101 protein-coding genes (2 of these 101 only partly in view) are annotated in these 115343 nt (G+C 68.9%); 45 read left to right on the top strand and 56 right to left on the bottom strand.

Features of this window, described 5'->3' with window-relative positions; genetic code table 11:
* Positions 1-601: the 5' portion of a helix-turn-helix transcriptional regulator gene (locus tag EV644_RS08415; protein ID WP_132187742.1), read on the bottom strand. The gene continues 80 nt to the left of window position 1, outside the view; only the first 601 of its 681 coding nucleotides appear in the window; it begins with the start codon at positions 599-601; its stop codon lies off the left edge, out of view.
* A gap of 78 nt (positions 602-679) precedes the next feature.
* On the opposite strand from EV644_RS08415, the gene folE reads away from it, so the two are divergent.
* Positions 680-1360: a GTP cyclohydrolase I FolE gene (folE, locus tag EV644_RS08410; protein WP_132187743.1), complete on the top strand. Its 681-nt coding sequence runs from the start codon at positions 680-682 to the stop codon at positions 1358-1360.
* 51 nt (positions 1361-1411) lie between these two features.
* On the opposite strand, the gene EV644_RS08405 is transcribed toward folE, so the two are convergent.
* Positions 1412-1735 carry a hypothetical protein gene (locus EV644_RS08405; RefSeq protein ID WP_132187744.1) on the bottom strand — a complete coding sequence of 108 codons (324 nt, stop codon included), beginning with the start codon at positions 1733-1735 and terminating at the stop codon, positions 1412-1414.
* 367 nt (positions 1736-2102) lie between these two features.
* Between EV644_RS08405 and EV644_RS08400 the strand changes: the two genes are divergently transcribed.
* Complete coding sequence (locus EV644_RS08400; protein ID WP_132187745.1) at positions 2103-3530, top strand: 3' terminal RNA ribose 2'-O-methyltransferase Hen1; 1428 nt, start codon at positions 2103-2105, stop codon at positions 3528-3530.
* Positions 3530-6055 carry a polynucleotide kinase-phosphatase gene (locus EV644_RS08395; protein ID WP_132187746.1) on the top strand — a complete coding sequence of 842 codons (2526 nt, stop codon included), beginning with the start codon at positions 3530-3532 and terminating at the stop codon, positions 6053-6055. The genes EV644_RS08400 and EV644_RS08395 overlap by 1 nt, the downstream gene beginning before the upstream one ends.
* Positions 6056-6089: 34 nt before the next feature.
* Here EV644_RS08395 and EV644_RS08390 read toward each other — a convergent pair whose 3' ends face one another.
* The 4 genes from EV644_RS08390 to EV644_RS08375 all read right to left on the bottom strand — a co-directional run bounded on the left by EV644_RS08390 (position 6090) and on the right by EV644_RS08375 (position 9069).
* Positions 6090-6680, bottom strand: coding sequence for a TetR/AcrR family transcriptional regulator (locus EV644_RS08390; RefSeq protein ID WP_132188318.1), 591 nt, complete (start codon positions 6678-6680; stop codon positions 6090-6092).
* Between the two features lie 2 nt (positions 6681-6682).
* Complete coding sequence (locus EV644_RS08385) at positions 6683-7516, bottom strand: oxidoreductase (RefSeq protein ID WP_132187747.1); 834 nt, start codon at positions 7514-7516, stop codon at positions 6683-6685.
* On the bottom strand, positions 7513-8379 hold the full coding sequence (locus EV644_RS08380; RefSeq protein ID WP_132187748.1) for an aldo/keto reductase: 867 nt from the start codon (positions 8377-8379) through the stop codon (positions 7513-7515). Before EV644_RS08380 ends, EV644_RS08385 begins: the two co-directional genes overlap by 4 nt.
* Positions 8380-8475: 96 nt before the next feature.
* Positions 8476-9069 carry a TetR/AcrR family transcriptional regulator gene (locus EV644_RS08375; protein ID WP_132187749.1) on the bottom strand — a complete coding sequence of 198 codons (594 nt, stop codon included), beginning with the start codon at positions 9067-9069 and terminating at the stop codon, positions 8476-8478.
* Between the two features lie 82 nt (positions 9070-9151).
* On the opposite strand from EV644_RS08375, the gene EV644_RS08370 reads away from it, so the two are divergent.
* A complete protein-coding gene (locus tag EV644_RS08370) occupies positions 9152-9586 on the top strand; it encodes an ester cyclase (protein ID WP_132187750.1) in 435 nt (144 codons plus the stop codon).
* 1194 nt (positions 9587-10780) lie between these two features.
* On the opposite strand, the gene EV644_RS08365 is transcribed toward EV644_RS08370, so the two are convergent.
* Positions 10781-11761: a carbohydrate kinase family protein gene (locus EV644_RS08365; RefSeq protein ID WP_132187751.1), complete on the bottom strand. Its 981-nt coding sequence runs from the start codon at positions 11759-11761 to the stop codon at positions 10781-10783.
* 95 nt (positions 11762-11856) lie between these two features.
* On the opposite strand from EV644_RS08365, the gene EV644_RS08360 reads away from it, so the two are divergent.
* The 3 genes from EV644_RS08360 to EV644_RS08350 are packed head-to-tail and all read left to right on the top strand — an operon-like array spanning position 11857 to position 14665.
* A complete protein-coding gene (locus EV644_RS08360; protein WP_132187752.1) occupies positions 11857-12498 on the top strand; it encodes an O-methyltransferase in 642 nt (213 codons plus the stop codon).
* The gene (locus EV644_RS08355) at positions 12495-13136 is read left to right on the top strand and encodes an ABC transporter ATP-binding protein (RefSeq protein ID WP_132187753.1); all 642 of its coding nucleotides are present in this window, start codon (positions 12495-12497) and stop codon (positions 13134-13136) included. The genes EV644_RS08360 and EV644_RS08355 overlap by 4 nt, the downstream gene beginning before the upstream one ends.
* On the top strand, positions 13133-14665 hold the full coding sequence (locus EV644_RS08350; RefSeq protein ID WP_132187754.1) for a DUF6297 family protein: 1533 nt from the start codon (positions 13133-13135) through the stop codon (positions 14663-14665). The genes EV644_RS08355 and EV644_RS08350 overlap by 4 nt, the downstream gene beginning before the upstream one ends.
* Here EV644_RS08350 and EV644_RS08345 read toward each other — a convergent pair.
* From EV644_RS08345 to EV644_RS08325, 5 genes are all read right to left on the bottom strand, one after another.
* Entirely contained in the window at positions 14662-18708 is a 4047-nt protein-coding gene (locus EV644_RS08345) for a TIGR02680 family protein (protein WP_132187755.1), read from the bottom strand. The genes EV644_RS08350 and EV644_RS08345 overlap by 4 nt on opposite strands.
* On the bottom strand, positions 18705-19952 hold the full coding sequence (locus tag EV644_RS08340) for a TIGR02678 family protein (protein WP_132187756.1): 1248 nt from the start codon (positions 19950-19952) through the stop codon (positions 18705-18707). Before EV644_RS08340 ends, EV644_RS08345 begins: the two co-directional genes overlap by 4 nt.
* Positions 19952-21487 carry a TIGR02677 family protein gene (locus tag EV644_RS08335; RefSeq protein ID WP_132187757.1) on the bottom strand — a complete coding sequence of 512 codons (1536 nt, stop codon included), beginning with the start codon at positions 21485-21487 and terminating at the stop codon, positions 19952-19954. The genes EV644_RS08340 and EV644_RS08335 overlap by 1 nt, the downstream gene beginning before the upstream one ends.
* Before the next feature lie 59 nt (positions 21488-21546).
* Positions 21547-22734 (bottom strand): TIGR02679 family protein, encoded by a 1188-nt coding sequence (locus EV644_RS08330; RefSeq protein WP_132188319.1) that lies wholly within the window; start codon positions 22732-22734, stop codon positions 21547-21549.
* A 147-nt stretch (positions 22735-22881) separates the two neighbouring features.
* Positions 22882-23190, bottom strand: coding sequence for a nucleoside triphosphate pyrophosphohydrolase family protein (locus EV644_RS08325; protein ID WP_199239688.1), 309 nt, complete (start codon positions 23188-23190; stop codon positions 22882-22884).
* Positions 23191-23256: 66 nt separating this feature from the next.
* Between EV644_RS08325 and EV644_RS08320 the strand changes: the two genes are divergently transcribed.
* Both EV644_RS08320 and EV644_RS08315 read left to right on the top strand, forming a co-directional pair.
* On the top strand, positions 23257-24162 hold the full coding sequence (locus EV644_RS08320; RefSeq protein ID WP_132187758.1) for a glycoside hydrolase family protein: 906 nt from the start codon (positions 23257-23259) through the stop codon (positions 24160-24162).
* 291 nt (positions 24163-24453) lie between these two features.
* Positions 24454-25425, top strand: a complete 972-nt coding sequence (locus EV644_RS08315) for an aldo/keto reductase (RefSeq protein ID WP_241997944.1) — start codon at positions 24454-24456, stop codon at positions 25423-25425.
* A 74-nt stretch (positions 25426-25499) separates the two neighbouring features.
* Here EV644_RS08315 and EV644_RS08310 read toward each other — a convergent pair whose 3' ends face one another.
* Together EV644_RS08310 and glnA are read right to left on the bottom strand one after the other, a co-directional pair.
* On the bottom strand, positions 25500-26564 hold the full coding sequence (locus EV644_RS08310) for an LLM class flavin-dependent oxidoreductase (RefSeq protein WP_132187759.1): 1065 nt from the start codon (positions 26562-26564) through the stop codon (positions 25500-25502).
* A gap of 187 nt (positions 26565-26751) precedes the next feature.
* The gene (gene glnA / locus EV644_RS08305) at positions 26752-28176 is read right to left on the bottom strand and encodes a type I glutamate--ammonia ligase (RefSeq protein WP_132187760.1); all 1425 of its coding nucleotides are present in this window, start codon (positions 28174-28176) and stop codon (positions 26752-26754) included.
* Positions 28177-28344: 168 nt separating this feature from the next.
* Here glnA and EV644_RS08300 point away from each other — a divergent pair, with 168 nt between their 5' ends.
* Positions 28345-28812: an RDD family protein gene (locus EV644_RS08300; protein WP_132187761.1), complete on the top strand. Its 468-nt coding sequence runs from the start codon at positions 28345-28347 to the stop codon at positions 28810-28812.
* Between the two features lie 82 nt (positions 28813-28894).
* On the opposite strand, the gene EV644_RS08295 is transcribed toward EV644_RS08300, so the two are convergent.
* The 3 genes from EV644_RS08295 to lipA all read right to left on the bottom strand — a co-directional run bounded on the left by EV644_RS08295 (position 28895) and on the right by lipA (position 32150).
* Positions 28895-30169 carry an SAM-dependent methyltransferase gene (locus EV644_RS08295; RefSeq protein ID WP_132187762.1) on the bottom strand — a complete coding sequence of 425 codons (1275 nt, stop codon included), beginning with the start codon at positions 30167-30169 and terminating at the stop codon, positions 28895-28897.
* Between the two features lie 289 nt (positions 30170-30458).
* Positions 30459-31154 carry a DUF4191 domain-containing protein gene (locus tag EV644_RS08285; RefSeq protein ID WP_132187763.1) on the bottom strand — a complete coding sequence of 232 codons (696 nt, stop codon included), beginning with the start codon at positions 31152-31154 and terminating at the stop codon, positions 30459-30461.
* 33 nt (positions 31155-31187) lie between these two features.
* Complete coding sequence (gene lipA / locus EV644_RS08280; protein ID WP_132187764.1) at positions 31188-32150, bottom strand: lipoyl synthase; 963 nt, start codon at positions 32148-32150, stop codon at positions 31188-31190.
* Positions 32151-32210: 60 nt separating this feature from the next.
* Between lipA and EV644_RS08275 the strand changes: the two genes are divergently transcribed.
* Positions 32211-33605: a sensor histidine kinase gene (locus EV644_RS08275; protein WP_132187765.1), complete on the top strand. Its 1395-nt coding sequence runs from the start codon at positions 32211-32213 to the stop codon at positions 33603-33605.
* Positions 33602-34276, top strand: coding sequence for a response regulator (locus EV644_RS08270; RefSeq protein WP_132187766.1), 675 nt, complete (start codon positions 33602-33604; stop codon positions 34274-34276). The genes EV644_RS08275 and EV644_RS08270 overlap by 4 nt, the downstream gene beginning before the upstream one ends.
* Before the next feature lie 25 nt (positions 34277-34301).
* Here the strand turns inward: EV644_RS08270 and EV644_RS08265 are convergent, their stop codons facing one another.
* A complete protein-coding gene (locus tag EV644_RS08265) occupies positions 34302-35588 on the bottom strand; it encodes a hypothetical protein (protein WP_132187767.1) in 1287 nt (428 codons plus the stop codon).
* A gap of 225 nt (positions 35589-35813) precedes the next feature.
* On the opposite strand from EV644_RS08265, the gene EV644_RS08260 reads away from it, so the two are divergent.
* From EV644_RS08260 to EV644_RS08250, 3 genes are all read left to right on the top strand, one after another.
* Positions 35814-36695: an ABC transporter ATP-binding protein gene (locus EV644_RS08260; protein WP_132188322.1), complete on the top strand. Its 882-nt coding sequence runs from the start codon at positions 35814-35816 to the stop codon at positions 36693-36695.
* Complete coding sequence (locus EV644_RS08255) at positions 36692-37924, top strand: ABC transporter permease (RefSeq protein ID WP_132187768.1); 1233 nt, start codon at positions 36692-36694, stop codon at positions 37922-37924. Before EV644_RS08260 ends, EV644_RS08255 begins: the two co-directional genes overlap by 4 nt.
* Before the next feature lie 108 nt (positions 37925-38032).
* On the top strand, positions 38033-38998 hold the full coding sequence (locus tag EV644_RS08250) for a LysR family transcriptional regulator (RefSeq protein ID WP_132187769.1): 966 nt from the start codon (positions 38033-38035) through the stop codon (positions 38996-38998).
* Between the two features lie 69 nt (positions 38999-39067).
* Here the strand turns inward: EV644_RS08250 and EV644_RS08245 are convergent, their stop codons facing one another.
* Positions 39068-40579, bottom strand: a complete 1512-nt coding sequence (locus EV644_RS08245; RefSeq protein ID WP_132187770.1) for a hypothetical protein — start codon at positions 40577-40579, stop codon at positions 39068-39070.
* A gap of 734 nt (positions 40580-41313) precedes the next feature.
* Positions 41314-42033 (bottom strand): lipoyl(octanoyl) transferase LipB, encoded by a 720-nt coding sequence (gene lipB / locus EV644_RS08240; protein WP_132187771.1) that lies wholly within the window; start codon positions 42031-42033, stop codon positions 41314-41316.
* On the opposite strand from lipB, the gene EV644_RS08235 reads away from it, so the two are divergent.
* The gene (locus EV644_RS08235) at positions 41947-43812 is read left to right on the top strand and encodes a protein kinase domain-containing protein (protein ID WP_132333344.1); all 1866 of its coding nucleotides are present in this window, start codon (positions 41947-41949) and stop codon (positions 43810-43812) included. The two genes, lipB and EV644_RS08235, sit on opposite strands and share 87 nt — an antisense overlap.
* 46 nt (positions 43813-43858) lie before the next feature.
* On the opposite strand, the gene EV644_RS08230 is transcribed toward EV644_RS08235, so the two are convergent.
* The 3 genes from EV644_RS08230 to lpdA form a co-directional block, all read right to left on the bottom strand.
* Complete coding sequence (locus tag EV644_RS08230) at positions 43859-44749, bottom strand: TIGR01777 family oxidoreductase (RefSeq protein ID WP_132187773.1); 891 nt, start codon at positions 44747-44749, stop codon at positions 43859-43861.
* Positions 44750-45051: 302 nt separating this feature from the next.
* The gene (gene sucB, locus EV644_RS08225) at positions 45052-46968 is read right to left on the bottom strand and encodes a 2-oxoglutarate dehydrogenase, E2 component, dihydrolipoamide succinyltransferase (protein WP_132187774.1); all 1917 of its coding nucleotides are present in this window, start codon (positions 46966-46968) and stop codon (positions 45052-45054) included.
* Between the two features lie 107 nt (positions 46969-47075).
* A complete protein-coding gene (lpdA, locus tag EV644_RS08220) occupies positions 47076-48464 on the bottom strand; it encodes a dihydrolipoyl dehydrogenase (protein WP_241997946.1) in 1389 nt (462 codons plus the stop codon).
* Positions 48465-48596: 132 nt separating this feature from the next.
* Here lpdA and EV644_RS08215 point away from each other — a divergent pair, with 132 nt between their 5' ends.
* Positions 48597-48911, top strand: a complete 315-nt coding sequence (locus tag EV644_RS08215) for a hypothetical protein (RefSeq protein ID WP_132187776.1) — start codon at positions 48597-48599, stop codon at positions 48909-48911.
* Positions 48912-48939: 28 nt separating this feature from the next.
* On the opposite strand, the gene EV644_RS46145 is transcribed toward EV644_RS08215, so the two are convergent.
* Positions 48940-49344, bottom strand: a complete 405-nt coding sequence (locus EV644_RS46145) for a nitrilase-related carbon-nitrogen hydrolase (protein ID WP_241998072.1) — start codon at positions 49342-49344, stop codon at positions 48940-48942.
* On the bottom strand, positions 49317-49586 hold the full coding sequence (locus EV644_RS46140) for a carbon-nitrogen hydrolase family protein (RefSeq protein WP_241997948.1): 270 nt from the start codon (positions 49584-49586) through the stop codon (positions 49317-49319). The genes EV644_RS46145 and EV644_RS46140 overlap by 28 nt, the downstream gene beginning before the upstream one ends.
* A gap of 97 nt (positions 49587-49683) precedes the next feature.
* Between EV644_RS46140 and EV644_RS08205 the strand changes: the two genes are divergently transcribed.
* A complete protein-coding gene (locus tag EV644_RS08205; protein ID WP_241997950.1) occupies positions 49684-49851 on the top strand; it encodes a DUF2848 family protein in 168 nt (55 codons plus the stop codon).
* Complete coding sequence (locus EV644_RS08200; RefSeq protein WP_132187777.1) at positions 49848-50180, top strand: cupin domain-containing protein; 333 nt, start codon at positions 49848-49850, stop codon at positions 50178-50180. The genes EV644_RS08205 and EV644_RS08200 overlap by 4 nt, the downstream gene beginning before the upstream one ends.
* Before the next feature lie 31 nt (positions 50181-50211).
* Here the strand turns inward: EV644_RS08200 and EV644_RS08195 are convergent, their stop codons facing one another.
* Positions 50212-51705 carry a leucyl aminopeptidase gene (locus EV644_RS08195; protein WP_132187778.1) on the bottom strand — a complete coding sequence of 498 codons (1494 nt, stop codon included), beginning with the start codon at positions 51703-51705 and terminating at the stop codon, positions 50212-50214.
* 104 nt (positions 51706-51809) lie between these two features.
* On the opposite strand from EV644_RS08195, the gene gcvT reads away from it, so the two are divergent.
* The 6 genes from gcvT to EV644_RS08165 all read left to right on the top strand — a co-directional run bounded on the left by gcvT (position 51810) and on the right by EV644_RS08165 (position 59593).
* Positions 51810-52916 (top strand): glycine cleavage system aminomethyltransferase GcvT, encoded by a 1107-nt coding sequence (gene gcvT, locus EV644_RS08190; protein ID WP_132187779.1) that lies wholly within the window; start codon positions 51810-51812, stop codon positions 52914-52916.
* 532 nt (positions 52917-53448) lie between these two features.
* Positions 53449-54456 (top strand): ABC transporter permease, encoded by a 1008-nt coding sequence (locus EV644_RS08185; RefSeq protein WP_132187780.1) that lies wholly within the window; start codon positions 53449-53451, stop codon positions 54454-54456.
* A gap of 41 nt (positions 54457-54497) precedes the next feature.
* A complete protein-coding gene (locus EV644_RS08180; protein WP_132187781.1) occupies positions 54498-56255 on the top strand; it encodes an ABC transporter substrate-binding protein in 1758 nt (585 codons plus the stop codon).
* A 100-nt stretch (positions 56256-56355) separates the two neighbouring features.
* Positions 56356-57348 (top strand): ABC transporter permease, encoded by a 993-nt coding sequence (locus EV644_RS08175; protein ID WP_132187782.1) that lies wholly within the window; start codon positions 56356-56358, stop codon positions 57346-57348.
* Complete coding sequence (locus EV644_RS08170) at positions 57345-58517, top strand: ABC transporter ATP-binding protein (RefSeq protein ID WP_132187783.1); 1173 nt, start codon at positions 57345-57347, stop codon at positions 58515-58517. The genes EV644_RS08175 and EV644_RS08170 overlap by 4 nt, the downstream gene beginning before the upstream one ends.
* 8 nt (positions 58518-58525) lie before the next feature.
* Positions 58526-59593, top strand: a complete 1068-nt coding sequence (locus tag EV644_RS08165) for an ABC transporter ATP-binding protein (RefSeq protein ID WP_132187784.1) — start codon at positions 58526-58528, stop codon at positions 59591-59593.
* Positions 59594-59640: 47 nt separating this feature from the next.
* On the opposite strand, the gene EV644_RS08160 is transcribed toward EV644_RS08165, so the two are convergent.
* Entirely contained in the window at positions 59641-60861 is a 1221-nt protein-coding gene (locus EV644_RS08160; protein ID WP_132187785.1) for a low temperature requirement protein A, read from the bottom strand.
* A 119-nt stretch (positions 60862-60980) separates the two neighbouring features.
* Here EV644_RS08160 and EV644_RS08155 point away from each other — a divergent pair, with 119 nt between their 5' ends.
* Genes EV644_RS08155 through EV644_RS08140 form a run of 4 tightly spaced genes read left to right on the top strand, consistent with a single transcriptional unit; the run spans position 60981 to position 64692 of the window.
* Positions 60981-62009, top strand: coding sequence for an NAD(P)-dependent alcohol dehydrogenase (locus EV644_RS08155; protein WP_132187786.1), 1029 nt, complete (start codon positions 60981-60983; stop codon positions 62007-62009).
* A 27-nt stretch (positions 62010-62036) separates the two neighbouring features.
* Positions 62037-63071, top strand: coding sequence for an amidohydrolase family protein (locus tag EV644_RS08150; protein ID WP_132187787.1), 1035 nt, complete (start codon positions 62037-62039; stop codon positions 63069-63071).
* Positions 63071-63817, top strand: a complete 747-nt coding sequence (locus tag EV644_RS47480; RefSeq protein ID WP_132187788.1) for an iron-sulfur cluster assembly protein — start codon at positions 63071-63073, stop codon at positions 63815-63817. The genes EV644_RS08150 and EV644_RS47480 overlap by 1 nt, the downstream gene beginning before the upstream one ends.
* A gap of 59 nt (positions 63818-63876) precedes the next feature.
* A complete protein-coding gene (locus EV644_RS08140) occupies positions 63877-64692 on the top strand; it encodes an IclR family transcriptional regulator (RefSeq protein ID WP_132187789.1) in 816 nt (271 codons plus the stop codon).
* A gap of 119 nt (positions 64693-64811) precedes the next feature.
* Here EV644_RS08140 and EV644_RS08135 read toward each other — a convergent pair whose 3' ends face one another.
* The 13 genes from EV644_RS08135 to EV644_RS08075 all read right to left on the bottom strand — a co-directional run bounded on the left by EV644_RS08135 (position 64812) and on the right by EV644_RS08075 (position 78173).
* Positions 64812-66110: a sugar ABC transporter permease gene (locus EV644_RS08135; protein ID WP_132187790.1), complete on the bottom strand. Its 1299-nt coding sequence runs from the start codon at positions 66108-66110 to the stop codon at positions 64812-64814.
* Complete coding sequence (locus EV644_RS08130; RefSeq protein WP_132187791.1) at positions 66107-66919, bottom strand: ATP-binding cassette domain-containing protein; 813 nt, start codon at positions 66917-66919, stop codon at positions 66107-66109. Before EV644_RS08130 ends, EV644_RS08135 begins: the two co-directional genes overlap by 4 nt.
* Before the next feature lie 120 nt (positions 66920-67039).
* Complete coding sequence (locus EV644_RS08125; RefSeq protein WP_132187792.1) at positions 67040-68116, bottom strand: substrate-binding domain-containing protein; 1077 nt, start codon at positions 68114-68116, stop codon at positions 67040-67042.
* Positions 68117-68218: 102 nt separating this feature from the next.
* Complete coding sequence (locus EV644_RS08120) at positions 68219-69409, bottom strand: ROK family transcriptional regulator (protein ID WP_132187793.1); 1191 nt, start codon at positions 69407-69409, stop codon at positions 68219-68221.
* A gap of 1288 nt (positions 69410-70697) precedes the next feature.
* Entirely contained in the window at positions 70698-71462 is a 765-nt protein-coding gene (locus EV644_RS08115; protein WP_241997953.1) for an adenosylcobinamide-GDP ribazoletransferase, read from the bottom strand.
* Positions 71463-71470: 8 nt separating this feature from the next.
* Entirely contained in the window at positions 71471-71695 is a 225-nt protein-coding gene (locus EV644_RS08110) for a hypothetical protein (RefSeq protein ID WP_132187795.1), read from the bottom strand.
* Entirely contained in the window at positions 71692-72390 is a 699-nt protein-coding gene (locus EV644_RS08105) for a bifunctional adenosylcobinamide kinase/adenosylcobinamide-phosphate guanylyltransferase (RefSeq protein ID WP_132187796.1), read from the bottom strand. Before EV644_RS08105 ends, EV644_RS08110 begins: the two co-directional genes overlap by 4 nt.
* Positions 72383-73213 (bottom strand): ECF transporter S component, encoded by an 831-nt coding sequence (locus tag EV644_RS08100; RefSeq protein ID WP_132187797.1) that lies wholly within the window; start codon positions 73211-73213, stop codon positions 72383-72385. Before EV644_RS08100 ends, EV644_RS08105 begins: the two co-directional genes overlap by 8 nt.
* Positions 73210-74820 (bottom strand): ABC transporter ATP-binding protein, encoded by a 1611-nt coding sequence (locus EV644_RS08095; RefSeq protein ID WP_132187798.1) that lies wholly within the window; start codon positions 74818-74820, stop codon positions 73210-73212. Before EV644_RS08095 ends, EV644_RS08100 begins: the two co-directional genes overlap by 4 nt.
* Entirely contained in the window at positions 74817-75914 is a 1098-nt protein-coding gene (locus EV644_RS08090) for an energy-coupling factor transporter transmembrane component T (RefSeq protein ID WP_132187799.1), read from the bottom strand. The genes EV644_RS08095 and EV644_RS08090 overlap by 4 nt, the downstream gene beginning before the upstream one ends.
* Positions 75914-76642 carry an SCO2322 family protein gene (locus tag EV644_RS08085; RefSeq protein WP_132187800.1) on the bottom strand — a complete coding sequence of 243 codons (729 nt, stop codon included), beginning with the start codon at positions 76640-76642 and terminating at the stop codon, positions 75914-75916. Before EV644_RS08085 ends, EV644_RS08090 begins: the two co-directional genes overlap by 1 nt.
* A 311-nt stretch (positions 76643-76953) precedes the next feature.
* Entirely contained in the window at positions 76954-77163 is a 210-nt protein-coding gene (locus EV644_RS08080) for a hypothetical protein (protein ID WP_132187801.1), read from the bottom strand.
* Positions 77160-78173 (bottom strand): aldo/keto reductase family protein, encoded by a 1014-nt coding sequence (locus EV644_RS08075; RefSeq protein ID WP_132187802.1) that lies wholly within the window; start codon positions 78171-78173, stop codon positions 77160-77162. Before EV644_RS08075 ends, EV644_RS08080 begins: the two co-directional genes overlap by 4 nt.
* A 200-nt stretch (positions 78174-78373) precedes the next feature.
* Here EV644_RS08075 and EV644_RS08070 point away from each other — a divergent pair, with 200 nt between their 5' ends.
* A complete protein-coding gene (locus EV644_RS08070; protein WP_132187803.1) occupies positions 78374-78718 on the top strand; it encodes a YciI family protein in 345 nt (114 codons plus the stop codon).
* 36 nt (positions 78719-78754) lie between these two features.
* Here EV644_RS08070 and EV644_RS08065 read toward each other — a convergent pair whose 3' ends face one another.
* Genes EV644_RS08065 through EV644_RS08055 form a run of 3 tightly spaced genes read right to left on the bottom strand, consistent with a single transcriptional unit; the run spans position 78755 to position 82566 of the window.
* Positions 78755-79534 carry an inositol monophosphatase family protein gene (locus EV644_RS08065; protein ID WP_132187804.1) on the bottom strand — a complete coding sequence of 260 codons (780 nt, stop codon included), beginning with the start codon at positions 79532-79534 and terminating at the stop codon, positions 78755-78757.
* A 60-nt stretch (positions 79535-79594) separates the two neighbouring features.
* Positions 79595-81085 (bottom strand): glucose-6-phosphate dehydrogenase, encoded by a 1491-nt coding sequence (gene zwf / locus EV644_RS08060; RefSeq protein ID WP_132187805.1) that lies wholly within the window; start codon positions 81083-81085, stop codon positions 79595-79597.
* Complete coding sequence (locus EV644_RS08055; protein ID WP_241997955.1) at positions 81082-82566, bottom strand: MFS transporter; 1485 nt, start codon at positions 82564-82566, stop codon at positions 81082-81084. Before EV644_RS08055 ends, zwf begins: the two co-directional genes overlap by 4 nt.
* A gap of 546 nt (positions 82567-83112) precedes the next feature.
* Between EV644_RS08055 and EV644_RS08050 the strand changes: the two genes are divergently transcribed.
* Complete coding sequence (locus EV644_RS08050; RefSeq protein WP_132187807.1) at positions 83113-83967, top strand: slipin family protein; 855 nt, start codon at positions 83113-83115, stop codon at positions 83965-83967.
* A 171-nt stretch (positions 83968-84138) separates the two neighbouring features.
* Here the strand turns inward: EV644_RS08050 and EV644_RS08045 are convergent, their stop codons facing one another.
* Both EV644_RS08045 and EV644_RS08040 read right to left on the bottom strand, forming a co-directional pair.
* Positions 84139-84819 (bottom strand): TetR/AcrR family transcriptional regulator, encoded by a 681-nt coding sequence (locus EV644_RS08045; RefSeq protein ID WP_132187808.1) that lies wholly within the window; start codon positions 84817-84819, stop codon positions 84139-84141.
* A 105-nt stretch (positions 84820-84924) separates the two neighbouring features.
* Positions 84925-85515 carry a DUF3043 domain-containing protein gene (locus EV644_RS08040; RefSeq protein ID WP_132187809.1) on the bottom strand — a complete coding sequence of 197 codons (591 nt, stop codon included), beginning with the start codon at positions 85513-85515 and terminating at the stop codon, positions 84925-84927.
* 204 nt (positions 85516-85719) lie between these two features.
* On the opposite strand from EV644_RS08040, the gene EV644_RS08035 reads away from it, so the two are divergent.
* The 4 genes from EV644_RS08035 to EV644_RS08020 all read left to right on the top strand — a co-directional run bounded on the left by EV644_RS08035 (position 85720) and on the right by EV644_RS08020 (position 89279).
* Positions 85720-86529, top strand: a complete 810-nt coding sequence (locus EV644_RS08035; protein ID WP_132187810.1) for a PspA/IM30 family protein — start codon at positions 85720-85722, stop codon at positions 86527-86529.
* A complete protein-coding gene (gene pspAA, locus EV644_RS08030) occupies positions 86529-86804 on the top strand; it encodes a PspA-associated protein PspAA (RefSeq protein WP_132187811.1) in 276 nt (91 codons plus the stop codon). Before EV644_RS08035 ends, pspAA begins: the two co-directional genes overlap by 1 nt.
* Before the next feature lie 327 nt (positions 86805-87131).
* Positions 87132-88574 (top strand): sugar transferase, encoded by a 1443-nt coding sequence (locus EV644_RS08025; RefSeq protein ID WP_241997956.1) that lies wholly within the window; start codon positions 87132-87134, stop codon positions 88572-88574.
* 120 nt (positions 88575-88694) lie between these two features.
* Positions 88695-89279 (top strand): RNA polymerase sigma factor, encoded by a 585-nt coding sequence (locus EV644_RS08020; protein WP_132187813.1) that lies wholly within the window; start codon positions 88695-88697, stop codon positions 89277-89279.
* A 138-nt stretch (positions 89280-89417) separates the two neighbouring features.
* Here the strand turns inward: EV644_RS08020 and EV644_RS08015 are convergent, their stop codons facing one another.
* From EV644_RS08015 to EV644_RS07965, 11 genes are all read right to left on the bottom strand, one after another.
* Positions 89418-89795 (bottom strand): hypothetical protein, encoded by a 378-nt coding sequence (locus tag EV644_RS08015; protein WP_132187814.1) that lies wholly within the window; start codon positions 89793-89795, stop codon positions 89418-89420.
* 5 nt (positions 89796-89800) lie between these two features.
* Positions 89801-91426, bottom strand: coding sequence for a right-handed parallel beta-helix repeat-containing protein (locus tag EV644_RS08010; RefSeq protein WP_132187815.1), 1626 nt, complete (start codon positions 91424-91426; stop codon positions 89801-89803).
* 35 nt (positions 91427-91461) lie between these two features.
* Positions 91462-92664, bottom strand: a complete 1203-nt coding sequence (locus tag EV644_RS08005) for a glycosyltransferase (protein ID WP_132187816.1) — start codon at positions 92662-92664, stop codon at positions 91462-91464.
* Positions 92661-93896 carry a hypothetical protein gene (locus EV644_RS08000; RefSeq protein ID WP_199239687.1) on the bottom strand — a complete coding sequence of 412 codons (1236 nt, stop codon included), beginning with the start codon at positions 93894-93896 and terminating at the stop codon, positions 92661-92663. Before EV644_RS08000 ends, EV644_RS08005 begins: the two co-directional genes overlap by 4 nt.
* Positions 93893-95524 carry a YveK family protein gene (locus tag EV644_RS07995; RefSeq protein ID WP_132187817.1) on the bottom strand — a complete coding sequence of 544 codons (1632 nt, stop codon included), beginning with the start codon at positions 95522-95524 and terminating at the stop codon, positions 93893-93895. Before EV644_RS07995 ends, EV644_RS08000 begins: the two co-directional genes overlap by 4 nt.
* Complete coding sequence (locus EV644_RS07990) at positions 95521-96738, bottom strand: Wzz/FepE/Etk N-terminal domain-containing protein (protein ID WP_158292768.1); 1218 nt, start codon at positions 96736-96738, stop codon at positions 95521-95523. The genes EV644_RS07995 and EV644_RS07990 overlap by 4 nt, the downstream gene beginning before the upstream one ends.
* A gap of 79 nt (positions 96739-96817) precedes the next feature.
* Positions 96818-98782, bottom strand: a complete 1965-nt coding sequence (locus EV644_RS07985) for a heparinase II/III family protein (RefSeq protein ID WP_199239686.1) — start codon at positions 98780-98782, stop codon at positions 96818-96820.
* Positions 98779-100947: a bi-domain-containing oxidoreductase gene (locus tag EV644_RS07980; protein WP_132187819.1), complete on the bottom strand. Its 2169-nt coding sequence runs from the start codon at positions 100945-100947 to the stop codon at positions 98779-98781. The genes EV644_RS07985 and EV644_RS07980 overlap by 4 nt, the downstream gene beginning before the upstream one ends.
* A 26-nt stretch (positions 100948-100973) precedes the next feature.
* Positions 100974-102884 (bottom strand): asparagine synthase (glutamine-hydrolyzing), encoded by a 1911-nt coding sequence (gene asnB, locus EV644_RS07975; RefSeq protein WP_132187820.1) that lies wholly within the window; start codon positions 102882-102884, stop codon positions 100974-100976.
* Between the two features lies 1 nt (position 102885).
* Complete coding sequence (locus EV644_RS07970; protein WP_158292767.1) at positions 102886-104130, bottom strand: glycosyltransferase family 4 protein; 1245 nt, start codon at positions 104128-104130, stop codon at positions 102886-102888.
* A complete protein-coding gene (locus tag EV644_RS07965; RefSeq protein ID WP_132187822.1) occupies positions 104127-105449 on the bottom strand; it encodes a nucleotide sugar dehydrogenase in 1323 nt (440 codons plus the stop codon). The genes EV644_RS07970 and EV644_RS07965 overlap by 4 nt, the downstream gene beginning before the upstream one ends.
* Before the next feature lie 162 nt (positions 105450-105611).
* Between EV644_RS07965 and EV644_RS07960 the strand changes: the two genes are divergently transcribed.
* The 10 genes in view from EV644_RS07960 to EV644_RS07915 are tightly spaced (at most 47 nt apart) and all read left to right on the top strand, a layout consistent with a single transcriptional unit that may run on beyond the window.
* Entirely contained in the window at positions 105612-106688 is a 1077-nt protein-coding gene (locus EV644_RS07960) for an NAD-dependent epimerase/dehydratase family protein (RefSeq protein WP_132187823.1), read from the top strand.
* Entirely contained in the window at positions 106688-107920 is a 1233-nt protein-coding gene (locus EV644_RS07955; protein WP_132187824.1) for a class I SAM-dependent methyltransferase, read from the top strand. Before EV644_RS07960 ends, EV644_RS07955 begins: the two co-directional genes overlap by 1 nt.
* Before the next feature lie 40 nt (positions 107921-107960).
* Entirely contained in the window at positions 107961-108902 is a 942-nt protein-coding gene (locus EV644_RS07950) for a glycosyltransferase family protein (protein ID WP_199239685.1), read from the top strand.
* A complete protein-coding gene (locus EV644_RS07945) occupies positions 108902-109549 on the top strand; it encodes a PIG-L deacetylase family protein (protein WP_132187825.1) in 648 nt (215 codons plus the stop codon). The genes EV644_RS07950 and EV644_RS07945 overlap by 1 nt, the downstream gene beginning before the upstream one ends.
* Positions 109550-109596: 47 nt before the next feature.
* A complete protein-coding gene (locus EV644_RS07940) occupies positions 109597-110721 on the top strand; it encodes a class I SAM-dependent methyltransferase (protein ID WP_158292766.1) in 1125 nt (374 codons plus the stop codon).
* Positions 110722-110723: 2 nt separating this feature from the next.
* A complete protein-coding gene (locus EV644_RS07935) occupies positions 110724-112025 on the top strand; it encodes an MATE family efflux transporter (RefSeq protein WP_199239684.1) in 1302 nt (433 codons plus the stop codon).
* Complete coding sequence (locus tag EV644_RS07930) at positions 112022-112972, top strand: glycosyltransferase family 2 protein (RefSeq protein ID WP_132187827.1); 951 nt, start codon at positions 112022-112024, stop codon at positions 112970-112972. The genes EV644_RS07935 and EV644_RS07930 overlap by 4 nt, the downstream gene beginning before the upstream one ends.
* Before the next feature lie 2 nt (positions 112973-112974).
* Positions 112975-114234 (top strand): polysaccharide pyruvyl transferase family protein, encoded by a 1260-nt coding sequence (locus EV644_RS07925; protein ID WP_132187828.1) that lies wholly within the window; start codon positions 112975-112977, stop codon positions 114232-114234.
* A gap of 2 nt (positions 114235-114236) precedes the next feature.
* The gene (locus EV644_RS07920) at positions 114237-114785 is read left to right on the top strand and encodes a dTDP-4-dehydrorhamnose 3,5-epimerase family protein (protein WP_132187829.1); all 549 of its coding nucleotides are present in this window, start codon (positions 114237-114239) and stop codon (positions 114783-114785) included.
* Positions 114782-115343, top strand: partial view of a glutamate-1-semialdehyde 2,1-aminomutase gene (locus EV644_RS07915; protein WP_132187830.1) — the beginning only. The gene runs 764 nt beyond the window's last position; only the first 562 of its 1326 coding nucleotides appear in the window; it begins with the start codon at positions 114782-114784; its stop codon lies beyond the right edge, outside the window. The genes EV644_RS07920 and EV644_RS07915 overlap by 4 nt, the downstream gene beginning before the upstream one ends.

Here is a 115343-nt window from a genome sequence, read left to right as displayed (position 1 = left end):
CCAGCCCGTCGAGCAGACCGCCGACCAGCCGGAGCGTCATGCTGCAGACGAGGCCGGGGTGCTCCCTGGCGAGCGCGCGGAACGGGCAGTTGACGAGATCGACGCTGTCACCGCTGCGGCGTGGCTCGAACCCGTGCGCCTCGAGCACCTGGGCGAGCGGCGTACCGGGGTGGCCGCGAGCCGCCCGGCCGACCGACTCGCCGTACTGGTGGGCTCGGTGCTCCAGGGCGCCGCGCGGTGAGCCGCCAGAGGCCTCGGCGTCCTCCAGGGCGCCCGCGAGTAGGTGGCCGGCGACGTCGTAGTGGCGCTCGGGGAGGGAGACCTCGAACTCGCGGTCGGAGCGGCGGTAGAGCTTGGCCGGGCGGCCCGCGCCGGGACCGGTCCGGCCGGTACGGCGCTCGAAGACGACCTCGAGCAGGCCTTCCTCGGCCAGTTTGTCGAGGTGGAACGCGGCGGTGGTGCGGGGGAGATCGATCGCGGCGGCGGCCTCGTCGCGGCTGACCGGCTCGGGCTGGGCGACGACGTGGTCGTAGAGGCGCCGGCGAGTCGGCTCGTCGAGCGCGGCGAGCGCCTGTACCCCGGTGTCCCGCGACCTGTCCACGGGATGATTCTATCGACAACTTCGGTTGGTCTAACAGTAAGCTGACTGTTCAAGGTTCCCGACGCTGGAGGCGCCCAGATGACGACCGTCCGTTCAGAGCTGGATTCCGCGGACTTCCGCGAGCTCACCGACGACCGCGACCTGACCGGCGCCCCCGGCCGCGCGGAGGCGAGCGTGCCGCTGCACATCGTGGGTGGCCGGCCGGAGATCGACCTGCCCGCGGCGCAGCGGGCGGTGGCGGACCTGCTCACCGCGCTGGGCCGGGACCCGCACAGCGCCCACCTTGCCGACACACCCCGCCGAGTCGCGAACGCGTACGCCGAGATGCTGACGCCGCGCGAGTTCGACCTCACCACGTTCCCGAACGACGAGGGGTACGACGAGCTGGTGCTGGCGCGGAACATTCCGGTCCAGTCCCTCTGCGAGCACCACCTGCTGCCGTTCCAGGGCGTCGCGCACGTCGCCTACCTGCCGGGCGAGCGCATCCTCGGCCTGTCGAAACTCGCCCGCGTGGTGGAGTTGTTCGCCCGCGACTTCCAGGTCCAGGAGCGGCTGACCAAGCAGGTCGCCGACTGGCTGCAGGACCACCTCGAGCCCAAGGGTGTAGGCGTCGTGATCGAGGCCGAGCACCAGTGCATGTCGCTGCGGGGTGTCCGCGCTGCGGGCTCCACCACGGTCACCTCGGCCCTGCATGGCATGCTGCGCGACAGCGCCGCCTCGCGCCAGGAGTTCTTCGCCCTGACCGGCGTCAACGCCTGATCCGCCGCCTCGGGCAGCACCTGCGCCGGGCGCCCCGAAGTACGGGGTGAATCAGGCGGTGGCCACGGCTGGGGGTGGGTGGTGGCTGTGGCGGCCGGTGGCGAGGATGTGCGCGACCTCGCCGGGCAGCGGGTCCGTGCCGGGGACGGGGTCCAGCTCGGAGACGTCGAGCCAGCGGACGACGGTGGCGCCGCAGTGACCGTGGACGGCGAGGATGGAGTCGAGATCCGGCCAGACGGCGGTGGAGGGGTTTTCACCGTGCCAGCGCAGCGCCACCGACCCGTCGGTGAAGACGCATCCTTCGGCGACCGTGCCGGTGCCGGAGACTCCGCTGATGTCCGCGTAACGCACTAGTTCGAAGGTCTGGGGTTTCACCGGCGGACCTCTTCGGTCCCCGCGGTACGGCGTGCGGACGGTCTGGTGCTGGTGGGGTGGAGTGAGAGAGTTGCCATGGTCCTTTCCCCGTGTCGGCGTGGTTGGGCATCTCGCCACAAACCGGGGACCGGTACCGACTGTCAGCGGGGAAGGACGGTCTGTAGCGACTCATTCACTGCAAAACAAGCTAGAACCAAAGAGCCGTGACACGCCAGGGATAGTTCAGGCGTGTCTCAGTCTCCGATCTTGCCCCGCCCGGTACCCGGAAAACTCCGCGACACGCGTTTCTCGGTGCCGGGGGCGGGAAGCGGGTCTGGTCCTGACAAATCGGAGGCCGGATGAGCGGCTCGCATGGTCGAATACGCAGGTGTTCCTGACCCTCGGTACCAGCTCGGCCGGCCTTGATGTTCCCGCGACGGATCTCGGGTTCCTGTTGCACAAGAACCCCGCGCGCCCGCAGTCGGTGGAGGTCACCGGCGGCACAGCGCACGTGATCTACCCGGAGGCGACGGCTGAGCGGTGCACGGCGGCCGTGCTGCTGGAGATCGACCCGATCGCGCTGGTCCGGTCCCGCAAGGGCAAAGCCGCCGAGGGGTTCACGCTCGGCCAGTACGTCAACGACCGCCCGTACGCCGCTTCCAGCCTGCTCGCCGTAGCCCTGGGCAAGTTGTTCCGTACTGCGATGAACGGCCGCTGCGACGCACGTCCCGAACTGGCGGCCCGGGCGATCCCGCTGGAGATCCGCGTCCCGGCTCTGCCGTGCAGCGGTGGTTCCGCGCTCGCGGAGAGGCTGTTCGGCCCCCTTGGCTGGACGGTCGACGCGCGCCCGGTCCCGCTCGACCCGGAGATCCCCGCCTGGGGCGACTCGCGGTACGTCGATCTGCGGCTGGAAGGCGTCGTCCGGCTCGCGGACGCGCTCAACCACCTCTATGTCCTCCTGCCGGTACTCGACGACGCCAAGCACTACTGGGTCGGGTCCGACGAGGTGGAGAAGCTGGTCCGCGCCGGGGAAGGCTGGCTCGGCGCGCACCCGGAGAAGGAGTTGATCTCCCGGCGCTACCTCGCACACCGCCGCAGTCTGACCGACTCGGCGCTCGAGAGGCTGGCCGAGGCGGACGGCGACGTTCTGGCGGACGAGGTCAGCGCTGAGGTCGGGGACGACTCGGGCGTGGTCTCGCTTGCCGTCCAGCGGCGTACTGCTGTGCTGGACGTACTGCGGGACGTGGGCGCGCGCCGGGTCGCCGATCTGGGGTGCGGCGAGGGGCTCCTGGTCGCCGAACTGCTGAAGGACGGGCGGTATGACGAGGTGGTCGCCACTGACGTCTCGGCTCGGGCGCTCACATTCGCCGAGCGGCGGCTGCACGTGGCGGACATGTCCGATCGCCAGCGGGAGCGGCTGCGCTTGTTCCAGTCGTCCGTGACGTACTCCGATGCTCGGCTGGCCGGGCTGGATGCCGCAGTGCTGATGGAGGTGGTCGAGCACGTCGATCCGCCTCGGCTGCCGGCTCTCGCGCGGGCGGTCTTCGGGGCGGCCCGGCCTGGTGCTGTGGTGGTCACGACGCCCAACTCGGAGTACAACGTGCGGTTCGAGAAGCTGGCAGCCGGGGCTTTCCGGCACCCGGATCACCGGTTCGAGTGGACTCGGGAGGAGTTTCGGGAGTGGGCGGCGACGGTGTGCCGCACGTATGGGTATGAGGTTGAGTTCCGGGCGGTCGGCCCGGACGACCCGGAGGTCGGTCCGCCGACCCAGCTCGCGGTGTTCCGCCGGGCCGCTCGGCTGAAGGAGGTCGGGTGATGGCGCGGATCGAGCTGCCGGCGCTGAGCCTGGTGGTGCTGGTCGGAGTGAGCGGGTCGGGGAAGTCGACGTTCGCGCGGAAGCACTTCCTCGGTACTGAGGTGATCTCCAGCGACTTCTGCCGCGGGCTGGTCTCGGACGACGAGAACGACCAGGCCGCCACGAAGGACGCGTTCGAGGTACTGAACTTCATCGCGGGCAAACGGCTCGCGGCCGGCCGCCTCACGGTGATCGACGCGACCAACGTGCAGCCGGAGGCACGCAGGGAACTGGTCGCGCTGGCCCGCGAGCACGATGTGCTGCCGGTGGCGATCGTCCTCGATCCGCCCGAGCGGATCTGCCTGGAGCGGAACGAGCAGCGGCCGGACCGGAACTTCGGCGCCAAGGTGATCGCCCGCCAGAAGTCGCAGCTGCGGCGCGGGCTGAAAAGCCTGAAGCGGGAGGGATTCCGCGGTGTCCACGTGCTCACCGGTGTGGACGAGATCGATGCCGCGAGCATCGAACGGACCCGGCTGTTCAACGACCTGACCGACCAGACCGGACCGTTCGACATCGTCGGCGACATCCACGGTTGCCGGGCCGAGCTCGAGCAACTGCTGACGATTCTGGGCTACGAGATCAGCCGCGACGCCGATGGCCGCGCGGTGGATGCCACGCACCCGTCGCGGCGAGCCGTGTTTGTCGGCGACCTGGTCGACCGCGGTCCGGACACGCCCGGTGTCCTGCGGCTGGTGATGGGAATGGTTGCCGCCGGCCACGCGCACTGCGTACCCGGCAACCACGAGGACAAGTTGCTCAAGGCACTGCGCGGCAAGAACGTGAAGGTCAGCCACGGCCTGGAGGAATCACTCGCCCAACTGGCTGCCGAGCCGGAGGAGTTCCGCGCCGAGGTGATGACCTTCATCGACGGCCTGATCTCGCACTACGTCTTCGACGAGGGCAAGCTCGTCGTCTCGCACGCGGGCCTGGTCGAGCGGATGCACGGACGCGCCTCGGGCCGGGTCCGCTCGTTCTGCCTGTACGGCGAGACGACGGGGGAGACGGACGAGTTCGGCCTGCCGATCCGGTATCCCTGGGCTCAGGACTACCGCGGCCGCGCGATGGTCGTCTACGGCCACACCCCGACGCCCGAGCCCGAGTGGATCAACAACACGATCTGCCTGGACACCGGCTGCGTGTTCGGCGGCTCCCTCACGGCCCTGCGATATCCCGAGCGGGAGCTGGTCGCAGTACAGGCCGCTGAGGAGTACTACGCGCCGGCGAAGCCGTTGCACGTGGCAAGTGCTCCGGCGCGCGAGCCCGACGTCCTGGACATCACCGATGTGACCGGGCGACGGGTCGTCGAGACCGCCCACCACGGCCGGTTGAGCGTGCGCGCGGAGCAGGCGGGGGCCGCGCTCGAGGTGATGAGCCGGTTCGCGATCGATCCTCGCTTCCTGCTCTATCTACCGCCGACGATGAGCCCGGTGGCGACCTCGTCGGTGCCTGGGCTGCTCGAACACCCGGAGCAGGCCTTCGAGGCGTTCAAGGGTCAGGGCGTGACGGAGTTGGTATGCGAGGAGAAGCACATGGGCTCGCGGGCAGTGGTTCTGCTGACCCGGGATGACGACGTCGCGGAGAAGCGGTTCGGACTGGCCGGCCGGGGTGCCGTGCACACGCGGACCGGGCGGTCGTTCTTCGACGCCTCGTTGACGGGCGAGCTGCTGCTCCGGCTGCGCGAGGTGGCTGTGGAGGCCGGGCTGTTCGAGGAGCTCGATACGTCCTGGCTGCTGCTGGATGCGGAGCTGTTGCCGTGGAGTGCGAAGGCGATCGACCTGCTACGCAACCAGTACGCCGCTGTCGGCGCTGCCGCTCGTTCTTCTTTGCCTGCCGCAACTGCTGCGCTGGAATCCGCTGCTGCGGCAGGGCTTGAGGTGGGTGAGCTGCTCGCGCGGACGCAGCAGCGGGCGGTCAACGCTTCGCTCTTCAGTGAGGCCTATCGACGGTATTGCTGGCCGACCGAAGGCCTCGCTGGAGTTCGGCTGGCTCCGTTCCAGCTGCTGGCGACGGAGGGCCGGACCTACGAGGAGATGCCGCACGCTTGGCATCTCGCGTTGGCTGACCGGATGGTTGCCGCAGGCCCCTCGCTGATCACGGCCACTCGGCGGCTCTTCGTCGACGCGTCGTCGTGGGCTGAGGGTGTCGCCTGGTGGGAGGAGCTCACGGGTGCCGGCGGTGAGGGGATGGTTGTGAAGCCGGCGGCGAACCTGGTCCGGACCGCGAAGGGACTCGCGCAGCCGGGGCTGAAGGTGCGCGGGCAGGAGTACCTCCGGATCATCTACGGACCGGACTACACCGAGCCGGCGAACTTCGAGCGCCTTCGCGACCGGAACCTCGGTCACAAACGCTCGATGGCACTGCGCGAGTACGCCCTCGGCCTGGAAGCCCTGGAGCGGGCCGCGCGCGGCGAGCCCCTGTGGCGCATCCATGAATGCGTCTTCGCCGTTCTGGCGCTGGAGTCCGAGCCCGTCGACCCGCGGCTCTAGCGTCGCGAGCACCCGTGGCCAGGCAGGGCGGGGCCTAGGCCCGAGAGTGGTCCTGGAGCAGGCCGTCGAGGGCGGCCGACGAGATTGCGTCGGCCTCCTCGGCGGTGAGCGGGGCGTGGCCGGTCATCAGGCGGAAGATCAGCGGGCCGAAGAGGATGTCGGTTGCTGTGCCCGCGGAGACGCTCGGACGGACCTCGCCGCGGTTGAGTGCGCGCTGCCAGAGCTCGGCGATCGCGGCTCGCCTGGCATCCAGGAAGTACTCCCGGAAGTACGGCGCGGCCGCCGGGTCGGTGACGGAGGCGGCCAGCAACTGGGCGAACACCTTCCCGTTCGACCCGGCGTAGAAGGCGCTCACCCGGCGCACCTGCTCGGTCAGATCACCCCGCGCGGATCCCGTGTCCGGCAACGGGATCGCGGCCGCCATCTGCTTTCCGAAGGCCTCAGCCGCGATCGCGGTACGAGACGGCCAGTGCTTGTAGATCGTTGCCTTGCTCACCCCGGATTGCGCGCTGATCGCGTCGACCGTTGCCGCTGGCAACCCGCCGTCGGCCAGGAGTTCCTGGGTCGCACAGAGCACCGAGTCCTTCGCCTTCAGGCTGCGCGGGTGCGACGACTGCTCGAACATCGTCACGCCGGTCCGACATCCTCATGGTCGGTCGAGACCGAGATCTTCCGCCAGCGATCGAGCTCCGACCGGACCAGGTCGAGCTTGGCTTCGACTCGGGCGACCGCGTCGGACCCGAGCTGGATCCGCAGCGGGGGCTCGGCCAGATCGGCCAGGTCCACGATCGCGGCCGCCGCCTTGACCGGATCACCGGGCTGGGCGTGGTTGCGCTCGGCCATCAGTTCCCGGACCTTTCCGACCGTCCCGGCGTAGTCGTCGAGCTGCCCGTCGGCCGTGTGCAGGCTCGACCCGTCCAGGAAGTCCGTGCGGAAGAACCCGGGCTCGACGATCGTGACGTGCACCCCGAGCGGCTGCAGTTCGGCGTACAGGGCCTCGGAGAAGCCCTCTACGGCGAACTTGGTGGCCGCGTAGACACCCCAGCCCGGCGTACCGGTGAAGCCGCCGACGGAGCTGATCGAGATCACGCGGCCCGAGCGCTGGCTCCGCAGTACCGGCAGTACCGCGCGCTGGACGTTGAACGTGCCGAACACGTTGGTGTCGAAGACCGCCCGGGCCGCCGAGTCGCTCACCTCCTCGACCGCGCCGAGCAGCCCGCGCCCCGCATTGTTGACCAGCACATCGATCCGCCCGAACCTCTGTACTGCGGCGTCGACCGCCGCGCGCGCCTGACTCTCATCGGTGACGTCGAGCGCGAGTGCCAGCACATCGTAGCCGCTGAATGGGATGTCCTCCGGCTTCCGCGCGGTCGCGACCACCTGGTTGCCACGAGCAAGGGCTTCCTTGACGATCTCGGCGCCGAATCCGCGCGAGGCGCCGGTGACGAACCAGACGCTCACCGGCTCACCGCGTCGGTCAGCCGGTTGAACTCCTCGTCACTGAGCTCGACCTTGGCGGCGTTGACGTTGTCCTCGACGTGTGCGACCGAGGAGGTGCCGGGGATCGGCAGCATCACGGGGGAGCGCTTGAGGAGCCACGCGAGGGCGAGCTGCGAGGGGCTGGCGTCGTGCTCACGGGCGATCTCGTCGAGCGGGCCGCCGGCCTTCGCCAGACCACCCGTCGCGAGGGGGAACCACGGGATGAAGCCGAGGTTGTTCTGCTCGGCGTACTCGAGGACGGGCTCGGCGTCGCGCTGGCTGAGGTTGTAGAGGTTCTGCACGGACACGATCGGGGCGATCGCGGCCGCCTCCCGGATCTCCTCGACGCTGACCTCGGACAGCCCGAGGTGGCGGATCTTGCCCTCGACCTGCAGCTTGGCGAGCTCACCGATCTGGTCCGCGAGGGGGACCTTCGGGTCGATCCGGTGCAACTGGAGCAGGTCGATCCGCTCGAGCCCGAGATTCCGCAGACTCAGCTCGACCTGCTGGCGGAGGTACTCCGGCCGCCCGAGCGGAACCCAGCCGCCCGGCCCGGTCCGCGCGAACCCGGCCTTGGTGGCGATCACCAGGTCGTCGGCATACGGGTGGAGTGCCTTCTTGAGCAGCAGGTCCGCGGTGAACGGGCCGTAGGCGTCGGCCGTGTCGATGAAGTTCACCCCGAGCTCGACCGCGCGCCGCAGTACCCGGACGGCCTCGTCCGGATCCCGGGACTCGCCCCACACCCCTTCGCCGGGAAGCTGCATCGTCCCGTACCCCAACCGCCTGACAGTGAGGTCGCCTCCGATGGTGAACTCCCCGGCGGCGGCCGCAACTGCTTCGCTCATGTCCTTCTCCTAACTAAACTAAACGTACAGTTCACATTAGCTCGGTCAGCCGCGGACACAAGCGGTGAATCAGCAGACAGCAGCGGGGCGGTGTGGTCAGAGAAGTTGGCGTTCGAGGGAGGTGGCGACCCAGTCCTCGAACTCCCCGGTGGTCCAGCCCGACTCGGTGACGAGTTCGCGGTAGACGCCGGGCGCGGCGAGAGCGCGGTAGATCGCCTGGGCCTGCTTCACCGGGACGGCGAGGTCCTGCTGCATCGAGGCGATGATGGCGTCCATCACCTCGTTGCGACCGGCAAGTTTCGACCGCAGCAACGCTCGGGTCTCGGCGCTCTCGTCGGTGGCGGCCTCGAAGATGAGGACGACGTCGAAGCCGGCGGAGTACAGATTCGTCAACCAGTGCGAGGCTTTCCGGAGTTTGGCGGCAGGCTCGGTCTCGGCCAGCACCTCGCCCGCCGACTCCCGCGCGCCGGCCCGCTGCAGCCAGAGGTCGCAGATCAGCGACAGGATCTCCCGCTTCGTCCCGAACGCCGAGTAGACCGTCCGCGTCGCGACCCCCGCCTGTTTGGCGATGGCGTCGATGCTCGTCGCGCCGTACCCGTCGGCCGCGAACAGTGCCCGTGCCGCCTCGGCGATCCGTACGCGGGTCGCCTCCGCCTGCTGCTGGCGATAGGTCTTGACGGACTCGGCCATATGGGCACACTATCAATGTGTTCAGTGCAGTACTACTGCAACGAGTGCACTATCAGTGCATCAAGATCTCCAGGGGGAACCCATGCCAGTCACCACGCGTTCGGAAGCCTTCGTCGCGCTCGAGCGGATCCTGCGGGAGGGGTTCGCGGCCGGGAACGCCGACATCGTCGACGAGATCTGCTCGCCGGACCTGATCGAGCACCAGTTCGGCCTCGCCGGCAGCGGCGCGGAGGCCCGCGAGCACGTCAAGCAGGCGATCCGCGACGTCCACGCGATGATGCCGGACATCGTCTACACGATCGAGGACTCCGTGACGGTCGGAGACACCGTCTGGCTCCGGGGTCGAGCCCGCGGTACCGCGACCGGGCCGTTCTTCGGCCCGCCCAGCAACGCGCCCGTCGACATCGCCCTCTTCGAGGTAGCCCGCGTCGTCGACGGCCGGATCGTCGAACACTGGGGCAACCCCGACCGCTTCGCCCTGCTAGCCCAAACCGGGATACTTGCCCGCCTGGAATGACCTCCGTACGCCTGGTCGCCCTGCCGGATCCCATCAGCCCGACCGATTTCGCCGAGCCGTCGTCCGAGGTAGTCCGCCAGTGTCCGAGACGCAGGTGGTCTTTGCGGATGTGGCTCGGATTGGTCGTTTTGCTTGCAGTGCGGGTGGTTGCCCGCGGCATGGGTGCGGGTGGTTCGCGGTCTCCGCTGCGTGATGGTGCTAGTCGGGCTGGGGTGCGTCAAGAGCGCTTCGCGTCCCTTCGGGATCGAAACAAGTTTCGACTCTTGACGCACCCCATCCCGACCAGGGAAGGACGCAGCTGCGCGGATCCCGCGGGGAGGTCTGAGCCGGGTAGAGGTGGTGCTTTCGGGGGTGCGGTGTACCCAACGACAGGTAGTACCAGGCTGATCGTGGAGGGTCCAGGCGTGGGTGGCCTGCCCGGGTGGCGTGTGCGGCGACTACTTCCTGTCCTTCGGTACGCAAGACGCTCCCCGGGGGTGGGTTTCGCCCCGGTGGGTGGTGGTTGTGCCGATTCGGGGGTTGGTGCTGGCGGGTTATTCGACCACTGGCAGGTTGTTGGCCGGCTGGCGGGTTGTTCGGCCGGCTTGTGGCTCGTGGCGGGTCCACTGGCCGGTTGTTCGCCGACTGGCGGCTAGTAAGGCGCCAGCGGTCGAACAGCCCGTCAGCGGGAGGCCGATCGCCGGCCTCGGGGGCTGACGGCGAGCGGCGGTGGGGAGGCGGACACCTTCTCGGGGGTGTGCCAGCCGGTGGGCGGTTATGGGGACCTCGAACACCGTATGGGGACCTACGACAGGTCATGCCGTGTCCGAGGTCCCGACTTGGTGTCCGAGGCCCCACCTTGTGTACCAGTTGAGCGTCCGGAGCGGCTGGGACCTGCTCAGGTGGTGCACAAAGTGCCGGTTTCGGGCGCTCGCTGCCCCTCCGGGCAAAAGAGCTTCCCCGAGCGACTGGGCGGAGGAGCTCCCTGGGCCTTGTCGCCACACCTCCCAGCGGCTCCGGGATAGCTGCGTCCTTCCCTGGTCGGGGTGGGGTGGGTCAAGAGTCGGAACTTGTTCCGATCCCGAAGGGACGCCGAAGGCGCTCTTGACGCACACCACCCCGACCAGCACCATCACGCAGCCCGGGGACGCAACCACCCTTGCTCCTGCAGGCTGGAACCACCTCCGCCCATGCCTGTGGAGGGCGGAGTACCAGTCAGTTGAGGTTGAGGGTGGTGGCGGCCTTGGTCGAGGCGTCAGCGCCGTACGCCGAGGCGAGGCGGTCCAGGAAGGCGGGGCGGTTCAGTGTGTATTCCTGGGTGCCGACCGTTTCCAGGACGGTGGTGGCTAGCGTGCAGCCGATCTGGGCGGCGGCTTCGTGGTCGAGGCCGGCGGCGCGGCCGGTGAGGTAGCCGGCGCGGAAGGCGTCGCCGCCGCCGGTCGGGTCGACCAGGGCCGGGGTGGGGACGGCGGGGATCTTGGCGATGGTGCCGGCTGCGTTCTCGATCACGACGCCGTCGCCGCCGTGGGTGGTGACGCGGACGCCGACGCGACTGAGGATCTCCTCGTTGCTCCAGCCGGTCTTCTGCGCCATCAGGCCGGACTCGTACTCGTTGCTGAACAGGTACGCCGAGCCGTCGATCAGCTCGCGGATCTGCTCGCCCTCCATCCGGGCCAGCTGCTGCGACGGGTCCGCCGCGATGTCGATGCCGTTCGCCTTGGCCAGCGCCGTGTGACGGAGCATGCCGTCCGGGTCGTCCGCGCCGATCAGGACCAGGTCGATGCCACCGGTCGCGGCGTGGATCGCGCTCAGGTCGATCTCCCGCGCCTCGGCCATCGCGCCGGTGTAGAACGAGGCGATCTGGTTCGCGTCGAGGTCCGTGGTACAGGTGAAACGCGCCGTGTGCACCTGGTCGCAGATCCGCACGTGCGAGATGTCGACACCGGCCGCGACCAGGGCGGCGCCGTAGTCGGCGAAGTCGGAGCCGACCGAGCCGACCAGCAGCGACGGCTGGCCGAGCTGGGCCATCCCGTAGCAGATGTTGGCGCCGACCCCGCCACGGTGCACGACCAGCTCGTCCACCAGGAAGGACAGGGACACCTTGTGCATCTGTTCCTCGAGGAACTGGTCCTTGAAGCGTCCAGGGAACGTCATCAAGATGTCGGTCGCGATCGATCCGGCGACGGCGATACGCATACGGAGGCTCCTCGGAAGGGGTCGGTGTCGTGCGGTTGGACAGCGCGTAGAGACTACAGGCGAGACAACGACACCACAGAGGATGGCGGAATTCGATGGGCAATCAGGTTCTGGTCACCGACGAGCTGCACGAGTACATGGTCGCCCACGGCATGCCGCTGGACGAGATCGCGCGGGAGCTGGTCGAGGAGACCCACAAGCTGGGCGGCGTGTCGGTGATGCTGACCACTGCCGACCAGGCGGCGCTGCTGACCACGCTGACCCGGCTGGTCTCGGCCCGCCGCGCGGTCGAGATCGGCACCTTCACCGGGTTCTCGGCGCTGGCGATCTCCCGCGGTCTGCCGGACGACGGCGAGCTGATCTGCCTCGACGTGAGCGACGAGTGGACGTCGATCGGCCGCCGGTACTGGGAGCGGGCCGGCGTGGCGGACAGGATCGACCTGCGGATCGGCGACGCGCACGAGTCGGCGGCGAAGCTGGAGGGCGAGTTCGACCTGGCCTTCGTGGACGCGGAGAAGCCGGGGTACATCGACTACTTCGAGCAGTTGCTACCGCGGATCCGGACGAACGGCCTGCTGCTGTTCGACAACACGCTGGCCGGTGGCCGGGTGGTCGGGCAGCACGAGCAGGACCCGGTCGACCGCAAGGAGTTCAACGCGCACATCGCCAGGGACGAGCGCGTCGACGTTGTCATCCTCGGCATCGGCGACGGGCTGACCCTGGTCCGCAAGCGATGAGCAAGGCCGTGCCCCGGCTGGCCGTGAAAGGCCTCCGGCATCTGTACGCCGAGCGCCCGGTGATCGAGGACCTCACCTTCACCCTGCGGGCCGGCCAGGCGATCGCCCTGGTCGGCCCGAACGGCGCGGGCAAGACCACGGTGCTCAAGTGCATCGTGGGTTCGGCCGAGCCGGCCGCCGGCCAGATCCTGCTGGACGGGTTGCCGATCGACGAGCGCGTCGAGGTGGTCCGTCGGGACGTGGCCTCGCTGCTCGACGACCTCGACTTCTTCCCGGACCTGAGCGCCGCCGAGCACCTGGACCTGCTGGCCCGGGCGCACGGCAACGCGGAGCCGGAAGACCTGGTGGACACCTTGCTCGACGACGTCGGCCTGCTCGCGGCCGCGGATCAGTTGCCTGGGTCCCTCTCTTCCGGTCAGCGTCGCCGGCTCGCCCTGGCGACCGCCCTGGTGCGGCCGCGGAAGCTGCTGGTGCTGGACGAGCCCGAGCAGCGTCTGGACACCGCGGGCGTCACCTGGCTGGCCGAGCGCCTGGTGGAGGAGAAGAAGTCCGGTACGTCGATCCTGTTCGCGAGTCACGACACGACCCTGGTGGACGCCGTCGCCGACCACACCGTCGCGCTCACCCCGCTGCCATGAGTACGGCGGACCCGGTGGACGGGCCGGTCGTCTTCGACCCGGCGGACTTCGGCGCGATCCCGACGTCGAAGGAACTGCGCCGCTGGATGCGCAAGGTCCGCCGCGGCAAGGCGGATCGCTCGGTCTGGCAGCAGTTCGAGGACATCTACCTCGTCATCTTCGCGCTGGCGATGCTCGGCGCCACGGGTGGCAACGTCGTCCTCAACCTGAACGACCGCAGTGCCGGCTGTACTACGGCGTCGTGCGGGTGGTTGCTGGACACGGTGCCGCTGATCCTGGTTCCGCTGTTGGTGTCGGGGATGCTCCGCGTGCTGCTGAGCATCGGCCCGGTCTCCGCGTCGCGGGCGACGGGGTTCTGGCTGCTGGCGACCCCGGTGGATCGCGCGTCGCTCCTGCGGCCGTCATACCGGCTGGTGATGGTTGGGGCGGTCGTGGTGGGCGCGTTGGCCGCGGTGGTCGGCTGGGCGCTGTTCGGGACGAACTGGTCGACCGTTGGTGAGGCAGCGGTGCTGACGACGGTCGTGCTGCTCTGCACGGCTTGTGTGACCGTGTGGGCCCAGCAGACGGCCGCACGGTCTCGCCGCGCGCTGTGGGTAGCTGACGGCCTTCTGGTACTGGCTGCCGTGCCCGCGCTGCTTCTCGCTATCCGTCCGAGGGAGGAGGCAGCAGTCACCTCCACCTTGGTTGACCTGAACAACGGCTCGGCCCAGATCAGGCTGGTGGTGATCAGCGCGATCGCTGTGCTGGTGGCAGTGGCCCTGGTCGTGTTCACCTCGCGGACGCTCAACAACCTGAGTCGGCAGAGCGTTGTCGCCGGGGGAGAGCTACTGGCCGGAATAGCCGGAGCCGCGATCACACTGGACGTCAGCCTGCTGGCAGATGTGGTTGCCGGGCGCCACTGGCGTCAGGTCGGCCGGGTGAAGTCGCGGCGCGGCCGTGGTTCGCGGGGAGTCGCGATGATCCACCGCGAGTTCGTGCGCGTACTGCGGTGGCCACGGCGGCTCGTGATCGGCTTCGCCCTGCTGGTGGTCCCGTACGCCGTGGCCGGCACCGGGTACGACGTACTGGTGCCCATCGCGGCTGGGCTGGCCGGCTTCATAGCCGTGCGGCCGCTCATGGACGGGCTGCGCTCGGTTTGCCGCTCCATCGGGCTCGTCCGCGCGCTCGGCATGGACCTCCGCGAGCTACGGGTGATCATGTCCGTCGCGCCGGGCGCCTTCGCGGCTCTGTGGGCGGCGCTGGCTACCCCCGCGTTGGGGAGCCCTGCTGTGGCGTTCGCTGTTGCCGCAGGCATGCTCACCGGCGCCGTACGTCAGGCCTCAGCCCGGCCGCCGTCGTACAGCGGACCTCTGGTGGCGTCGCCGATGGGCGCCATCCCACCCGGCCTGTTCTCCACCCCCATCCGCGGCTTCGACCTGCTCCTGGTCTGCCTGGCCCCCGTCCTCCTCGGCCTCAGCGACACCTGGGTACTGGTGATCCCCTCGATCGTCCTCCTGATCCTCTTCTCGGTGAAACCCAAACAGAACTAGTCCTCGGCGGAAAGCAGAGTCGACCCATCCCAGGTGAAGCGTGCCGTCGTCACAGCGTCGTCGCCGTCGTTGCCAGTGATGAGCTGGTGGATGCCGATCCCGCTCAGCTCGGCATAGGTGCACCACTCGTGGTCGGAGGTCAGAACCAGATCGAGGTCCAGAGTCGACAACAGCGCGAAAATCTGGCCGCGGTTCGTGGTGTCCACGCCGACGAAGACTTCATCGAGCAGGATCACCCGAGGTGCTTGCGGTTCGGCCTGATAGTGCGCAGCCACTGCGGCGAACAGTGGTAGGTGCAGAACGATGGCCTTCTCACCACCGGACAGGGCACCGTGGAGCTTCTTCGTCAGGAGCTGCCACCCCGCGCCATTGGCTCTGTCGACCTTCACAGCAAACCGGTGCCATGCGGTGTAGTCGAAGACCTGAGCCAACTGCTGCTCCCAGCTGGTCGCTGTGTCGTCTGCTTTGGCCTGGTCGATCCGGTCACGGAAGAACTGATGCAGGGACTGCCGGTCCGACTCGGACAGTTGGACCGGATCCTTGAGCAGGAGGTCCCGCGCGGTCTTGGTGCCGGCGGGGAGGTCCGGCGCTACCTGCCAGACCAGCCGGACGGCGACCTGCGAGGCCGTCCGGACTCGGTCGAGGCGGGCATTCATCCCGTCGACCAGCTCGTTGGCCTGCCGAATTCGGGCGGCGAGGTGGCGCCGTGTGTCGCCCGTGAGCGTTTGATCGAACAGCTCCCGCTCGCGGTCGGTGATCTCGTGCCGGCTGCGCTCGGCGTCCTCGCGAAGAATCCGCAGTAGTTCGCTTGCGCCGACCCGAACACCGTCAACCACCGCGGTGAAGACCTGCAGATCTTCGTCGGTTTCCAGATCGAGATCCGCTCGTGAGCTGAGCGCGGTCCGGGAAGCGTGAACCGATTCCGACAGCCGATGGAGCGCATCGCCGAGACTCTTCGGGGTATGAGGGAGCAGCGGCCAGGCAGCCGCCACCAGACGAGCGGCGTCGAGAGTTGCGCGCACGCCATCGGATCCAGTCAGGATCGAGGTGAATCGGGCCAACTCCCCGAGTGCACTGTCCGCAGGAAAGGTTGTTGTGGACAGGTGGCGGAACTGTTGTGCGGCGATGTCTCGTCCGGTCGTCGACTGATCGCGTGCCTCGGCATCTGCCACCCGCTGACTCTGCAGAGCCCCAAGTTGCTCCGCCAGCTCCAAGACCTCGTGGCTCTTGCTCCGCCTGGTGGTGTCGAGCTCCTTCAGTTCGCGGCGTGCGGTGTCGATCTCGGCGAGCACCTCGCGGTAGTCCGCGCTGATGGTGCTGTCGATAGCTGAGAGCATCGAAGCGAGGCGCCGATGCTCCGCCTCCTCGGCCGCCGCCTCGACTTCCCGCTCACTGGCGATGGCGGCCGACCGTTCTGCCTGGCGATCCAGATTCGCGACGAGTTCGGTCGCCGAAATGAGGTTGTCCCGCTCGTCGAGCCACAGCTCGGCTCGGCTGCTGAAGGCGCGGATGGCGGTCGTCAGTTCCGACAGAGCCGATCGCGAGGTCGGTACCGCGTGCTCCGAGGCCAGGCGCATCAGATCGTGCAGGGCCCGAGTCGCTGCGCTCTCCCGTTCAGCCATTGTCCCGACGCGTTCCCGAACTACTCGATCTGCTGCTTTGAGATCGGATTCGGCCTGAGTCAGCAGGTGGCTCGCTCTCGACAACTCGTCGTGACTGGGACGAGCCGCACGCTCAGCGCGGACGACCTCGCGCCGGGTTCGTAGAGTGGCCAGTTCCTGTTCGTGGGCGGCGATGGTGGACTCGAGCTCACGGAGCTGGCTGATCAGCGTGCTGAGCTCGCGTTGGCGGGCACGTGCACGTGCGGCTGATCCGATGTACGCCGCGTCGTCCTTGTGCCAGCTACCCGTCAGAGCTGCCATGCGCCAGGTACCGGTCGCGCCGATGGCTGCGGGGGACCCGGGCGGTAGCTGCTCGTCGAAGGCAACAGCGGACAGTAGACGCCTTACGTCAGCAGGGTCGACAGGGGCGTCGTGCTCCGGGATCAGGACGTCGGCCAGCGAACGGCCGGAGACCGGTACCAAGACCTCCGGGTCGGCGAAGATGTCATGTCCCTCGATCTCGCCACGAGGACCCAGCCAGGCGTCCAGCAGCCCCGATGCTTCCAACGCTGCCTCCACGCCTGCGCGGGTTGAATCGGAGACGGATTCGGCGAAGTCGACCAACCGCCACAAAGGTGCGCCCACTGACCGCGTCCGGTCTGTTGTCCGGGTGGCCGGAGCCGTCGGCGGGATGTCGTGGTGTGCATCGAGGCGTGCCTTCTTGGCTTCGAGGTCCCTCAGTTCGGCGGTGAGTGTGCCGAGCAACCCCTCATGTACCGCTTCGTCCCTGCTGATCTGCTGCAGTGTGACAGCTGCAGCGGCGTCGACCTGAGCCATCAGATCAGTCTCCGGCTCGAGGTGGTCAGCGAGCTCTTCGGGATTCTCGAAGGCCAGCTCGCGGCAGGCGGCAGCCCAGGCCAGGACCTGTGCCTCCAATTCAGAGAGCGCCACGGCACGTTGATCGACGACTGCGTCCAGTTGTGCTTTCGCCTCGGAGTGCGCCGACCTTGCGGCCTCCAGCTCAGCCTCCGCCTCCTCCCTGCGCATGATCGCCTGCTCGTGACTGGTGAGAGCCTCACCCACCACCTCCAGCTGGCCCGTCCGGCTTTGGATCGCGGCCCGCAAGAGGTTCTTCTGAGCCGACGAGGACCCGGCCGGGTTGTCGGCAAGCTCGTTGTGAAGGCTGACCAGCCCCGATCGGACAGCGGCCTGATGCGCCTCCGAACCCCGGATCGTTGTCAGGTTCTCCTGGCTGAGTTGTCGCGCCCTTGCCTCTCGGGCCAGGCCCGCATCACCGGAGGCGTCAGCTTGTTTGGCGGATGCATCGGCACGCAACGAACCGGCCCGGGTCTGGGCGGCCGCCGTCTGCCGGCGCAGCCGATCCAGCTCCTGCCCCTGCTTGTATCCCTCGCTCTCGGTCAGGCCCGTGATGCGAGCATCGGTCTCTTCGATCTGCTGCTCGAGAGTCTCGACAAGGGTCTCGGTTGATTCCTTCTTTTCGTGCGCCAGCCGATGCTCCTCGTCGGACTGCCTCGCCTTCCTGGTGATGTTGTCGAGTTCAGTGGTCGCTGTTACGAGCGCCGCGGCGCGGGCCCGCAGTACGCGCTGGGCATAGGCTTGCTGCCGCGATGCCAGGGTCCGGGTGGCCGCGACCTCTTCCTCCAGCGACTTCAGACGTTCACGTTGCGCATCGAGCCGCTCGAAACCCTCGGCCAGGTCGGAGATCTCCTGCTGACCGAGTGGAGGAAGTGCCCGGGACAACAAGGTAGACAGCAGAGCGGGGTCGAGTCGCTGCGACAGTTTGGGGGTGCGGAGTTGCAGCAGCGCGGTGATCAGCGCGTCGAACCGTTGCTCATTGAGCGCCGGGAACAGTGCCGAGCGGACGGTGGCGCGGTACTCCGTCGCGTTGCCGTGCACGACACCCGCGTCGCCGAGCTCTTCCTCGAGCGCGGACCGGGTCAAGGGCTGACCCGCGGCATTGACCAGTGCGACGCCGTCCGGGCCGCCAATTCTCGTCGACGTGGTGAAGTAGTCAGGATGCACAGTGCTGGTGTGCGAACTGGCCTGCAATCGGGCTCCGCAGCTGAACCAGCGGTCCTGGTCGCCGGAGAAGCCGAACTCGAGCCAGACGTAGCCGACTCTTGTCGTCCCGGACGAACCCTCGCCCATCAGATTCCAGTGCATGGTCCGTTCGCTGGTGCCGAAGGTGGACAGCCGGTTGGATCGCAGGTTCGCGTCGAACAGGAACGGGAGCAGGAGCTCGAGTGCCTTGGACTTGCCGCTGCCGTTGGGACCGCGCAGCAGCAACCGGCCGTGATGGAACTCGAAGATCTCGTCGTAGTAGCGCCAGATGTTGATGATGCCGGCCCGGCTCGGTACCCAGCGGGGTGCGCCGTCAGGAGTCCGGGCGGCGGCGCGACGAGATAGTTCAGTGACGGTCATGCCACCGGCTCCCCTTCGGAATCAGCGGTTCTGGTCTCCCGGACGAGATATCGGGCTGCCGCCGGAAGCGGGTGGACGACTCCCGAGGAGACACGGACAAGGCCGAACTCGGTCAGGACGGCCAGCGCGTCCGTTGTCAGCACGGCCGGACCGTCCGCCACCTGATAGGTCTTGGCCCAGCGCGGGAAGCGTTCGAGTAGCCCGGCCGCCGTGATCGCCAGCTGGTCGATCGTCGTCGGCTCGGTGATCGCATCCAGGATCAGCAAGGCGGCGACCTTCGCAGTACCGGCGTCGTCCGGGAATCGCAGGTCGGTCGCGATGCTGTCGGTATCCACCAGCATGACGCCTTCGGCGCGCTCCTCCAGCGCGAATCCAGCCTGATCGGCCGCCCGGCGCAGTAGTTGCCGCCCGGTGGGCGAGGTCAGATAGGCCCGTTCCTCGGCCGTCAGATCATCGAAGTAGAGCACTGGGTCGTCGACGAGTCGGCGGAACACCGAATGGCGGAGCCAAAGATTCCGTTGCACGTCCGACCGGACCGCGCCTTCGTGGTGTCGGCCGGAGGAGGCGCCGTAGCGCTTCTCGTGGGTGACTGCGACCACCAGTTCCTCGAATCTGAACGCCACCTCGTCAACCGGCAGTGCCAGCTCGGACGGGCCAACGGGCGCGGCGAGAAGGCGGAGTAGCAATGTCGCATCGACCCGGTAGAGCACTTTGGCGGTGGCGGAGTCGACGAACGCGTCGGTCGCACCGTCGATGACGTCGAGGATGCCGAAGGACTCGAGCAACCGCAGTACGTCGACGAACGCCATCCGCTCGGCGCGGCTCGCAGTGTCGAAACCAACCAGCACCTCGTCGGCCTGGGTCGCACTGGCGACTCGGTCGGCCAGGAGCCCGACAGTCGTGACAGGGACGGTCAGCAGCTCGGCACCGACGACGCAGAGCAGGACATAGCGCCGGCGATCGAAGGCCGCCCGGCCAGATCGCAGCCGGCGTGCCGGGCGAGTGGCATCGGAAGCAGCGCGGACCTTGACGAGCCGGGCGTATCCCTGCCTGGGCTCGACTGTGAGAGCCCAGCCGCAGTAGTAGTCGAACCATTGCCTGATTGGCTCACGCCGTCGGCGGACCAGGTCGAACAACCCCGCAGACGTCTTCTCACTGATCAGCGGGCTGGAAAGCAGGACCCGGATGCCCTGGGCTACTTCTTCCCGTTCCGCCAGCACCAGCTGGTTGGCGAGCTGGCTCATCAGCGGCCTCCGCTCGTCCGGCGAGCCTGCCGCAGACCCGAGGTCCGGATCTCGACCTCGTAGTCGGGTCCCTTGAAAACGCCACGGGGAGTCCTCAGGCTGCAGGTCGCGCGATCCACCGGTTGGCGCAGGACGACCTCGATGCTCGCGTCCGAAGTGGTGCTCCGCCGGACACCAGTGGTATCCGGTGCGTTGGCCAACGCACGGCCGAGTAACTCCAGCAGGCGCTCGAACACCCCATGGTCGAGTGACCCGAATGCCGACAGCCGGATCGCGCCGCCGGTGTCCAGCATGTTCCACGCTGCTTCGAGTTGTGCCCTTTCCTCCACCGCCCGTGCTGCCCGGTCGGCTTTGAGCCTGGCGACATCACGGACCCGTCCCGTTCGGCTGAATCGCTCGGTGCGGCCGGCAGTGCGCAGCAGCGGCGACACTTCGACGGCAGGCGCCTGCCACCACGGTGTGGAGGAGCTCACCAGTTCGGGGTCCGGCTGGGCCAGGTGGGCGTGGCGCGACGAGCTGAGTCCGAACATGGTGGACCAGAGCCGATGCAGGTCATCCTGGGCGGGGACGACGCTGAACCATCGCGCCAGCTCGCGGAAGTCCGCGACGGCGCTGCTGGCCCGCCGACGGGATTCAGTGATCCTGTCCAGCACCTGGAGCAGGGTGATGATGGCGCGGCGAGCGACGAGGTGGAGCTGCTCCACTCGCGCGGCCGAGCCGTCGGCCGGCAGGAACCAGGAGCGAAGGCCCTCCCATCGCGCTCGACGGCGGGCGATCCAGGCAGGTCCCGGATCGGTTCCGGTCAGCTGAGGCAGGTCCGCGCCCAGCAGGGCACGCTGCTGCAACAAGCCGATGCCGAGGTCCTCGATCGTCTGGATCCGCGTCGCGATGGCATGGCTACGGTGATCAAGATTGGTGAGGAACTCCTGGAGGTAGCTGACTGTCGCCGCCTTGACATCGTGGAAGGTCGCCAGATCGGCGCTGTCCGCCCGCAGCAGGCGCTGGAGTTCCCCGTTGAACTGCTTGGTGTTGCCGCGCAGCGCCTCGAGATGACCCTCGAGCTCGGTCAGCGTGCTGTAGAGACGCCGATCCGGCCCTGAGTCGAACTCGCGGATCAGGTCCCCGAGGCGATCAGAGATTGCGTCGAGGACCGCGGTCTGGAGCGCACCGGTCGATGCCAGCAGACTCATCGCGTGGACTACGCCGGCGAAGGCGGCCTCGCCGTGGCGGGTCAGGGAATACTGCAGGTTGCGACGTTCGTACTCACCGGCCGTCCGATAGCTCTCCGCATTGTTCTGCAGGACGTCGACCAGATTCCAGCCGCGCAACTGGTCCAGTGCCGAGGTGAGGTCGGCGTCGTCGAGGACGTCCAGCCACCCGACCGATCGCAGCCTGGCCCGCACGTCATCGATCCCGAGTGCCGTCTCCAACCGCTCGTTGGCCTCCCCGAAAGCGTGCAGGACAGCCACGTAGAGTCCGGCTCGCTCGCCACTGGTGAAGCGGAACATCTCAGGCGGGACGCGAAAGGAGTCCACGCTGCCCTGCCTCTCTGCCGGCGATGATCGGTCCCCACCGTAGGTGATCGGGCCGACAATTACTGTTGTGCGTGATCACACAGGGCCCGGCCGTCCAAGCGAGTGGCCAGCTCGTCGAGCAGGCCGGTGGCCACCCTCTCTTCGGAGAGGGTCTTGCCGATTCGGTCGAGCTGGATCGACAGGTCCTTGTCCCAAGGGGCCGGGGTGATCCGTCCTACCGGCGGACCGTCAGCGACAGCTGCCAAGTAGTCATCGCTGGACATCCGCCATGGGACGGCCCCAGTACGGGCCATCACATTGGCAGCGATCCGCAATCCTTCGCCGTCGAAGTCGCCGTGATAGTGGAGAGTCGACCCCTTGCGGGCGAGCGTGGTCAGCAGCAGGACCCCGGCGCTGCTGGGCCAACCGGATGTGCAGATCATCGCCGGACAACGCGAATCGAATCGAGCCAGTGCCATCGCGAGCACACTGGGGTTCTCGACCAACCAGACTGACTGCGGCGGGTCCAACAGGTCCGCGGCGTACCGGACCTGTTGGAGCGTGAGCGCTGCAGCGTGCCCTGCCTCGGCGCAGTAGCGGAGCACTCGGCTCACCGGATCGTCCCCAGCCGGCCGGAAGCCCGCGGCGAGCACGGTCGAGGACAACTCGTCATCGGCGATGCCCGCCTGCTGCCAGAGAGTACGCCGCTTCTGGGCGTCGGCCGGCGGCTCGGCTTGGTAGATCGCCGCCAGTGCTTTGAGGACGAGGCCACTACATCGTTGGTCCTCATCGAGAGCATGGGGATCTCCGAGTACCGACTCCGCGAAGACCGGCAACGGTATTCCGGACGCCGGCAGCTGTCGTAGTACGAGGAGAACCTTGGTGAGTTCGGCGCGGGTTCGCATGACCGACCCTTCGATCAGGCCCGTACGCCGGATCGCGGCGACCCACTCCGTCAAAGCCGGCTGCGCCTGCACCACTGGCTCCGAACTCAGCCAGGACCAGAGTTCAGCGCGCGCCGAGTCGTGCTGCTTCCGTTCGCCGGCCCGATCACCGATGGGCCCGATCAATTGGACGACCACCTCGGTCAGACCGGCGCCGAGCGTCTCTCGCAGCAGGGAGTCGAGTTTGTCCACGTCCACCATGGTCTGCTCGCCCGGGAGTCGCGCGAGGCCGAGAAGATCTGCCAGAGCCTCCTGCTGGTGAGCATCGAGTGGTCCGATCTGCACTCTGCGGACAGGACGGCCCGAAGACAGCCGCGCGTGCACGGATCGCCAGAGCGGGCTCAGCGCCGGCGAAAGCTTGGAGATCGGATCCACTGTTCGGTCAGCATATGACGCCGGTCCCCCGTAGGCGGCGAATCCGCGCGTTCCGGGGCGAGGGAACCAGCCTGAGGGACGACGGTTGAGAAGATGTCAGGCGACCTCGTGGGAGAGCCACTTACGGGTGATCTCCGTCGGTACGTCGACGTCGAAGTGGCGGGCCAGGAGCAGTAGTTGGCAGAACACGTCGGCGAACTCCAGCTGGAAGGCGTCGCGGAGCTGCTCGGGGGTCTGGCCCTTGGTGCGGGCTCGGCCGGTGACCTGGAGATAGGCCTGGGTCAGCTCACCCATCTCCTCCTGGAGCTTCAGCAGGAACCAGTCGCCGTCGCGCTCTATCCCCAGGTACTCGCCGTACCGCGCTGAAATCTTCGCGATCCGCTCTGACAGCTCCTCGATCTCCACCTCGCTACCCAATCACCCGCCGCCGACAGGGTGACCGCGGGCGTTGGTTGTGGGCAGAATCGGGGGATGGACGGTGGAGTCGAGTGGTTGCTGGAGTCTGAGGAGCCGGCTGTTCGCGGGATGGCTCGGCGGGACCTGCTGGGGGAGGAGTTCGGGGAGGACGTGCTGGTAGGCGCCAAGGTGCGGGCGTTGCTGGATGCGCCTTCGGAGAAACATCCCTACAAGAAGTGGACCGGGGCCCACTGGCGGATCGTGTCGATGGTGGAGCTCGAGGTACCACCCGGGGAGCCGCGGGCGATGGCTGCGGCTGACGAGGTGCTGGAGATGATCACCCGGGCGCACCGGTACGACGTACCGGTGGTGAACGGGTTGCCACGCAGCCACGGGTCCATCGAAGGCAACGCGGTGGCGGCGTGCTCGTTGCTCGGGCTGGCCGATGACCCGCGCACGCAGGAGATCGTCCAGGCACTGCTGGATTGGCAGTGGCCGGACGGTGGCTGGAATTGCGACAAGAACCCCGGCGCCCACCGCTCGTCCTTCCACGAGACTCATTCGGCTGCCTGGGGTCTGCACGAGTACTGGCGTGCTACTGGCGACCAGGCGGCGCGCGACGCCGCAGTACGGGCGGGGGAGTTGTTCCTGGAGCACCGGGTGTTCCGAAGCCTCACTACCGGCGAGGTGATCAACAAGAGGTGGCTGCAACCGAGCTACCCGCCGTACTGGCATTACGACATCCTGCAGGCGCTCCTGGTGTTGTCGCGGCTCGGTCTGGCGAAGGACCCACGGGCAATGGACGCACTGGATTTGTTGGAGCAGCAGCGACTTCCCGACGGTCGCTGGAAGGTTCGCCTGCAGTGGTGGAAGCCCGCGGGCGGCACAAGCGCGCAGGAAGTCGTCGACTGGGGCCGCTCCGGGCCGAACGAGATGGTGACCCTCAACGCCCTGCGGGTCCTGAAAGCCGCAGGGCGCTGAAAGTCTCGACCACTAGGGGTAGTTCACCCACGTTTTCCCCCAGCAGAAGCCCGGGCACCCATCGACCGACCACCGCCCCGTCGAGCGATCCGCCCGCGCGTCGGCCAACCAGTTCGCAGTACGGCCAGTTCGCAGTAGGCCAGTTCGCAGTACGGCTCGAGCAGGGACGACCCCGGCCGCCGACTCATTCATGCCTGGGAGTTGTGGACCTCAGTGGGATTCCCTGTTGGACCCTCGCGCGCGGTGCGCCGAGGATGCTGAAGAGGTTTCGCCGACGACTCGGAGGATGACGTGACGAAGACACCGGACCGCTCGCTCGGAACCGACGGCCCGACCGTCAGCGCGCTCGGGATGGGGTGCTGGGCGATCGGTGGGCCGCATGCCCGGCAGGGGAGTCCCGTCGGCTGGGGTGTGATCGACGACGACGAGTCGAAACAGGCGTTGCGGCGGGCGTTCGACCTGGGCGTGACGTTCTACGACACCGCCGACGTGTACGGGTGCGGGCACAGCGAGAAGCTGATCGCCGCCGCGCTCGGCGACATGCGGGACCAGATCGTGATCGCGAGCAAGGCGGGCTACACCTACGACGAGGAGACCCGCGAGGCGCCGGGCGAGAACGGCGACCCGGAGTACATCCGCTGGGCCTGTGAGCAGAGCCTCCGGCGGCTCGGGACGGACCACCTCGACCTGTACCAGTTCCACCTGGGCGGGTTCGACCTCGACCGGGTGGACGACGTACTGGCGGTCTTCGAGGAACTCGTTGCTGCGGGCAAGGTTCGGGCGATCGGGTGGAGCACGGACAGTCCTGAGCGGGCGGCCTTGTTCGCGAAAAGCGAGCACTGCAAGGCGATCCAGCAGTCGTTCAACGTGTTCGGCGGCAACGTCGACGTGCTCGAGCTGTGCGAACAACGCGGCCTGGCGAGCATCGTGCGTGGGCCGTTGGGGATGGGCCTGCTGACCGGGAAGTTCGACCAGGACAGCACCCTGCCGGCCGACGACGTACGGCACGGCTGGGACTTCCGCACCGGCAACCAGGCCGCGTCCCTCCGCCGCCTCGACGCGATCCGCGACGTCCTCACCACCGACGGCCGCACCCTCGCCCAAGGCGCCCTAGCCTGGCTCTGGGCCCGAAGCCCCGCCTTCATCCCCATCCCCGGCTTCAAAACAGTAGCCCAGGTAGAAGAAAACGCCGCCGCCCTCGACCACGGCCCCCTAACCCCCGAAAGCCTGACCCAGATCACCACCATCCTCTCCAAGTCCTGACCCCAGCCAGCCACCCCGCAGTACCTCTCCCAGACTGACCTCAGCCAGCCACCCCGCAGTACGCCGAGCCGCCGTCAGCGCTCCTCGGCCAAGAGCGGCAGTAGTTGGTCGCCGGTGCGGATGATCTCTTCCCGGTAGGGGGTGTCGGAGAGGATGAAGTGGGTGATGCCGAGGTCCTGGTATTTGCGGAGAGACTTGGCTACGTCCTCGGGGGAGCCGACGAGCCAGGTGGTGCCGGCGCCTCCGCCGCCGTACTTGCCGGGAGCGGTGTAGAGGTTGTCGTCGAGGACGTCGCCGCGTTCGGCCAGGTCGAGGAGTCGCTGCTGGCCGGTCGCGCGGAAGCGTCGGGGGTCGCGGTGATCGGCGTCGTGCGCCATCTTCTCGACCTTCGCCTCCGCGTCGGCCCAGGCCTGCTCGGTGGTGTCGCGGACCAGGGTCGTGATCCGCAGGCCGAACTCGAGCGGCTTGTGTTCGCGGCCCAGCTGCGACTGCAGGCCTTTGAGGCGATCGATGCGCTCGGCGATCCCGTCGAGCGGCTCGCCCCAGAAGAGCTGCACGTCCGCCTCCGTGGCCGAGACCCGTTCCGCGGCGGCGGACGCGCCACCGAAGTACAGGCGTGGGTGCGGCCGCCCCTCCCGTACTACGGGACGCGTGGCGACGGTCGACCCCGTGACGGAGAAGTACTCGCCGGTGAAGGTGACGTCCTCCTCGGTCCAGAGTCGGCGTACCAGCTGGAGGAACTCCTTGGTCCGCGCGTACCGCTGGGCCTGGTCACCCTCGCTGTCCCCGTACGCCGCGAGGTTGTCCTGCCCCGAGACGATGTTGATGAGCAGGCGGCCGCCGCCGAGCTGGTCCAGCGTGGTCGACGCCGACGCGAAGTGCGCGGGATGCCAGTACCCGGGCCGGATCGCCACCAGCGGCTGGAAGGTCTTCGTACGGGCCGCGAGCGCGGTCGCGACCGTCAGGGTGTCGGGACGACCCCAGCCGGTGCCGAGCAACGCACCACCCCACCCGTGCTGCTCCGTGAGTTGAGCGAGCTCAGTCAGACGCTCCAGGCTGTTGTGACCCGGTCCGGTGTCGTCGCCACGATGACCAGGCGCGACCTGGTTCGGGATGTACCAGAGAAACTCGAGACTCATGGGTGGCTCCTTCGGCCCAGGACAACGGCCAGCGGAAGCCGTCGTCGCGACTCGAAGAAGTCTATTCAAACAAACTTACTAGACTTAGCCCGTCTCATTCCCTGGCAGGGCTACCGGCAGCCGACGAGACGAAACGGCGGTCGGCACTTGAGAAGTGCCGGCCGCCGTTCCGTAGTACAGGTGAGACTCAGACGTCGTAGTACAGCTCGAACTCGTGGGGGTGGGGGCGGAGCTGGATCGGGGCGATCTCGTTCTCGCGCTTGAAGTCGATCCAGGTCTCGATCAGGTCGCCCGTGAAGACGTCGCCCTCGAGCAGGAACTCGTGGTCGGCCTCGAGCGAGTCGATCACGGCCGGCAGCGAGGTCGGAACCTGGTTGACCGACGCGTGCTCCTCCGGGGGCAGCTCGTACAGGTCCTTGTCGATCGGGTCCGCGGGCTCGATCTTGTTGCGGATGCCGTCCAGGCCGGCCAGCAGCTGCGCCGAGAAGGCCAGGTACGGGTTCGACGACGGGTCGGGGCAGCGGAACTCGATGCGCTTGGCCTTCGGGTTCGAACCCGTGATCGGGATCCGGATGCAGGCCGAACGGTTGCGCTGCGAGTAGACCAGGTTGACCGGCGCCTCGAAGCCCGGCACCAGGCGGTGGTACGAGTTCACCGTCGGGTTGGTGAAGGCCAGCAGCGACGGGGCGTGCTTCAGGATGCCGCCGATGTACCAGCGGGCGACGTCGGACAGGCCGCCGTAGCCGGACTCGTCGTAGAACAGCGGGTCGCCGTTGCTCCACAGCGACTGGTGGCAGTGCATGCCCGAGCCGTTGTCGCCGAAGATCGGCTTCGGCATGAAGGTCGCGGTCTTGCCGGCCTCCCAGGCGGTGTTCTTGACGATGTACTTGAACTTCATCAGGTCGTCGGCCGCGGTCAGCAGCGTGTCGAAGCGGTAGTTGATCTCCGCCTGGCCCGCGGTGCCGACCTCGTGGTGGGCGCGCTCGACGGTCAGGCCGCTGATCTCGAGGTGCTTGGTGATGTCGTTGCGCAGGTCGGCGAAGTGGTCGACCGGGGGCGCGGGGAAGTAGCCACCCTTGTAGCGGACCTTGTAGCCGCGGTTACCGCCCTCTTCGACCCGGCCGGTGTTCCAGGCGCCGGCGACGGAGTCGATGTGGTAGTAGCCCTCGTTCTGCTTCGTCTCGAACCGTACGTCGTCGAAGACGTAGAACTCGGCCTCGGGAGCGAAGAACGCGGTGTCGGCGATGCCGGTCGACTTCAGGTACTCCTGCGCCTTGCGGGCGATGTTGCGCGGGTCGCGCGAGTACGCCTCACCGGTCAGCGGGTCGTGCACGAAGAAGTTGATGATCAGCGTCTTGTCCCGGCGGAACGGGTCGATGTACGCCGTGGTCGGGTCGGGCAGCAGCGACATGTCCGACTCGTGGATCTGCTGGAAGCCGCGGATCGACGAACCGTCGAACTGCAGGCCGTCCTCGAAGACCTCGGGACCGAATGACGACACCGGGACGGTGAAGTGCTGCATGATGCCCGGCAGGTCGCAGAACCGGACATCGATGAACGCGACGCCCTCGTCCTTGACGTAGGCGAGCAGCTCCTCAGCGCTGGAAAACATACATACTCCTCGGGGTGGCTCAGAGATTGTTCTGAACGTAGGCCCTGCCGATTACTCGGCCGTGACCCCAATGTTTCGCGGATGTTACGCCCAGCGTGTCCGCGCTGACCCACTGGTGTGGGCGGGCAGGGGAGTGAGATCCCGGGCCGCCTCGGTAGCCTCGTCATCATGGCATCATCTGCACAGTCCGGGGCAGGACCCACCGACGATTTCCGATATCCGGGCAATCGCCTGGGCCTGCCCGAGGCCGGTCCGCGGTCGGTGGCCGGCTGGGGGCGACGCATCGTCGCGCTCTTCGTCGACTGGCTGATCGCCGGCCTGATCGCCTCCGCGATCGTCAGCAAACCCCTCTGGGGTGGCGGCAACGACCTCAGCACCGCCCAACTGGTCACCTTCTTCGCGATGACCGCGATCCTCACCGGCCTGGGCGGCGCCACCATCGGCCACCGCCTGCTAGGCCTCCGCGTCATCCCCACCACCAAACAGGGCGGCACCGGCTACGCGGCCCAGGTAGGCCTCCTCGGCGGCGCGATCCGAGCCCTGCTCATCTGCCTGGTCATCCCCGCGGTCATCTACGACCGAGACCGCCGAGGCCTCCACGACAAAGCCGCCAACACCGTCGTGGTCCGCCGCTGACCTGTACTTCGCCCTGCCGCCGCTGCCCATGTGCCGAAGATCACGCCAGCGGGTGAGATGGAGGAGGTGCGTGGGCGGAGTACTAGCGTTTGGTCAGGAGGAGTTGGACGTCGTCCAGGTAGCCGGCTCGGAAGCCGGCTTCGGAGTAGGCGAGGTAGAACTCCCACATGCGGCGGAAGGTGGGGTCGAAGCCGAGGTCGGCGATCTGGGGCCAGTGGTCGATGAAGCGGTCGCGCCAGACGCGGAGGGTGCGGGCGTAGTCGGCGCCGAGGTGGCGGATCACGTGGGCCTGCAGGCCGGTGTGCTCCGCGGTGATCTGCTCGATCACCTTCACGGACGGGATGAGGCCGCCCGGGAAGATGTACTTCTGGACCCAGCTGAAGGTGTTGCGGGTGGCGAGCATCCGCTCGTGCGGCATCACGATCGCCTGGACGACGGCGATCCCGCCCGGGGCGAGCCGCCGCTCGATCGCGTCGAAGTACACCGGCCAGTACTTCTCGCCGACCGCCTCGATCATCTCCACGCTCAGTACCGCGTCGAACACGCCGATCTGGTCGCGGTAGTCACGCAGCGCGACCTGGACGCGATCGCTGACCCCCGCGTCAGCGATCCGTCGCTGGGCGAGCAGCGCCTGCTGGGACGCGATGGTGATCGCCGTCACCCACGCGCCCCGCTGAGCCGCGCGGATCGCCAGGCTGGCCCACCCGCACCCGATGTCGAGCACGCGTGACCCGGACCGCACCCCCGCGGCGTCCAGGATCGAGTCGAGCTTGCGGAGCTGGGCCTGTGACAGTTCGTCGTACGACGCGGTCGCCAGGTCGGCGGTGACGTCGTCGAAGTAGGCGGCGGAGTACGTCAGCGACGGGTCGAGGAACTCCGTGAACATCGCGTTGCTCAGGTCGTAGTGGCGGCTGACGTTCTCGCGGGCGCCGGCGCGGTCGTTCTCCTGGTCGGTGGGCAGGCTCCGGGTGACGAGCCAGCGCAGCGACTGGGCCCACTTCGGCAGCAGGCGGCGGTCCTGGTCGGAGCTGAACCGCTCGGCGAACGGCATCAGCAGATCCGCCAGGTCGGTCCCGGGCTCGGGGTCCCAGTCACCGGCCAGGTACGCCTCGCCGAACCCGGAGCCGGCGTCCTGCCCGAGCCGGTCGAGGAACGGCCCGGTGCGGTGCACGAGCATCCCCGGACCACCCCGGCCGTACGTCCGGTTGTCCATCGTGATGGTGGCAGGCAGATCCCGCGCGATGAAGCGGATCGCGGCGGCCGCCCCGGCCCGGCGTACCGGGTTCGAGCGCGGTGGCGCCAGCGAGGGCCACGTCTCCACGGCCGGTTCGTGCACCGCGGGGTAAAGATCGGTCATCTGTCTACCTCTGGTTTCAGCCGTTCCTGGTCGCACCCTAAGGCCGGTGGATGGCTATCGGGCGCGACACGAGGAGCGGGAGCTTCAGCCGGCGGCCGGCCGGGCGCCGGTACTCCGGGTCGTGGCCGAGGTCAGCGAAGCCTTGCCGAAGCGCACGCTGACGTACGCCGCGGCGCCCTGGGGCGGGAACTGGTACACCTTGGGAGCGCCCGCCCAAGGGGACTCGGGGTACAGGCTCGATCCGACCCGCAGTACGAGAGGCGGGCCGGACGGCAGCGCAGCGAAGGGCTCAGCGGCCCTTCATGGCCTGACGGGCGCCCTTCATGCTGGTCGGCACCGGGCCCTTCGGCATCGGCACCTGCGGGCGGACGGCGTCGAGCGCCTTCAGCCGCTGCAGCAGGTCGGTGATCTCGGACGGCTGCAGGGCGGCCGGGAGCTTCATCACGTGCTTGGTCAGCTTGCGGATGTCGATCTCGCCCTCGCCCTGGCCGGCGACGATCTGGATCACCGGCGCGCCGCCCGCGACCCGGGTGTGCTTCTTGCCCTCGGCGGCGAGCAGGTTCTTCACCCGGCTCGGCTGGCCCTCGCCGACCAGGACGATGCCCGGGCGGCCGACCACGCGGTGCACGATGTCGGCGTTCTTGGTGACCGCGACGGCGGGCGTCACGTTCCAGCCCCGGCGCAGCGTCTGCAGCGCGGAGGCCGCGGCGCCGGCCTGGCCCTCGATCTGGCTGTACGCCGCCTTCTCCACCCGGCGGCCGAAGATGATGGTCGCGGCCAGGAAGCCGAGCGCGACGCCCAGCGGGATCCAGACCAGCAGCGGCCCGACGAACACGCCGAGGGCCACGAACACGACGACGACGCCGAGGAAGATCCCGGCGAGCACCAGACCGATCCGCGGGTCGGACTTCTTGGTCAGCTGGTACGCCGACCGGATCTGCTTCAGCCGGCTCGTCTTCTCGGCGGGCGCGTCGTTCTTGGCCATCTCTACCTTGTCTTCGTCAGGCGGTTCAGTCGGTCAGGCGGTCTGGGTGGTCTGTGCCGTGGAAGCCGCCGACGTCATCCGGGACTCCACAGCCTGACGGTACAGCCGACCGGCCCGGTACGACGAACGCACCAGCGGTCCGGACATGACTCCGGCGAAGCCGATCTGCTCGGCCTCCTCCTTCATCTCGACGAACTCCTCGGGGCGCACCCAGCGCTCGACCGGGTGGTGCCGCACGGACGGACGCAGGTACTGGGTGATCGTGATGATCTCGCAGCCCGCTCCGTGCAGGTCGCGCAGCGCCTGGCTGACCTCGTCGCGGGTCTCGCCCATGCCGAGGATCAGGTTCGACTTGGTGACCAGGCCGTAGTCGCGGGCCTGGGTGATGACGTCCAGCGAACGCTCGTAGCGGAAGCCGGGGCGGATCCGGCGGAAGATCCGCGGCACCGTCTCGACGTTGTGCGCGAACACCTCGGGGCGGGACGAAAACACCTCGGCCAGCTGCTCGGGGACCGCGTTGAAGTCGGGGGCGAGCATCTCGACGCCGGTGCCCGGGTTCTGCGCGTGGATCTGGCGGATGGTCTCGGCGTACAGCCAGGCGCCGCCGTCCTCCAGGTCGTCGCGGGCGACGCCGGTGACGGTCGCGTAGCGCAGGCCCATCTTGGTGACGGACTCGGCGACCCGCCGGGGCTCGTCACGGTCGAGGGCGAGCGGCTTGCCGGTGTCGATCTGGCAGAAGTCGCACCGCCTGGTGCACTGGTCCCCACCGATCAAGAAGGTGGCCTCGCGGTCTTCCCAACACTCGAAGATGTTCGGGCAGCCGGCCTCCTGGCACACCGTGTGGAGCTCCTCGGACTTCACCAGCGCTTGAAGCTTCTGGTACTCCGGGCCCATCCTGGCGCGCGTCTTGATCCACTCGGGTTTGCGCTCGATCGGGGTCTCCGCGTTGCGCACTTCGAGTCTGAGCAGTTTCCGTCCTTCTGGAACGATCGTCACGCCCACCAGAGTACGCGGCGCGCCGGGTGACCCGGCCGCCCACCCGTAGGCTGGTCAACCATGTCCGCCTCCCAGCCCGGGACGCCGCCGGCGACCGGTACGCCGAACACCGAGTGGCTCCGCCCGGGGCCGACCCGCGGCGAGCAGCGCCGGGACATCCTCCTCGGCCTCGGGATGGCCGCGGCCGGCGTCTTCGGCACAGAGCTGGCCAAGGGCACCTCACCCGGTCCGGTGGAGATGGGGGCCGGAGGCATCGAGGCGTACGTGCTGAGCGCGGCCGTCGCGCTGCCGCTGTGCTTCCGCCGCCGGTATCCGCTGACCGTGCTGCTGGTCGTGTCGGTGCTGTTCTTCACGTCCGGTGAGCGGGTGCCGTTCGCCTTCGCCGGCAACCTGGTGACGCAGATCTCGCAGTTCATGGCCCTGTACTCCGCGGCCGCGTGGGCGAAGGACCGCCGCCGGATGAAGGTGACGATGGTGGTCGTCTTCGTCGGCATGTTCGTCTGGCTGTTCCACGGGTTCGTGGAAGCCCTGCAGACCGACGCGATCAAGGGTGCCGACCAGGGCATGCTCTCGCCGTACGTGTCGTTCGTGCTGCTGAACTTCGCGCTCAACGCCCTCTACTTCTTCGGCGCCTACTTCTGGGGCCGGACCGCGTGGGGCGTGGCCCGGCAGCGGCACGAGCTCGAGCAGCAGGCGATGGAGCTGTCCGCCCAGCAGCAGGAGAACGCCCGGCGCGCGGTGATCGACGAGCGGCTGCGGATCTCCCGCGAGCTGCACGACGTGGTCGCGCACCACATCAGCAGCATCGGCATCCAGGCCGGGGGAGCCCGGCGGGTGATGGCCTCCGACCCGGAAGCGGCCAAGAACGCGCTGAGCGTGATCGAGAACTCCAGCCGGACCGCGGTCAATGAGATGCGGCAGCTCCTCGGCATGCTCCGCGCGGCTGACCCGGACCTCGACGAGGAGATCGGAATACCGGCATTGAAGGCTCCGCAGGCGGGTGCGGACCGGCTGCCCGCTCTGGTCGCCACGGCCGGCGGGGAGGGCCTGTCGGTCGGTTTCCACCAGATCGGGCAGCCGGTCACTCTGCCGGAGACGATCTCGGTGTCGGTCTACCGGATCGTGCAGGAGGCCCTGACGAACGTACGGCGGCACTCGACCGCGCGCTCCGCCCACGTCACGCTGCGTTATCTCGGTGACACCGCGGTCGAGGTCGAGGTGATCGACGACGGCCGCCCGAAGCACGCACCGGTCGGCAGCCGGCTCGGCCACGTCGGCATCCGTGAGAGGGTCGGCCTGCTCGGCGGCGAGAGCGAGATCGGGCCTCGTCCGGTCGGCGGCTTCCGCGTCCGTGCCCGGCTCCCGCTGCAGCCTTCCTCGCCGTCCACCGGTGAACCGCAGACCCCCGAGGATTCCGGGGTAGACAGTTCCGCCGTCGAAGGAGCACAGCAATGAGCGAGGCCGGTACGCCGATGCGCGTGCTGCTGGTGGACGACCAGGATCTGGTCCGGGCGGGGTTCCGGATGATCCTGTCGGTGGAGCCCGACATCCAGGTGGTCGGGGAGGCCGCCGACGGCGAGAAGGCGGTCGAGCTGGCGACCGAGCTCCGCCCGGACGTGGTCCTGATGGATGTGCAGATGCCCGGGCTGGACGGGATCGCCGCGACCCAGCGGATCGTCTCCGCCGATGCGGGCAGGGTGGTGATCCTGACCACCTTCGACCGGGACGACTACCTGTTCGAGTCACTCGGTGCCGGGGCCAGCGGCTTCCTGCTGAAGAACACCGCACCCGAGGACCTGGTCGAGGCGATCCAGGTGGTCCACTCCGGCCACGCCTTGCTGGCCCCCGAGGTGACCCGACGGGTGATCAAGCGGTTCACCGGCGGCGGTGAACGCGTCTACCGCCCGGACCTGGTCGCCGACCTGACCGAGCGCGAACGCGAGGTCCTCGGCCTGATCGCCCGCGGCCTGACCAACACCGAGATCGCCGCCCAGCTCTTCGTCGGCGAGGCCACCGTCAAGACCCACGTCTCCCGCGTCCTCCTCAAACTAAGCCTCCGCGATCGCGTCCAAGCAGTCGTCTTCGCCTACGAATGCGGCCTCGTTGTACCAGGCGACGAACACTGAGCGGCGCCTCCGACAACGTTTGGGGCTACGCCCGCTGGGCGCCGATCCACACACGCTCCGCCTCGGCGAGGAACTGGTCGAACCACGGATCCGTGGGCTGGAGAACGAACTTCGGTTCGCCTTCAGCCTGGCAGGTGTAGTACTCCACGAAGATCGCTGATGTCGGTCCGCGCTGGATCTCTGGAGCATCGACGGCGATCACGCCGGTAGCTATCGGATGCGCGGTGAGGCGGACTTCAAGGGAGCCGCCGGTGGCCACTGCCAGTTCGGCCAGTAAGCGCAGGGATTGCTCGATGCGAGCTTTGGCCGTGTCCTGGGACCGCTCGGCGTAGTACCGCCCGGCGGCGATGCCGACCGCCGGCGAGCTGGGTTCGATGAGGAGGAACCGGATCTTGCAGCCGCGCTGGAGCCACTTCTCGAATCTCGTGTAGTTCTCGGTCAGCAACGTCGTGCGGGCGACGCCGGTGATGAACAGATCCTTCGCGGACTCCATCGACGTGAGGAGTTCGGGCCCGAACGAATCGACGAAGCTGGGCCGGGCGATCGCGTCGAGTCGCTGCTGGTGGGTTGGCGGCCACGGCGTACCCGCGACCCAGAGTCGCTCGGCCTGCCGCTCATAGAAGCTGAACCAGCCGCCGGCGGATTCGTCGAATCGCATGATCGGTCCGGGCTCGCCGGCGGGATGATGCTCAGCGTGCTGGATGGTGATGCTGGCCGACTTCGTACCGCGTAACAGGTTCACGCCGAGAGGCGGCACGAACTGCGCCACCCGGATCTCCAGATCTCCGCCGGTACTGGCTTGTAGCTCGTCCAGTTCCTCCAGCGTGGTCCTGATGCGCTGGGACAGCAGCGCCGTACGTCCAGGGGGACGAACCAGGGTTCCCTGGCGAACCAACTGCTCGTCAGTCGGGTCCAGCAGGAGCACGCGGAGCCTGGCGCCGCGAGTCAGCGCCCGGTAGAAGTCGTCGCGGGAGCCCTGGATCGTCCGAGCCATGGCGATCCCGATGAGGAGAATGTCGTTCGCTTCGGCTCGCTGCCTGGTCAGGTCCTCCGGGAATTCGCGCAGCAGTACTTCGCGGGAGGCCGCGCCGGCCGTCGCGATCTCGGCGACCAGCTTGCGGGACTTGATCTGAGCAAACGCCAGCGCGGCCAGCAGGGCGAGGATGGCGGCGCTCAGCACGTTCATGCCGGCGACATCGACGATGCCCAGCACCGTGAAGACAGCGGCCGTGAGGGTCAGCAGCCAGAGGTCGACGTTCTCATCGGTCAACAGGCGGTGGGCGGCACGCAGAATCGCGCGGACGGATTTCACCTGCCAACCGTATGGCGAGCCGGTGTCGCTTGGCGGCCACTCCGAGAGTGTCCCGGGATCGACCGGTCGGGGTGGTGGTCCGCCCTGGGGATGACCTGGGTGATCACTCTGCTGGGCGACGTGCGGTGGGGTGGGTGCTGACTAGCGTGGGAGTCACTTCCTGACGGGAGTGGCTGGGCGTAGGCCCGGTCAGGGGGCCGGAGCAGTAGAGGATCGGTGAACGGGATGCTGAGCGTGGCTGGGTTGACCCGGCGGTTCGGTGATCACCTTGCCTTGGATGACGTGAGTTTCGACGTCGTACCGGGTCGGATGACCGGGTTCGTGGGGGCGAACGGCGCCGGTAAGACGACGACGATGCGGATCATCCTCGGCGTGCTGGCCGCGACCAGTGGCGAGGCGCGGTGGAACGGGGCTCGCCTGACCCAGGAGCTCAGGCGCGACTTCGGCTACATGCCGGAGGAGCGAGGGCTGTACCCGAAGATGAAGATCCGCGACCAGCTGGTGTTCTTCGGGCGCTTGCACGGGATGGACTCGACCCGGGCCGCCGAGCGGACCGACAAGATCCTCGGCCGGCTGGGCCTGGCGGAGCGAGCGGGGGACGTGCTGGAGACGCTGTCGCTGGGCAACCAGCAGCGCGTCCAGATCGCCGCCGCCCTCGTGCACGAGCCGATCGCGCTGGTGCTGGACGAGCCGTTCAGCGGACTCGACCCGCTCGCCGTCGACGCGATGGTGGACCTGCTCCGCGAGGAGGTCACGCCGGAGGTCCCGGTGCTCTTCTCCAGCCATCAGCTCGAGCTGGTCGAGCGCCTGTGCGACGACCTTGTGGTGCTCTCCCGGGGCAAGGTCGTTGCCGCCGGCTCCGTTGCGGAACTCGCCGCCGGGCCGACAGCGACGTACCGGATGGTGGTGGACGGCGACGCCGGCTGGCTGCGTGACGTCGCGGGCATCAAGGTGCGGGACGTGGCCGGCGCGACCGCGCTGTTCGACGTGGAGGTCGCGGGCCAGGAGCAACAGATTCTGCAGCAGGCTCTCAGCCGCGGGGCGGTGCTCGAGTTCGGGCCCGAGCGCGTGGCGTTGAGCGACGTCTTCCGGGAGGCGACCCGATGAGTACCCAGACCCAGAACAAGGCGAACCAGGAACAAGCGACGCCGCGCAAGGCGACCCCGCGCAAGGAGACCCTCCGGCACCCGTGGCAGCTGGTGGCGCAGCGCGAGATCAGCACCAAGCTGCGGGACAAGACCTTCATCGGGTCGACCGCGTTCATGCTGATCATCGTGATGGCGGCGGTGATCATTCCCGCGCTGATCGCGGGCAACAACAACCCGGACAAGATCGCGGTACTGAACGACGCCGGCGCCAAGGTCGTCCAGACGGCCGACGCGATCAAGGGCGGCGAAAGCTACGAGGTCACCCGCGCGGAGGATCCGGCCGCGGCCGAGCGGATGGTGGTCGACGGCGACGTCAAGGCCGCGCTGCTGCCGGGCGACAACGGGTACGTCGTACTCGGCGACGACCGGGTCGACACGGACCTGCAGAACAGCCTGCGCGAGGCGGCGGTCAACCTGGGGATGGAGCAGAACGCAGCCCAGGCAGGGTTGACGCCGGAGCAGTTGCGGGCGAACACGCAGGTGCAGGAGCGGCTGCTCAATCCGGGACCGCTGCCCGAGATCGTGGCGGACTTCGTCAACATCGGCCTCGCGCTGGTCTTCTACATGACGGCGCTGGGCTTCGGCATGATGATCGCGCAGAGCGTCGTCCAGGAGAAGGAGAGCCGGGTCGTCGAGATCCTCGCCGCCGCGGTGCCCATCCGGGCGCTGCTGTGGGGCAAGGTGATCGGCAACACCGTGCTCGCGCTCTCGCAGATCGTGGTGATCGCGGCGGCCTCGTTGATCGGGCTGCTGGCAACGGATCGAGCCGACATCCTCGAGGTGATCGCGCCGGTGGCAGGCTGGTTCGTGGTGTTCTTCGTGCTCGGGTTCGTCGCGCTCGCGGGGTTGTGGGCGGTGGCGGGTTCGCTGGCCACCCGGCAGGAGGATCTCGGCTCGACCACCCTGCCCGGTCAGATGATCCTGATGATCCCGTTCTTCTTCTCGGTGTTCGCCGGGGCGGAGGCCAAGACGGTTGCGTCGTTCATCCCGATCGCGTCGTCGATGGCGATGCCGGGCCGGATGCTGACCGAGAACGTGCCGGTCTGGCAGCCGTTGCTCGCCATCCTGGTACTGCTGGTGGCAACGGTCCTGATCGTGCGCCTCGGGGCGCGCCTGTACGAGCGGACGCTGCTGCAGACCGGCCGCCGGCTCGGTTACCGAGAGGCGATTGCGATCAAGGCGTCCTGACTTATCGTCACAGGATCGCGAGCGTTACAGGAATTTTGTAGTCTGTGACAAAACCGCAATACGCGACAACTGTGTGTGGGGACGGCAACTCGACTACGGTCACAACGCATGAACGTCGAGCTGCGCCACCTGCGGGTGGTGGTCCTGGTGGCAGAAGCGGGGTCCGTCGGACGGGCCGCCCGCTGGCTGAAGGTCAGCCAGCCGAGCCTGACCGCGCAGCTGAAACGGATCGAGTCGGCGTTCGGCGGTGAGCTGTTCGAGCGCTCCCGCACCGGAGTCACCCCCACACCGCTGGGCCGGTACGCCGTGGACCGGGCGCGGGCGATCCTCGTCGACGTCGATCATCTGTCCGCGACGGTGTCGGCGATGACCGCGGTGGAGTCGAGCGCGGTCCGGCTCGGCGGGTTCCCGACGGCACCGATGTCGGGGATCGCCGGCCGGCTGCGCGACCACGGCGACATCGAGCAGGTCAGCATCGAGGTCGAGTGGGCCACCAGCGTGCTGCTCCAGCAGCTGGGGAGCGGCCGGCTCGACTTCGCCCTGCTGCGGGAGTTCCCCGGCTTCGAGCTGCGGCTTCCGACCGGGGTCGACGCGTGCACGATCGTGGAGTCCGAGAGCGCCTACGTCGTGATGGCGGCGGATCACCCGCTGGCGGTCTCGACCAGGCACCGCGCCGAGATCGACCTGGCCGATCTGTCCGACGAGGAGTGGATCGGCGAACCACCGGACGACAGCGGTTTCCACGTGCTCTTCCGCGCCGCCTGCGAAGAGGCTGGATTCGCCCCGAAGGTCGAGCACCACTCGGTGGATACCTCCGTGCTGATGGGCTTCGTCACCAGTGGCCAGGGCGTCGCGCTGATCTCGCCCACGTCGTACCGGATGCTCTCCAGCGACGTGACGACCCGGCCGCTGGTCGGCGACCCGATCCACCGGCGCCTGATGCTTGCCTGGAGCACCGAGTCACCGCGCGCGCAGATGGCGCCGGACGTCTGCCAGATGGCGATCCGCGCCTACGACGAGGCCTTCGCCGAACACGCCCGCTGGGGCCAGCACCAGCGCATGCACGTCGCCTGAACTCACACAGAAGGCCGGCTCCCTCGGGGGTGCCGGCCTTCTGTGTGTGCTTCGGCTGTGATTCGGGGGTCAGGCGCCGGCCGGGCGGAACTGCCCTGGCATGTCCATGATCCGCGGGCCCTGCGGTCGCGCCGCCTCGGAAACCGGAGGATTCTCGAACGCTCCCACGTGGAACTCGCCGGTGTCGTCGACATCCGGCCCGTCCATCCGCTCCCGGTACTGCTGCCCCATCTGCTCATTGCGCACCGGCCGCTGCCCGGTCGCCGCCACGTCGTACTGCGGCGCTGCGGCGGCCTTCGGGGCTTCATGCTCAGGAGCGGAGGCCGCCGGTACCTCCGGCGTCGCGGCCTTGGGCTCGGGGTGCGCGGCCGGCTCCGGTGCCGCGGCCTTCGGCGCCTCGGGCTGGGCTGCCGTCGGAACCTCCGGCGCGGCGGCCTTCGGCACCTCGGGTTGCGCAGCCCGAGGTACGTCGGGCTGCGAAGCCTGCGGTACGTCGGGCTGTGCAGGGGTGCTCGGTACACGGGATGCCGGTGCAACCGGGGAGGCCGCAGCAGCAGGCGTGGGCGCAGCGGGTGCGGGTGAGCCTGCGCTGGGGGAGGCGGGTGCCGGCGGGGACGGTGAGGATGCTGCTTGCGCGGCCGAGGCGGGAGCGGGCGCGACCTGGGTCTCGTCGTCAGCGCTTCCGGTGCCCTCAGCAACAGTCTCGTTGTCGGCAGTCGCCTGACGGTCAGCTTCTTGGACCGTCACGTCCTCCTCGGCTGTCTTGTTCGGCTCGTCCGGCTTGCTCGTTGCCTCGTCGCGAGATTCGGCGGCGGGAACGGTCACGGTCTCGTCGCGATCCGTCGGCACGAGCACGGTCTCGTCGGCGCTGTCCCCGGCCTCCGTCTCTTCGCCCGCGCGGCGGTACTCCGAGGTGTCGTCCCGCCCCTCGTCCACCGCGTCGTGGTCGACGCCCGACGTGGCGAATTGCGCGGTCTGCTCGTCCGCCTGGTTCCGCGGCGGGTACGGTGCCGGGTCCTCGTCGAACAGGTCGTCGTAGTTGCTGTTCCCGAAGTTGTTGCCGAACCGGGTGTCCGCGGCAGGCTGATAGTCGCCCCCGGCAACCGGATACTCCCCGGTCACGTCCGCCTCCTGTGCCTGCGCCAGTTCCTGCTCGCGCTGGAGCCGGTCTGCCTCGGCGCGATCACGCCGCCGGCGCTGCACCGCCTGGACGATCAGCTGGATCCCGAAGACCAACGAGATCACCGCGAGGATCGGCACCACACCGTTCAGCGTGTACTGCTTGATCCCGTCGATCATCCCGGTCGTCACACCCGGGACGTCGTTCAGGAAGTTCGTCATCCGGTTGGGGATCCAGTGCACGGTGTAGACCATCGCGCCGAAGGTCAGCGCCGCACCGAGCGCCGCGGCACCCGAGAAGTACGACACCACGGTCCAGAAGATCAGCGCCCCGATGCCATAGGCAAGCGCCATCTCCTTCGCGTTCAGCTTGACACCGCCGTCCGCCGCGAGGACGCCGAACATCGCAGGCCCGGCGAGCGCTACGGCGATGCCAAGGAGGAAGCCGAGAAATTTGGACACATCCCCACCGTAGCGACGTTTCCTCTCCGCACCCCGCCGACACTTCGCGCAATCTTTACGTCTAACCCCGCGCGTATCCCCACGTGATCCCCCAGCAACACACCCACACCACCCCACCCCGCGCACTCCCCGCACCACCCCAGTCACACACGGCAGTCCCGCGAATCTCCCGCCCACCGGCATGAATACCAAACACCTCGCAGTGCTGCGGGCTTTGCCGGCACCATCTCGCACTACCCCGGGCACTGCGCGCACCACCCCGCCGTACTGCGGGGTGGTGGGAGGGCGCCATCCCGCACCAGCGTGCTCCCCTTCGCGCCGGGTTTGTTCCATGCAGACGCAAATGCCAGCCTCGACGGACCAGCCCTCCAACCTCCCGGGCAGGGCTCTGCCGACGGAGCATCTCGTTGGAGCTCCGTCGGGCCCCGGCGAGCAATTCCAATAAGGCTCGTCAAGAACGCATGCTGGTCTGGAGATCGCCAAAGAGACGGCGGGGACGCGGGCCAGGCGGAGCGGCGGACGCGGTCCACCTCCGCCGACAGGTATGGCGCCACCCGCCTCGCGCTGAACCGCCTCCGCCAGCAGAAGGCGTCCACAGGTCACCGCCGTCGCCGGATGGTCGACCGCAGGTCACCGCCATCCCCAGGTGGTCGACGGCAGGTCACCTCCGACGTCAGGTGGTCGTCCGGAGGCTCACCCGCAACGTCGGGCGGCGGTTGTTCGCCGGTGGGCCGTCAGACGGTCAGGCCGTAGGTGATGCCTGCTGGGGTCGGGTCGTCCTCGTGGTCCAGGTCAGGGGTGCGCTCGTACTCTTCCCAGGCGAGCAGCTTGTCCAGGTTCCGGCGTACCGGTTCGAGGACTTCGGCGATCGGGACGTCGCGCCCCAGCTCCTTGGAGAGCGTGGTGACGTCGGCGTCGGAGATGCCGCACGGGACGATCCGGTCGAACCAGGCAAGGTCGTTGTCGCAGTTCAGCGCGAACCCGTGCATGGTGACGCCCTGCGCCACCCGGATCCCGATCGCCGCGATCTTCCGCTCGCGCCCGCGTTCGTCCGCGGGAACCCAGACGCCACTGCGCCCCTTCACCCGTCCGGTCCGAACGCCGAGCTCGGCACACACCGCGATCAGGGCTTCCTCGAGCCTGCGAACGTAGTCCACGACGTACACGTGTGAGGCCAATTTCACGATCGGGTAGCCGACCAGTTGGCCCGGGCCGTGCCAGGTGATCTTGCCGCCCCGGTCGACGTCGACCACCGGCGTACCGTCCATCGGCCGCTCGTGCGGCTCGGTGCGCTTGCCGGCCGTGTAGACCGGCGGGTGCTCGAGCAGGATGACCGTGTCGGATCCGGTGCCCTCGGCAACTTCCGCGTGCAGGCGGCGCTGCTCGGCCCACGCCTGCTCGTAGTCGACCGCGTCGGCGCCGAAGCCGGCCTCCACATAGTTGATAGCCCTCACGCCTTCGAGTGTATGCGGACCGCCGCGGCGCCGTTCGCCCCCGTCCACAGGACGCCGATCCGGCCGCTTGCTGTGGATAACTTCGGCGGCCGCGACACCGATTCGTGCACTCTCTTGGGCATGGCACTCGAAGACATCGCCGGCTACAGCTTGCGCCGTGGGCTCGGGTCCGGATCGGTCGGCGCCGTCTGGCTGGTCCGGGACCTCGCCTCCGGCCGGCACGCTGTGCTCAAACGCATCCCCAAGTCCGCTGTCCCTTCGCCCAATGACTTCCGCGACGACCTGGCCCGCGCCCGGGGCATCGACCATCCACACGTGGCCCGCCTGCTCGAAGTACGCCAGACCGACCGAGAATGGCTCCTCTTCAGCCAGTATGTCGCCGCCGGCACGCTGACGGCCCTCCTCCAACGACGGGGACCGCTTTCCTTGGACGAACTGGTGACCCTCATCAGCCCGCTCGCTCAAGGGCTGGCGGCAATGCATCGCGCCGACCTAACCCACACCCGCCTGAGCTCGGACAACATCATGTTCGACGCCGACGGCCGCCCCGTCCTAACCGACCCAGGCCTCCGCATGACCTCCCAGAACACCCCAGCCGACGACCTCAAAGCCCTAGGCGCCCTAGCCCTCCATTCCGGAGCGGACCCCAAACTCTTCCCGTCCACCCTCTTCATCACCCCCGGCGACGACATCGCCCAACACCTCCTCTCCCTGACCCCACCCACCCCCATAGACCTCGGCTTCACCCCGACCACCCCCCACCCGGCAACCACCACCCCGGAGTCGACCGCCCAGGCAACCGCCGCCCCGGCAACCGCCTCCCCGGAGACAACCGGCCCGGCGACCACCAATCCCGAGTCGACGAGCCTTGGCTCCATCGGCTCTGGCTCTACCAGGACTGGCACCGCCGGGCGTCGGCTGGCCGGCCTGCGGTCGCCTGGCCTGGGATCCGCCCGCGCTGGGCTCACCGGCTCCGGCCGGGATCGAGGGGTAGTGGGTCGTGGGGGAGTGGATGGTCCGGGGACCACCATGGGCCGCGTGGTGCGTGGGGTCACGCGTGGCGGCTCCTCACGGCGAACGAGGGCTGCGCGCGTTCGCAGTACGGGGACGATGGGGGCTCACCGGGATGGATCTGTTGCGAGGGTTCGAGAAGGCTTGCTGGCAAGGCGTTCTGCTTACGGAATCCTGGCGGCCTGCGGAGTCGCTGCGCTCATCGTGCTTGGCATTGGTCTTGCAACGGTCGGTGTACTGGGGCAACCAGCAACAGGGTCGACGACAACCGCAGGCACCCAGCAGAGCTCCTCAGCAACAAGTCCGGGCGAGAGCGCGAGCCCGGGGCCGGTCACGACTGCTGGCAAGCCGGGGGAGCCTCCGGGGAATTCCACGCGGGCGGCTGAGGACAGCAAGCGGTGGTTGCAGACTCTGCAGAGCCTTGACCGCCGCAGATCGCAAGCGTTCTCCACCTTGAATCCGGCTGGCCTCGACGCGATCTACGTGCCCGGTAGTCCGCCGTGGTCGTCCGACCGATCTCTGCTTGCCTCCTACCGGAAACAGCAGGTTCGCGTGGAAGGCCTACGCATGCAGATCGAAACACTCGTCGTCGAACACCCGGGCGACGAGACCGTCGTACTCCGAATCGTCGACCGGCTGATCGCCGGAGCGGCTGTGACCGGTTCCGGCCAACGAACACCGCTCCCAGCTGGTTCACCAACTACCCGCCGAATAACCCTCACTGCCACCAACACCAGTTGGCGAATCTCAGCAATCACCACCACGTGACCGAGAACTCCAGCCAACGACCAGACCACCTTTGTGGTGGTGGGGGCTAGCGGGTGAGGGCGGAGGCTAGAGCTTCGGGGGAGGTGGGGTGGGTGAAGGTGAAGCCGGTGGATTGGAGGGTGGTGGGGAGGGCTCGTTTGCTGCCGATGAGTTCCCAGGCGAATTCGCCGAGTGCGGTAGTGAGGGCGATGGCGGGGATCGGGATGAAGGCCGGGCGGTGGAGGGCGGCGGCCAGATCCTTGGTGAACTGGCTGTTTCTGACGGGATTGGGGAGGACGACGTTCACGGGGCCGCTGACCTGGTCGTTCTCGGCCGCGTGGCGGACTGCTCGGAGCCAGTCCGTCAGGGAGACGACGGGGAAGAACTGCTTGCCGGAACCCAGCCGGCCGCCGACGCCGAGGCGGAAGGGGAGGGAGAGGAGTTGGAAGGAGGGGGCGGCGCTGTCCAGGACGAAGCCGGTCCGGAGGGTGGCGACGCGGCAGCCGGCTTCGCGAGCCGGGTCGGCGGCGCCTTCCCAGAGACGGACAACGTCGGAGAGGAAGCCTTCGCCGAGCGGGGTCTCCTCGGTGAGGATCTGATCGCCGCAGTCCCTGCCGTAGCCGCCGGTTCCGCTCTGGGTCAGGAAGACGGGTGGGCGTTCCATCTGGGCGGCCGCGGCGGCCAGGGTTGAGGTGGTGCTGACTCTGCTCTCGCGGATTGTCTTCTTGTACGTCGGGGTCCACGGCCGGCCGATGTTCGCGCCGGCGACGTTGATCAGGACGTCGGCTCCGTCGAGAGCGGCTGGATCCAGTTGGCCCTTGGCGGGGTCCCAGCGGACCTCGCTCGGCTGGCTCGGGGCGCGGCGTACGAGCCGGACGACCTGGTGGCCGTCGGCAAGCAGATCGCGCGCGAGGGACTTGCCGAGGAAGCCGGAAGAACCAGCCAGCACGTACTTCATCGTCAGATCCTCCCGGGATCGACTCGGAGTTCATCAACCCGCCACCAGGTCGCCGACGCGTCGAGCCTGCCACGCCGGGCAACCCGCCGTGCAGAGTGACTCGCCGCCCGGCGGTCCGGTACCCGGGTTAGTCGTCGTCGATGTAGGCGGGGCGCCGGTTCGCTCTGGTTGCTGCCATCGACGCTCAACGTTGCTGGCTGGGTGGAAAGGCGCCGACCCGCCGCGTGAGGGGTGCTCAGGCGGCGGGTCGGCGACGGAGGTGGTGCGATGGTCAGCCGATGGTGCGGGCTGCCACTGGGTGATCAGACGTCGAACTGGGCTTCTTCCAGGCGCTGCTTGACCGCGGTCAGGTAGCGGGCGGCGTCGGCGCCGTCCACCAGGCGGTGGTCGTAGGTCAGGGCCAGGTAGACCATCTGGCGGATGGCGATGGTCTCACCCAGTTCCGGGTGGGTGATGACGACGGGGCGCTTGACGACCGCGCCGGTGCCGAGCATGCCCACCTGGGGCTGGTTGAGGATCGGGGTGTCGAAGAGGGCGCCGCGGCTGCCGGTGTTGGTGATGGTGAAGGTACCGCCCGCCATCTCGTCCGGCAGCACCTTGTTGTTGCGGGTGCGGTCGGCGAGGTCGGCGATCTTCTTCGCCAGGCCGGCGATGTTCAGGTCACCGGCGTTGTGCACGACCGGGACCATCAGGCCCTTCTCGGCGTCGACGGCGATGCCCAGGTGCTCGGCGGCGTGGTACGTCACCTCACCGGCCTCGTCGTTGATCGATGCGTTCAGCTTCGGGTACTGCTTCAGCGCGTCGATCGCGGCCAGCGCGAAGAACGGCAGGAAGGACAGCTTGACGCCCTCGCGGGCCTGGAACTCGGCCTTCTTGGCGTTCCGGAGCTTGGCGATCTCGGTGACGTCCACCTCGACCACGGTGGTCAGCTGCGCCGAGACGTGCAGCGAGTTGACCATGTGGTTGGCGATGGCCTTGCGGATCCGGCTCATCTTCTCGGTGGTACCGCGCAGCGGGCTGATCGCCGGAGCGGCCTTGGCCGGAGCCGACGAGGCCGCCGCTGGAGCCGAAGCCGCCGGAGCAGCAGCGGCGGCCGCCTTCTTGGCCTCGGCGGCGGCGATCACGTCCTGCTTGCGGATGCGGCCGCCCACGCCGGTGCCCTGTACTGCGCCGAGGTCGACCTGGTGCTCGGCGGCCAGCTTGCGGACCAGCGGGGTCACGTAGTTCGGGCCGTCAGAGGAGGAGCCGTTCGACGAGGCGGCCGGGGCTGGAGCTGAAGGTGCGGGGGCCGAAGGAGCCTGGGCCGGTGCCGACTGCGGGGCCGGAGCCTGCGCGGCGGGCTGGGCCGACTGCGGCGCGGGGGCCTGGGCGGCGGCCTGAGCAGCCGGTGCCTGAGCCGGAGCTGCCTGCGGGGCAGGAGCAGCAGCCGGAGCCTGGGCCGCGGGGGCCGCGGCGGGAGCGGGGGCGGAGGCCGGAGCAGCCTCAGCAGGAGCGGGGGCGGACTCGGCCGGAGCAGCGGCGGCCGGGGCGGAGGCGGCGGGAGCTGCGTCGCCGGAGCCGACGATTGCCAGCTCGGCGCCGACCTCGACGGTCTCGTCCTCGGCGACCTTGATCGCGAGCAGCTTGCCGGCGACCGGCGACGGGATCTCGGTGTCGACCTTGTCGGTGGAGACCTCGAGGAGCGGCTCGTCGACGGCTACGTCGTCGCCGACCTGCTTGAGCCAGCGGGTGACGGTGCCCTCGGTGACGCTCTCACCCAGCGCGGGCAGGGTTACCGACGTGCCGGAGGTGGCCTGGCCTGCGGCCGGAGCCTGCTCGGCCGGAGCCTGAGCAGCGGGAGCCTGAGCGGCCGGGGCCTGCTCGGCCGGAGCCTGAGCAGCGGGAGCCTGAGCGGCCGGAGCCTCCTGGGCGGGTGCGGCCGGAGCCTCGGCGGCAGGGGCCTCCTGAGCAGGAGCGGCGTCCGGGGTACCGGAGCTTTCGCCGGCGTCGCCGATCACGGCGAGCTCGGCGCCGACCTCGACGGTCTCGTCCTCGGCGGCCTTGATCTCCAGCAGGGTGCCGGCCACGGGCGAGGGGATCTCGGTGTCGACCTTGTCGGTCGAGACCTCCAGCAGGGGCTCGTCGACGGCAACCGTGTCACCGACCTGCTTGAGCCAGCGGGTGACGGTTCCTTCGGTGACGCTCTCCCCGAGGGCCGGCAGGGATACAGAGGTCGGCATGACGGTCGTTGCTCCTTCGTCTGATCGGTCGAGTGTCAGCCTACGGTGCCGCCGGAACGCGCGCCCGCCGGGTCACGGCGGACACGCCCGTCACAGCAGCACCAAACTCAGTCGTGGAAGTGCAAGGGCTTTCCGGCCAGCGCCAGATGCGCCTCGCCGAGAGCCTCGTTCTGGGTCGGGTGGGCGTGCACCAGCGGGGCGACGTCGGCGGGGAAGGCCTCCCAGTTGTAGATCAGCTGGGCCTCGCCGATCAGCTCGCCGACCCGGGAGCCGACCATGTGCAGGCCGACCACGGCGCCGTCCTTGGCGCGGACGAGCTTCACGAAGCCCTGGGTCTTGAGGATCTGGCTCTTGCCGTTGCCGCCGAGGTTGTAGTTGAGGATCTCGACGTTGCCGTACTTCGCCCTCGCCTGCTCCTCGGTGAGTCCGACGGAGGCGACCTCGGGCTCGGAGTACGTGACCCGCGGGATGCCGGCCTCGTCGATCAGGGCCGGGTTCAGCCCGGCGATGTGCTCGGCGACGAAGATGCCCTGCTGGAAGCCGCGGTGCGCGAGCTGCAGGCCGGGCACGATGTCGCCGACCGCGTAGACGCCCGGGACGCTGGTCTGCAGGTGCTCGTCGACAGTGACGAAGCCGCGGTCGAGGGCGACCCCGACCTCTTCATAACCCAGGCCGGCGGTGTTCGGGCCGCGGCCGACCGCGACCAGCAGCACCTCGGCCTCGATCACCTCGCCGCCGGCGACGGTCACCTTGACGCCGTTCTCGACCAGCTCGACGGACTCGAACGGCGTACCGGTCTTGAAGCCGATCTTGCGCTTGCGGAACGCGCGCTCGAGCGACTTGCTGCAGTCGGCGTCCTCGGACGGCACGAGCCGGGGGAGCGCCTCGACGATGGTCACCTTGGTGCCGAACGAGGTCCACGCGCTGGCGAACTCGACGCCGATCACGCCGCCGCCCAGGATCACCGCGGACTCGGGCACCCGGTCCAGCGTCAGCGCGTGCTCGCTGGCGATCACCCGCCGGCCGTCGAGCTCCAGGCCGGGTAGGGACTTCGAGTACGAGCCCGACGCGATGATCACGTTCTTGCCCGTGTACGTCGTACCGGCGACCTCGACCGTGGTCGGGGAGGTGAGCCGCCCCTCGCCCTCGATCATGGTGATGCCGCGGGCCTTGATCTGGCCCTGCAGGCCCTTGAACAGCCGGTCGACGACGCCGTCCTTGTACTTGTTCACGCCGCCCATGTCGACACCCTCGAGCGTCGTCCGGACCCCGAACTGCTCGCCCTCGCGGGCCGAGTCGGCCACCTCGGCGGCGTGCAGCAGTGCCTTGGTCGGGATACAGCCGCGGTGCAGGCACGTGCCGCCCAGCTTGTCCTTCTCCACCAGGGCCACGGACATCCCCAGTCCCGCGGCCCGCAGCGCGGCGGCATAGCCACCGCTACCGCCGCCGAGGATCACCAGGTCGTAGTTCGTGCTGCTGTCTGCCGTGTTCGTCACAGGTTCCTCCGTGGGCATCAGGTCGGCGGGCGGCCCCGGATCGCGGAGTTCCGGCCCGGCGTCATCTTGTCACCGCCGCGCCGCCGCGTCGCTCCCGGGCTGGATTTGCCGGAATGGTGGACACTGGCTCCCATGAAGTGGTTCGGTCGCCGGCAGAAGCCGGGCACGATGCGCAAGTCGGACACTCCCGACCAGGCGCACCTGCGAGAGTTCGCCCAGACACGTCAGGGCGTCGAGGGATTCGTGGAGCCACGTACGGCGGTGACTGACTACACCCTGCTGCTGGTCGCCATCGACGGTGAGTGGACCCGTCGCCGGGTGCCGTCGGTCGAGTGGGCGCACACCTTCGCCAACAAGCTCGGCATCCCGTCGTATGACGCAGCCGTGGTCGGTTACCCGCCCCGCATGCGTGAATACAACGCCCGCAAGAAGAACGGCCTCATTTGAGCCTCAGTCCCGACCAGCGCCCGCCGCCCTAGAGGATCGGCACGCGGGCCCGGATCGTGCCAGGCAGTTCGGCGTCGACGGCGCCCAGCAAGAGGTCCGGCTCTGAGCCGAGCCGTGCACACGCATGCCCAATCGGGTCGACCAGCGCGCTGCGGCCGATCCCCAGCGGGTCAGTGCCGATAGGCGGCGTCCATGCCTGGTCGCATGCCAACAGCCAGGACTGTGCGTCCGAGGCCCGTGCTCGCGTCAGCAGATCCCACTGTTCTTCTTTACCAGGCCCTGCGCCCCAGGAAGCCGGTACGACGACCAGGTGGGCTCCTGCACGCCCGAGTGCCGTGGACTGATCCGCGAATCGCAGGTCGTAGCAAGTGGCAAGCCCCACGGTCACTCCACGAACCTCGAACGTCACCAGCTCCTTGCCAGGGGCAACCAGGTCGGACTCGCGCGACCCGAAGGCGTCGTACAGGTGGAACTTTCGGTAGGAGGCCTCGACCCGTCGAGTGGTTCCGCGACGGCGCGGAGATCCGTGCCGAAGGCGGCCAACGTGGCCTCGGGCAGCGCGACGAGCTCAGCCCCCGCGGCGGCCCGGCGTACGGCGTCGGTGGCGATGGCTAGGTTGGCTACGGGATCCGCGCCGGTGCGGATCTGCGCCGCGGCCACTCGCAGAGATGTCATGAACCCTCCAAATGCTGTATACGTCGAGTATGCAATTGAGTGGGGACTCCGGCCGGGACCGTGCCTATCAATACCTCCGCGCGACGGGGGGAAGGAAGTGGGCTCGTTGCTGCGGCCGGGGACTGTATTGCTCAGCGGGACGATCCCGATGATCGCGGGCGTCGACCAGTACGCCGATGCGTGGCGGGTGGAACTCACCGATCCGCGCGGCCTGACCAGCCGGATCCTGTACTCCGTCGAGCGGCTCGCGGCGGCCTGGGAATGAAGTCGCAGCACGAGTTCTTCACCGCGACGGACGTCCCGTGGACCGACGGCGGACAAGGAATCAGCCAACGGGTGCTCAGCAGCGACCCGGCGGACGGGACGCTGACCAGGATCGCGAAGTGGGCGCCCGGGACGAGCTCAGGCGAAGGCGTGATCCAGCACGAGTACTTCGAGGAGGTCTACCTGCTCGAGGGAACTCTGACCGACCTCGCCCTCGGCAAGACCTTCAGCCAGGGGGATTATGCCGCTCGCCGGCCCGGTATGCCGCATGGGCCGTACCGGACCGGCGAGGGATGCACGATGCTGGAGATCCGTTACCGGACCAGCTAGAAGGATCAGCTAGAAGGGCCGGCAAGAAGGGTCAGGTGGCGGCGGCGGCCAGCTCGACCAGGGTGCGAACGGAGTACCCCGTGCCGCCGGCCGAGGTGTAGCCGGAAGGCCCGCCGTCGTTGAAGGCCGGCCCCGCCACGTCCAGGTGGACCCAATCGATGCCCTCAGCAACGAAGTCGCCGAGGAAGGCGGCCGCGGCCAGGGCGCCGCCCCACGGCTCGCCGGTGATGTTGGCCAGGTCGGCCACCTTCGAGTGCGAGCGCAGCTTGTCGAGCATCTCCGCCGGGATCGGAAGCGGCCACATCTGCTCACCGGCGGCGATCGCGGCGTCGACCACCCGGTCCCGGGCGGTGTCTGTGTTCGCGAACGCGCCGGCCACCTTGGTGCCCAGGGCAACGACGCAGGCGCCGGTGAGGGTGGCCACGTCGACGATCAGGTCGGGCTGGTCCTCCGACGCCCGGACCAGGGCGTCACCCAGCACCAGGCGGCCCTCGGCGTCGGTGTTGAGCACCTCGACCGTCTTGCCGCCGTACATGGTCAGTACGTCGGACGGGCGGGCGGCGGACCCGGACGGCATGTTCTCCGCCATCGCCGCGTAGGTGGTCACCTGCACCGGCAGGCCGAGCCGGGCGATCGCGATGGTGGCGGCGACCACGGCGGCGGCGCCGGCCATGTCGGCCTTCATGCTGATCATGCCGCTGGCGGTCTTCAGCGACAGGCCGCCGGAGTCGAAGGTGATGCCCTTGCCGACGAAGGCCAGATGCGTCACCGGCTTCTTCGGCGTGTAGCTGATCCGGACCAGCCGCGGCGGGTTGTTGGATCCCTGGCCGACGCCGAGGATGCCGCCGTACCCGCCCTTGGCGAGTGCCTTCTCGTCCAGCACCTCGACCTTGACGCCGTGCTCCTTGCCCAGCTTCTGGGCGTGGAGGGCGAACTCGGCCGGGTGCAGGTCCGACGGGGGAGTGTTCACCCAGTCGCGCACCTGGTGGACCGCGTCCGCGACGATCTCGGCGCGCTCCAGGGCGGCCTTGGCCTCCTTGGCACGGGCCAGGTCGGTCAGCACGGTCAGGTTGCCCGGCGCCTCGGTGCTGGCCTCGGACTTGTAGGCGTTGAAGGTGTAGCGGCCGATCAGCGCGCCCTCGGCGACGGCCCGGACGCACTCGGCGTCGGGGGTCGGCAGTGCGAACGCAACCGACTGGCCGGTCTTGGCGGCGCGGACCCCGACACCGGCGGCCGTGCGCAGGTCCTCGGTCTTCAGGGCGCCGTCCGGCGCGGCGCCGAGGCCGACGGCGATCAGCGTGGCCGACTTGCCGGGCTTCGGGCCGGGCACCTTCGTGACCTCGCCGGTCTTGCCGGTGGCGCCGAGTCCGGACAGCACCTCCACCAGCTTCCCGCCGTACGCGGCGTTCAGCGACTCGGTGCCGGCGGGCAGGGCTACGCCGCCGTCGAGCTTGACCACGCCGATGACCAGGACGTCGGTCTTGACGCCGGACGCATCGGACTTGCTCAGGGTGATGGTGCTCACGAAATCCTCAGTCCTCCTTGACCGGGTGGCAGGTGCCGGTCGTGACGGTACGTGAATGCTGCCTCCGCATGCTACGCCGAGGCGCTTCCGGTAAGTTCCGCTGCATGACCGAGTCTCCTGCCTTGAAGAAGTCCCCGTTGCACGAGCGGCACGTCGCCCTCGGCGCCAAGTTCGCCGAGTTCGGCGGCTGGGAGATGCCGCTGGAGTACAGCGGGGTCGTCGCCGAGCACACCGCGGTACGGACCTCCGTGGGCGTGTTCGACGTGAGCCACCTGGGCAAGGCGACCGTCAAGGGTCCCGGCGCCGCGGCGTACGTGAACTCCTGCCTGACCAACGATCTGGGCAAGATCGCGCCGGGCCAGGCGCAGTACACGTTGTGCTGCGCGGACGACGGCGGAGTGGTCGACGACCTGATCGCCTACCTGCATGCCGACGACGACGTGTTCCTGATCCCGAACGCGGCGAACACCGCCGAGGTGGTCCGCCGGCTCGCCGAGCAGGCTCCCGACGGGGTCGAGGTGATCAACACCCATGACGACTACGCGATCCTCGCAGTCCAGGGCACCAACAGCGACGACGTGGTCGCCGCGATCGGCCTGCCGACCGGCCACGACTACATGTCCTTCGCCGTCGCCGAATTCGCCGGTACTCCGATCGTCGTCTGCCGCACCGGGTACACCGGTGAGCGCGGCTACGAGTTGGTGGTTCCGAACGAAGCGGCGGTCGGGGTCTTCGACGCGCTGCTGGCGGCAGGAGAGCAGTACAGCATCGTCCCCGCGGGCCTGGGAGCGCGCGACACCCTGCGGACCGAGATGGGCTATCCGCTGCACGGCCAGGACATCTCCCCGGAGATCACGCCGGTGCAGGCCCGGTCCGGCTGGGCCGTCGGCTGGAAGAAGGAGCACTTCTGGGGCGACCAGGCCCTGCGCGCTGAGAAGGAGGCCGGCCCCGCCCGGATCCTCCGCGGCCTGCGCGCGGTCGGCCGGGGCATCCCGCGGCCGCACATGAACGTGGTGGACGCCGCCGGTACCGCGGTGGGCGAGGTCACCTCCGGCACCTTCTCGCCGACGCTGAAGAAGGGCATCGCCCTCGCCCTGCTGAACGCGGGCGTCAAGGAAGGCGATCAGGTCGCCGTGGACATCCGCGGCCGGCAGGAGGCGTTCGAGGTGGTGAAGCCTCCGTTCGTCACCGTCCACGTCCGCGAGAGCTGACCAGAACCACCCTTACTTGTCGGGCCGTTGCGCGGGTGTTTGTCACCTTCGCAGCGGCCCGACGGCGTTCGGAACGGCCATTCATCGGCGCATCCGGAAGTCCCGGATTGCCCGATGCCTGCTGGAAAGACCGCGTTTCGAGGCCGTTCACCCATTCCGGAATGCGTTGTTCGAGTGGTTCTCGTCACTCGTCACCGGACGCGTGACGATGTTCACTCCGGGTGACAATCTGGCACAATCTGGCCAGTGTCGGTGCTGTGCCGCCGCATTTCGCGAAGGATTGATCGCAGTCGGTCACCAGCGGGGGGAAATGTTCCGGTCCGGTACCTGTTCCGGTAACGATTTGTGCACTGCTGCCGGACACCGCTGGTTTGGTGTCACAGTGTCAGGCAGGCTAGCCCGCGGTTGTGGCGGATCGGCGGCGTCAAGGCAATTTGACGCTAGCCCACTGCAAGGAAAAACTCGGCACGATCTACAGACCGTTGCCGGGTCTGAAACCGGAATCTGGCCGACAGAAGCTGACGGAGCGCGAATGACTATTGGGCAACCTGACTCGACTGTGGGCGTCCAGGACCACCCGGCGTCCGCCGAGCCGGTTCGCCCGGCCGCGGTCGCCCATGGCAAGTCCCCGCTGCGGATCGCGACGGACCGGCTGCGCAAGGACAAGCTCGCCGTCATCTGCATCGTGATCGTCCTCTTCTTCGTCCTGGTCGCGGTCTTCGCACCGCTGCTGTGCAAGATCGAGGGCCAGGACTACAGCACCTTCCATCCCGACCTGGTCGACGAGTACGGCTTCCCGACCATCGGCGTCACCGCCGACCACTGGTTCAGCGTCGAGCCGAAGACCGGCCGCGACAGCTTCGCCCGTTGGGTGTACGGCGCCCGCCCGTCGCTGATCGTGGCCTTCTCCGCGACGGTGTTCGGCACCATCGTCGGTGTCGTGATGGGTCTGCTGGCCGGCTTCCTCGGTGGCTGGGTGGACCGGGTGATCTCCTGGATCATCGACTTCGTCCTCAGCCTTCCGTACCTGCTGTTCGCGATCGCGCTGGTCCCGATCGTCGAGTCGATGCGGGGCGGATCGTTCAACCTGACGCCCGAGGAGCAGGCATCCACGAGATTCTTCGTACTGATCTTCGTGCTGTCGTTCTTCGGCTGGGCCGGCCTGGCCCGGATCATCCGCGGTGAGGTTCTGTCGCTGCGCGAACGCGAGTTCGTGCTGGCAGCCAAGGCGATCGGAGTACCGACCCGGCAAGTCCTGTTCAAGGAGCTGCTGCCGAACCTGGTCGCCCCGATCGTTATCTCAGCGTCACTTTCCTTGCCCGCGTATGTGACATTAGAGGCAGGCCTGTCCTTCCTCGGTGTCGGACTGGTGGAGCCGATTCCGTCCTGGGGTCAGACGATCGCGAACGCGACGAACTGGTTCAAGGCGGACCCGGTCTACCTGTGGCTTCCCGTGGTCGGCATCACCGCACTGGTGCTCGCGCTGGCCCTTCTCGGCGACTCGATTCGAGACGCCTTCGACCCCAAGACTCGCCGGTAGGTCGGCGATTGCCCGTGCGGCAGAAAAGGAGAAACTCCATCATGCAGTGGAAACGGATTACCGCGGTGTCGGCGGGGGTCATGCTGGCCGTCGCGGCCTGCGGCAGCCCGTCCTCGAACAGTGGTAACGAGGCCGGTGGCTCAGGCGATCTGGGCGGGGCGCAGGTCAAGGCGATCGACGCCACTGCCAAGGGACCCGCCAAGGAGATCGACGGCGCGAAGAAGGGTGGCACCGTCACGGTGCTGTCGGACGTCACGCCCGACACCTTCGACCCGACGAACATCTACTACACCGACGGCAACCAGATCGGGAAGCTGATCTACCGGGCCCTGACCCAGTACAGGCTGGACCCGGCGACCGGCAAGCCGACCCTGGTCCCGGACCTCGCCGAGGACCTGGGCACCAAGTCGGCCGACGGTCTGAGCTGGACCTTCAAGCTGAAGAAGGGCATCAAGTACCAGGACGGTTCGCCGGTCACGGCCGCCGACTTCGCGTACGCGATCAAGCGCTCCTTCGCGCACGACCTGTACGACGCGGGACCGACGTACCAGATCCAGTTCTTCAAGGACGGTGACAAGTACAAGGGCCCGTACGCCAGCGGTGACAACTACGCCGGTGTCGAGACGCCGGACGACAGCACCCTGGTCATCCACCTGGCCAAGAAGTTCGACGACCTGCCGTTCTACGCGGCCTTCCCGATGTTCACGCCGATCCCGAAGGCGAAGGACACCAAGAAGAACTATGAGCAGCACCCGATGACGACCGGCCCGTACCAGGTCACGTCGTACACCCCGGGCACCGAGCTCAAGCTGGCGAAGAACCCGAACTGGGACCCGAACACCGACCCGGTGCGCTACCAGTACCCGGACGGCTGGGACTTCAAGTTCGCCCAGGACACCATCAAGGCACAGCGTCAGGTGCTGGCCAGCTCCGGCCCGGACGCGAACGCGCTGAACTACTCCAACCTGGACGTCTCGCTGCTGCCCGAGGTCAAGGACCAGAGCCAGCTCGTCAAGGGCCCCGGCCCGTGCACGCAGATGTACACGATGGACGCGCGCAAGATCCCGCTCGAGGTGCGCAAGCTGATCGCCAAGGCGCACCCGACCGACTCGTGGCGCAAGGTTGCCGGTCTGAACCCGTCGGACTCGCCGCCTGCCTCCACCATCCTGCCGCCGGCCGTTCCGGGCTTCGAGAAGTACGAGCTCCCGGGTCTGAACGGAACCGGTAAGGGCGCCGAGGACGACGCCGTCGCCGCCGAGGTGAAGTCGGAGCTGGCCAAGCTGGGCAAGTCGAACTTCGAGCTGAGCTGGTACTACTCGATCGACGACAAGATCTCCACCCAGGTGACCCAGCTGCGCAAGCAGGTCTACGAGAAGGCCGGCTTCAAGGTTCGCGCCATCGGTGTTCCGAAGGCCAAGCTGCGCACCTTCGTCGGTGACCAGAACGCTCCGGTCAACATCGGCAAGACCCCGGCCGGCTGGTGCTCCGACTGGCCGAGCGGCACCTCCTGGTTCCCGGTGCTGTTCAAGTCCGACGCGATCGAGCTGGGCAACTCCGTCGGTCAGCTGCAGGACAAGGCGCTGGACGCCGAGATCGACCGCGTGGCCGCTCTGTCCCCGGACGAGCAGCTCAAGGAGTGGTCGAAGGTCGACAAGATGATCCTGGAGAAGTACCTCCCGGTCATCCCGCTGTACTACACCGGTACCAACTCGCCGGTCGGGAAGAACATCGGTCACGCCGTCAACGACATGACCCAGGGTCTGCCCGAGTTCACCTCGATCTACCTGAAGCAGCCCTGATCTTCAAGCAGGGTGACGAACATCTGATTCAGTAGTTCCGACGGTGGGGTGGTGCCCGGACCTGGTCCGGGCACCACCCCGATCGGTGAGGAGATAGCCCGTGTTGTACTTCGTGGCGCGACGTCTGGTGAGCGCCCTCAGCGTCGTGCTGGTCACGCTGATCGCGACCTTCGCGCTGTTCTTCATCGCTCCGACCGACCCGGCCGGAGCGATCTGCGGGGAACGCAACTGCACCCAGGAGCGGTACAACGAGATCAAAGAGAATCTGCACCTGGACAGGCCCAAGGTGCAGCAGTTCGCGGAGTACACCGCCGGAATCTTCGTCGGCCGGGACTTCGAGACGTCCGGCGTGGTGCAGCACTGCAGTGCGCCGTGCCTCGGGTTCTCCTTCAAGAACGACCGGCCGGTCACCGAGATGCTGTCCGACCGGTTGCCGGTGACGGTGTCGCTGGTCGCCGGCTACGCGGTCATCGTGCTCACCATCGGCGTCTACGTCGGGTCGATGGCGGCCAAACGAAGAGGCACCTTCGGCGACCGCGCGCTGATGACCAGCACGCTGGTGGTCAGTTCGGTGCCGTACTACATCGTGGCGCTGATGATCGCGCTCTACCTGACCATCCTCTACCCGATCCTGCCCCGCGGCGGCTGGACGCCACCGTCCGAGAGCGTGGGGCAGTGGTTCCTCGGGTTGCTGACACCCTGGCTGGTGCTCGGCATCTACAGCTGCACCTCGTACGCCCGGTACTCCCGCGGCTCGATGGTGGAGACGCTGAGCGAGGACTTCATCCGGACCGCGCGGGCCAAGGGCCTGTCCGACCGGGTGGTCACCTACAAGCACGCGCTCCGCTCGGGCCTGATCCCGGTCATCACGATCTTCGGCCTCGACGTGGCCGGCAGTCTGGCCGGCGCGATCTTCACCGAGCGCATCTTCGACCTGCCAGGCCTCGGCGTCCTGGTGCTCGACAGCCTGAACAGCTACGACCTACCGGTGATCATGGGCACGGTGCTCGTCGCCTCGGTCATCCTGGTAGTCATGAACTTCCTGGTGGACATCGCCTACAGCATCATCGACCCGCGGGTCAGGCTGGCATGACGACACCGGAGAACGAAGGACGGAAGGACACCCCCGACACGATGGTCGGCACCGTACCCGGCGACGGCCCAGCTCTGCCGGACGCCAAGCGCAACCCGTCGATCGCCACCCGGGAACGCCGCGACACGGCGTACACGCCCAGTGGCGAGACGCCGTACCTGGTCGTGCAGGACCTCACGGTCCAGTTCCCGACCGCGGACGGGCTGGTCAGCGCTGTCAACGGCCTGAGCTACGCCGTACCGCTCGGCCGCACCCTGGCGATCGTGGGTGAGTCCGGTTCCGGCAAGTCCGTGTCGAGCATGGCCGTGATGGGCCTGCACGACCGGAAGCGGACCAGGATCAGCGGCTCGATCCAGCTCGGCGGCGACGAGATCGTCGGGATGCCCGAGAACGAGCTGATGAAGGTCCGCGGCGACGCGGTCGCGATGGTCTTCCAGGACCCGCAGTCGTCGCTGCACCCGCTCTACACGGTGGGCAACCAGATCTCCGAGGCGTACCGGGTGCACAACAAGGTGTCCAAGGACGTCGCGAAGAAGCGCGCCCTGGAGATGCTCGACCTGGTCGGCATCCCGAACCCGATCCGCCGGTTCAAGCAGTACCCGCACGAGTTCTCCGGCGGTATGCGGCAGCGCGCGATGATCGCGATGGGTCTGGTCAACGACCCGAAGCTGGTGATCGCGGACGAGCCGACCACCGCGCTGGACGTCACCGTCCAGGCGCAGATCCTGGACCTGCTGAACAACCTGCAGAAGGAGTTCGGCTCCGCCATCGTGCTGATCACCCACGACCTGGGTGTGGTGGCCGAGATGGCCGACGACGTGCTGGTGATGTACGCCGGCCGCTGCGTGGAGTACGGCACCGCCGAGGACGTGCTGGCCAGGCCGCGGATGCCCTACACCTGGGGTCTGCTCGAGTCGATCCCGACCGTCTCGGCCGCGAGCGAGAAGCTCCGCCCGATCAAGGGTCTGCCGCCGTCGCTGCTGAACCTGCCGAGTGGCTGTTCGTTCAACCCGCGCTGCCCGTACACGGACCGCGTGAAGGGCGAACGCTGCACCACCGACCTGCCCGAGCTGCTTCCGGTCGACGGTGCCGGCGCGCACACGTCCCGTTGCCACCTGCACGACAAGGCCTCGATCTACGAGGCCGAGGTCGCGCCGAGACTGGGCTGAGGAGAGAGATGAGCAAGACAGTGCGCAACGCAGACGCAGCCTCGGCCGGCAGCAACAGCGCCACCCCGCTGCTGCAGGTCCGGGACCTCACGATGCACTTCCCGATCAAGGAGGCCGCGGGACTGGGCCGGACCAGGAAGGTCGTCCAGGCCGTCGACGGGGTCAGCTTCGACCTGCAGCCCGGCGGCAGCCTCGGCCTGGTCGGCGAGTCCGGCTGTGGCAAGTCGACGACCGGCCGGATGATCACCCGGCTGCTCACCCCGACCTCGGGCCAGATCATCTTCAAGGGCACCGACATCGCCCAGCTGAAGGAGAGGGAGCTGCGCCCGTTCCGGCGAGAGCTGCAGATCGTCTTCCAGGACCCGTACAGCTCGCTGAACCCGCGGCAGACGGTCAGCAACATCATCAGCACCCCGTTGCGGGTGCACAAACTGGTGAAGAAGGGCCAGGAGCTCGCGCGGGTCCAGGAACTCCTGGAGCGGGTCGGCCTCAACCCCGAGCACCACAACCGGTACCCGAACGAGTTCTCCGGCGGTCAGCGCCAGCGCATCGGCATCGCCCGGGCGCTCGCGGTGGAGCCCGAGGTGATCATCGCCGACGAGCCCGTGTCCGCGCTGGACGTGTCCATCCAGGCCCAGGTGATGAACCTGCTGGAGGACCTGCGCCGCGATCTGGGCATCGCCTTCGTGTTCATCGCGCACGACCTCGGCGTGGTCCGGCACTTCTGTGACCACGTCGCTGTGATGTACCTGGGCAAGATCGTCGAGCAGGGCCCGCGCGAGCAGATCTACAGCGCTCCGCAGCACCCGTACACCCAGGCGCTGCTGTCGGCCGCACCGGACCTCGGCACCATCCGCGGCGTGCCGCCGAAGGAGCGGATCCGGCTGGTCGGCGACGTGCCGTCCCCGATCGACCCGCCGAGCGGCTGCCGGTTCCGGACCCGCTGCTGGAAGGCCGAGGACATCTGCGCCACCCAGGAGCCGCCGCTGATGACCCAGGCCCAGTCAGGCCCCGGCCACACGGCTGCCTGCCACTTCGCCGAGCCGAAGGTCGACCTGACCGCCGCCACGGCCTGAGCAACTCCGACAGAAAGGCCCCCGCCATCGGCGGGGGCCTTTCTTCGTCACTCGGCTGACTCGTGACGGTGGCGGAGCTCGTCTCGCTGGCGGGCATAGTGGACGGACTCGTAGGCGACCAGCGCCGCCAATAGACCAGCCAGTACTGCGAGTTGGCCGAGCGCCGGCACGTCCGAGAGGGTGAGCGCGGCCACGATCGCGAGAGCGGCGGTGATCAGCCGGCTGACGCCTAGGGTGTGCGTGGTCCGCCACTTGAAGCCGACGTGGCCCAAGAGATAGAGCACAACCCCGCCGAAGAGGGCGAAGAGACCGATGCCCTTCAGCGGGTCGTCGAGGTGGTGGTGCTCGGTGTCGCCGACGTACTCGAGCACCTTCTTCAGGCCGAGGGCGAGCAGGATGACGCCGGCCACCATCGGGAAGTGCAGGAACGTGTAGGCGTCGCGGGCGAGCTTCGGGCGGGTCTCCAGCGGTTCGGCGGCCAGGGCCTGCTCGCCGTAGTGCACCGCCGCGTCGAAGTAGATCCACCACAGCGCCGAGGCGACGGCCAGGCCGAGGAGCGAGGCGATGATGATCGGCCAGGAGATCGGCAGGTCGGTGACGCCGACGCCGATCGCCACGATCGACTCGCCCAGCGCGATGATCAGGATCAGAGCGTGCCGCTCGGCGAAGTGGGCCGGCGAGCGGAGCCGCCACCCACGGGCGTCGATCAGGTAGGTGCCGCCGTAGTCGGCGGCCAGCGCCGCGGCCCACAGGAGCGTCTGGGTCGTGCCGTCGAACTGGGAGGCGACGAGTAGCAGCGCGGTACCGGCCAGCATCGCGGGGGCGAACCTGGCCACCGTGCGGCGCAGTACCTTGTCGCCGCCGGCGATCAGCCAGAACATCACCACGTGCAGCGCCCGGAAGGCGAAATACGCCACCGCGATCACCACCGGGCCCTGCAGGCCGCCCGGCAGGTCGTGGAACGCCTCCGGGATGGCGAGCGCGATCAGGAACATCGCCGCCATCGCGGCCAGCATCACCGCCCGGATCGAGCCCTCGTCGGCCTTCACCAGGTTGCACAGCCAGGAGAAGCCGACCCAGCTCCACCAGAGCAGCCCGATCAGCAGCACGCCGCGGATCACCCCGTGCCAGCTCAGCTCGTCGGCCATCAGCGCGGTGACCTGGGTCAGCGCGAAGACGAAGACCAGATCGAAGAACAGCTCCAGCGTGGTGACCGTCTGGTTCTCCGAGGTGGCCTGCACCCGGATCGGTGTCCTGCGTTTCGCCATGCGGCTCATTGTGTCCGATCAGGCGGTTATCGGAAGGCGATAACGCCCCTTTCGCCACACCGGGAGCACCGACACCATCGGACCCACCGATCCCCAAGACCGGAGGGAAGTGTCCCGAGATGAAAGCTGTCCGAGTCCATCAGTACGGCGAACCCCCCAGCCTCGACGAGATTCCGGACCCCAAACTGGACGGTCCGCTGGACGTCATAGTCAAGGTCGACGCGGCCGGGGTCTGCCGGACCGACCTGCACATCATCGAAGGACAGTGGGCCGAGAAGAGCGGCGTCGAGTTGCCGTACGTGATCGGCCACGAGAACGCCGGCACCGTCGTCGAGGTCGGCGAGGCGGTCTCCGGGGTGAGCCCTGGCGACAAGGTGATCCTCCACCCGCTGGTGACGTGTGGACTCTGCCGGGCCTGCCGTGCCGGCGACGACGTGCACTGCACGAACTCGGAGTTCCCCGGCATCAACCGCGACGGCGGGATGGCGGAGTACCTCCGTACGTCGATCCGCTCCGTGGTGAAACTGGACGACGGCCTCGCGCCTGCCGATGTCGCGGCGCTCGCGGACGCGGGACTGACGGCGTACCACGCGGTGCGCAAGGCGGCGCCGCTGCTGCACCCGGGTGACCGCGTGGTGATGATCGGCGCCGGGGGACTGGGCCACATCGGCCTGCAGTGCCTCCTCGCCCTGACGCCCGCGCGGATCACGGTGGTCGACCGCGCCGCCGAAGTACTCGAGAAGGCCAGCAGGCTCGGCGCGCACGACACGATCCTGAGCGACGGCGAGCAGGTCCAGCAGGTGCTCGACCAGACCGGCGGCGAGGGCGCCCAGGTGGTGCTCGACTTCGTCGGCGAGCACGGCACCGAGGCCGACGGCATCGCGATGACCCGCAACTCCGGCTCGTACTTCGTGATCGGGTACGGCGGCAAGGTCGACGTGCCGACGATCGACATCATCTCCCGCGAGATCAACGTGGTCGGCAACCTGGTCGGCTCCTACAACGACCTGGTCGACCTGATGACGCTGGCCGCGCAGGGCCGGGTCCGGCTGGCCACCAAGCAGTACTCCCTGGACGACGCGCTCACCGCGCTGGACGACCTGGACGGCGGCCGGGTCCCCGGCGGTCGCGCCATCCTGACTAGCTGAGCAGTCCGACGAACTGAAGGAGCAAGCATGTACAGCAAGGACGGGAACGACTACTTCATCGTCGACAGCCACGTGCACGCCTGGGACGCGACCCCGGCGAACCAGGCGAACCGGTACGGCGAGGGCTTCATCAACTGCTTCTACGACTACCACCGCAACCTGTCGCCCGCGGACAAGGTGTGGACGCTGGAGGAGTTCCACAAGCAGTCCGAGGAACGGATCATCAAGGACCTGTTCACCGACGGGTACGTCGACCGGGCGATCTTCCAGCCGACGTACCTCACCGACTTCTACGTGAACGGCTTCAACACCACCGAGCAGGACGGCCAGATCGCCGAGAAGCATCCGGACAAGTTCATCGTCAACGGCGCCTGGGACCCGCGCGACGGCGAGGCCGGGCTGGACAAGCTCACCGAGCTCACCGAGCGCTGGAACCTGCAGGGCGTGAAGCTCTACACGGCCGAGTGGAAGGGCGACTCCAAGGGGTGGAAGCTCACCGACCCCTGGTCGTACCGCTACCTGGAGAGGTGCGAAGAGCTCGGGATCAAGAACATCCACATCCACAAGGGCCCGACGATCTACCCGCTGAACCGGGACGCGTTCGACGTCGCCGACGTGGACGACGTGGCCTCGGCGTTCCCCGGGCTGAACTTCATCGTCGAGCACGTGGGTCTGCCCCGGCTCGAGGACTTCTGCTGGATCGCCACCCAGGAGCCCAACGTGTACGGCGGCCTGGCCGTCGCGATGCCGTTCATCCACAGCCGGCCGAAGTACTTCGCGCAGATCATCGGTGAGCTGCTCTACTGGATCGGGGAGGACCGGATCACCTTCGCCAGCGACTACGCGATCTGGACACCCGCGTGGCTGATCGAGCGGTTCGTGGACTTCGGCTACCCGGCCGACCTCGACGAGTACCCGGAGCTCTCGGTGACCGCGAAGAAGAAGATCCTCGGGCTGAACGCCGCCAAGCTGTACGGCATCGACGTACCGGCCGAGCTGCGGGTGCCGGAGAGCGCCGGCGAGACGGCCGCGGTCGGCTCCGAGCCGGTGTCGGTGGCCTGATGACGGCCGAGGTGACGGCCGGGACGCCTGGCGTCCGGCCGGCCGGAGTCGACGACGGGATCTGGGCCGCGCTGGGTACGGTCCGCGATCCCGAGCTGGACGCGCCGGTCACCGAGCTCGGCTTCGTCTCCGGCGTGGCCGAGGACGCCGAGGTGGTCACCGTCGAGCTCCGGCTGCCGACGTACTTCTGCGCGCCGAACTTCGCCTACCTGATGGTCGCCGACGCGTACGACGCGGTCGCCGCGCGCGCGGGGTCCCGGGCGCTGGTGATCAGGTTGCTCGACCACTTCGCGTCGGACGAGATCAACGCCGGGGTCGCGGGCGGACGTGGTTTCGCCGGCTCGTTCCCGGGCCTGGCGGACGGAGAGTTGGAGCAGCTCCGAATCACGTTCCAGCGCAAGGCCCACCGCGCGTGCCAGGAGCAGGTGGCGGCTCGCCTGCTCAAGGACGGGTGGTCGGTGCCGGACCTGGCGGACGCGACACTCGCCGATGCGCTGCCCGGGGACGAGCTCGACCGGCTGCGGCGACGGCGTACGGAGCTCGGGTTGCCTTCGGGACCGTCTGCAGCCTTGCTGCTGCAGGACGACGGGTCGCCGATCCGGCAGCTGGACCTGCCGGTGCAGTTGCGGCTGGCGAAGACGACGCGGATCAGCATCGAGGGCAATTCGGGCCTCTGTCGCGGTCTCCTCTCCGTCCGCTACGGCCTGCCACGCCCCGACGGCGTCGACCAGGTGATCGCCGGGTGACCGCGGGGACGCCCCGGCGTCGGGGTGCGGCGGCTCTCCTTTCGGGGCAGGCTGTCAGGATGAGTACCTCGGCGCCGAACCTCGACCCCACAGCGGTGAACGGGTCAAACGCGCCCGTGTCCGGGACGGTGCAGTCGGTGTCGCGGGCCCTGCGGGCAATGGAGTTCGTCGCGGCCAGCCGGGACGGGGTGACGGCCAAGGAGATCGCCGCTCACCTGGACCTGGCCTTGCCGTCGGCGTACCACCTGCTGGCGACGCTGACCGAGTCCGGATACCTCGTGCACCTCGCGCAGGACCACCGGTACGGGCTCGGGTATCGGGTCCGGCTGCTGGAGCAGGGGCTCGAGCGGCAACTGGAGGTGCCGGCGCTCATCGCGTCGGCGGTCAGACGGCTGCACCTGGAGGCGGACGCCGCCGCGTACTACGCCGTCTACCGCGAGGTGAACGTAGTGGTCGCGCACGTGGTCGACTCGGAACGCCGGCCGCGTGTGCAGGTGCTCGACATCGGCTTCCACGAGGCGACGCACGCGACCGCCTTCGGCAAGGTGATGCTGGCCGCGATGACACCCGAGGAGCGCGACGCGTACCTCGACCGGGTCGGACTCCGGCGGTGCACCGCGAACACCATGACGGACCGATCGGCGCTGGAGGCCCACCTGGACAAGGTACGGCGCTCCGGGGTGGCGCTGGAGATCGGCGAGTTCCAGGACGGGCTGTCCTGCCTGGCCGCGCCGGTCCGCTCGAGCGCGGGTGCCGTGCTCGCGTCGGTGGCCATCTCCCTGCCCTCGGCCGATTTCGCCGCCCGCCGGTGGGACCTGGAGCGCGCCGTACGCCGGGGTGCGCTGGTGGCCACCCGGGCGGTCAACTCGCTGTAGTACCGCACGACCGCAGTACAGACGGGAACGGATCGCCACTCCGGGCGGGGAGTGGCGATCCGTCGTTTGGTACGGCGGGCTGCTGCCGATGCAGGGGGTTCAGGCAGCAACCCACCGGTCTATGCGCGCCCGTGCGCCTGCCTGCTGCGACGGCTCAGCGAGTCGATCGTGACGGCGATCAGCAGGACTGCCGCGGTCACCATGAAGCGCACGCTGGAGTCGAGGCTGAGCAGCGCCAGCCCGTTGGAGATCGACATGATCACGAGCGCGCCGAGCAGTGCGGAGTACGCCGAACCGCGGCCGCCGAAGAGGCTGGTGCCACCGATCACGGCGGCGGCGATCGCGTTCAGGTTGGTGTCGTTGCCGCCGCTGCTCTGGTTCACCGCGACCAGCCGGGAGGCGGCCAGCAGACCGCCGACGGCGGCGAAGGTGGAGCAGGCGGCGAAGACGGACAGGTAGATCATCCGCACGTTGATACCGGCTCGGCGGGCCGCCTCGACGTTGCCGCCGACCGCCATCACCGAGCGACCCCAGCGGGTCTTGCGGATGGCGAAATCGGTCGCCACCACCATGGCGAGGAGCAGCACGAACATCGACGAGACCCCGCGGTCGCCGTTCAGCACCGCGACCGGGACGGCGAGCACCAGCGCGAGCGCGACCGCCTTGAGGCCGATGATCGAGTTGGGCGCCGCCGACAGACCGGCCGCGAGGCGCTGACCACGGGCGCGCAGCCGGCTCGCGATGTAGAGCGCGACCGTAACGACGACCAGGCCGTAGGCGACCGCGGGGGACAGGAAGTTCTGCGTCGCGAACTTGACGATCGCCGAGTCGAACGGAAGGTTCAGCGAACCCTCTTTGCCCAGCACCCACAGCTGCAGGCCGAGGAAGCCCAGCAGGCCGGCCAGCGTGATCACGAAGCTCGGCACGCCGAAGCGGTTGTAGAGCGCCCCGTAGAACAGGCCGATGACCAGGCCGACCGCCACACTGGCGAGGATCGAGACCGCCAGCGGCCAGCCCTTGTTCACGAAGGTGACGCCGAAGATGGCCGCGGACAGACCGCTGACCGAACCCACCGACAGGTCGATCTCGCCCAGCAGCAGGACCAGAACGATGCCCAGGGCAATGACACCGACCGAGGTGGTCTGCAGGGTCAGGTTGACCAGGTTGCGGCTGGACAGGAAGTTGCTGTTGGCGATCTGGAAGACCGCCCAGATGATGACCAGTCCGACCACCACCGGGACCGAGCCCAGATCGCCGGAGCGCAGCCGCGCGGTGAAGGCGGCGATCGCGCCGCTGACGCCGTGGCTGGCGATCAGCCGCTCGTCCTGCAGGTCGGCCGGCAGCGCGGCGGCCTCCTGGGCCGGGTCCTCCACGGTGTCCTGCACGGGGACCTTCGATCCGTCGACCGGGGTGGTCATGATGCGGAACCTTCCTCACGGGTCCGGCGCGCCGCGCGCTCGGAGACTGCGTTGTCCGTCGCACCGGTGATGGCGGCGATGATGTCCTGCGTCTTGGTGTCGCTGACCATGAAGACACCATTGTTGCGGCCTAGCCGCAGTACCGCGACGCGGTCCGCGACGGCCATCACGTCGGCCATGTTGTGGCTGATCAGGATCACCGCGAGGCCACGCTCGCGGAGTCGCTCGACCAGGTTGAGCACCTCGGCGGTCTGGGCCACGCCCAGCGCCGCGGTCGGCTCGTCCAGCATCACCACCTTCGGCTGGCCGAGCAGGCTGCGGGCGATCGCGACGGTCTGCCGCTGACCACCCGACAGGCTGGCCACCGGGATCCGGACGCTCGGGATCTTGGCCGACAGCTGGCGGAGCAGCTCCCAGGAGGACCGCTCCATCTCGACCTCGTCGAGCACCCTGCCCCGGCGCAGTTCCCGGCCGAGGTACAGGTTCGCGACCACGTCGAGGTTGTCGCACAGGGCCAGGTCCTGGAAGACGGTGGCGATGCCGAGCTGCTGCGCCTCGGCCGGACTGGCCACCCGCACCTCCCGCCCGTCGAACACCATCGTGCCGTCGTCGGCCGTGTAGACCCCGGCGATGGTCTTCACCAGCGTCGACTTGCCGGCGCCGTTGTCGCCGACCAGGGCGAGCACTTCACCAGCGCGCACGTCCAGGTCGATGTTCTTCAGCGCCTGGACCGCGCCGAAGCGCTTGGAAACGCCCCGCAGCGCCAGCACCGTGCCGGTGAGGGGCGGAGAGGTGGGAGTGACAGTCATCGATCAGCCTCCTGAGGCTTTGACGATCCGGCTCCGGTCCGGGTGGGTTCGCGGTGCCCACCCGGACCGAGGCGTTCCTCGAGGCCGGCCCCGCTCAGGGGACCGGCCTCGGGGCCGGGGTTACTTGAGGCCGGCGGCTGCGCAGGCGGCCGCGAACGACGCGGTGCAGATGTCCGACACCGTGTAGATTCCGTCCTTCACCACAGTGTCGTTGATGTTCGCCTTGGTGACGGCCACCGGGTCGAGGATGGTGGACGGGACACCGGACTTCTCGGTGGTCGACTCGGGCTTGCCACCGGTCGCCAGCGCGACGGCGCCCTTGGCGGCGGCCTCGGCCTGCGGCTTCACGGCCTTGTAGATGGTCATCGCCTGGTCACCGCTGACGATCCGCTGGATCGCGGCGAGCTCGGAGTCCTGACCGGTGACCGGCGGGAGCGGCTTCACGCCGCCACCCTTGAGGGCGGCGATGGCGCCACCGGCGGTGCCGTCGTTGGCGGCGTAGACGCCGACCAGGCCGGCCTTGATCGCGCTCAGCTGGCCTTCCATCCAGGCCTGCGCCTTGTCCGGGCTCCAGTCCGGGGTGTCGAACTCGGCGGCGACCTTGAAGCCGCTGGAGTCGAGCACGCTGTGCGCGCCCTTCTTGAAGTCGGCCGCGTTCGGGTCGGTCGGCGAGCCGTTGATCATGGCGAGGTTGCCGGACGTCTTGCCGGCCGCCTTCAGGGTGTCGACCAGGGTCTGCGCCTGCAGCTTGCCGACCGCCTCGTTCTCGAACGAGACGTAGTAGTTGGCGCCCTCGATGAAGCGGTCGTAGGCGATCACCGGGACGTTCTGGCCCTTGGCGGAGGCAACCACTGCGGCCGCGGCCTTACCGTCGACCGGGTCGAGGACCAGTACCTTGGCGCCCTGGGTCAGCGCGGCCTCAGCCTGCTGCTGCTGTTTCGCGGCGTCCTGGTCGGCGTTGCTGTAGATCAGCTCGCAGTCGGCGCAGGCGGCCTTGAGCGCCTCGGTGAACAGCGGGCGGTCCAGGCTCTCGTACCGGGTCGTCTTCGACTCCGGGAGCAGCAGTGCGATCTTCTGGCCGCCGGCGGAGCTGCCGCCGGTCGAGGACGGCTCGTCCGATCCACAGGCCACCAGCGAGAGGGCTAGGGCCGAGACGGCGAGGCCGAGGCCGACGAAACGGGTTGGTGAGACGGACATAGAGCAACTCCTTGACGTGAGGGCCCGAGTAGGCCTGTCCAGAGTCAAAGGCACATCGCTCTTGACGTCAAGGCTTGAATTCAAGAAATAGACATATCGTTGTTACACGGTTGTCTCCAACGCCTTGGCGGCCCGCGAGTGGCTGAGGACGGACGCCAGCTGAAGGGCACCGAGCACGTCCGCTTCGTCACCGAGTTCAGCCGCGCGTAACTCCACCGTCGCCGCGGCGCTGGGGATCGCGCACCGGTCCAGGGCCTCGCGCAGCGGCAGCATGATCAGGTCGCCGGCCTCGGCCATCTTGCCGCCGACAACGATCACCTCGGGGTTGAACAGGTTCACCAGACCGGCGACCGCCACGCCCACGCGACGGCCGGCATCCTCGACCACCCGGCGGCAGCCGAGATCCCCGGCCAGCGCCCGGGTCACGACGTCCCGGAGCCGGAGCGGGCCGTGCGAGGCCTGCAGCGAACTGAGCAATGCCCGCGACCCGACGAACGTGTCGAGGCAGCCGCGGTTGCCGCATCGGCAGATCGGCCCGTTCTCGTCGATGGTGAGGTGCCCGATCTCGCCCGCCGTACCGGCCGAACCCCGGAAGACCTCGCCGCCGAGCACGATGCCCGCGCCCACGCCGTACGAGAACTTGATGTAGCAGCCGTGCTGGACGCCGCGGAGCGCGCCGCTGCGGAGTTCTCCCAGGGCTGCAAGGTTTGCGGTGTTGTCGAGGGCGACCGGCGCGCGGAGGTGGGCGCCCATCGCCTCGGCGACGTTCACCCCCCGCCAGCCGGGCAGTACAGCGTCCGACCCCGCCTCGCCGCTGACCGAGTCCACCGGCGCGGGCAGGCCGAAGCCGATCGCGCCGATGTCCTCGACGCTGGCGCCGATGGTCTCGGTGAGGTCGGCGATCAGGCGGGCCGCACGCTCCATGCCGTCGTCGGCGACATGGTCGGCCTGCAGGGGCATCAGTTGCTGGGCGAGGATCTCGCTGCTCTCCGACGCGATCGCGACGCGGACGTCCCGTTCACCGAAGGCGACACCGGCGAGCAGGCCGCCACCGGAGGCCAGGGCGACGAGGACGGCGCGGCGGCCGTTCCGGATGCTGGGGGACAGCGCGACCATGCCTGTCTGGTCGAGTTCCTTGACCATGTTCGACACGGTCGCGGCGGAGAGACCGGAGGCGGCGGCGATCTCGACCTGCGTCAACGGGCCGTGCTGCCGGACAACCCCCAGGACGCGCTCGCGGTTGGCTTCGCGAAGCGAAGCCTGCGAGCCAGGCGCTGGGCGGGTTGCGTTCATTACATAAAGATAACGGATCGCGGGGCTTTCGCTCCCGAATCACCGATATCGATCCCGCGAGTGCTCGCCATCTGTCCTCACCATCACGCCCGCTCCTGCCCGTCCCAACCCCCGCGAGGACACTAATGCACGCCCAGCCCACCCCTCCAACACCCACCCCTCCACCCCCACAATTCCCCCCACCCCAACCGCCCCAGACCCGCCCCCCAGCACCCCCGCCCCGAGCACCCCCGCCCCAGAGCCGCCCCCAGCACCCCCGCCCCGAGCACCCCCGCCCCAGAGCCGCCCCCAGCACCCCGCCCCGAGCACCCCCGCCCAGCCCAGCCGTCAGAACCCCGCCCCGAGCACGCACCGCCCTCGCGCCCGCCCCCCGCCTCCGCCGCTCTACTCGCCGAGTCGTGGTTTCGGCGCGAGAGGCGCTCGCCGAGAACCCGGATCCACGACGGAGAACTCGGATCGACGACTGAGCAGCGGCGGCCCCATTCCCAACGCGACTAGTCGCCTCGCTCGTGCCGGCGACCCGCATGCGCACGGAGTACGCCGCCTCGTTCGCCGAGTCGTGGATTCCTTCCGGGGCGGGAAAGCGGTTGCTGAGAACCCGGATCCACGACTGAGTGGCGGCTCACACTGTTCGCGTTCTGTCGGTCGGTACGGCGGCGGGCGGGGAGCCGGGGGTGGGGAGCCGCGGGTGGGACTCAGGTGGTTAGGGCGAGGGGCAGGAGGGTGCTGAGGAGGGCTAGTTCGATGGGGTCGCTCGCCGGGCTCGCCGGGGTCGCCGGGGTCGCTGAGGGCGCCGAGGGCGCCGAGGGCGCTGAGGATCGCAGGTGATGCCGCCGAGTCGCGGTGTACCGAGCGACAGACAGTACCCCGCGATCAGCCTGTCTGTGAGTTGATGCCGCGCTCGGCTCGGGTGCCTGTGCGGAGTACTGCCTGTCGGTCGGTACGCAGTCGGGCTGCCGGGGTGGATCAGCGAACTCGGCACCCAGTCGTGGGCGGGTGGCTGGCCGCGGTGGGCGGCAGGTGGTTTTGGGGGGCGAGGTTTGGGAGCGTGGTGGGAGCTAGTTCGGCGGTGGGCCGAGGGGCAGGTGGCGCCGGCGGTCGCCGGTGATGCCGCCCAGTCGCGGTGTACCGAGCGACAGACAGTACCCCCTCGATCAGCCGGTCTTGAGCTGATGCCGCGCTTGGCTCGGCTGCGGGTGCGGAGTACTGCCTGTCGGTCGGTACGCCGTCGGGGACCCGGGGCGGGTGAAGTCGGCAGCCGGGCGGCGGGTGGGTGGCGGGGGTGGGGTTAGGTGGTTAGGGCGAGGGTTAGGAGGGTGGTGGGGAGGGCTAGTTCGAGGGTGGCGCCGAGGGTGTCGCCGGTGATGCCGCCGAAGGTTCTGAGGGATTTGTGGGTGGCGGCCAGGGCTACGGCGGTGGACGCCAGGACGGCTGCGGCGGCGCCTGGTACTGCGAGTAGGTGGTTGCCCGTCAGCCGGAAGAGGAGGGCGGCCAGGAGGGCGGTGGTGAGGGTTAGGAGGGCTGCCGTGGTGGGGCGGACGGTGGAGGCGACCATGGCACCCAGGCCTTCGGGGCGGGCGGAGGGGATGGTGGTTCGGCAGGACCAGGGGAGGGTGAGGCGGCTGGCGACGGCTCCGACGAGGAGGGACTGCCAGCCGTAGCCGGACTGGATGCACGCGGTGAGGGCGGCGACGTCGATCAGCAGCACGGCCGCGATCGAGGTGACTCCGAACGGGCCGATGTCGCTCTGTTTCATGATCCGCAGCATCGTCTCGCGATCCCGCCGGCTCCCGAGCCCGTCCGCGGTATCGGCCAACCCGTCCAGATGCAGCGCTCCCGACAGGGCCACCAGCACGACAACCCCGAGCACCGCCGCCAGCAATGGCGCATCCGGCCGCAGTGCCTCAACCCCGGCGACCACCGCACCAGCGATCCCGCCGAGCAGCACGCCGACCGCAGGCGCCAACACCATCGCCTGCCCAGCCACCTCCCGATCGACCTTCCCCGGCGGCCCCATCGGCAACACCGACAAGGTCCCCACGGCCAACCTCACCGCGTCCTTCACTGCATACCCCCGACGCGGCCGCCGGCACGGTCCATCCGGCCGAAGACCAGCGGACCGCCATCGCTCACCAAATGGCGCCGTCGGCACCGGGGCGCGGCCTGGCGTCGCGCGCCGGCTGCGGTGTCGCGCTGGGTCGGTCCGCGCCGCGGCGTGGCGGTGGCGGCGATGGCGGTGGCGGTGGCGGTGGTGACTGCGGGCGCGGGGTGGTGGGTGGGGGTCATAGGGGGATGGTTCTGCCGGCGAGGGTCCAGAGGACGGTGGTGGAGTGGTGGGCGATGGTGGTGTTGAGACGGCCCATCAGGTCGCGGAAGAGGCGGGTTCCGGGGTCGGCGGGGACCACGCCGGCGCCTATGTCGTTGCTTACGGCAACCACGGTGCGGGAGGTCGAGGACCAGGCCGCGGCGAGGTCTGCGATCCGTGCCTCGACCACAGTCGCGCGGGTGAGGTCGGACCAGACTTCGCAAGCGTCCATCGTGCGGGAGAGCCAGAGTGTCAGGCAGTCGATCAGCAGCGGCGGTCCGGGAGACGCTAGCAACGGGACGAGGTCGATGGTCTCAGCCAGACCCCAACCAGAGGGACGACGTGCGCGGTGCAAGGCGATCCGCGAGGCCCACTCGGGATCGGCGGACCCATCGCCACCCGTCGCGACGTACAAGGTGTCCGCATTATCGGCGAGGAGGCGTTCGGCCTCGGTGGACTTGCCGGAGCGGGCTCCACCGAGGATCAGCGTCCGCTGCGACGCGGTTGGTGCCGTCCAGGACACCTGTTCCCCGTCAGGCGTCAGTACGTCGTACCGGAGTCCCCGGGCGGTCCGCGTGGTCGTGACCTCGTAGCCGGCGACAGCGATCCCGTCACGGCCCAGCCGCAGTACGCCGTCCACCACCGCGCCGTCGGGCCCGGTCACCAGTTCAGCCATGGGTACCTCTCTCGAACGTCACCGGTACGTCGAACGCCGCCTTCCGCGCAGTACGCCGGAACGCCACCAGGATCGGCCGTCCCAGCACCAGCACCAGTACTGCGCACAGGATCCCGCGCGGGATGTCCCACCCGAGCGACGTGGCCGCCACGAACAGGAGATAGCGGTGCAGGTTCTCGGCCAGCGAGTCGCCCTGGATGAACGAGAAGTCGCTGGCGAAGGTGGCGTACGGCCAGAACCACAGGTTCATCACGAGCCCGTAGAGCACTCCGGCGAAGAGGGAGTAGGCGGCAAGCAGCAGGATCTCCAGCCGACCGCCCACGCGCGGCAGCAACCCGGCAAGGCAGCCCACCCAAGCGCAGGCGAACATCTGGAACGGCATCCACGGCCCCACCCCGCCACTGACGAGTGCACCGGCCAGCAGCGACACGGCGCCCAGCACGAACCCGAACCCGGCCCCGAAGGCACGCCCCGCCAGGATCAGCAGGAAGAACCCGGGCTCGAGTCCCGCAGTACCAGGGCCTAGTGCACGCAGAGCGGCGCCGACAGCGGCGAGCATGCCGAGCAGCGAGATCACCTTGGCGTCGATCCCGGACTCGGCCAGCTCGGCCAGTACTACGGCGACCAGGAGCGGCAGGAGGAGCACGAACAGCCAGGGGGCGTCGGTGGTGTGCCCGATGGCCGATTCGCCCACCTGTGAGGTCGCCCAGAGCAGGGGCCAGCCGAAGGCGAGCACTCCGACGATCGACGCCAGCAGCAACGTCGCAGTACTACGCGGCCGCAGCTGAACGAGTCGCGGAGTACTGCGGGGCTCGAGCCTCATGAGGCTTGCTCCAGAGCGCTGGCGACTTCCCCGACGGTCAGGAAGGGCAGCGGCGCGAGGATCTTGGCCACCTGCGGCGCGAAGGCGGGGGAGCCCGCGATGACGGTCGCTGTCTCGCCGTCGCTCACCAGCTCGCCCTCCGCCAGCACCAACACCCGGGAGGCGACCTCGGCGACCATCTCGACGTCGTGGGTCGACAGCACGACCGCGTGCCCGGCAGCGGCGAGCTCCCGCAGGATCTCGACCAGGCGACGCTTGGCGCCGTAGTCCAGACCTCGCGTGGGCTCGTCCAGCAGCAACAGCGGAGGAGCGCCGCACAGTACGACGGCCAGCGCCAGGCAGAGCCGCTGTCCCTCGGACAAGTCGCGCGGGTGCATCTGTACGTCGATGCCGGGCGCCAGCCGATCCAGCAGTGCTCGGCAGCTCCCAGCCGGCACCCGGAAGTCGCTGTCGGCTCCGGCGCACTCGTCAGCCACAGTGGCGGCGTACAGCAGGTCGGCAGGCTCCTGCGGTACCAGTCCGACTGCCTTGACCAATTGGGACGGCTTGGTACGCCGGGGGTCGGCACCAGCGGCGGTGGCACGACCAGAGCGGGGCTGGACGAGTCCGACGAGCGCATTGAGCAAGGTGGACTTGCCGGCGCCGTTCCGGCCCATCAGAGCGACCACCTCGCCGGCCCTGATGCTGACCGAGACGCCACGCAACGCCGGGATGTTGCCATAAGCAACCACCAGGTTCTCGCAGTGCGCCAGCTCGGGGCCTTCCACGGCAACCAGCCGCCGCGGGGCAAGGTTGGTCAGCCGGCTTCGCAGGGCGACCGCGGCGCGCCGTGCGTCCCGGACGGACAGCGGCAGCGGCGACCACCCGGCAAGCCGTCCGAGCTCGACCACGGGAGGAGCGACCGGCGCAGTGACCATCAGGTCGACCGGGAGCCCGGTCGAGACGGCCGCGGAGCCACCGGGCACCTCGATCACCCGATCGGCGTACTGGATGACTCGCTCGAGCCGGTGCTCGGCCATCACCACAGTGACGCCGAGATCGTGTACCAGCCGCTGGAGCGCAGACAGGACCTCTTCGGCGGCCTGGGGATCCAGTGCCGAGGTCGGCTCGTCCAGGACCAGCACCGCAGGGTGCGAGGTGAGCGCCGAGCCGATGGCGGTCCGCTGCCGCTGGCCACCTGACAGGGAGGTCAGAGCACGATCCCGTACGTCGGCCAGGCCGAGCAGGTCGAGTGTCTCCTCGACCCGGCGGCGCATCACGTCCGGCGCGATCCCGAGGGACTCCATGCTGTAGGCGAGTTCGTCCTCGACCGTGTCGGTGACGAAACCGGCCATCGGGTCCTGCCCGACGATGCCGACCACGTCCGCGAGGTCGCGGGGGCGGAAGTCGCGGGTGTCGCGGCCGTTCACCAGTACCCGGCCGGCCAGGGTGCCGCCGGTGAAATGCGGGACGAGGCCGTTGATGGCCCGCAGCAGGGTGGACTTGCCGGAACCGGTCCGGCCGATCACCAGCGCCAGTTCGCCCTCCGGGACGCTGAAGCTCACCTCACGCAGCGCGGGCCCGGCAGCACCGTCGTACGTGACTGACACCCGGTCGAACTCGATCATGCGGGCACCAGCTCACGTCGTCGGGTCAAGGGCGGCGCGACGATGGCGGGGGCCAGCCCGACCAGCAGGCCGAGCACCGGCACCAGCGGGACCGGCGGCACCACCAGAGGTCCGGCCAGCACGAGCCCCTCCACTCCACGGTTGGCGGCGACGATCATTGTCCCCGCGGCGATGGCACCCGAGAGAGTGACGAGCCACTCGGGCAGAGCCCACGGATCCGGCCGGTACCGCGTCCGCGCGACCCGCTGGTGTCCCACGGTCATCGCGCCGACCGCCAGCAAGAGGCCGACCGCCAGGGCAGCCGCGGCAACAGGGAAGGACATAGCATCAGTCAGCAGCGAGTAGACCCCGAGAGCAATGCCAAGCAGGCCCAGGAGCACAGAGGCGCCGGTGATCCGCCGCTGGTTGCGAGGCACTTGGGCGGTTCTGCCGTAGCCCCTGGAGTCCATCGCGGCAGCCAGTTCGACGGACCTGTCGAGAGCGCCCTCCAGGACGGGCATCGCGGTCGTGCGGAACGACCCGCTGGTGCGTCCGCGCAGCCGGCGAGCCGCGCGGATCCGCCGGGCATCGGTGACCAGTTGCGGGGCGAAGGTCAACGCGACCACGCACGCGACCCCCATCTCGTAGAGAGCCCCGGGGAGCGACTTGAGCAACCTCCGCGGGCTGGCCAGCGCATTGGCCGCGCCGATGCAGCACAGCATCACCGCGAGCTGGAGCCCGTCGTACAGGGCTGTCAGGAGGGCTTCAGCGGTCACCTCGCCGCCGAGCTTCACTCCGGTGGCCCACGCGGGCAGTGGGATCAGCGGCAGGGTGAAGAGGATCGTGTTGCCTTGGGACCTGGTCGACAGGAGCGCCTGCAGGACCACCCGGACCGCGATGACGACCAGGCCGAGCTTGAGGAAGGCGACGTAGCTGTTGGCCCAGGGAGCGTCGGTGCGGCGCGCAGCGACCACGAAGCCGGCTATCACCAGGATCAGGATCAGCAGTACCGGGTTGCGCGTCCTGCTGGCGGCTACCGCGAGCCCCAGCGCCCACAACCACCAGGCCCCCGGGTGGAGTGCCCGGGGGAGCGTCAGGTTATTGGCGGCACGCACTAGGCGCGCTGACCCGCGCGCCGACGGCTGAGAGCGAAGCCGCCGCCGGCAAGGAGTAGAACGACCACAGCGGCGATGATGATGCCGGTCCACGGCGCTCCATCGTCACTCTGCTCGGTGGGTACCTGCGCCGAGTTGGTCGGCGCCGCGGACGGAGTGCTGGCGGCACCGACGGCCGCACCGATCTCCAGCGTCACCGGCTCGTCCGTGGCGGGCACCTTGATGTTCTTGACCGGGTCACCGCAGCCCCTGGCCGGGTAGCCCGCGATGCCACAGGTCAGACCCTTCTCGATCCGGACCTGCTCCACCGCGGACAGGATCTTCGCGCCCGTCGCCTTCACATCGGTGACCACACAAGTCCCGCTGGCCGGGGGAGGCGCGTCGCCCGTGCCGGAGTCCGCCGCAGTACCCGGGTCGATCACCAGGGCAACCCGCTTCTTGCCGGCCTCGGCCGGCGTCTTGCCGCAGACAGCCTCGAAGTCGCCCGCCGCACGAGGCACCCGCGGCTTCGCGCCACCCACGGCGTAGCGCCAGCCCTCGACGCTGCCGTCGGCCGGGACCACCGCGTCGGAACCCTTCTGGGCGAAGGCCCACTGACCGTTCGTCCACTGGTAGTAGCCCCAGAAGCGGTAGCCGTCCTCGGCGCTCGCGGTGGTCGTGACGGTACCGGCGAGCAGCAGCCCGGCCAGCAGGCTGAGAACCACCCGTGCGGTCCTGTGTGCAGTCATCTCGTGTCCTCGATCGGGCCGGACCCGGTGGAGGAGGGCTGTCCGCGCGCAGGCGGGAGCCGGGCTCCACCCGCGGACCTCGGCGGGTAGGTGAGCCTGTCTGCCTGAGGCGCAGTGGTCCGGCTCGCCGCGGCGGGACGCGGCCTACGGTTGCGGGTCAGCGCCGGCTTCGGACCGGCTTCCCTGCGCCACAGGAGTTGGTTCTCGCCGCAGCTTACCGCCCAGCATCCGGACACAGTTGAGCCCGTACTGCGAACGTGCGGCAGGCCACAGTTCGCGGTACGGGCTCTCAGCGGTGCCAGGGCCGGTGCTTACTCCGGTGCGGCGAGGCTCATCGGGCCGTAGACCTCGCGGCCGTCCTCGAGCAGGAAGACCTGGCCGACGCCCTTCTCGGACAGCTCGCGCCAGATCTCGCCCAGCCAGCTCTCCGCGTCACCCTGCGCGGAGAACTCCGCGCCGGTCAGGTCACCCGGGTCGGCCGGCTCGCCCGCGGCGGTCTCGAACCGCCAGGTCCAGCTCACGAGCCCGGCCGGGTCTGCGGCGAGTTACGCGCGGTCATCGCCGCGTCGCGCACGACGATGTGGCCGAGCACCTCGTCGATCTGCTTCAGCACGCCGTCCTCGAGCTTCACGCCCGCGGCCTTCACGTTCTCGGTGACCTGCTCGGGCCGGGAGGCGCCGGTGATCGCCGAGGAGACATTCGGGTTCTGCAGCACCCAGGCGATCGCCAGCTGGGACAGGCTCAGCCCGACCCCGTCGGCGATCGGCTTCAGCTCCTGCACCCGGGTCAGCACGTCGTCGGTGAGGAAGCGCTTCACCATGTCGGCGCCGCCCTTCTCGTCGGTCGCGCGCGAGCCCTGCGGCGGCTGCTCGCCTGGCATGTACTTGCCCGTCAGGACGCCCTGCGCGATCGGCGAGAACACCACCTGCCCGATCCCGAGCTCCTCTGACGCCGGCACCACCTCGGCCTCGATCACCCGCCAGAGCATGCTGTACTGCGGCTGGTTGGAGACCAGCGGGATGCGCAGCTCCCGGGCCAGCCGGTGGCCCTCCTGCAACTGCTCGGCCGTCCACTCCGACGTGCCGATGTAGAGCGCCTTGCCGGCCCGGACGACGTCGGCGAAGGCCTCCATCGTCTCCTCCAGCGGCGTCTCCGGGTCGAACCGGTGCGCCTGGTAGACGTCCACGTAGTCGGTCTTCAGCCGCTTCAGCGACCCGTTGATCGACTCGTGGATGTGCTTGCGCGACAGCCCGACGTCGTTGGGTCCGCCCGGCCCGGTCGGCCAGTACACCTTGGTGAGGATCTCCAGCGACTCCCGCCGCACGCCCTCGAGCGCCTCACCCAGCACCGTCTCCGCCTTGGTGTTGGCGTAGACGTCCGCGGTGTCGAACGTGGTGATCCCGGCCTCCAGGGCCGCCTTCACGCAGGCCTTCGCCTGCTCGTTCTCCACCTGCGAGCCATGGGTGAGCCAGTTCCCGTAGGAGATCTCGCTGACCTTCAATCCACTGTTGCCGAGATACCGAAAGTCCATGACCCCGACCCTACTTCCCCGGCCCCGCCGACACCCGCCCGCCCGCGTCGCCGGACATCCGCGGTACTGCGGGACGCCGGGTGCGGGTGAGCCGGAGGTGGGGGAAACTCCGGGTGGGTGTCGATCCGGACCATGCGTGTTCGTGTTGGTGGTGAGAAGCGGCCTGCGGGCCGGACGATTGCTGACCAGGGAGTGGCGAGATGAAACAGTATCTGTTGGCAGTGCAGTCGATCGAGGGCGCCGAGGTGCCGGAAGGTCCGGGCGAGGACGGCGACGTGGACGCCTTGAACCGCGAGATGGTGGCGAAGGGCGTCTGGGTGTTCGGTGGCGGGCTGGAGCCGCGGTCGACGGCCTCGGTGGTGCGGGCCGACGGTGGCGAGGTGCTGATCACCGACGGGCCGTTCGCGGAGAGCAAGGAGTACATGGCCGGGTTCTGGGTGATCAAGGTGCCCGACCTGGACGCCGCGCTCGAGTGGGCGACCAAGGCGACAAAGGCCTGCCGCCAGCCGGTCGAGGTCACCCCCTTCGACGACGAGGTGGAGTGACCGGCGCCAGCTGACCGCGAGCCGGCCGACACTTGGTCAGGGGTTGCGGGCGATGAGTTCGACGAGCTTCGCGTGGGTGGCGGGGTCGGCGGCCGCGAGCATGCCCGGGCCGGTGTGCAGGGGTTGCCCGCGGAGGTCGGTGACGACGCAGCCGGCCGCGAGACACAGGGCGATGCCGGCGGTGAAGTGGACGCTGTCGCGCAACTGACCGTTGGTCACGTACGCCGCCCGCCGCCCGGCCGCCACCCAAGCGAGCGCCAGCGTGGTCGACGACACCCGCGGCCCGAAGGTGTCCCGGAACTCCGGGTCGAGCAGGACCTTCGCCTGCCTGAACTCCGCGTCCGGCGGCGCATCGACGTCGATGTCCACGATCCGCGAACCGGCCGAAGGCTCGAGCGGCGCGTCGGAACCACCACGCCGTACTGCGGCTGTGGTCCCGTCGGTCCAGAACACCTCGTCGGCGAGTGGATCCGCCACCGCGGCCACGAGGCGCTGACCATTCGCCTGGAGCGCGACGTTCGTGCAGAACAGCGGAGTCTGGGCCGCGAAGTTGAGCGTCCCGCAGAGCGGATCCACCAGCCAGGTCCGGTTCTGCCCGTCATCGGAGCCACCCTCGGCGCCGTACTCCTCACCCACAACGGCATCATCCGGCCGGGCCTGCCGGATCAAGTCCACGATCGCTCGCTCCGCCTCTAGATCGGCATCGGTCGCGAAGTCAGTGGCCGACTTGTCGTACCGCCCCACCGGCCTCCCGTACTTCTCCCGAACCACCCCGGCACCAGCCAACGCCGCCTCAACCGCTAGCTCGACATCCACCCCACCATCCAACAGCACGCCGGCCTCAGGTGACGTGGAGGCTGACCTACGAGCGTGGTGCTAGCAGTCCTCGGGAAGGTGCCAGCGGTAGGGGGCGGTGACCTGCCCGACGGTGGACGGCCCCCATGATCCGGGCAGGTAAGGCTCGATTGGAGGCTGGTGCTCTAGCAACGGAGCGGAGATCTCCCACAGCCGCTCTACCCCGGCGGCCGTGGTGAAGAGCGACTGGTCCCCCTGCATGGCGTTGAGGATCAGGCGCTCGTACGCCTCGAGCGCATTGGCGGCGCCGGAGGAGTCGGCGTACCGGAAGGTCATCTCGGCCTCGCCCAACAGCATCTCAGGACCGGGCTGTTTGGCCAGGAAGCGCGTCGAGATCCAGCCCGGATCGGCGAAGTCGATGACGATCTCGTTCCGTCGAGCTGATGGAGTCGAGCAACCGTCTACCGAGAACATGCGCAAGACCGGCTCCCGGAAGCCGATGGTCACCACCTGCCGACCGGCCCTCAGTGCCTTGCCGGTGCGCAAGAAGAAGGGGACGCCGGCCCACCGCCAGTTCTCGACGTTCGCTCGCAGTGCCACGAAGGTCTCGGTCTGGGAATCGGGTGCCACGCCCGGCTCGGTCCGGTACCCGTCGTACTGCCCCCGCAGGACGTGCTTGGGGTCGAGGGGCAGCAAGGAGTCGAACACCTTCTGCTTCTCGTCCCGCAGAGCGGTGGCCGAGAGGCTGGTCGGAGGCTCCATGGCGACGAAGCCGAGAACCTGGAGAAGGTGGGTGACGACCATGTCGCGGAAGGCGCCGGTGCCCTCGTAGAAGTCGGCCCGCCCTTCGATGGTCAGCGTCTCGGGTACGTCGATCTGCATGTACTCGATGTGCTCGCGGTTCCAGACCGGCTCGTACAGGCCGTTGGCGAAGCGGAACGCCAGGATGTTGTCGACCGACTCCTTGCCGAGGAAGTGGTCGATGCGGAAGATCCGGGACTCGTCGAACACCCGGTGGACCGTGTCGTTCAGGGCCTTGGCCGAAGCCAGGTCGGTGCCGAACGGCTTTTCGATGATCACGCGAGCGCCCTCGGCCAGGCCGGAGGCGGCCAGCATTTCGATGGTCGATCCGAAGCCTGTCGGCGGGATGGCCAAGTGAAAGAGGCGCTGCGGGTGACCGCCGATCTCCTTCTCGGCAGCCTGCACGGCCGCAACCAGCGCCGAGGGGTCACTGTGGTCGGTGGTGGCGAAGGACAATGCGTCCTCGAACGCACGCCAGGTCTCGCCCGTCGGCTTGGTGGAGCCGAACTCTTCGACGGCAGCGTGGGCGAGTTGCTTGAAGCCGGCATCCGAGAGGCCCCTGGAGCGAGCCGTACCCACGATGCGATAGCGCTGGGGCAGGAGGCCGGCCGTGGCCAGGTGGAACAGCCCTGGAAGCAGCTTCCTCTTGGCAAGGTCGCCGGTGGCGCCGAAAAGCACAATCACGTGGTCGCCCGGGCGGCTTGCGGTCCCGGTGGTAACCGAGGACGACGTGGCGGGGCTCGTCGCGGCCGCTTTCAGCTGTTCGGTCATTGGCCGCCTCCCTGTGTTGTGCCGTGCGCGTCTGGGGGGAAGGCGATGGTCGCTCCCGCCGCCCGGGGGACAGTAGCGCCGCCGAGCAGAGACAGTGGCCGGGCTATGGCTTCCAGCGATCTACGCTCGGCGGGGATTCCGAGCAGGAGTTCGACGACGCGGCCGAGGATCATCACCCCGGCGCCGATGAGATAGCCCAGGAACAGCGATGAGGTGTTGCCGCCGTTGCCGATGAGGTGACCGTAGAAGATCGGGCCGATGGCACCGAAGCACTGCGCGATGGCGAAGAACACCGCGATGGCCTGCCCGCGCACCTCGATCGGGAAGATCTCGCTCACCGTGAGATAGGCGGCGCTGGCCCCGGCCGAGGCGAAGAAGAAGATGACACACCACGCGATCGTCTGGGTGAGCGCGGTGAGCGCACCCTGGTCGAACAGGAACGCTGTGACCGCCAGCAGGGCGCCGGACAGGATGTAGGTCCCGGCGATCATCGACTTGCGGCCGACGGTGTCGAACAGTCGGCCGATGGTGAGCGGACCCGCCAGGTTCCCGACCGCGAACGCGATCAGGTAGATCGGCGCAGCCGACGAACTGACGCCGTAGTACTTGGTCAGCACCAGTGTGTAGGTGAAGAAGATCGCGTTGTACAGGAACGACTGCGTGATCATCAAGGTCGCACCGAGCACGCCCCGTTTCCAGTAGCTGGTGAAGATCAGCCTGAGCAGCACGAGATATCCGGTGCGCTGCGCCGGTCGGATCTCCATGCTCCTGCTCTCCGCCACCGCGTCGATGCGATGTCCCGACAACCGCGCCTGTTCCTCGATGGCCGCCGTGGTCTGCTCGGCTTCGGCCGCCCGGCCGTGCATCAGCAACCATCGTGGGCTCTCGGGAAGGTTCCGCCGCACGAACAAGACGACGACCGCCAGGACGGGCCCGATCAAGAACCCAAGCCGCCACCCGAGCGACGGCGCCATGACCTGCAAGAACAACAGCGAGCCCAAGGTGCCGAGGATGGCACCGGCCCAGTAGGTCCCGTTCACCGCGATGTCGACACGACCTCGGTAGCGGGCCGGGATCATCTCGTCGATCGCGGAGTTGATCGCCGCGTACTCGCCACCGATACCCATCCCCGCGATGAAGCGGGTGGCATACAGATAGGCCACCCACCCTGCGCCGCTGCCCAGCGTCAGCGCGGTCAGACCGCTCCCCACCAGATAGACCCCCAGCGTCACCATGAACAGGTTCCGCCGACCCAGGCGATCCGACAGCCGCCCGAAGAACAACGCGCCGACCACCTGACCAGCGAGGTAGACGCTGGCCACAGCACCGACCGCGGTCGAGCTTAGATGCAACGTGTTCGCATCGGTGAGGGCACCCGCCACCGAACTGGCAACTGTGATCTCCAGGCCGTCGAGCACCCAAGCCACCCCGAGCGCCGCGACCAACCTGGTATGGAACGAAGTCCACGGAAGCCGGTCCATCCGCAAAGGCACCAGGCTGCTGACCACCGTTGGGGATACAGGAGGCTCAGGTCTACGCATGCTCGCGATCCGTCCGTCGTGAGGGTGGTTCCATCTCTACACAGCGTCGCCCCACGCCCACCCACCGGCATCACCGCCAGCGCCCCTCGTCTCGTGCCACTGGCTGCACCCTGGGACTACCCGCTACCCGGAACCGCATCTCCGGCCGGCCCCTCGACCGCTTGCCAAGGGCAACAAAAGGCGGACAGGTCGACGCGTCAGCACTGCCGGGAGGCTTACGGGAAGTCACTCCACGGATACTCACAGGAGCAGTAGCCACAGCGCCAGGTGAGCAGTAGGACCGAATCTGTTAGTAGGGGTTCGGGGTCACGCCAGCCTGCGTTCTCGCTACTGGTCTGCTGCAAACCGGTGCCCTACCCGCTGGCTGGCAGGGCAGATGGCCGCTGGCTGGGACGACCCACGCCCGCCGGGGCGCAACTCTGGTAGGGGACGGCTCGCCAGGCGCCGCGCAGCGCCAGACGGGAACCACCCCGGAGAGGACCCTTCATGAATGCTCTCGTCGTCATTGTCGTGATCGTCGTCTTGGCGGTGATCGGCCTGTCGCTGTCGGCTCGCATCGTCAAGCAGTACGAACAGGGCGTGCTGTTCCGACTCGGACGTGTCGTCGGTGTGCGAGAGCCGGGCTTGAGGTTCATCATCCCGTTCGTCGACATGCTCCGCAGGGTCAACCTGCGCATCATCACGATGCCCATCCAATCGCAAGGCATCATCACCCGCGACAACGTCAGCGTGGACGTCTCCGCCGTCGCCTACTATCGAGTGGTCGACGCCGTCAAGTCGGTAGTCGACATCGAGAACGTCGCGGTGGCCATCAACCAGATCGCGCAGACCACCCTGCGCAAAGTGGTCGGCCAGCACACCCTCGACGAGACGCTGTCCGAGACGGACCGCATCAACGTCAGCATCCGCGAGTTCCTCGACGTCCAGACCGCCGAATGGGGCGTCGTCGTCACTCTGGTCGAGCTCAAGGACATCCAGTTGCCCGAGAGCATGAAGCGGGCCATGGCCCGGCAGGCCGAAGCCGAGCGGGAGAAGCGCGCGAAGATCATCGCGGCCGAAGGCGAGTCACTCGCCGCCGACGCCCTCGGCGCCGCCTCCGACATCATGATGGCCCACCCCTTGGCTCTGCAGTTACGCAACCTGCAGAGCTTGATCGAGATCGGGGTCGACAAGAACACCACAGTGGTCTTCCCCGCACCGCTGATGAGCACCATCGGGGAAGTGGGAGCCTTCCTCGCCCGGGAGACCGCAGAAGCCGCCTCGTCCGCCGCGGCGCCCCCGACGACACCGGCGCCCAACCCGGCCGGCAACGGAACCCCTGTCAACGCCGCCCGACGATGACACAACGACCACCCTCGACATTGACTCGACCCTCGCCGTCGCAGCACCTCACCGTCCGCCATGATCGCTAGCGGGGCGACGCGGGCCTACAAGCACACGGCCGATCGGCAGGCCACGCCTTCTTCCCTTCAGGGCCCTTGGTCGGCCCGGAGCCGGTCCGACCGCTGGGTACTACGTCTGCTTGGGGGTCACGGTGACGAGTTGCGCTTGCACGCCGTCGAGGATTGCCTCGAGGCCGAAGTCGAAGCTGCTGTCGGGCGCGGCCCCGTAGCCGGCGCCGGCTGTTTCCAGGCGGGCGCGGAGCCGGGGGAACTGTGCCGCGACCTCCTTCGCCTCCGTCATCCCGGCGTCCATGAGCTTCTCGCCGTCGCGGCTGAGCTCTCTCCTGAGCGATGCCGCGGCAGCCGTACCGATGGCGCTGCCGAGGACGAAGGTGAAGACCGCGGCCGCCGCCTGGTCGGCCTGGGCGGGAGTGAACCCGGCGGTCTCGTAAATGGCGAGGTTGTGCTCGTCGTGGCGAGCCTTGCGAGGGCCGAACATCAGGTACGCGCCGAAGGCCTGCACCAGCCAGGTGTGGCGCGCGAGCATCGCCTGCAGGTCGGTGGCCATCGTCGTGGCGGCCGAGCGCCAGTGGCTCGTGGACAGGTCGGCCAAGGTGATCTCGTCCCACACCCGGTCGCCGGCCAGCCCGATGAGGTTGCTCTTGCTGCCCACGTGCCAGTAGACGGCGGTCGCCGCCGAGCCGAGCCGCTTGCCGAGCGCCCGCATGTTCAGGCCCTCGAGCCCTCCGTCGTCGAGCAGGCCGACGGCGGCGTCGACGATCTGGTCGCGGGTCAGCGTGTCACGCGGCATCCGCCCAAGGTAGTCCAGCGGCCCTCCACTTGCACGCAGTTCAAGTCACCTCGGCCGCCGGGCGCTTGAACGCCGCCGGGGCGCTTGAACCAGGTGCAAGTCGTACTACTTGGGCTTCTCGCCGCGGGCGACCATCGGCTTGGGGAGGCGCCAGCGGCGCATCTGCATGGTGCGGCGGACGGCGTAGAAGCCGATGCCCTTGGTGGGCTCGTTCGCGAACTTCTTCCCGATCGCGCGCTTGAGACCGGCCGAGAGCAGGAACCAGTCGGCCGCGATCGCCAGGATCATCACCAGGAACAGGATGTTCACCAGGCCGGGCAGCCAGCGGAAGGTGCCCGAGAAGACGACGCCGAGCAGCGAGATCACCAGCAGCAGCGGCAGCGCGAACTCCATCACCGACCAGCGGGAGTCGACGTAGTCGCGGGCGAAGCGGCGGACCGGGCCCTTGTCGGCGGCCGGCAGGTACCGGTCGTCGCCGGTCTTCATCGCCTCCTGCGTCTTGGCGCGCTCGATCCGGACCTTCTCGCGGCGGTACGCGGAGGCCTCCTTGCGGTTGCGCGGCTTCTTCAGGGCGGACTTGCGGGCCGCCTCGGCCTCCCGGCGGGTCGGGGTCGGACGTCCCTTGCCGCCCGGCTTCGGCTGGGGGGCCGTGGTCGAGGTTTGCTGCGGTGTCTCAGACTTGGTACGACGGAACACGGGGACTGAACCTCATTCGGGAAACTGGCTGCGCTGGTCACCGGGAACGCCAGGGATCGCGGCGCGTCCGGACTCGGGGTGGTCCCCGGACCATTGCACCACTTTATCGGGGCCGGACCTGATGGTGTGGTGACCCGTAGGGACATAGGGTGGTTGACACGCACGCCGGGTCCACTCTCCGGCTCAGAAGGGGTACGGATATCGATGAGCATCTTCAAGAGGATGTCGACGATCTTCAAGGCCAAGGCCAACACGGCGCTGGACAAGGCAGAAGATCCTCGCGAAACCCTTGACTACTCGTATCAGAAGCAGCTCGAACTGCTGCAGAAGGTGCGGCGTGGTGTGGCCGACGTTGCCACCAGCCGGAAGCGGGTGGAGCTGCAGGCGTCGCAGCTGCAGTCCCAGTCGCAGAAGCTGCAGGACCAGGCCCAGAAGGCGCTCTCGATGGGCCGGGAGGATCTCGCCCGCGAGGCACTGACCCGCAAGTCCGGGCTGCAGGGTCAGATCGACGACCTGACCGCCCAGCACGCCCAGCTGCAGGGCGAGGAGGAGAAGCTCACCCTCGCGTCGCAGCGGCTGCAGGCGAAGGTCGAGTCCTTCCGCACCCGCAAGGAGACGATCAAGGCCACCTACACGGCGGCCGAGGCGCAGACCCGGATCAACGAGGCCTTCTCCGGCATCTCCGAGGAGATGAGCGACGTCGGCCTGGCGGTCCAGCGTGCCGAGGACAAGACCCAGCAGATGCAGGCCCGGGCCGGCGCGATCGACGAGCTGCTCGCCTCCGGCGCACTCGACGACGCCACCGGGACGAGCAAGGACAGCATCACCCTCGAGCTCGAGCGGATGTCGTCGAACTCCGACGTCGAGAACGAGCTGGCCGCGATGAAGGCCCAGCTGGCCCCGGCCGAGGCGCCGAAGCAGCTGTCCCAGGACACGCCCGGCGCGGCCCAGCCCCAGCAACCAGCCCAGCAGCCCGTGCAGCAGCCGGCCCGACCGCAGGACGGAGACGCGTGATGATCGTCCGGATCATGGGTGAAGGCCAGTACCGGCTGCCTGACGAGAAGCTCGACCAGTTGAACGTGATCGACTCCGACCTCGAGAAGGCTGTCTCGGCGGGCGACGACGGCGCTTTCGGTCCGGCGTTCGCGGCGCTGCTGGAGTTCGTCCGCAGCGGCGAGCGGGTGCCCGACGACGAACTGCACGACTCCGACGCGATCCTGCCGCCGGGTGACAGCACCCTCGCCGAGATGCGTGAGCTGATCAGTGGCGACGGGCTGATCGCCGGCTGATCGCCCTCCGTAAGCAGTCATTTCAAGACCCCCGAGTCCGAACGGACCCGGGGGTCTCGGCGTTCCGGGGGCCTGCCGATTGCTCCCCGGTAAACACTGGGATTCGCTACTGTCCTAACGCTTCCAGGCGTAGTACTCTCTGGGTCATTGCCGTTGTGGGGGCGGCATTACATCGAGGTCTGCGGCGGGGTGTGGGGATGTCGCAGATGTCGGTTCGCCTGTGGGGGGTGACTTTCTGTGACAGATTTTGTCGTGTCCGAAGGTTTGGCCGACTCGGCCGATCGAAGGCCGGTAGCGGTAGGGGACCGTCGCCGGCCGTTGTGGGTGGTGCCGGACGAAGTTCCGGCGATTGTGCCGCGCTCCGCCCGGTTCACCGAGGCGCGCTGGGTCGCGAAGTACCGGTGGGCCGCGCTCGGTGGCGATCTGATCGCCGCGCTGGTGGGCGTCTCGCTGGCCCTGGTGGCCCGGTTCGGGGCCCAGATCAACGTGGGCTACTTCGTGCTGGGGGCGGTGCTGCCGGTTGCCTGGCTGGCCTGTGTGGCCCTGGAGCGCGGGTACGAGACGCGCTACTTCGGCACCGGGCCGGAGGAGTACCGGTCCATCCTGCGAGCCGCCGTCGCCTTGACGGCGCTGATCGCGGTCACGTCGTACGCGACCAAGAGCAACGTTGCCCGTGGTTTCGTCGTGCTGGCCGTGCCGATGACCTGTCTGGCGGCGCTGCTGGTGCGCTGGCTGCTGCATCGCAGCCTGGCCGGCCGGCGCTTCGTCGGCCGATGTATGCGCCGGGTGCTGATCGTCGGGCGCAACGGGCAGGTGACCACCTTGCGGAGGCACCTGGAGGAGCGGCCGGAGGACGGCTACACCGTCGTCGCGACCTGCCTGCCACGTGGTGACGTGAGGCAGGAGCCCGAGGCCGGCCTGGCCAAGCTGGGACGGACCGAGGAGGACATCCTCGCCGCGGTCGACAAGTACTCCGTCGACGTGGTCGCGGTGGCCGCCGACCCGGAGCTCGAGGGGCAGTCCCTGCGCAGGCTCTCCTGGGCCCTCGAGCAGCGCGGCATCGACCTGGTCGTGTCGCCCGGCATCGTCGAGGTCGCCGGGCCGCGCATCTCGATCCGGCCGGTCGCGGGACTCTCGCTGCTGCATCTCGAGCGGCCGTCGGTGAGTGGTGGACCGCACCTGCTGAAGAACATCTTCGACCGGGTGGTCGGCTTCTTCATGCTGCTGCTCGCCGCACCCATCCTGCTCGTCGCCGCGGCACTGGTGAAGTTCACCAGCCGTGGGCCGGTGCTGTTCCGGCAGACCCGCGTGGGGCGGGCCGGCGAGGAGTTCTCGATGCTGAAGTTCCGCAGCATGGTGGTGGACGCCGAGGAACGCAAGGCGGACCTGGACGAGCTGAGCGACGGCAACGACGTGCTCTTCAAGCTGCGCGACGATCCGCGGGTCACCCGGGTCGGCCGTTACCTGCGGCGCTTCTCGGTGGACGAGTTGCCGCAACTGGTGAACGTGCTGCGCGGTGAGATGTCGCTGGTCGGGCCCCGGCCGCCGCTGCCGACCGAGGTCGCGACGTACGCCATCGACGACGCCCGCCGGATGCTCGTCAAACCAGGCCTGACCGGCCTGTGGCAGGTGAGTGGCCGAAGCGACCTGACCTGGGAGGAGTCAGTCCGCCTCGACCTGCGCTACGTGGACAACTGGTCCATCGCGCTCGACCTGCTCATCTTGTGGAAGACCGCGCGCGCCGTGTTCGGCCGCGACGGCGCTTACTGATCCACATTCTGTTCCACAGCCCGGCGGGGGGTCGCCGGCTGTGCGCAAGTCGCACCAAATCTCCGAGCACCACCACATACGAGCATCAAAGACAGATGTGTGTTCCCGAGGGGGGAATCCATGCCGAATCTCAGTGTCGGCGGCGTTACCGATCATGAAATGCAGGCCCGTTCCGAGGCCGCCGGCCTGGCCATCCTGGCCGCGGCCGGGGATCAGGCGGCCTGGAGCAAGCTGGTCGACCACTATGCCCGGCTCGTCTGGGCCGTCACCAGGAGCTTCCGGCTCACCGACAGCGACGCGTCCGACGTCTCGCAGATGGTGTGGTTGCGGCTGCTGGAGCACATCGACCGGGTCGATCCGGTCCGGGTCGGCGCCTGGCTGGTCGTCACCACGAGGCGCGAATGCCTGCGGGTGCTGGCTTTCCGCAAGCGCGTGCTGCTCACGTACGAGTCGGACGCCTTCGAGGTCGTCGCCGGCGACCAGCCGGAGCTGGACGCCGAACTGCTGGCCGACGAGCGGGCGGTCGACGTACGGCGTGCGCTGGAAAGCCTGCCGGATCGCTGGCAGCAGATGCTCGGCATGCTGATGGCGGACCCGCCCGCCCCGTACGCCGAGATCTCCGAGAGGCTGGACATCCCGATCGGCAGCATCGGCCCGATTCGCGGCCGCTGCCTGGAGAAACTCAGAGTGCTGCTCGCCTCCTGATTCCCCCCAGGGCGCCCGGTCGCCGGTTCCTCCCGAGCCGACGGCCGGGTTGCTCTGCGCGCCGACCGCCGGGCAGCCCTACGCAGGGGCCGGAGTATCACACCAGCGGCCCGGGACGGCGGGTGGATCAGAGCAGCCTCAGAGCAGGATCCAGGCCGTGCGGACCGGGCGCTGGGCGCCGCCCGGCCAGCGGAGCAGGAAGCTCACCAGCCGGGGCGCCAGCGGCCCGTCCACGTCTGTCCCGCGCGCTTCCACCAGCACCGGACCGGCGGGGGACACCCTGAGCTCCACCGTCAGGTGCGCCTGCCCGCGCACCGCGACGTCGAGCGAGTGTCCGTGCCCGGCGAACCGCAGCCGCCGTACCTCGTCGCCGCTGCTTCCCGGGCTGTCCACCAGGCTGTCGAACACCAGGTCCAGTACGTCGAGATCCCGCTCGTGCCGCCCGAACGCGGCGTAGCCGACGGAGCGCAGCAGCTCGAGCTGCTCGCTTGCCGCCTGCTCCGGGGGGCCGGCCATGGTCCTCAGCGCTGCCCTTGGACCTTGATCACGCTGTCGCGGTCCTGGTCGTACGGCGCGCCCTGCCAGGCGGACCAGTTGACCCGGGTGCCCTGACCGTGCACGACGAAGTTCCACGGGCCGCCGTAGGTGTTGCTGTAGAAACGGTTGCTCTGGTCGAACGTGATCGCGTCCTGGATCGTCTTCTCCTTGTACGGCGACCAGGCGGGGAAGGTGCCCCAGTTGGAGAACAGCCCGTTGTAGCCGCAGCCGCTGCGCGAGGCGCAGGACTTGCCGATCTTGTCCGGGTCGAGCGAGAAGACGTTGTCGTGCACGCGCACGTTCTGGGTCTTCCACCGGCAGTCGCCGAGGTACGGCTGCTTGCTGATGGTGGTCGCGTTGCAGGTCTTCACGGTGACCGTCTTCGGGTTCACCAGCGTGCCCGAGCCGGTACTGGTGTTGGCCGGCGAGCCGGCGAACCGGTCCGCGTTCTCCCACAGGATCACGCCGGCCCAGTTGTCGGTGAACAGGTTCCCGGTGATCTCGAACGTCTCGTTGAAGTCGGATGCCACCCGCTTGTCGCTGCCGGACTCCGAGATGTACACGGCCGAGGTCGGGAAGCCGCCGTTCCCAGGGCCCTTGCCGAGCCCGTTGCGGGCGAAGGTGTTGGCGCGGATGACCGCGTTGTAGCTGGTCTCGTAGACGATGGCCTCCGAGGTGTTCTCGGAGAAGTAGTTGCCCTCGATCGCGAACCCGGCGTTGTTGGTGTCGGCCCAGATCCCGGCGCTGTTGTTGTTGTGCACCCAGTTGTTCCGGAACATCGCGCCGGTCGTCTCCCAGAACTTCCCGCCGCCGGTGCAGCCACAACCCGGCTTGAGGGTCTCCCAGTCGTCCTGGTTGTTGCCGGCGATCTCGTTGTTCTCGATCACGATGCTGGTGACCTTGTTCGGGCTGTAGGCGTTGAACCCGTACTGGCCGTTGTCCTGCAGGCAGTTGCCGCGGATGAGGTTGCGGCTGCCGACCATCACCCCGGCGCCGGCGTTCTCGCGGATCGTGTTGCCCTCGATCTTCCAGCCGGTGGCGGCGTTGTGGTTGACCACGCCCTCGTCGCTGTTCGTCTTCGGGACGCCGAAGTTCTGGATGGTCAGGTTCTTCACGGTCACGTTCGCCACGTAGCCGGTGAAGGCGTAGCGGTTGTTCTTCTGGCCGTCGAGGATCGCGCCGGGCGCGCCCAGGTAGACGTTGCCCTCCTTCGGGATCACCTGCGCGAACGGGCCGACGCCGAGCTTGTGCGTGCCGGCGACCAGCCAGAAGGTGGTGCCGGCCGGGCTGCTCTCGGTGATGTCGTTCAGGTTCTGCGTCGTGGCGACGGTGACCGCGCCGGCCGGTGCGGTGCTCGGGCCGGACAGCGCTGCCCTGTTGCCGCAGATCTTGGCCGGCGGCGCGGTCGGGGCGGTGACGGGTTTCGCCGATCCCGTCCCGGTCGGGCCGGTCCGGGCCGCGTCCGCCGGCGGCTCACCGTCGGCGACGTAGGTGTACGTGCCCACCAGCAGGCCGGCGACCAGGACCAGGCCCGCGGTGATCAGGACGCCTCGGCGCCGGTACCACGCGGGGCCCGGGCCGGTCGGCCGGGACGAATCGCGTTGTTCCATGACACTTCCTTCGGGGGGCGAGCGGCTCGCGCGGGCTAGTGGTGAGCTGACACCGACTGCCGGATGGCGAACCGGTAGATGTCGAGCAGTTGCTCGATGTTGCGATCGGGGTCGTGCTGTTCCTCGTACGTCGCCCGGGCGTGGCGGCCGTACTCCTCGTACCGTTCGGGCGAGGTGTCGACATCGAGCAGCAGCTTCCCCAGCGCGTCCGGCTGCCCGGGTTCGAAGAGTGCGCCGTCGACGCCGTCGCTGATCAGGTCGGGGAACGATCCGTGGCCGGAGGCGAGCAGCGGTACGCCGACCGCCATCGCCTCGACCACCACGAGCCCGAAGGTCTCCTCCCACTCCGACGGGAGGAGCACCGCCCGGGACCGGCCGATCAGCTCGAAGCACTGTTCCTTGGTGAGATGGCCGGCGAGCTCGACCGACGGGCGGTCCGCGGCCCAGGCCGTCACCTCGTCCAGGTGTGGACCGCCACCGGCGATGACGAGCCGGAGCGCGTCGTCACCGGCCAGCGCGCGGTACGCGTCCCAGCTCTTCATCAGCAGCGGCGCACCCTTGGGCGCGTCCAGCCGGCCGACGTAGGCCACCTGACGTTGCCGTTCTCCGCCGACCGGTCCGTCGTACGGGACCAGGTTGTGCTTGACGAAGGTCCGTTCCGGCTCGAAGCCCATCGCGCCGAGCAACTGGCGCTGCGAGTCGGAGATGAAGACGTACGCCGAGACGAGGTCACGCCAGCTCCGCCGGTGCGTGCGTGCGGCCAGCACCGTCGGGCCGGTGGCGAGCACCGAGCCGCGGTAGCAGCGGTGGGCCAGCGCGGGCGTCGGGTTGCCGCCGGCACAGTCGTGGCAGACCTGGCCGTCGCGGAAGAAGTCACCGCTGGCACAGAGCAGCTTGTAGTTGTGCAGGGTCGCGACGACGGGGACTCCCGCGTCGCGGCACGCATACAGCACGGACGGGCTGAGCAGCGGGAAAGTGTTGTGGACGTGCACGACATCAGGCCGGTACTCGGCCAGGGTCTGCGCCAGATCCCGTTTGCTGGTGGGATTCCAGACCACCCGGGCGGGCAGCGTCGCCTTCTGCCAGGCCGGCCAGCTCTCGATCTCGTCGCTGAGCCGTCCGAAGGTCTCGACCTCGTGGCCGAGGGCGGCCAGGGCGGCACCCTCCTGCTCGACCACGCGGTTCTCGCCGCTCGGTGCGGTGGACCGGTAGGTGTTGTGCACCAGCAGGATCTTCATCGCACTCCTTCACGGGAGTTCCCCGAGTACACCAGGGACGCGGCCAGGGTCAGCTCGAGCAGGTACGGCGACGCGTCGCTGAGGCCGCTCTCGGTGAAGGAGGCGACCACGCAGTAGACGACGAGGAAGAGCGCCAGGGCCCGGCGCGGACCCTGCGGCCGGAACCACGCGGCGGTCAGGAGGAACAGCAGCATCGCCACGTTGATGGCGACGCCCACCAGACCGATGTCGTAGTACGTGCCCAGCCAGTTGCTGTCGATCGGCAGGCCGTTGAAGGACTTGTTGGACAGCCCGAAGCCGAACAGTGTCTCGAAGGTGGAGCGCGGCGCGGCCAGGATCGACTCCCAGACCATGCGGCGACCGGTCAGGGCCGCCAGGTCCTCCGTGTCCTGACCACGGGCGAGCCAGGTGGTCACCACGGACCCCAGCGTCAGCGCTCCGACGGTGAAGAAGGCGAGACCGATCGCGAACGACTTGCGCACCCGCGCCCGCGACATGAACAGGCTCAGCCCGCCGACCACGACGCCGGCCACGAGGGCGACCAGCGCGGTACGGGTATGGGTCAGCAGCAGGACCGGCACGGCCAGCAGGACACTGATCAGCGCCAGGTTGCGGCGGAGCAGCCCGGACAGCCACAGCACTGTGGTCAGACCGGTCGCCACCGCCGCGTAGTGACCGACCTGGGTCGGCGGGATCGGCCAGAGGATACCTCCGAGCCGGTCGTCGGTGAGTGCCACTCCTGGTGCGACCAGCACGCCGAGCAGGACCGAGCCGAGCACGATCCACAGGAACATCAGGTGAGTTCGCAGCAGCAGCATGTCGCGGCGGGTCCACCACGGGGTCAGCAGCCAGAGCACCGCGACGAAGAGGAACAACCGGGCGGCGCGGAACAGGGCGCCGAAGAGGAACTCGGCCCCGATGCTCGCCAGCAGCGACTCCGCGGCCAGCAGCGCCACCAGGAAGATCCAGACGCTCGGCCGGATCCGCGCGGGCCGGTTCACGCTCAGCACCAGCAGCAGTGCGGCCGGCAGGGACGCCTGGGCGATCAGTTTGCCCACCATTCCCGGGATCGGCAGGAGATGCGGCGCGCCGGGGAAGAACGTCAGCACGTTCAGAATCAGCAGACCCCAGACCGCCTGGACCCGGCGGCGTCGCCGGCGTTCCGGTGAGACGACCCGCCGCCCACCGGCGTCGCCGGCCAGCCGCGCGCCGATCGAGGCGATGGCGCTCATCGGCCGAACATCTCGACGTCTCCGGTCCTGCTCGACCCGGCCTCGGCCTCGGCGACGCCGACACCCTCGTCGGTACGGTCCGCGCGGAGCACGATGGCGGTGTCGATCTGGAGCCCGGCCAGCCGGAGCATCTCCCCGGTGGCGTGGATCTTGGTCGCGGTGCTGCGGCCCGACGTCACCACGACGGCGGTGCGCGACGCCCAGGTGGCCAGGTGGTCGGCGCCCAGCGCCGGCGTCAGGGTGGCCAGGGTGAGCACCAGGTCGGCCACGTCCCAGGCCGCGTCGAGCGAGATGTTCCCGGACTCCGTCGGACGGTTGTTGTCGCCCAGCCGCAGGTAGCACCCCTCGACCGGACCGCCGTCGGATTCCGGCAGGTAGACGTCGAGGCGCGTGCCCGGTTCGCTGAACAGCGACTCGTGGGTGCCGGTGGTCTTCACCCCGAGCGTTGCCGCGAGGTGTCCCGTTCCGGTCAGGTCCGCCACCAGGACGTGCTTGCCTTCTCGGGCCACGGACAGCGCCAGCGAGGCGACCGCCAGCGCACAGGCCGGCACGTCGTCGACGCTGACCACGGCCAGCGCCGGAGTCGGCACCTTGCCCCAGTAGATGTGCTGGTCGAGGTGCTGCACCATCAGCCGGATCTCGGGATGCTGCTGCTGGGACTTGCTCAGATAGGCCGGGAAGGGCCACCAGCGCATCCGCGGCGGCCGTCCGGTGCTGAGCCGGATCCGGGCCCCGAGCGACTTGGCGATGTCCCGGCGCTTCCACAGCTTGTCGGACAGCAGCGCCCGGACCACCACGAAACCGAGCCCGATGAAGAGCCCCGCCATCAGCCCGGAGACGACGCTGATCGCCAGCGTCCGCTTGGCCGAGACGGGCACCGGAGCGGCCTCGTCGAGCAGCCGGCTGCTGTTCATCCGGGAGGCCGCGACCTCCTGGTCGATGATCTGCTGCTGGATGTACTTCACCCGGTCATTGGCGACACCGAGCGTCGCCATCTCCGGGCTGTTGAGATCCGGGTCGTCCGGATCGCCGCCGGCGGCCCGAACGGCGGCCTGGGCATCGGTGGCCGCAGCCATGGCCGTGACGAGATCCCGGCGCAGCGGAACCTCCTGCTGTGCGATTTGCTGCTTGCGGAAGGTCAGGTAGGTCTGCGCGATCACCGTGGCGATCCTGGTGGCCTCGTCACTGGTCTCGGCGCCCACCTTGATCTCGAGGACCCGGTCGGTGAGCGCGGTCGCGGTGTACTGCTTGAGCAGGTCGTCCGGGGTCTCGGGCAGCTTGAGCCGGTCGATCACCCGCAGCGCGACCGTGTGCGTGGTCACCAGGCTTACGTCGGTGGCCATCGCGCGGGCGGGGTCGTCGCCATCGCGGTGGGTCAGCAGGATCCGGGCCGACGAGAAGTCGGCCGCGGGCAGCAGCGTGGGCATCGCGAGTCCCAGCGCCAGCCCGACGACCGCGAGCACGAGCGGGATCCGCAGGTGCCGGCGGATCGCGTCCCGCAGGAACCGAAAGGTGACCAGGCTGTCCGGCGGGAAGGCGCTCGACCGCTCATCGGCGAACAGGTCGTCGTCATCGTCCCAGACCTGGTCGGAGCGGTAGGGCTGCTCGGTGTACGGCTGGTTGCTCATCTGGTCGTCCTCCTCGCCGCACCGGACAGGAGGGTGGGCAGCCGCGAACCGGAGCGGCGGGTGGATTGCGAGACCCGGCCGATGGTCCGGTCGGACGGATCCGGATCGGTCACCACCAGGCCGTCTATGGTGCGGTCGTCGGCCGCGGCCGCGACGGCGAGCCGGGCGAGTTCCTCGGCTGTCACCGCCCCGGCGGACAGGGCGACGATCGTGCTGTTGGTGCGAGCGGCACCGGTCAGGTGCGGCGTGTCCCGGTCGACCACCACCAGGTGGATGCCGAGGGCAACCTTGCCGGCGGGTTCGTGGTGGGTGTCGACCACGATCGAGGTGGAGATGCCGATCGAGGCCGCGAAGGCCGCCAGTTGCGGGCCGAGCGGGAGCGACTTGTCGTCCTCGGCGAACGAGATGACGGTCAGCGAGACCGGCGAGCCGTCCTTCACGTCCAGGCCGAGGTGGTGCAGCGTCTTGCGCAGACTCCACGCCTCGACCGCTGTCGGTGAGTAGTGCTCCAGCAGGTATGCCCAGTCCGAGATGTCCAGGGCCCGGTAGGAGGAGACCGACGCGAGCACGGGCAACCCGACCGCGTCCGAGATCTCGTCCCGCAGTCGCAGCCGGCGGTCGCCGCGCTCCCTGGCCAGCACGCCGATCGAGCCGGCGACGGCCCCCAGCAATGCCCCCAGCAGACCGAAGATCCCCAGATGGACCGCCATGTTGCCGCCTCTTGCGGTCGTTGCTTCCTCCAGCACGCGAGCCCCCGTCTTCTTCCCCAGGTCGCCGGGGAGCTTCTGGTCCGTGGTGACGAAGACCAGATAGACCTCGGCGACGGCGTTGGCCAACCGCATCGCCTGTGCTGCCGAGGTTCCCCGTGCGTCGATCTTGATGACGTCCTGCGTGACGGCGGCGACCTTCACCCGGTCGCGGACCACCTCGGTGGCCAGCGGCGGGGCGAGGTTCTGGCCGGCGCTCTTGAGCACCGGCTCGCTGTCGGCGATGAACACCTGCGTCTCGATGGCCTGCGTGCCGACCGCCTTCTCCGCGTCGGTCGCGGGCGGCGGTGGCAGTACCACCAGAGACGTGGCGGTGTGCAGCGGTGGCTCCACCAGGGCGTAGACGATCCCGCCCAGCAGACCCACCGCGGCAAAAAGTGCCACCCAGCGGCGATGCCGTCGGATCGCTCGCCAGGACTTCTTGACGTCCAGCTCCTGTGTGCTCACAGGCCCCTCCAGTAGAACGCCGTCGGTTGGTTCCTGTAATAGAGGGCGCTGAACGGAGGCTGATACAGCAAAAGACCGGTCAGTGACGGAATCGGAACTTGCTGACCAGCGGAGTCCCCGCTTCGGCCCGTCCGGAACCGACCAGCGTGGTGCTCGCCACCTTGTGCCCGAAGCGCGGCGAGTACCAGCCGAGGATCGGCTCGGTGTCCCCGTGGTGCGTGCTCCAGACCAGCCCCGCCGGCAGCTCCACGGTCGCAGTACCGGTCGGCCACTGGAGTCGGGCGACGGAGCCGTCCAGCTCAACGCTGACCTCCGGCCCGAGGTGCCAGGCCAGCCGGACGGGCGCTGCCGCATCGACCCGGTCCTCGACCCGCAGTACTCCGTCGTCGAGCGTGACCGCTCGCTGATGCGTGACCGGCGGCTCGGAGGCCTGGTATCCGTCGTGCTCGGCGCTCCAGGTGGAGACATCGTCGCCGGCGGAGAAGTTCTGGGCTCGACCGGTCGCGCCGCGGAGCCAGAGGAACGCCCCGCCCTGCACCGATTGCTCGGCCCCAGCGACCTCTAGGGTGTTGTGGCCGATCGTCGAGCGGAAGTAGTTCCGCCAGTCCTCTTCGCCGTGGTAGCAGTACGTCCCGGGGTCGGCCAGGATGTCCACCTCGCCGACCCGGACCTCGAGCGAGAGCGCGTCGGAGTGGGCGTGCGCCGCGATGGACAGGAAGCCGTGCGGCCCCGCGTCCCCGCGGCACCAGATCTCCGGGCCGTCGTCGCGGCTGTGCAGGATCGTGAGGCCCGCGTCCGCGAAATGCTCCGGCCGCTCGTCCGGCCGATCAGCCTGAGAACGCTTCTTCACCAGGGATCCAGCCAGTACGGCGGCCGTCGTGGCGGGCGTCTGTGGCCACCAGGAGGCACGTCCCACCAGCGCAGCACCCAGGGAGAGGAAGGCCGACCAGTTGGTCAGATCGGGAGGATCGAGCACCAGCACCTGGCCCTCGTCGTCGTCACCCTGGCGCGGTGGGCGCAGGCTCTCGTCGACGATCGCGGCGGCCACGTCGACCGTGCGCGTGAGCAGGGACCACGTTCGGGCCGACAGCGGATGACCTGATGCGTCAGCCTCGACAGCGGCGTACAGGCCGAGCTCGGACACGAAGCGGTGGTAGTCAGTGGCCAGCTCGCGGTTGACCCCGGACGGGAACGTGTTCGCGTCCAACTCGCGTTCGAGCAGCGTCGCCGCGTCCCGCCGCCACCGGCTGCTCTCGGCATACCAGGGGAACGCGCAGGCGGCCACGAGTTGTCCCGCCGCCTCGGCGATCACGTGGTTGTTCGCCGACGACCCGCGGCTGCGGAAGGCGGCCAGATAGCGCTGGTGCCAGTGGATCTGCCGGACCGCGAGCTCGTTGTGCTCGAACAGGTCCCCGACCTCGGGCCAGTCCTCCAGCAACCGCCGGATCCAGGTCCAGCTGATCAGCCGCGTGCCGACCTCGATCCCGCTGGTCCAGTGGATCCCGGACAGGAACGGGTTCGTCCGCCACCAGTCGTTCAGCTGCTCCGCCACCCGGTCGGCGTAGGCGTCGTCGTGGGTCAGGTACCAGGCCGCGGCGAGCTGCGTCAGGTGGTGGTGCCGGGACAACTCCCAGACCTGCTTGACGTTCCCGACGAGTTCCTCGGAGCGGTGGTTCAGGCGGAACGCGTACTGCGCGGGGTCCGACCGCCGCCCGGTGACCGGGTCACGGAACCAGTCCGGCGACCGCAGATCGGTGCGATCGACGCCGAGCACCTCCAGCTCGCCGGCCATGATCGCGTCCGCCGTGGAGATCACCGCCTTGGCGGCTTCCTCCGGTACGGCGGTCACCGTGGCGGGCGGCAGCGTCGAGGCGAAGGGCCGCTCGTACCGCCCGGGCGGGTGCGCGTTGACGTCCTCGCCGGGTCGCACCTGCTGGTGCGCCCAGGTCGTCCGGCGGGCGTGGTCCCGGGTGCGCCAGACCAGCTCGGTGGGCGACATCCGCCGCAGGCGGCGGACGTACCAACCCACTGACTGGCGGCTCACACCGACTCCGGACGGCCGCTGGCCAGGCTCCGATCCACGGCGATGGTGGCGCGAGTGGTGGCGATCAGCGAGTCGAAGGAGATCGGCATCGGCCCACCCGAGCGCACGGCGGCCACGAAGCTCTCGAGCTCGTGCCGCTGGCCCTTGTCCGTGCCACCGCGAGCCTTGCGGGTCGCCGGGCGCCGGCCGGTCCACAGCGACGCCTTCTGGAAGTTGTCGAACCGGGCGTTCCGGCCGCTGCCGGTGATGTCGATCGTCTCCTTCGGGAACCGCGCGTTGCCACCGCTGAGGTAGCTGATCGTGCCGGTCGAGCCGTTCTCGAACCGCATGTTCACCGTCACGTCACCGGCGTCCGGCCCGGGCATTGCGTAGACCTCGGTCGGCAGGCTGTCCAGCCACCACGACACCGTGTCGATGAAGTGGCCGCCCTCGCCGGCGAACCGGGTGCCCTCGCGGTCCTGGTCGAGGTACCAGCTGCTGGAGTCCAGCCGGCCGGCATTCACCAGGTAGCGCAGCGACGAGCCGCCGCCGGGATCGCCGTACCGCGACCGCAGGTCGGTGAGCAGCGGGGCGAACCGGCGGTTGAAGCCGACCATCAGCCGGTCGTTGCCGGTGGCATCGACGACGGCGACGATCCGGTCCACCTCGGCCGCGGTCAGCGCCAGCGGCTTCTCGACGAAGACCGCCTTGCCCTGTTCGAGCGCGCGGCAGGTCAGGGCGGCGTGGCTGCTGTGCCGGGTGACCACGAACACCGCGTCGAGCGAGTCGTCGGTGAGTACCGCGTCCGCGTCGGTCGAGATGCTCTCGAAGCCGAACCGGCGTTGGGCATTGGCCGCCGAGAGCGACTTGTTCGTGGCGACATGGGCCAGGGCGGCGTCCTCGTTCTTCGCCAGGTGCGGCAGCAGCATCGACGACGCGTAGTTGCCCGCGCCGACGAACCCGAGCCGGACCTTGCCCGCAGTGCCGGTGGTCGTCCGTTCCGGCCGCACTGGCTGCTGAGCTGGCTGCGGTGTGGCCTGGGGGAGTGGCCCGGAGTCCGGGTACTCGAAGAGGAAGCCGACGCCGGGCAGGGCACCAGTGCTGAGCTGCTGGTAGACCTCGGTCGCGTCCGCGATCGGGAAGATCCGCGCCACCAGCGACGACACGTCGATCTGCTCGCGCGCGATCAGGTCGATGAAGCACTCCAGGTTCCTGCGCTCGGTCCACCGGACGTACCCGGCCGGGTAGTCGATGCCCTCGAGCTCGTACCGGTCGTCGTACCGGCCGGGTCCGTACGACCGGGAGAACCGGACGTCCAGTTCCTTGTCGTAGTAGGCGTTCCACGGCAGGTCGAGCTTGGTCTTGCCGATGTCGACGATGCGGGCCCGGTCGCGTGCCAGCCGTGCAGCCGTCTCGACCGGTCCGTTGGAGTGGCCGCCGGCCGCCAGCAGCACGTGGTCGGCGCCGAGCCCGTTGCTCGCGCCGAGCAGGGCCCGCTCCAGTGTTGCGACCCCCGCCTCGTCTGCGGACGAGCACGCGATCGCCCCGGCCTTCTCCGCCATCCGGCAACGGTCGTCGACCGTGTCGATGCCGAACACCCGCACTCCGGCCGCGACCAGCAGCCGCACCACGAGCTGGCCGACCAGACCGAGCCCGATCACCACCGCCGTGTCGCCGAGCTGGACCTCCGACTGCCGGACGCCGTGCATCGCGATCGCGCCGACCGTCGAGAAGGCGGCCTGCTCGGCCGGCACCCCGTCGGGCACCGGCACGCACAGGTTGACCGGGATCCAGTTGTACTCCGCGTGCAGCGCGAACTCGTTGCCCGCGGCAGCCACCAGCTGGCCGACGCTGAACTCCTCGGCGCCCTTGCCGACCTCGACGACCACCCCGCACAGCGAGTAGCCCAGCGGCGTGTACGAGTCGAGCTTGTTCATCACCTTCTTGTAGGTGTTGACCGCGCCCTGCTGGACGACGGAGTCCAGCACCTTCTTCACCTGGTCCGGACGGGCCCGCGCCTTGCCGACCATCGACAACCGGGCCTCGCCGACCTTCATCAGCTCGGTACCGGTGGAGATCAGCGAGTACAGGGACCGGACCAGCACGCCACCGGGCGCGCAGGAGGGCGGTGGCACGTCGAGAACCGCGAGCTCACCGGACTTGTAGTTCTGCGCTACCTGCTTCATGGTCGTCTCTCGCTCGGGTAGGAGGGTCATGTACTGACGCCTTGCTCCTTCAGATTCCGGCACCAGGTCTCCAAGGTCAGCAGCTGCCAGATCTGCTTGGAGTAGTCCTGGCGGCCGGCTCGTTCGTCCTCGACGAGGCGGGCGACGGCCTGCCGCTGGAGGAAGCCGCTGCCGACCAGCTCGCCGTTCAGCAGCACGTCGTCGACGAGCTCGCGCAGGTCGTTGCGGACCCAGGCGCGCAGCGGCGCGCTGAACGACGCCTTCGGCCGGTAGATGATCTCCTTCGGCAACCAGGCCTCGGCCGCACGCTTCAGCGCGACCTTGCCCTGCCGCCCCTGGATCTTGTCCTTGCCCGGGATCGAGAACGCCGCGCGGAACACCTCCGGGTCCACGAACGGGGTCCGCACCTCGGTGGACGCCGCCATGCTGGACCGGTCGGTGTACGCCAGGTTCAGGCCGGGCAGGAACATCCGCGAGTCCGCCAGGCACATCCGGCTCACGTGGTCGTCGAGCGTGGTGTCGTGGTACAGGTCGCTGTGCTCGGCGAGCAGCTTCCCGACGTACGGCTCGAGGTCCGGGTTCAGCAGCCCGGCCAGCTCGTCGGCGTCGTACATCGTGTAGCTGCGCCGGAACGCGGCCTCCTCGGGCAGGTCCGCGAAGGTGAGGAACCGCTTGGCCCAGCGTGCGTACCGCAGCCCGCGGCCGTTCGCCGTGACCGGCAGTCGCCGGACCGCGGGACCGATCATGCCGTTGCGTACCAAGCCGGGCAGTTGCTGGTAGCGGGCGCCCATCACGCAGGCGAGGTGCTTGCGGTAGCCGCCGAAGAGCTCGTCGGCGCCCATCCCGGACAACAGCACCTTTACCCCGGCGTCGCGGGCCGCGTCGCACATCAGCAGCGTGTTGATCGCGGCCGGGTCGCCGATCGGCTCGTCCAGGATGTCGACGATCCGGGGGAGCAGCTCGACCACGTCCGGCGCGATCTCGATCTCGTGCAGGTCGACCCCGAACTGCGCTGCCACCTTGCGGGCGTAGATCGCGTCGTCGGGCATCGCCTCGAGCTTCTGGTCCTGCGCCCGGAAGGTGATCGTGTAGGCGTCGATGTTCGGATCGCTGCGCTTCGCCAGCACGGTGACCAGGCTCGAGTCGAGCCCACCACTGAGGAAGGTCGACACCGGTACGTCGGCCACGAGGTGCGCGGCGACCGACTCCTCGATCACCTGGCGCAGGTCGGCCGGCGGCCCGGCGGCTGCCTCGGCCGCGACGTCCGCCACCCGCCAGTACGTCTCGTGCCGGCTGGTGCCGTCGGGGCGGAACTCGGCCCACGAACCGGCCGGGAGCTTCTCCACGCCCTCGATCGCACAGCGCTGCTCGGGCAGCCAGTAGTAGAGCATCGAGGCGATCAGCGCGCCGGGATCGGTCCGCAGCTCCGGGCCGACCGCCGAGACGAGGGCCTTCAGCTCGGACGCGAAGATGACTCCGCCGTGCCGGCGGAGGAAGTACAGCGGCTTGATGCCGAGCGGGTCGCGGGCGAGGTACAGGCTGCCGCTCTGCTCGTCCAGCATCGCGAACGCGTACATGCCCCGGAACCGGGGCAGCGCCGCCGGACCCCAGCGACGCCAGGCCTCCAGCACCACCTCGGTGTCCGAGCTGGTGACGAAGGTGGAGCCGGACGCGGCCAGCTCGGCCCGCAGTTCCTTGTAGTTGTAGAGCTCGCCGTTGTAGCTGATCGTCAGGCCCTGCTTCGACAGCGGCTGGTCGGCCGCGCCGGACAGGTCGATGATCGAGAGCCGGCGATGCGCGAGGTAGGCGTTGATGCGGCCGTCCTCGACCCGGTGGACCCCGGTCGCGTCCGGGCCGCGGTGCGCGATCCGCTCGCTCATCGTCTCGGTCAGGACGAGCCCGTCGTGCTGCTGGTAGCAGCCGGCGATTCCGCACACGTCAGGACCCCGTAACCCGGGCGGCCCCGCCCGCGCTGTCGCCGACCCCGGTGTTGTCCCGACCGGTGAGCCGGTCGTAGACCTCCAGGTAGGCCTTCTGCTGGTGCTCCCAGGCGAGCATCTGCTCGACCCGTTCGCGCCCGAACCTGGCCATCCGGCGGCGGCGGACGTCGTCGTCGAGCAGTCCGACGATCGCGTGGCCGTACTTCTCCACGTCGTTCGGCTCGACGTACACGGCGGCGTCGTCGGCCGAGACCCGGGTCTCGACCAGGTCGAAGGCGACCACCGGGAGCTCGTAGGCCATGTACTCCATCGTCTTGTTCATCGTGGAGACGTCGTTCAGCGGATTCTTCGGGTCCGGTGACAGGCCCAGGTCGGCGGTGGACATCACCCGCTGGACGGTCTCGTCCGGCACCCGGCCGGTGAACTCGACGTGGTCGGCCAGGCCGAGCTCGTCGCGCAGCGCCACCACCTCGTCGAAGGAGTCACCACTGCCCATCAGGGTGAACGCCACGTCCGTGCGGCCGAGCTTGTTGACCACCTCGTGCGCGGCCCGGACGACGATGTCGACGCCGTCCTGCGGGCCCATCACGCCGATGTAGGAGACCAGGTACCGGTGGCCGCGCCGGCAGGACTCGTCGGCCTGGCCCCGCCGCAGCTTGTCGGGGTCCGGGCCGGTCCGGACGACGGTGACGTCGTCGGTCGCCTTGCCACTGCGGGTGATCGCGATCTTGCGGTACGAGTCGTTCGTGGAGATGACGTGGTCCGCCTTGCGGTGTGTCATCCGCTCCAGGAACCGCAGGCCCTTGTACGGCAGGCCCGCCGCGTCCGGGAAGCGCGACTGGTAGAGCTCGGGGCAGAGGTCGTGGTGGTCGAAGACGAACCTGGTGCCGTCGATCCGGCGCAGCAGCATCGCGATCGGCCAGAAGATGTCCGGCGGGTTGCACGCCTGCATCACCTCGAACTTCCCCGCGCGGCGGGCCCGCAGTACGAGCCGGAGCGTCTGCAGGAAGGAGTACACGTACTCCGCGATGTAGCCGAACTTGCTGCCACCCGGCGAGTAGCCCCGGTACTGGTGCGCGACGACGCCGTCGATCACCTGGTACGCCGGGTCGCCCGGCCCCTTCGGGCAGATCACCGTCACGTCGTACCCGGCCCCGGCCAGCGCCTGGCACTCCAGCCAGACGCGCCGGTCGAACGGGATGTGCAGGTTCTGGATGATGATCAGTACGCGTGGCGTCTTCACCAGCCGACTCCCTCGTACCCGGCCAGCGCCTCGACCTGCGCGCCGAGCCGGCCGCTGAGGTCGATGGTCCGGGCCGGCGGGTGGCTGAGCAGCGCCTCGACCGCCTCGGCGTCCGTGGTGGACACCAGGGCCAGGTCGGCGCCGCGCAGCGCCTCGACCGGGTCGCCGGTCAGCACCCGCTGCAGGTGCGGCAGCTTCGACTCGACGTGCCGCTTGTTCGCGCCGACCAGCCGGCTCGGGTTCACGATCGAGTCGTAGATCCGCAGGTTGTAGCCCTTGCCGATCAGCCGCTCGGCGAGCTCCACGCTCGGGCTCTCGCGCAGGTCGTCGGTCGCGGTCTTGAAGCTCAGCCCGAGCAGGGCGACCTCGCGCCCGGGGCTGGTCAGGACGCGGTCGACGACGTCGCGGACGATCAGCTCGTTGGTGGCCAGCGTGCCGGCCAGCAACGGGAGGTCGGTGTCGTTCGTCCGGGCCAGGTGCAGCACGGAGCGAAGGTCCTTGGGCAGGCACGAACCGCCGAACGCGAAGCCGGGCCGCAGGTAGTACGGCGAGATGTTCAGGCTGGTGTCCTGGCAGAAGATCTCCATCACCTGGCGCGAGTCCACGCCGTAGAAGCGGAAGATCCGGCCCATCTCGTTGGCGAACGACACCTTCGTCGCGTGGAACGCGTTGCAGGCGTACTTGAGCGCTTCGGCGGTGCGCACGTCGACCACCTGGACCGGCGTGGGCAGGAAGCCGAACAGCTCGGTCAGCGCGTCGCCGACCCGGGCGTCGGCGGTGCCGACCACGACGAACGGCGGCGCGAAGAAGTCCGCCAGGCCGGAGCCCTCGCGGAGGAACTCCGGGCACATCGCGGTGCCGAAGGTGAAACCGCCGGTCGACAGCTCGCCCGCCAGGGCGGGGCCGACGACGTCGTCGACGGTGCCCGGCGGCACGGTGCTGCGGATGACGATGCTGTGGAAGCCGGAGTCCGGCGGCGCGACGTCCTTCGCGGCCGCGGCGATGTCCTGGACCGCCCGGCGGATGTAGGTGAGATCGGTACTGCCGCTGGCGGTCGACGGCGTCCCCACGCAGATCAGGGACACGTCCGCCCCTTCCAGGGCCAGGTGTGGATCCGTGGTCGCGTGCAACCTGCCCGCGGCGACCCCGTTCGCCATCAGCTCGTCGAGACCGGGCTCGACGACGGGGCTGCGACCCTCGGTGATCGGATCGACCTTCGCGGTGTCGACGTCCACTCCCCAGACGTCGTGGCCGTTGGCGGCGAGGCAGGCGGCGGTCACCGACCCCACGTAGCCCAAGCCGAATACGGCAACCTTCATAACGCCCCCAATGTGTGCGGTCCAGGCAGTGCTGAAGAGAGCAACGGCACACCGGGCCTGATACAGAATTTTTTCGATGTATCAGACGCCCCTGTCGCGGATCTCTTCTAGTCGGAAGCCGGAAGTGGTCCGGCCAGCGGGAAGTGCGGCGAGGAGATGTCGATGAGAGTTCTGGTCACCGGGGATCGCGGCTACATCGGCGCGGTGCTCGTTCCGTTCCTGCGCGACGCGGGCCACCAGGTCGACGGCCTCGATCTCGGCCTGTACGAGGGCTGCGACCTGCTCGGCGGTCCGGACCCGATCGGCAGCCGCCCGCCGGTGGACATGCGGGACGTCCGGCCGGAGCACCTGGACGGCTACGACGCCGTCGTCTGCCTGGCCGCGCTGTCGAACGACCCGCTCGGCCACCTGAACCGCGACACGACGTACTCGGTGAACCTGGACGGGACGCTGCGGGTCGCCGAGGCCGCCAAGGCCGCCGGCATCGAGCGCTTCCTGTTCGCCTCCTCCTGCAGCCTGTACGGCGCGGCCGGGTCCGAGGCGGTCGGCGAGGACGCCGACATGTTCCCCGTCACCCCGTACGGCGAGACGAAGGCGCTCGCGGAGAAGGAGCTCTCGAAGCTCGCCGACGACGACTTCAGCCCGACGTACCTGCGCAACGCCACCGCGTACGGCGTGTCCACCCGGCTGCGGCTCGACATCGTGGTGAACAACCTGACCGCGATCGCGATGACCAGTGGCGAGATCCGGATGGAGAGCGACGGGTCGCCGTGGCGGCCGCTGGTACACATCGAGGACATCAGCCGCGCCTTCCTCACCGCGCTCGAGGCACCTCGCGAGGTGATCCACGACGAGGCCTTCAACGTCGGCCGGCCGGAGGACGTCGTCCAGGTGCGCGACATCGCCGAGATGGTCGGCGAGGCGGTGCCCGGCTCGAAGGTGTCGTTCGCGGAGGGTGCCGGGCCGGACCTGCGCAACTACAAGGTCGACTTCTCCAAGCTCGGTGACACCTTCCCCGAGCTGAAGCTGCAGTGGACGGTGCGCGCCGGGGTCGAGGAGCTCGCCGCGGCGTACCGGCGGCACGGTCTGACCCTCGAGGACTTCAACTCCGCGCAGTTCGTCCGGCTGCGCCGGATCAACCAGCTGCTCAAGCTCGGACTGGTCGACGACCAGCTCCGCAGGACCACAGACGACCAGTTCCCGGCACCCGGGTCACCTGTTTTCGAGGAGATGCACTGATGGGGGAATCTCTCGGCTGCCGCCTGTGCGGCGAGCCCTTGACGCGTACGTTCGTGGACATCGGCATGTCGCCGCCGTGCGAGAGCTACCTGCGCGCCGACCAGCTCGAGGACGGGGAGACGTTCTACCCGTTGCACGTGCGGATCTGTGACAACTGCCTGCTCGTCCAGCTGCCGGCGTACGTCGCGGCCGACGACGTGTTCAGCGACTACCTGTACTTCTCGTCCTTCTCGACCAGCTGGGTGGAGCACGCCCGCAGGTTCGTCGTCGACATGCAGGAGCGGCTCGGCCTCGGCGCCGAGAGCCTGGTGGTCGAGGCGGCCAGCAACGACGGCTACCTGCTGCAGCACGCGGTGGCGCTCGGCATCCCGGTGCTCGGCATCGAGCCGGCCGCCAACATCGCCGAGGTGGCCAACGAGAAGGGCATCCGGACCGAGAGCTACTTCCTCGGCGAGGAGACCGGACAGGACGCCGCGGCCCGGTACGGCAAGGCCGACCTGGTGGTGGGCAACAACGTGTTCGCGCACGTGCCGGACATCGTCGACTTCGCCAAGGGCCTGCGGGCGCTGGTGAAGGACGACGGTCTGGTGTCGCTGGAGTTCCCGCACCTGCTCCGGCTGATCGAGGGCCGGCAGTACGACACGATCTACCACGAGCACTACTCGTACCTGACCTTGAAGACCGCCTCGGCGGCGCTGGAGAAGGCCGGCCTGAAGGTGGTCGACGTCCAGGAGCTGGTCAGCCACGGCGGTTCGCTGCGGGTCATGTCGACACCGGTGGAGACGGCGGGGGAGCCGTCCGACCTGGTGCTCAAGGTGCTGAAGAACGAGGAGGACGCGGGCCTGCACACGGTCGAGGGCCACGCGGGCTTCGCCAAGGACGTGTTCGCGATCAAGGCCGACCTGGTCGAGTTCCTGGTCGGAGCCGCCCGCGAGGGCAAGTCGGTGGCCGGCTACGGCGCACCCGGCAAGGGGAACACGCTGCTGAACCACTGCGGGATCCGCGAGGACCTGCTGTCGTTCACCGTCGACCGCAGCCCGTACAAGCACGGCATGTACCTGCCCGGGACGCACATCCCGATCCATCCGCCGGAGCGGCTCGCCGAGGTCCGCCCCGACTACATCGTGATCCTGCCGTGGAACCTGCGGGAGGAGATCGTGCACCAGCTCGGCTACGCACGGGAGTGGGGCGCCAGGTTCGTCGTCCCGATCCCGCGCCTCGAAGTGATCTGACCAGCCGGCATTCACCGGCGAACGACCAGGGAGGGGTTCCATGAAGGTCGTTATCTTCTGCGGGGGGCTCGGACTGCGGATGCGCAGCGGAGTCGACTCCGCACCCAAACCGATGATGACGATCGGCGACCGGCCGGTCCTGTGGCACGTGATGCGGTACTACGCGCACTTCGGCCACACCGAGTTCATCCTCTGTCTGGGGTTCGGGGGAGCCGCGGTGAAGGAGTACTTCCTGCGGTACGAGGAGACCCACTCGAACGACTTCGTGATGACCAAGGGCGGGCAGCAGATCGAGCTGCTCGACTCCGACATCAGCGAGTGGAAGATCACCTTCGTCGACACCGGCATCGACACCAGCATCGGCGAACGGCTCCGCCGGGTCCGCCCGTACCTGGAGGACGACGACGTCTTCCTGGCCAATTACGGCGACGTGCTGACCGATGCCCCGATGGACAAGATCGTCGACCAGGTGCTGGCCAGCGACGTCACCGCGAGCCTGCTCGCCGTCCCGCCGCAGGCGTCCTTCCACATCGTCGAGTTCGGCAACGACGCCCGGATCAACGGGCTGCGCTCGGTCACCGAGCTGCCGCTGTGGATCAACGGCGGGTACTTCGTGCTGCGCAAGGAGGTCTTCGACGTCCTGCACCCGGGCGAGGACCTGGTCGGCGACGCGTTCCCGCGGCTGGCCGCGATGAACAAGCTGCAGGCCATCCCGCACCACGGATTCTGGGCCCCGATGGACACGCTCAAGGAGCGCAGCCAGCTCGAGGAGCTGTACCGGTCCGGCACGAAGCCGTGGGCGGTCTGGACCCGCGAGGCGAGCAGCCACCAGGGCAACGGCTTCCACATGAGCGGCCAGAACGGCAACGGGCACAGCGCCAACGGGCCCAGCACTAATGGGCACAGCGCGTCCGTGCCTGCGGCTCCGCCTTCCGCGGACAACGGCGTCGAGCTGCCGGCGCCGGCGGTGGTGGCGATCTGATGCTGCCGTTCCAGCTCGGCCTCAGCGGCCGCGAGAGCCACATGGTCGCGCTCGGCGCGCATCCGGACGACATCGAGATCGGCTGCGGGGGCACGCTGCTCCGGCTCGCCGAGACGGTGCCGGGCCTGACCGCCGAGTTCGTGATCGCCACCGGTAGTCCGCTCCGGCTGGAGGAGGCCCGCCGCAGCGCGGAGCTCTTCCTGCCCGGGTGCGAGGTGACGATCACGTCGGCCGAGCTGCCGGACGGCCGCCTCCCGACGTACTGGGAGGACGTCAAGGAACTGCTCGAGACGACGGCGCGGGGGCGCCGGCCGGATCTCGTGCTGGCGCCGAGCCGGACCGACGCGCACCAGGACCACCGCGCCATCGCCGAGCTGGCGCCCACGGTGTGGCGCGACCACCTGGTGCTGAACTACGAGATCCCCAAGTGGGACGGGGACTTCAGCCGCCCGTGGCTGTATGTCGCCCTGACCGAGGAGCAGCTGCGCGAGAAGGTCGCGCGGCTGTACAAGGCCTTCCCGTCGCAGGTCGAGCACGACTGGTTCGACGAGGAAGTGTTCGCCGGCCTGGCCCGGCTTCGCGGCATGGAGTGCCGCGCGCAGTACGCCGAGGCGTTCACGACGGCCAAGGCGACGTTGACGTGGTGAGGGACGTGGTGAGGGACGTGAGAGACATGGGGACCGGAGGGGGAGAAGTGGAGAGCTTCAGCTGTCGTGGGTGCGCCGGCGACGACGTCGTGCCGGTGGTGGATCTCGGCGCTCAGCCGTGTGCGGACCACTTCCCACCGGTCGACACACCGGACGAGGACCCGCGCTGGCCGTTGGAGCTCTGGCTCTGCCGTGACTGCAAGCTGGTCCAGCTGGGACCGGTCGAGCCGCAGCTGCCCGAACCGCCGCTGGCCGTCGAGTCGGCGACCAGCCTGGCCCACGCCGAGGCGTCGGTGAAGGAACTGCTGGGCGATCACCCCGAGCTGACCGGCAAGACGGTGTTCGAGTTCGCCAGTCACCACGGCGGATCCTGGCTCGACCACCTGCAGGCCGCGGGCTGCCGGGTCGCGACCGGTTCCGGGCTAGCCGACCTGGTGGTGGACGTGCACGGCATCGCCCACGAGCCGGCCGTCGGCGAGATGATGAAGCTTCGCGCGGAGCGGTTGGCCCCGGGTGGCCTGCTGGTGCTCGAGTTCCACCACCTGCTGCCGCTGTTCATCGGCAACCAGTTCGACACCATCCGGCACGGCCACTGGTCGTACCTCTCGCTGGGCGCGGTGATCCGCCTCGGCACGCTGTACGGCCTGGCGGTCGAGTCGGTCCAGCGGATCGACATGTTCGGTGGCAGCCTCCGGGTGATGCTCCGGCACGAAGCCGAGGCCCGGCCGGACGAGTCGGTCACCGAGACACTGCGGGACGAGGCCGCTGCCGGAATCTCCGACGAGATCCAGCTGGCCGGTCTGCAGGAGGCGGCTTGGCACGCGGCGGGTGCGCTGCATGACGAACTGGCCCGGCACAAGGCGGCCGGCCGTACCGTCCTCGGCTACGGCGCACCTTCGAAGGCGCCGGTGCTGCTGGACCTCAGCAAGGTCGGCACGGACCTGCTCGCTTTCACGGTCGACGCCGCGCCCGGCAAACACGGCCGGCGGATCCCGGGTTCCGGGGTACCGATCCGTTCGATCGACGAACTGCGGGCGGCCCGGCCGGAGATCGTCCTGGTGCTCACCTGGGACATCGCCGACGAGGTGATCTCGCAGCTCGAGGCCGATGGTGGCGGCTGGGGGGCCACGTACCTGGTCCCGCTCCCCGAGCCGCACGAAGTCGTGGGCTGACCATGAGGGGGGTCCTGAGCCGGCTCAGCTGGGGACTTGCCGACCAGGCCGTGACGAGCATGGTCAGCTTCGTGGTCGGCATCGTCGTCGCCAGGTCGCTGGGCGCCTTGGAGTTCGGCGCCTTCAGCCTCGCCTGGGTGACGTACGGCGTCGTGGTCAACATCTCCCGCGGCCTGGCCACGGACCCGCTCGCGGTCCGCTTCAGCGGGGTACCGCGGGCGTTGTGGCGGCCGGCGGTGGCGAGCGCGTCCGGGATGGCGATCGCCGTCGGCCTCGGCACCGGCGCGATCTGCGTCGCCGCGGGTCTCGCCCTCGGCGGCAAACCCGGCGCGGCCTTCGTCGCGCTGGGCGTCGTGCTGCCGGCCCTGACGCTGCAGGACAGCTGGCGGTTCGCCTTCTTCACGTCCGGCCAGGGCGGCAAGGCCTTCATCAGCGACATCACCTGGGCCATCGCCCTGGTGCCACTGCTCTATCTGGCCTCACAGCGCGCCAGCGTGACCATGTTCGTGCTGGCCTGGGGTGCCGCCGGCGCGTTCGCCGCGGTGGTGAGCGGTCTGCAGGCCGGGATCCTGCCGAGGCTGTTCCGGGCGCGTCAGTGGTTCACCCAGCATCGCGATCTCAGCCTGCGCTACCTGGCCGAGAACCTGACGATCAGCTGTGCGTACCAGTTGCGCATGTACGGCCTGGGGGCCTTCGCCGGCATCGCCGCGGTCGGTACCGTCCGCGGCGCCGAGATACTGCTGGGCCCGTTCTTCATCGTGCTGTCCGGTGTCGGTCTGGTGGCGGTACCGGAAGCGGCGCGGGTGTTGCGGCGATCTGTGAAGAAGCTGCGGACCTTCTGCCTGATGCTCGGTGGCGCTCAGGCCGCCGCGGCACTGATCTGGGGCCTGGCTCTCATCATCTTCCTGCCGCACGACTGGGGCCACAAGCTGCTCGGCGAGGTCTGGTCCTCGGCCCAGGCCTTGTTGCTCCCGGCAACGTTGTCGGTGATGAACGCCAGTTTCTACACCGGGGCGGCAGCGGGGCTGCGCGCACTCGGAGTGGCCCGGCGGAGTCTGCGGGCGCAGCTGTGGGCGTCCGCGGCCTACCTGGTCGGTGGTGTGACCGGAGGCGCCCTGGGCGGCGCCGAAGGATCAGCCTGGGGATCGGCGTGCGCGACCCTGGTCGGCGCGATCGTCTGGTGGGTGTACCTCCGTGCCGGGATCCGGGAACGTCTGCAGGCCGAAGCCCAGGCTGAAGCCCTGCCGGACGTCGCCGAGGTCGGTACGGACCGAGAAGAGATGCCAGAAATGAGGAGCACATGAACGCGGCACCGCGGTTGACCGTCGGACTCCCCGTCTACAACGGCGAGAAGTACCTGACGGAGTCCCTGGACGCGCTGCTGGGGCAGAGCTACGGCGAGTTCCGGCTGATCATCTCGGACAACGCCTCGACCGACGCTACGGAGGAGATCTGCCGGGACTACCTGGCGAAGGACCCGCGGATCAGCTACTTCCGGCAGCCGGTCAACATCGGCGCCACGCCGAACCACAACTACTGCTTCGAGCAGTCCGGCAGCGAGCTGTTCAAGTGGGCGTCGTACGACGATCTCTATGGCCGGGACCTGCTGGCGCGCTGTGTCGAGGCGCTGGACGACGACCCGTACCTGGTGCTCGCCCACGCCTACCAGGCCATCATCGACGGGGCCGGCGACATCGTGCTGAAGGTCGACTACCCGCTCACCACCGACAACCCGCACGCACCGGAGCGGTTCCGCAGCATGCTGTTCACCGTCGGCGGCGACGACTTCTACGGCGTGATGCGCTCGGACATCCTGCGCCGTACACCGCTGAACGGCAGCTATCACCACTCCGACCGGACGATCATGGCCGAGCTGGCGCTGTACGGACGGTTCCACCAGGTGCCCGAGTTGCTGTTCTTCCGGCGGGACCACGCCGATCGGGCCGAGCGGGCCAAGCCGACCATCCGCTCCCGTTCGGCGAACATGGAGCCGCGGCGGGCGAACCGGCTGGTGCATCCCACCGCCCGGCTGATCAGCGAGTACGTCAGCGGTTTCGTCGGCGGGATCCGGCGTGCACCGCTGTCGTCGGCCGACCGGCGCGAGTGCTACGGCCACCTGACGCGCTGGATGGCCAGCCGCGCGGTGCGCCGATCGTCGGGGCGGATCGAGGACAGCAAGCCGGCGACTGCGCCGACGGCGATCCCCGACAGCTCGGCGGTCGTCGGGCACCGGGAGCGGGAGGGCTCGTAGGAATGGACGGCGCAGGGAGCTCGCCGCGGGTCGCCTTCTTCGGCCTGCTCGGATCCGGCAACCTCGGCAACCACGGCTCGCTCGACGCGATGCTGGCCTTCGTCCGCGCCCGGCACCCGGACGCGGAGATCAGCTGCGTCTGCGCCGGACCCGAGGAGCTGGAGCGCCAGTACGGTATTCCGTCGGTCGCCATCACCTGGTACCAGGCGCACGGCCCCGGCCGTTCGAGGCTGGACTCCGTTGCCCGCAAGGCGTTCGGCAAGGTGGCGGACGTGGTCCGGATGCCGCGCCTGCTCCGCCGGTACGACGTGGTGATCGTGCCCGGCATGGGAGTGTTCGAGACCACGCTCGAGCTGCGGCCGTGGGGCTGGCCTTACGCGCTGTTCCTGATGTCGCTGTCGGCACGGCTGACCGGCGCGAAGTCCGCTTTCGTGAACGTGGGCGCGAACGTCGCCCGCGAACGGTCGCTCCGCTGGTTGTTCACCGGGGCCGCGCGGCTGGCGTCGTACCGCTCCTACCGAGATGACTATTCCCGGGACGCGATGCGGCAGATGGGTCTCGACACGAGCCGGGACGAGGTCTATCCCGACCTCGCCTTCGCGTTGCCGGAACCCACGCCCGTCTCGTCCGGCCGGCCGCAGCGCACCGTAGGCCTGGGGGTGATGGCCTACCACGGCACCAACGCCGATCGGGCCCGGGCGGACGAGATCTACGCCGCGTACACCGCGAAGATCGTCGAGTTCGCCCGCTGGCTGGTCGACGCGGGCTACCGGATCCGCCTGGTCACCGGCGACCCGTCCGACCAGTCCGTGGTCGAGGCCGTGTTCGACGACCTGCGGCGCACCCGGCCGGACCTGGTGGAGGAGCGGCTCATCGGCGAGCAGGCCGAGTCGCTCGGCGAGCTGATGGAACAGCTGGCCGGGGTCGACGTTGTCGTCGCCTCGCGGTACCACAACGTGCTGTCCGCGCTGAAGCTGTCGAAACCGACCATCTCGATCAGCTACGGGACCAAGAGCGACATTGTGATGGAGCAGATGCGGCTGGCCGAGTTCCGGCAGCCGATCCAGAGCCTCGACGTGGCTCGGCTGATCGAACAGTTCCGCGCACTCGAGGCCCGGGCGGCCACGGTCGTGCCGGCCATGCGCGCCAAGAACGCCGAGTACGCCGAGTCGCTCGAGCGGCAGTACGACGTACTGTCCGCGGCGCTGTTCGGCGCCGGTACCGGGTCCCACGTCGCGGTCGACATCGAGCAGGGGGAGTAACGATGGACGTCATCCAGGTACCGCGGATCGCAGGGGCGCTGATGTTCCTGCCGACGCCGCACGTGGACGAGCGCGGCTTCTTCTGCCGCACCTTCGACCGCGAGATCGTCCGGACCGCGGGCCTCGATCCCGACGCGTTCCAGCAGGACAGCGTCTCCCGCTCGAGGAGGGGCGTCGTCCGCGGCATGCACGTGCGCTCCGGCGACGGCGAGGCGAAGCTGGTGCGCTGCTCGTACGGCGCCGTCTTCGACGTGGTCGTCGACCTGCGGCCCGACTCCCCGACGTACCGCAATCGCGAGTACTTCGACCTCACCGGCGAGAATCAGGTCACGGTTTACGTACCGGCCGGGTGCGCGCACGGGTTCCAGGCGCTGACCGACCCGGCGGACGTGTCGTACCGGATCGACCGGGCGCACGATCCGAGCGAGGACGTGTCCATCGTGTTCGACGACCCCGACCTGGACATCGCCTGGCCGCTCCCGGTCTCGCTGATGTCCGACCGGGACAAGGCGGCGCCCTCGCTGGCCGACGCGACCAGGAGGCTGTCATGAGCACGAGCGCCAGGTCCTTCGAGAGGTCCGGAGACCTGAACTCGAGGTTGCACGCGGCCATCCCCGGTGGTGCGCACACCTACGCGAAGGGTGAGGACCAGTACCCCGCGGGTATGGCGCCGGTGATCTCGCACGGGCTCGGGGCGCACGTCTGGGATGCCGACGGCAACGAGTACGTCGAGTACGGGTCCGGCCTGCGCGCGGTCAGCCTCGGGCACGCGCATCCCCGCGTCGTCGAGGCGGTCCAGCGCGAGCTCGGCCGGGGCACCAACTTCGTCCGGCCGAGCATGATCGAGCTCGAAGCGGCCGAGCGCTTCCTCAGCACCGTCCGGACCGCCGAGATGGTGAAGTTCGCCAAGAGCGGGTCCGACGTGACCACGGCCGCGGTCAAGCTCGCCCGTGCCGTCACCGGCCGGCCGCTGGTGGCCATCTGCGGCGACCAGCCGTTCTTCTCCACCGACGACTGGTTCATCGCGACGACCGCGATGTCGGCCGGCATCCCGGAGGCGGTGGCCGAGCTCACCGTCCGCTTCCCGTACGGCGATCTCGCGGCGACAG

Source organism: Kribbella orskensis, assembly GCF_004342085.1.
GTDB classification, from domain to species: Bacteria; Actinomycetota; Actinomycetes; order Propionibacteriales; family Kribbellaceae; genus Kribbella; species Kribbella orskensis.
Note: the sequence above shows the minus strand (reverse complement) of the source record. Positions and strands in the feature narration are given on the sequence as shown.

Coding starts and splice junctions, on each gene's coding strand:
- folE (WP_132187743.1), top strand. CDS start 680: ATGACGACCGTCCGTTCAGAGCTGGATTCCGCGGACTTCCGCGAGCTC.
- EV644_RS08395 (WP_132187746.1), top strand. CDS start 3,530: ATGGCGCGGATCGAGCTGCCGGCGCTGAGCCTGGTGGTGCTGGTCGGA.
- EV644_RS08390 (WP_132188318.1), bottom strand. CDS start 6,680: ATGTTCGAGCAGTCGTCGCACCCGCGCAGCCTGAAGGCGAAGGACTCG.
- EV644_RS08380 (WP_132187748.1), bottom strand. CDS start 8,379: ATGAGCGAAGCAGTTGCGGCCGCCGCCGGGGAGTTCACCATCGGAGGC.
- EV644_RS08375 (WP_132187749.1), bottom strand. CDS start 9,069: ATGGCCGAGTCCGTCAAGACCTATCGCCAGCAGCAGGCGGAGGCGACC.
- EV644_RS08370 (WP_132187750.1), top strand. CDS start 9,152: ATGCCAGTCACCACGCGTTCGGAAGCCTTCGTCGCGCTCGAGCGGATC.
- EV644_RS08365 (WP_132187751.1), bottom strand. CDS start 11,761: ATGCGTATCGCCGTCGCCGGATCGATCGCGACCGACATCTTGATGACG.
- EV644_RS08360 (WP_132187752.1), top strand. CDS start 11,857: ATGGGCAATCAGGTTCTGGTCACCGACGAGCTGCACGAGTACATGGTC.
- EV644_RS08355 (WP_132187753.1), top strand. CDS start 12,495: ATGAGCAAGGCCGTGCCCCGGCTGGCCGTGAAAGGCCTCCGGCATCTG.
- EV644_RS08350 (WP_132187754.1), top strand. CDS start 13,133: ATGAGTACGGCGGACCCGGTGGACGGGCCGGTCGTCTTCGACCCGGCG.
- EV644_RS08345 (WP_132187755.1), bottom strand. CDS start 18,708: ATGACCGTCACTGAACTATCTCGTCGCGCCGCCGCCCGGACTCCTGAC.
- EV644_RS08340 (WP_132187756.1), bottom strand. CDS start 19,952: ATGAGCCAGCTCGCCAACCAGCTGGTGCTGGCGGAACGGGAAGAAGTA.
- EV644_RS08320 (WP_132187758.1), top strand. CDS start 23,257: ATGGACGGTGGAGTCGAGTGGTTGCTGGAGTCTGAGGAGCCGGCTGTT.
- EV644_RS08310 (WP_132187759.1), bottom strand. CDS start 26,564: ATGAGTCTCGAGTTTCTCTGGTACATCCCGAACCAGGTCGCGCCTGGT.
- glnA (WP_132187760.1), bottom strand. CDS start 28,176: ATGTTTTCCAGCGCTGAGGAGCTGCTCGCCTACGTCAAGGACGAGGGC.
- EV644_RS08300 (WP_132187761.1), top strand. CDS start 28,345: ATGGCATCATCTGCACAGTCCGGGGCAGGACCCACCGACGATTTCCGA.
- EV644_RS08295 (WP_132187762.1), bottom strand. CDS start 30,169: ATGACCGATCTTTACCCCGCGGTGCACGAACCGGCCGTGGAGACGTGG.
- EV644_RS08285 (WP_132187763.1), bottom strand. CDS start 31,154: ATGGCCAAGAACGACGCGCCCGCCGAGAAGACGAGCCGGCTGAAGCAG.
- EV644_RS08275 (WP_132187765.1), top strand. CDS start 32,211: ATGTCCGCCTCCCAGCCCGGGACGCCGCCGGCGACCGGTACGCCGAAC.
- EV644_RS08270 (WP_132187766.1), top strand. CDS start 33,602: ATGAGCGAGGCCGGTACGCCGATGCGCGTGCTGCTGGTGGACGACCAG.
- EV644_RS08260 (WP_132188322.1), top strand. CDS start 35,814: ATGCTGAGCGTGGCTGGGTTGACCCGGCGGTTCGGTGATCACCTTGCC.
- EV644_RS08255 (WP_132187768.1), top strand. CDS start 36,692: ATGAGTACCCAGACCCAGAACAAGGCGAACCAGGAACAAGCGACGCCG.
- EV644_RS08250 (WP_132187769.1), top strand. CDS start 38,033: ATGAACGTCGAGCTGCGCCACCTGCGGGTGGTGGTCCTGGTGGCAGAA.
- EV644_RS08230 (WP_132187773.1), bottom strand. CDS start 44,749: ATGAAGTACGTGCTGGCTGGTTCTTCCGGCTTCCTCGGCAAGTCCCTC.
- sucB (WP_132187774.1), bottom strand. CDS start 46,968: ATGCCGACCTCTGTATCCCTGCCGGCCCTCGGGGAGAGCGTCACCGAA.
- EV644_RS08215 (WP_132187776.1), top strand. CDS start 48,597: ATGAAGTGGTTCGGTCGCCGGCAGAAGCCGGGCACGATGCGCAAGTCG.
- EV644_RS46140 (WP_241997948.1), bottom strand. CDS start 49,586: ATGACATCTCTGCGAGTGGCCGCGGCGCAGATCCGCACCGGCGCGGAT.
- EV644_RS08200 (WP_132187777.1), top strand. CDS start 49,848: ATGAAGTCGCAGCACGAGTTCTTCACCGCGACGGACGTCCCGTGGACC.
- gcvT (WP_132187779.1), top strand. CDS start 51,810: ATGACCGAGTCTCCTGCCTTGAAGAAGTCCCCGTTGCACGAGCGGCAC.
- EV644_RS08185 (WP_132187780.1), top strand. CDS start 53,449: ATGACTATTGGGCAACCTGACTCGACTGTGGGCGTCCAGGACCACCCG.
- EV644_RS08180 (WP_132187781.1), top strand. CDS start 54,498: ATGCAGTGGAAACGGATTACCGCGGTGTCGGCGGGGGTCATGCTGGCC.
- EV644_RS08170 (WP_132187783.1), top strand. CDS start 57,345: ATGACGACACCGGAGAACGAAGGACGGAAGGACACCCCCGACACGATG.
- EV644_RS08165 (WP_132187784.1), top strand. CDS start 58,526: ATGAGCAAGACAGTGCGCAACGCAGACGCAGCCTCGGCCGGCAGCAAC.
- EV644_RS08160 (WP_132187785.1), bottom strand. CDS start 60,861: ATGGCGAAACGCAGGACACCGATCCGGGTGCAGGCCACCTCGGAGAAC.
- EV644_RS08155 (WP_132187786.1), top strand. CDS start 60,981: ATGAAAGCTGTCCGAGTCCATCAGTACGGCGAACCCCCCAGCCTCGAC.
- EV644_RS08150 (WP_132187787.1), top strand. CDS start 62,037: ATGTACAGCAAGGACGGGAACGACTACTTCATCGTCGACAGCCACGTG.
- EV644_RS47480 (WP_132187788.1), top strand. CDS start 63,071: ATGACGGCCGAGGTGACGGCCGGGACGCCTGGCGTCCGGCCGGCCGGA.
- EV644_RS08140 (WP_132187789.1), top strand. CDS start 63,877: ATGAGTACCTCGGCGCCGAACCTCGACCCCACAGCGGTGAACGGGTCA.
- EV644_RS08135 (WP_132187790.1), bottom strand. CDS start 66,110: ATGACCACCCCGGTCGACGGATCGAAGGTCCCCGTGCAGGACACCGTG.
- EV644_RS08130 (WP_132187791.1), bottom strand. CDS start 66,919: ATGACTGTCACTCCCACCTCTCCGCCCCTCACCGGCACGGTGCTGGCG.
- EV644_RS08125 (WP_132187792.1), bottom strand. CDS start 68,116: ATGTCCGTCTCACCAACCCGTTTCGTCGGCCTCGGCCTCGCCGTCTCG.
- EV644_RS08120 (WP_132187793.1), bottom strand. CDS start 69,409: ATGAACGCAACCCGCCCAGCGCCTGGCTCGCAGGCTTCGCTTCGCGAA.
- EV644_RS08110 (WP_132187795.1), bottom strand. CDS start 71,695: ATGACCCCCACCCACCACCCCGCGCCCGCAGTCACCACCGCCACCGCC.
- EV644_RS08105 (WP_132187796.1), bottom strand. CDS start 72,390: ATGGCTGAACTGGTGACCGGGCCCGACGGCGCGGTGGTGGACGGCGTA.
- EV644_RS08100 (WP_132187797.1), bottom strand. CDS start 73,213: ATGAGGCTCGAGCCCCGCAGTACTCCGCGACTCGTTCAGCTGCGGCCG.
- EV644_RS08095 (WP_132187798.1), bottom strand. CDS start 74,820: ATGATCGAGTTCGACCGGGTGTCAGTCACGTACGACGGTGCTGCCGGG.
- EV644_RS08085 (WP_132187800.1), bottom strand. CDS start 76,642: ATGACTGCACACAGGACCGCACGGGTGGTTCTCAGCCTGCTGGCCGGG.
- EV644_RS08075 (WP_132187802.1), bottom strand. CDS start 78,173: ATGGACTTTCGGTATCTCGGCAACAGTGGATTGAAGGTCAGCGAGATC.
- EV644_RS08070 (WP_132187803.1), top strand. CDS start 78,374: ATGAAACAGTATCTGTTGGCAGTGCAGTCGATCGAGGGCGCCGAGGTG.
- zwf (WP_132187805.1), bottom strand. CDS start 81,085: ATGACCGAACAGCTGAAAGCGGCCGCGACGAGCCCCGCCACGTCGTCC.
- EV644_RS08055 (WP_241997955.1), bottom strand. CDS start 82,566: ATGGACCGGCTTCCGTGGACTTCGTTCCATACCAGGTTGGTCGCGGCG.
- EV644_RS08050 (WP_132187807.1), top strand. CDS start 83,113: ATGAATGCTCTCGTCGTCATTGTCGTGATCGTCGTCTTGGCGGTGATC.
- EV644_RS08045 (WP_132187808.1), bottom strand. CDS start 84,819: ATGCCGCGTGACACGCTGACCCGCGACCAGATCGTCGACGCCGCCGTC.
- EV644_RS08035 (WP_132187810.1), top strand. CDS start 85,720: ATGAGCATCTTCAAGAGGATGTCGACGATCTTCAAGGCCAAGGCCAAC.
- pspAA (WP_132187811.1), top strand. CDS start 86,529: ATGATCGTCCGGATCATGGGTGAAGGCCAGTACCGGCTGCCTGACGAG.
- EV644_RS08020 (WP_132187813.1), top strand. CDS start 88,695: ATGCCGAATCTCAGTGTCGGCGGCGTTACCGATCATGAAATGCAGGCC.
- EV644_RS08015 (WP_132187814.1), bottom strand. CDS start 89,795: ATGGCCGGCCCCCCGGAGCAGGCGGCAAGCGAGCAGCTCGAGCTGCTG.
- EV644_RS08010 (WP_132187815.1), bottom strand. CDS start 91,426: ATGGAACAACGCGATTCGTCCCGGCCGACCGGCCCGGGCCCCGCGTGG.
- EV644_RS08005 (WP_132187816.1), bottom strand. CDS start 92,664: ATGAAGATCCTGCTGGTGCACAACACCTACCGGTCCACCGCACCGAGC.
- EV644_RS08000 (WP_199239687.1), bottom strand. CDS start 93,896: ATGAGCGCCATCGCCTCGATCGGCGCGCGGCTGGCCGGCGACGCCGGT.
- EV644_RS07995 (WP_132187817.1), bottom strand. CDS start 95,524: ATGAGCAACCAGCCGTACACCGAGCAGCCCTACCGCTCCGACCAGGTC.
- EV644_RS07980 (WP_132187819.1), bottom strand. CDS start 100,947: ATGAAGCAGGTAGCGCAGAACTACAAGTCCGGTGAGCTCGCGGTTCTC.
- EV644_RS07965 (WP_132187822.1), bottom strand. CDS start 105,449: ATGAAGGTTGCCGTATTCGGCTTGGGCTACGTGGGGTCGGTGACCGCC.
- EV644_RS07960 (WP_132187823.1), top strand. CDS start 105,612: ATGAGAGTTCTGGTCACCGGGGATCGCGGCTACATCGGCGCGGTGCTC.
- EV644_RS07955 (WP_132187824.1), top strand. CDS start 106,688: ATGGGGGAATCTCTCGGCTGCCGCCTGTGCGGCGAGCCCTTGACGCGT.
- EV644_RS07950 (WP_199239685.1), top strand. CDS start 107,961: ATGAAGGTCGTTATCTTCTGCGGGGGGCTCGGACTGCGGATGCGCAGC.
- EV644_RS07945 (WP_132187825.1), top strand. CDS start 108,902: ATGCTGCCGTTCCAGCTCGGCCTCAGCGGCCGCGAGAGCCACATGGTC.
- EV644_RS07935 (WP_199239684.1), top strand. CDS start 110,724: ATGAGGGGGGTCCTGAGCCGGCTCAGCTGGGGACTTGCCGACCAGGCC.
- EV644_RS07930 (WP_132187827.1), top strand. CDS start 112,022: ATGAACGCGGCACCGCGGTTGACCGTCGGACTCCCCGTCTACAACGGC.
- EV644_RS07925 (WP_132187828.1), top strand. CDS start 112,975: ATGGACGGCGCAGGGAGCTCGCCGCGGGTCGCCTTCTTCGGCCTGCTC.
- EV644_RS07920 (WP_132187829.1), top strand. CDS start 114,237: ATGGACGTCATCCAGGTACCGCGGATCGCAGGGGCGCTGATGTTCCTG.